At 65.3% G+C, this 113,579-nt stretch carries 103 protein-coding genes, 2 tRNA genes, 2 rRNA genes, 1 other RNA gene and 1 riboswitch (2 of these 109 only partly in view); of the genes, 41 read left to right on the plus strand and 67 right to left on the minus strand.

Going from position 1 to position 113,579, the window contains the following annotated elements:
- The 4 genes from HZF03_RS22215 to HZF03_RS22230 form a co-directional block, all read right to left on the minus strand.
- Nucleotides 1–1,044, minus strand: a 23S ribosomal RNA gene (locus HZF03_RS22215); it reaches 1,773 nt to the left of the window's first position.
- 399 nt (nucleotides 1,045–1,443) lie between these two features.
- A tRNA-Ala gene (locus tag HZF03_RS22220) sits at nucleotides 1,444–1,519 on the minus strand.
- A 33-nt stretch (nucleotides 1,520–1,552) separates the two neighbouring features.
- Nucleotides 1,553–1,629: transfer RNA gene (locus HZF03_RS22225), tRNA-Ile, on the minus strand.
- Between the two features lie 217 nt (nucleotides 1,630–1,846).
- Nucleotides 1,847–3,335 (minus strand): 16S ribosomal RNA (locus HZF03_RS22230).
- The 16S and 23S rRNA genes sit together here with 2 tRNA genes alongside, the layout of an rRNA operon.
- Before the next feature lie 965 nt (nucleotides 3,336–4,300).
- Between HZF03_RS22230 and HZF03_RS22235 the strand changes: the two genes are divergently transcribed.
- Nucleotides 4,301–6,331: a M23 family metallopeptidase gene (locus tag HZF03_RS22235; protein ID WP_011159965.1), complete on the plus strand. Its 2,031-nt coding sequence runs from the start codon at nucleotides 4,301–4,303 to the stop codon at nucleotides 6,329–6,331.
- A 147-nt stretch (nucleotides 6,332–6,478) separates the two neighbouring features.
- Entirely contained in the window at nucleotides 6,479–8,107 is a 1,629-nt protein-coding gene (locus HZF03_RS22240) for a hypothetical protein (protein WP_119018159.1), read from the plus strand.
- A 277-nt stretch (nucleotides 8,108–8,384) separates the two neighbouring features.
- On the opposite strand, the gene clpB is transcribed toward HZF03_RS22240, so the two are convergent.
- The gene (gene clpB / locus HZF03_RS22245; protein ID WP_119018158.1) at nucleotides 8,385–11,024 is read right to left on the minus strand and encodes an ATP-dependent chaperone ClpB; all 2,640 of its coding nucleotides are present in this window, start codon (nucleotides 11,022–11,024) and stop codon (nucleotides 8,385–8,387) included.
- A gap of 226 nt (nucleotides 11,025–11,250) precedes the next feature.
- On the opposite strand from clpB, the gene HZF03_RS22250 reads away from it, so the two are divergent.
- On the plus strand, nucleotides 11,251–12,039 hold the full coding sequence (locus tag HZF03_RS22250; RefSeq protein ID WP_104512829.1) for an MOSC domain-containing protein: 789 nt from the start codon (nucleotides 11,251–11,253) through the stop codon (nucleotides 12,037–12,039).
- Between the two features lie 206 nt (nucleotides 12,040–12,245).
- Here HZF03_RS22250 and HZF03_RS22255 read toward each other — a convergent pair whose 3' ends face one another.
- From HZF03_RS22255 to metX, 3 genes are all read right to left on the minus strand, one after another.
- On the minus strand, nucleotides 12,246–12,989 hold the full coding sequence (locus HZF03_RS22255; protein WP_119018157.1) for an NlpC/P60 family protein: 744 nt from the start codon (nucleotides 12,987–12,989) through the stop codon (nucleotides 12,246–12,248).
- 221 nt (nucleotides 12,990–13,210) lie between these two features.
- Entirely contained in the window at nucleotides 13,211–13,906 is a 696-nt protein-coding gene (gene metW, locus HZF03_RS22260; RefSeq protein ID WP_012497627.1) for a methionine biosynthesis protein MetW, read from the minus strand.
- A gap of 2 nt (nucleotides 13,907–13,908) precedes the next feature.
- Nucleotides 13,909–15,111, minus strand: a complete 1,203-nt coding sequence (gene metX, locus HZF03_RS22265; RefSeq protein ID WP_041810086.1) for a homoserine O-acetyltransferase MetX — start codon at nucleotides 15,109–15,111, stop codon at nucleotides 13,909–13,911.
- 103 nt (nucleotides 15,112–15,214) lie between these two features.
- Nucleotides 15,215–15,294, minus strand: a riboswitch (SAM riboswitch).
- A 170-nt stretch (nucleotides 15,295–15,464) separates the two neighbouring features.
- Here metX and HZF03_RS22270 point away from each other — a divergent pair.
- From HZF03_RS22270 to HZF03_RS22290, 5 genes are all read left to right on the plus strand, one after another.
- A complete protein-coding gene (locus HZF03_RS22270) occupies nucleotides 15,465–16,310 on the plus strand; it encodes a chorismate mutase (RefSeq protein WP_119018156.1) in 846 nt (281 codons plus the stop codon).
- Nucleotides 16,311–16,352: 42 nt separating this feature from the next.
- A complete protein-coding gene (hisC, locus tag HZF03_RS22275) occupies nucleotides 16,353–17,450 on the plus strand; it encodes a histidinol-phosphate transaminase (protein WP_011159973.1) in 1,098 nt (365 codons plus the stop codon).
- Nucleotides 17,447–18,388 carry a prephenate/arogenate dehydrogenase family protein gene (locus tag HZF03_RS22280; RefSeq protein ID WP_119018155.1) on the plus strand — a complete coding sequence of 314 codons (942 nt, stop codon included), beginning with the start codon at nucleotides 17,447–17,449 and terminating at the stop codon, nucleotides 18,386–18,388. Before hisC ends, HZF03_RS22280 begins: the two co-directional genes overlap by 4 nt.
- 473 nt (nucleotides 18,389–18,861) lie before the next feature.
- Nucleotides 18,862–19,140: a BrnT family toxin gene (locus HZF03_RS22285; RefSeq protein ID WP_012497630.1), complete on the plus strand. Its 279-nt coding sequence runs from the start codon at nucleotides 18,862–18,864 to the stop codon at nucleotides 19,138–19,140.
- Nucleotides 19,127–19,405 (plus strand): BrnA antitoxin family protein, encoded by a 279-nt coding sequence (locus tag HZF03_RS22290; RefSeq protein ID WP_234819489.1) that lies wholly within the window; start codon nucleotides 19,127–19,129, stop codon nucleotides 19,403–19,405. Before HZF03_RS22285 ends, HZF03_RS22290 begins: the two co-directional genes overlap by 14 nt.
- Nucleotides 19,406–19,483: 78 nt before the next feature.
- On the opposite strand, the gene HZF03_RS22295 is transcribed toward HZF03_RS22290, so the two are convergent.
- Entirely contained in the window at nucleotides 19,484–20,464 is a 981-nt protein-coding gene (locus HZF03_RS22295; RefSeq protein ID WP_011159975.1) for a magnesium transporter CorA family protein, read from the minus strand.
- 346 nt (nucleotides 20,465–20,810) lie between these two features.
- Between HZF03_RS22295 and HZF03_RS22300 the strand changes: the two genes are divergently transcribed.
- Entirely contained in the window at nucleotides 20,811–21,494 is a 684-nt protein-coding gene (locus tag HZF03_RS22300; protein ID WP_011159976.1) for a L,D-transpeptidase, read from the plus strand.
- A gap of 307 nt (nucleotides 21,495–21,801) precedes the next feature.
- Here HZF03_RS22300 and HZF03_RS22305 read toward each other — a convergent pair whose 3' ends face one another.
- Complete coding sequence (locus tag HZF03_RS22305) at nucleotides 21,802–22,863, minus strand: extensin family protein (RefSeq protein WP_119018154.1); 1,062 nt, start codon at nucleotides 22,861–22,863, stop codon at nucleotides 21,802–21,804.
- A gap of 120 nt (nucleotides 22,864–22,983) precedes the next feature.
- Here HZF03_RS22305 and HZF03_RS22310 point away from each other — a divergent pair, with 120 nt between their 5' ends.
- The 3 genes from HZF03_RS22310 to HZF03_RS22320 all read left to right on the plus strand — a co-directional run bounded on the left by HZF03_RS22310 (nucleotide 22,984) and on the right by HZF03_RS22320 (nucleotide 26,914).
- Nucleotides 22,984–24,612 carry a fatty-acid--CoA ligase gene (locus tag HZF03_RS22310; protein WP_011159977.1) on the plus strand — a complete coding sequence of 543 codons (1,629 nt, stop codon included), beginning with the start codon at nucleotides 22,984–22,986 and terminating at the stop codon, nucleotides 24,610–24,612.
- Between the two features lie 105 nt (nucleotides 24,613–24,717).
- Nucleotides 24,718–25,872, plus strand: a complete 1,155-nt coding sequence (locus HZF03_RS22315) for an acyltransferase family protein (protein ID WP_119018153.1) — start codon at nucleotides 24,718–24,720, stop codon at nucleotides 25,870–25,872.
- Nucleotides 25,873–26,068: 196 nt separating this feature from the next.
- Nucleotides 26,069–26,914, plus strand: coding sequence for a DUF1499 domain-containing protein (locus tag HZF03_RS22320; RefSeq protein WP_119018152.1), 846 nt, complete (start codon nucleotides 26,069–26,071; stop codon nucleotides 26,912–26,914).
- 79 nt (nucleotides 26,915–26,993) lie between these two features.
- On the opposite strand, the gene HZF03_RS22325 is transcribed toward HZF03_RS22320, so the two are convergent.
- The 5 genes from HZF03_RS22325 to HZF03_RS22345 form a co-directional block, all read right to left on the minus strand.
- Nucleotides 26,994–27,281, minus strand: a complete 288-nt coding sequence (locus tag HZF03_RS22325) for a cysteine rich repeat-containing protein (protein WP_234832211.1) — start codon at nucleotides 27,279–27,281, stop codon at nucleotides 26,994–26,996.
- A 96-nt stretch (nucleotides 27,282–27,377) separates the two neighbouring features.
- A complete protein-coding gene (locus tag HZF03_RS22330; protein ID WP_107346018.1) occupies nucleotides 27,378–27,821 on the minus strand; it encodes a periplasmic heavy metal sensor in 444 nt (147 codons plus the stop codon).
- Nucleotides 27,818–28,237, minus strand: a complete 420-nt coding sequence (locus tag HZF03_RS22335; RefSeq protein ID WP_119018150.1) for a hypothetical protein — start codon at nucleotides 28,235–28,237, stop codon at nucleotides 27,818–27,820. The genes HZF03_RS22330 and HZF03_RS22335 overlap by 4 nt, the downstream gene beginning before the upstream one ends.
- Nucleotides 28,234–28,860, minus strand: a complete 627-nt coding sequence (locus HZF03_RS22340) for an RNA polymerase sigma factor (RefSeq protein ID WP_234822277.1) — start codon at nucleotides 28,858–28,860, stop codon at nucleotides 28,234–28,236. Before HZF03_RS22340 ends, HZF03_RS22335 begins: the two co-directional genes overlap by 4 nt.
- Before the next feature lie 4 nt (nucleotides 28,861–28,864).
- On the minus strand, nucleotides 28,865–29,215 hold the full coding sequence (locus HZF03_RS22345) for a hypothetical protein (protein WP_119018149.1): 351 nt from the start codon (nucleotides 29,213–29,215) through the stop codon (nucleotides 28,865–28,867).
- 537 nt (nucleotides 29,216–29,752) lie between these two features.
- Here HZF03_RS22345 and HZF03_RS22350 point away from each other — a divergent pair.
- From HZF03_RS22350 to HZF03_RS22365, 4 genes are all read left to right on the plus strand, one after another.
- Complete coding sequence (locus HZF03_RS22350; protein WP_119018148.1) at nucleotides 29,753–31,444, plus strand: methyl-accepting chemotaxis protein; 1,692 nt, start codon at nucleotides 29,753–29,755, stop codon at nucleotides 31,442–31,444.
- 208 nt (nucleotides 31,445–31,652) lie between these two features.
- On the plus strand, nucleotides 31,653–33,248 hold the full coding sequence (locus tag HZF03_RS22355; protein ID WP_119018147.1) for a hypothetical protein: 1,596 nt from the start codon (nucleotides 31,653–31,655) through the stop codon (nucleotides 33,246–33,248).
- Nucleotides 33,238–34,473 (plus strand): ATP-grasp domain-containing protein, encoded by a 1,236-nt coding sequence (locus tag HZF03_RS22360; protein WP_119018146.1) that lies wholly within the window; start codon nucleotides 33,238–33,240, stop codon nucleotides 34,471–34,473. Before HZF03_RS22355 ends, HZF03_RS22360 begins: the two co-directional genes overlap by 11 nt.
- Complete coding sequence (locus HZF03_RS22365) at nucleotides 34,470–35,930, plus strand: pyridoxal phosphate-dependent decarboxylase family protein (RefSeq protein WP_119018145.1); 1,461 nt, start codon at nucleotides 34,470–34,472, stop codon at nucleotides 35,928–35,930. Before HZF03_RS22360 ends, HZF03_RS22365 begins: the two co-directional genes overlap by 4 nt.
- 207 nt (nucleotides 35,931–36,137) lie before the next feature.
- Here the strand turns inward: HZF03_RS22365 and HZF03_RS22370 are convergent, their stop codons facing one another.
- From HZF03_RS22370 to ssrS, 3 genes are all read right to left on the minus strand, one after another.
- Nucleotides 36,138–36,965: a TIGR00282 family metallophosphoesterase gene (locus HZF03_RS22370; RefSeq protein ID WP_119018144.1), complete on the minus strand. Its 828-nt coding sequence runs from the start codon at nucleotides 36,963–36,965 to the stop codon at nucleotides 36,138–36,140.
- A 1-nt stretch (nucleotide 36,966) separates the two neighbouring features.
- Nucleotides 36,967–37,560, minus strand: coding sequence for a 5-formyltetrahydrofolate cyclo-ligase (locus HZF03_RS22375; protein WP_119018143.1), 594 nt, complete (start codon nucleotides 37,558–37,560; stop codon nucleotides 36,967–36,969).
- Nucleotides 37,561–37,643: 83 nt separating this feature from the next.
- Nucleotides 37,644–37,804: non-coding RNA, 6S RNA (gene ssrS, locus HZF03_RS22380), on the minus strand.
- A gap of 110 nt (nucleotides 37,805–37,914) precedes the next feature.
- Here ssrS and HZF03_RS22385 point away from each other — a divergent pair.
- A complete protein-coding gene (locus HZF03_RS22385) occupies nucleotides 37,915–38,433 on the plus strand; it encodes a hypothetical protein (protein ID WP_119018142.1) in 519 nt (172 codons plus the stop codon).
- Nucleotides 38,434–38,446: 13 nt separating this feature from the next.
- Here HZF03_RS22385 and HZF03_RS22390 read toward each other — a convergent pair whose 3' ends face one another.
- The 13 genes from HZF03_RS22390 to soxY form a co-directional block, all read right to left on the minus strand.
- Nucleotides 38,447–38,626, minus strand: a complete 180-nt coding sequence (locus HZF03_RS22390) for a cadmium ABC transporter ATPase (RefSeq protein WP_119018141.1) — start codon at nucleotides 38,624–38,626, stop codon at nucleotides 38,447–38,449.
- Nucleotides 38,627–38,742: 116 nt separating this feature from the next.
- Nucleotides 38,743–39,270 (minus strand): hypothetical protein, encoded by a 528-nt coding sequence (locus HZF03_RS22395; RefSeq protein WP_179906222.1) that lies wholly within the window; start codon nucleotides 39,268–39,270, stop codon nucleotides 38,743–38,745.
- Nucleotides 39,271–39,359: 89 nt separating this feature from the next.
- Nucleotides 39,360–39,749: a rhodanese-like domain-containing protein gene (locus tag HZF03_RS22400; protein WP_119018139.1), complete on the minus strand. Its 390-nt coding sequence runs from the start codon at nucleotides 39,747–39,749 to the stop codon at nucleotides 39,360–39,362.
- 23 nt (nucleotides 39,750–39,772) lie between these two features.
- The gene (locus tag HZF03_RS22405) at nucleotides 39,773–40,249 is read right to left on the minus strand and encodes a methyltransferase family protein (protein ID WP_119018138.1); all 477 of its coding nucleotides are present in this window, start codon (nucleotides 40,247–40,249) and stop codon (nucleotides 39,773–39,775) included.
- Between the two features lie 24 nt (nucleotides 40,250–40,273).
- Complete coding sequence (locus tag HZF03_RS22410; RefSeq protein WP_476748694.1) at nucleotides 40,274–41,545, minus strand: FCSD flavin-binding domain-containing protein; 1,272 nt, start codon at nucleotides 41,543–41,545, stop codon at nucleotides 40,274–40,276.
- Between the two features lie 60 nt (nucleotides 41,546–41,605).
- Nucleotides 41,606–42,871, minus strand: coding sequence for an NAD(P)/FAD-dependent oxidoreductase (locus HZF03_RS22415; protein WP_119018136.1), 1,266 nt, complete (start codon nucleotides 42,869–42,871; stop codon nucleotides 41,606–41,608).
- 27 nt (nucleotides 42,872–42,898) lie between these two features.
- On the minus strand, nucleotides 42,899–43,318 hold the full coding sequence (locus HZF03_RS22420) for a c-type cytochrome (RefSeq protein WP_119018135.1): 420 nt from the start codon (nucleotides 43,316–43,318) through the stop codon (nucleotides 42,899–42,901).
- A gap of 39 nt (nucleotides 43,319–43,357) precedes the next feature.
- Nucleotides 43,358–44,470, minus strand: coding sequence for a YeeE/YedE family protein (locus HZF03_RS22425; RefSeq protein WP_119018134.1), 1,113 nt, complete (start codon nucleotides 44,468–44,470; stop codon nucleotides 43,358–43,360).
- 211 nt (nucleotides 44,471–44,681) lie between these two features.
- The gene (locus tag HZF03_RS22430; RefSeq protein WP_119018133.1) at nucleotides 44,682–45,437 is read right to left on the minus strand and encodes a c-type cytochrome; all 756 of its coding nucleotides are present in this window, start codon (nucleotides 45,435–45,437) and stop codon (nucleotides 44,682–44,684) included.
- On the minus strand, nucleotides 45,421–46,716 hold the full coding sequence (gene soxC, locus HZF03_RS22435; RefSeq protein ID WP_119018132.1) for a sulfite dehydrogenase: 1,296 nt from the start codon (nucleotides 46,714–46,716) through the stop codon (nucleotides 45,421–45,423). The genes HZF03_RS22430 and soxC overlap by 17 nt, the downstream gene beginning before the upstream one ends.
- 69 nt (nucleotides 46,717–46,785) lie before the next feature.
- Nucleotides 46,786–48,483, minus strand: a complete 1,698-nt coding sequence (soxB, locus tag HZF03_RS22440) for a thiosulfohydrolase SoxB (protein ID WP_119018131.1) — start codon at nucleotides 48,481–48,483, stop codon at nucleotides 46,786–46,788.
- A 142-nt stretch (nucleotides 48,484–48,625) separates the two neighbouring features.
- Entirely contained in the window at nucleotides 48,626–48,955 is a 330-nt protein-coding gene (soxZ, locus tag HZF03_RS22445; RefSeq protein WP_119018130.1) for a thiosulfate oxidation carrier complex protein SoxZ, read from the minus strand.
- Nucleotides 48,956–48,993: 38 nt separating this feature from the next.
- Nucleotides 48,994–49,458 (minus strand): thiosulfate oxidation carrier protein SoxY, encoded by a 465-nt coding sequence (gene soxY / locus HZF03_RS22450; RefSeq protein WP_011160001.1) that lies wholly within the window; start codon nucleotides 49,456–49,458, stop codon nucleotides 48,994–48,996.
- A gap of 185 nt (nucleotides 49,459–49,643) precedes the next feature.
- Here soxY and soxA point away from each other — a divergent pair, with 185 nt between their 5' ends.
- The 3 genes from soxA to HZF03_RS22465 all read left to right on the plus strand — a co-directional run bounded on the left by soxA (nucleotide 49,644) and on the right by HZF03_RS22465 (nucleotide 51,891).
- On the plus strand, nucleotides 49,644–50,465 hold the full coding sequence (soxA, locus tag HZF03_RS22455) for a sulfur oxidation c-type cytochrome SoxA (RefSeq protein ID WP_119018129.1): 822 nt from the start codon (nucleotides 49,644–49,646) through the stop codon (nucleotides 50,463–50,465).
- Between the two features lie 13 nt (nucleotides 50,466–50,478).
- The gene (soxX, locus tag HZF03_RS22460) at nucleotides 50,479–51,222 is read left to right on the plus strand and encodes a sulfur oxidation c-type cytochrome SoxX (RefSeq protein ID WP_119018128.1); all 744 of its coding nucleotides are present in this window, start codon (nucleotides 50,479–50,481) and stop codon (nucleotides 51,220–51,222) included.
- A 171-nt stretch (nucleotides 51,223–51,393) separates the two neighbouring features.
- Nucleotides 51,394–51,891, plus strand: a complete 498-nt coding sequence (locus HZF03_RS22465; protein ID WP_119018127.1) for a GlcG/HbpS family heme-binding protein — start codon at nucleotides 51,394–51,396, stop codon at nucleotides 51,889–51,891.
- 140 nt (nucleotides 51,892–52,031) lie between these two features.
- Here the strand turns inward: HZF03_RS22465 and HZF03_RS22470 are convergent, their stop codons facing one another.
- Nucleotides 52,032–52,625 carry a SoxW family protein gene (locus HZF03_RS22470; protein WP_119018126.1) on the minus strand — a complete coding sequence of 198 codons (594 nt, stop codon included), beginning with the start codon at nucleotides 52,623–52,625 and terminating at the stop codon, nucleotides 52,032–52,034.
- A gap of 28 nt (nucleotides 52,626–52,653) precedes the next feature.
- The gene (locus tag HZF03_RS22475) at nucleotides 52,654–53,397 is read right to left on the minus strand and encodes a cytochrome c biogenesis CcdA family protein (RefSeq protein WP_119018125.1); all 744 of its coding nucleotides are present in this window, start codon (nucleotides 53,395–53,397) and stop codon (nucleotides 52,654–52,656) included.
- Nucleotides 53,398–53,437: 40 nt separating this feature from the next.
- Here HZF03_RS22475 and HZF03_RS22480 point away from each other — a divergent pair, with 40 nt between their 5' ends.
- The 3 genes from HZF03_RS22480 to HZF03_RS22490 all read left to right on the plus strand — a co-directional run bounded on the left by HZF03_RS22480 (nucleotide 53,438) and on the right by HZF03_RS22490 (nucleotide 55,534).
- Nucleotides 53,438–53,842, plus strand: a complete 405-nt coding sequence (locus HZF03_RS22480) for a thioredoxin fold domain-containing protein (protein ID WP_179906224.1) — start codon at nucleotides 53,438–53,440, stop codon at nucleotides 53,840–53,842.
- Between the two features lie 38 nt (nucleotides 53,843–53,880).
- Nucleotides 53,881–54,255: an ArsR/SmtB family transcription factor gene (locus HZF03_RS22485; protein WP_011160008.1), complete on the plus strand. Its 375-nt coding sequence runs from the start codon at nucleotides 53,881–53,883 to the stop codon at nucleotides 54,253–54,255.
- A gap of 76 nt (nucleotides 54,256–54,331) precedes the next feature.
- Nucleotides 54,332–55,534, plus strand: a complete 1,203-nt coding sequence (locus HZF03_RS22490) for a YeeE/YedE family protein (protein WP_119018123.1) — start codon at nucleotides 54,332–54,334, stop codon at nucleotides 55,532–55,534.
- Here the strand turns inward: HZF03_RS22490 and HZF03_RS22495 are convergent.
- The 10 genes from HZF03_RS22495 to mutY all read right to left on the minus strand — a co-directional run bounded on the left by HZF03_RS22495 (nucleotide 55,449) and on the right by mutY (nucleotide 67,201).
- On the minus strand, nucleotides 55,449–55,901 hold the full coding sequence (locus HZF03_RS22495; protein WP_119018122.1) for a DsrE family protein: 453 nt from the start codon (nucleotides 55,899–55,901) through the stop codon (nucleotides 55,449–55,451). The two genes, HZF03_RS22490 and HZF03_RS22495, sit on opposite strands and share 86 nt — an antisense overlap.
- A 231-nt stretch (nucleotides 55,902–56,132) precedes the next feature.
- On the minus strand, nucleotides 56,133–57,188 hold the full coding sequence (locus HZF03_RS22500) for a YeeE/YedE family protein (protein ID WP_119018254.1): 1,056 nt from the start codon (nucleotides 57,186–57,188) through the stop codon (nucleotides 56,133–56,135).
- 199 nt (nucleotides 57,189–57,387) lie between these two features.
- Entirely contained in the window at nucleotides 57,388–57,693 is a 306-nt protein-coding gene (locus HZF03_RS22505; protein WP_011160012.1) for a DUF3240 family protein, read from the minus strand.
- Nucleotides 57,690–60,785: an efflux RND transporter permease subunit gene (locus tag HZF03_RS22510; protein ID WP_119018244.1), complete on the minus strand. Its 3,096-nt coding sequence runs from the start codon at nucleotides 60,783–60,785 to the stop codon at nucleotides 57,690–57,692. Before HZF03_RS22510 ends, HZF03_RS22505 begins: the two co-directional genes overlap by 4 nt.
- On the minus strand, nucleotides 60,786–61,892 hold the full coding sequence (locus HZF03_RS22515; RefSeq protein ID WP_119018245.1) for an efflux RND transporter periplasmic adaptor subunit: 1,107 nt from the start codon (nucleotides 61,890–61,892) through the stop codon (nucleotides 60,786–60,788).
- Between the two features lie 195 nt (nucleotides 61,893–62,087).
- Nucleotides 62,088–63,410, minus strand: a complete 1,323-nt coding sequence (locus HZF03_RS22520; protein WP_119018246.1) for a methyl-accepting chemotaxis protein — start codon at nucleotides 63,408–63,410, stop codon at nucleotides 62,088–62,090.
- On the minus strand, nucleotides 63,373–63,909 hold the full coding sequence (locus HZF03_RS22525; protein ID WP_011160016.1) for a PAS domain-containing protein: 537 nt from the start codon (nucleotides 63,907–63,909) through the stop codon (nucleotides 63,373–63,375). Before HZF03_RS22525 ends, HZF03_RS22520 begins: the two co-directional genes overlap by 38 nt.
- 169 nt (nucleotides 63,910–64,078) lie before the next feature.
- Nucleotides 64,079–65,353, minus strand: a complete 1,275-nt coding sequence (locus HZF03_RS22530; RefSeq protein WP_276510746.1) for a methyl-accepting chemotaxis protein — start codon at nucleotides 65,351–65,353, stop codon at nucleotides 64,079–64,081.
- A gap of 10 nt (nucleotides 65,354–65,363) precedes the next feature.
- A complete protein-coding gene (locus HZF03_RS22535; protein WP_012497671.1) occupies nucleotides 65,364–65,897 on the minus strand; it encodes a PAS domain-containing protein in 534 nt (177 codons plus the stop codon).
- 176 nt (nucleotides 65,898–66,073) lie between these two features.
- Nucleotides 66,074–67,201, minus strand: a complete 1,128-nt coding sequence (gene mutY / locus HZF03_RS22540) for an A/G-specific adenine glycosylase (RefSeq protein WP_179906226.1) — start codon at nucleotides 67,199–67,201, stop codon at nucleotides 66,074–66,076.
- A 28-nt stretch (nucleotides 67,202–67,229) separates the two neighbouring features.
- Here mutY and HZF03_RS22545 point away from each other — a divergent pair, with 28 nt between their 5' ends.
- The 4 genes from HZF03_RS22545 (at nucleotide 67,230) to HZF03_RS22560 (ending at nucleotide 74,389) form a co-directional block, all read left to right on the plus strand.
- On the plus strand, nucleotides 67,230–67,709 hold the full coding sequence (locus tag HZF03_RS22545) for a DUF721 domain-containing protein (RefSeq protein WP_011160020.1): 480 nt from the start codon (nucleotides 67,230–67,232) through the stop codon (nucleotides 67,707–67,709).
- Nucleotides 67,710–67,851: 142 nt separating this feature from the next.
- Nucleotides 67,852–68,526, plus strand: coding sequence for a DsbA family protein (locus HZF03_RS22550; RefSeq protein WP_011160021.1), 675 nt, complete (start codon nucleotides 67,852–67,854; stop codon nucleotides 68,524–68,526).
- A 1,182-nt stretch (nucleotides 68,527–69,708) separates the two neighbouring features.
- A complete protein-coding gene (gene smc / locus HZF03_RS22555; protein ID WP_119018250.1) occupies nucleotides 69,709–73,173 on the plus strand; it encodes a chromosome segregation protein SMC in 3,465 nt (1,154 codons plus the stop codon).
- A 235-nt stretch (nucleotides 73,174–73,408) separates the two neighbouring features.
- Entirely contained in the window at nucleotides 73,409–74,389 is a 981-nt protein-coding gene (locus HZF03_RS22560) for a small ribosomal subunit Rsm22 family protein (protein WP_119018251.1), read from the plus strand.
- On the opposite strand, the gene HZF03_RS22565 is transcribed toward HZF03_RS22560, so the two are convergent.
- On the minus strand, nucleotides 74,390–77,617 hold the full coding sequence (locus HZF03_RS22565) for an autotransporter family protein (protein ID WP_119018252.1): 3,228 nt from the start codon (nucleotides 77,615–77,617) through the stop codon (nucleotides 74,390–74,392).
- Between the two features lie 300 nt (nucleotides 77,618–77,917).
- On the opposite strand from HZF03_RS22565, the gene HZF03_RS22570 reads away from it, so the two are divergent.
- From HZF03_RS22570 to HZF03_RS22585, 4 genes are all read left to right on the plus strand, one after another.
- A complete protein-coding gene (locus HZF03_RS22570; protein WP_012497677.1) occupies nucleotides 77,918–78,469 on the plus strand; it encodes a LemA family protein in 552 nt (183 codons plus the stop codon).
- Between the two features lie 135 nt (nucleotides 78,470–78,604).
- On the plus strand, nucleotides 78,605–79,795 hold the full coding sequence (locus HZF03_RS22575; RefSeq protein ID WP_119018253.1) for a M48 family metallopeptidase: 1,191 nt from the start codon (nucleotides 78,605–78,607) through the stop codon (nucleotides 79,793–79,795).
- Between the two features lie 180 nt (nucleotides 79,796–79,975).
- Nucleotides 79,976–80,749 (plus strand): P-loop NTPase family protein, encoded by a 774-nt coding sequence (locus HZF03_RS22580; protein WP_011160028.1) that lies wholly within the window; start codon nucleotides 79,976–79,978, stop codon nucleotides 80,747–80,749.
- A 58-nt stretch (nucleotides 80,750–80,807) separates the two neighbouring features.
- Nucleotides 80,808–81,473 carry a hypothetical protein gene (locus tag HZF03_RS22585; RefSeq protein WP_012497679.1) on the plus strand — a complete coding sequence of 222 codons (666 nt, stop codon included), beginning with the start codon at nucleotides 80,808–80,810 and terminating at the stop codon, nucleotides 81,471–81,473.
- Nucleotides 81,474–81,763: 290 nt separating this feature from the next.
- On the opposite strand, the gene HZF03_RS22590 is transcribed toward HZF03_RS22585, so the two are convergent.
- Entirely contained in the window at nucleotides 81,764–82,309 is a 546-nt protein-coding gene (locus HZF03_RS22590; RefSeq protein WP_011160026.1) for an adenine phosphoribosyltransferase, read from the minus strand.
- Nucleotides 82,310–82,381: 72 nt separating this feature from the next.
- On the opposite strand from HZF03_RS22590, the gene HZF03_RS22595 reads away from it, so the two are divergent.
- Nucleotides 82,382–83,565, plus strand: a protein-coding gene (locus HZF03_RS22595) for an IS3-like element ISRpa2 family transposase (RefSeq protein WP_179906209.1) whose coding sequence is annotated in 2 segments (ribosomal slippage) — nucleotides 82,382–82,631 and nucleotides 82,631–83,565 — 1,185 coding nt in all. Because the reading frame shifts where the segments join, the coding sequence is not laid out codon by codon here.
- A 163-nt stretch (nucleotides 83,566–83,728) separates the two neighbouring features.
- On the opposite strand, the gene HZF03_RS22600 is transcribed toward HZF03_RS22595, so the two are convergent.
- The 3 genes from HZF03_RS22600 to HZF03_RS22610 form a co-directional block, all read right to left on the minus strand.
- Entirely contained in the window at nucleotides 83,729–85,888 is a 2,160-nt protein-coding gene (locus HZF03_RS22600; protein ID WP_119017735.1) for an anthranilate synthase component I, read from the minus strand.
- Nucleotides 85,889–86,120: 232 nt separating this feature from the next.
- Entirely contained in the window at nucleotides 86,121–86,771 is a 651-nt protein-coding gene (locus HZF03_RS22605; RefSeq protein WP_119017736.1) for a hypothetical protein, read from the minus strand.
- A complete protein-coding gene (locus tag HZF03_RS22610; RefSeq protein WP_119017737.1) occupies nucleotides 86,771–87,184 on the minus strand; it encodes a RusA family crossover junction endodeoxyribonuclease in 414 nt (137 codons plus the stop codon). Before HZF03_RS22610 ends, HZF03_RS22605 begins: the two co-directional genes overlap by 1 nt.
- A gap of 394 nt (nucleotides 87,185–87,578) precedes the next feature.
- Here HZF03_RS22610 and HZF03_RS22615 point away from each other — a divergent pair, with 394 nt between their 5' ends.
- Nucleotides 87,579–87,755, plus strand: a complete 177-nt coding sequence (locus tag HZF03_RS22615) for a hypothetical protein (protein WP_012497682.1) — start codon at nucleotides 87,579–87,581, stop codon at nucleotides 87,753–87,755.
- A gap of 36 nt (nucleotides 87,756–87,791) precedes the next feature.
- Here the strand turns inward: HZF03_RS22615 and HZF03_RS22620 are convergent, their stop codons facing one another.
- The 10 genes from HZF03_RS22620 to HZF03_RS22665 all read right to left on the minus strand — a co-directional run bounded on the left by HZF03_RS22620 (nucleotide 87,792) and on the right by HZF03_RS22665 (nucleotide 98,942).
- Nucleotides 87,792–88,010, minus strand: coding sequence for an alkylphosphonate utilization protein (locus tag HZF03_RS22620; protein ID WP_011160033.1), 219 nt, complete (start codon nucleotides 88,008–88,010; stop codon nucleotides 87,792–87,794).
- Nucleotides 88,011–88,143: 133 nt separating this feature from the next.
- Nucleotides 88,144–88,833, minus strand: coding sequence for an OmpW/AlkL family protein (locus HZF03_RS22625; RefSeq protein ID WP_119017738.1), 690 nt, complete (start codon nucleotides 88,831–88,833; stop codon nucleotides 88,144–88,146).
- 232 nt (nucleotides 88,834–89,065) lie between these two features.
- The gene (locus HZF03_RS22630; RefSeq protein WP_119017739.1) at nucleotides 89,066–89,326 is read right to left on the minus strand and encodes a hypothetical protein; all 261 of its coding nucleotides are present in this window, start codon (nucleotides 89,324–89,326) and stop codon (nucleotides 89,066–89,068) included.
- Between the two features lie 178 nt (nucleotides 89,327–89,504).
- On the minus strand, nucleotides 89,505–91,415 hold the full coding sequence (locus tag HZF03_RS22635; RefSeq protein ID WP_119017740.1) for a propionyl-CoA synthetase: 1,911 nt from the start codon (nucleotides 91,413–91,415) through the stop codon (nucleotides 89,505–89,507).
- Between the two features lie 180 nt (nucleotides 91,416–91,595).
- On the minus strand, nucleotides 91,596–92,342 hold the full coding sequence (locus HZF03_RS22640; RefSeq protein ID WP_119017741.1) for a lysozyme inhibitor LprI family protein: 747 nt from the start codon (nucleotides 92,340–92,342) through the stop codon (nucleotides 91,596–91,598).
- 188 nt (nucleotides 92,343–92,530) lie between these two features.
- Nucleotides 92,531–93,334, minus strand: coding sequence for an SDR family NAD(P)-dependent oxidoreductase (locus tag HZF03_RS22645; protein WP_119017742.1), 804 nt, complete (start codon nucleotides 93,332–93,334; stop codon nucleotides 92,531–92,533).
- Between the two features lie 99 nt (nucleotides 93,335–93,433).
- The gene (locus tag HZF03_RS22650) at nucleotides 93,434–95,209 is read right to left on the minus strand and encodes a B12-binding domain-containing radical SAM protein (protein WP_119017743.1); all 1,776 of its coding nucleotides are present in this window, start codon (nucleotides 95,207–95,209) and stop codon (nucleotides 93,434–93,436) included.
- Between the two features lie 147 nt (nucleotides 95,210–95,356).
- Nucleotides 95,357–95,731 carry a DUF1850 domain-containing protein gene (locus HZF03_RS22655; RefSeq protein ID WP_119017744.1) on the minus strand — a complete coding sequence of 125 codons (375 nt, stop codon included), beginning with the start codon at nucleotides 95,729–95,731 and terminating at the stop codon, nucleotides 95,357–95,359.
- Entirely contained in the window at nucleotides 95,728–97,848 is a 2,121-nt protein-coding gene (locus HZF03_RS22660) for a TRAP transporter permease (RefSeq protein ID WP_119017745.1), read from the minus strand. The genes HZF03_RS22655 and HZF03_RS22660 overlap by 4 nt, the downstream gene beginning before the upstream one ends.
- A gap of 146 nt (nucleotides 97,849–97,994) precedes the next feature.
- The gene (locus tag HZF03_RS22665; RefSeq protein WP_119017746.1) at nucleotides 97,995–98,942 is read right to left on the minus strand and encodes a TAXI family TRAP transporter solute-binding subunit; all 948 of its coding nucleotides are present in this window, start codon (nucleotides 98,940–98,942) and stop codon (nucleotides 97,995–97,997) included.
- 155 nt (nucleotides 98,943–99,097) lie between these two features.
- Here HZF03_RS22665 and HZF03_RS22670 point away from each other — a divergent pair, with 155 nt between their 5' ends.
- Nucleotides 99,098–100,363 carry an MFS transporter gene (locus tag HZF03_RS22670; RefSeq protein WP_119017803.1) on the plus strand — a complete coding sequence of 422 codons (1,266 nt, stop codon included), beginning with the start codon at nucleotides 99,098–99,100 and terminating at the stop codon, nucleotides 100,361–100,363.
- 17 nt (nucleotides 100,364–100,380) lie between these two features.
- On the opposite strand, the gene HZF03_RS22675 is transcribed toward HZF03_RS22670, so the two are convergent.
- A complete protein-coding gene (locus HZF03_RS22675) occupies nucleotides 100,381–100,737 on the minus strand; it encodes a response regulator (protein WP_119017747.1) in 357 nt (118 codons plus the stop codon).
- A gap of 9 nt (nucleotides 100,738–100,746) precedes the next feature.
- Entirely contained in the window at nucleotides 100,747–101,751 is a 1,005-nt protein-coding gene (locus HZF03_RS22680) for an HWE histidine kinase domain-containing protein (protein WP_119017748.1), read from the minus strand.
- Between the two features lie 176 nt (nucleotides 101,752–101,927).
- Here HZF03_RS22680 and HZF03_RS22685 point away from each other — a divergent pair, with 176 nt between their 5' ends.
- The 3 genes from HZF03_RS22685 to HZF03_RS22695 all read left to right on the plus strand — a co-directional run bounded on the left by HZF03_RS22685 (nucleotide 101,928) and on the right by HZF03_RS22695 (nucleotide 106,131).
- A complete protein-coding gene (locus tag HZF03_RS22685; RefSeq protein WP_119017749.1) occupies nucleotides 101,928–103,532 on the plus strand; it encodes an alkaline phosphatase D family protein in 1,605 nt (534 codons plus the stop codon).
- Between the two features lie 135 nt (nucleotides 103,533–103,667).
- A complete protein-coding gene (locus tag HZF03_RS22690) occupies nucleotides 103,668–104,675 on the plus strand; it encodes a Bug family tripartite tricarboxylate transporter substrate binding protein (RefSeq protein ID WP_119017750.1) in 1,008 nt (335 codons plus the stop codon).
- A gap of 241 nt (nucleotides 104,676–104,916) precedes the next feature.
- A complete protein-coding gene (locus HZF03_RS22695; protein ID WP_011160048.1) occupies nucleotides 104,917–106,131 on the plus strand; it encodes an EAL domain-containing response regulator in 1,215 nt (404 codons plus the stop codon).
- Nucleotides 106,132–106,147: 16 nt separating this feature from the next.
- Here HZF03_RS22695 and HZF03_RS22700 read toward each other — a convergent pair whose 3' ends face one another.
- Nucleotides 106,148–106,606, minus strand: coding sequence for a hypothetical protein (locus tag HZF03_RS22700; RefSeq protein WP_234832190.1), 459 nt, complete (start codon nucleotides 106,604–106,606; stop codon nucleotides 106,148–106,150).
- A gap of 273 nt (nucleotides 106,607–106,879) precedes the next feature.
- Between HZF03_RS22700 and HZF03_RS22705 the strand changes: the two genes are divergently transcribed.
- Nucleotides 106,880–107,182: a hypothetical protein gene (locus HZF03_RS22705; RefSeq protein ID WP_119017751.1), complete on the plus strand. Its 303-nt coding sequence runs from the start codon at nucleotides 106,880–106,882 to the stop codon at nucleotides 107,180–107,182.
- Nucleotides 107,183–107,201: 19 nt separating this feature from the next.
- Here HZF03_RS22705 and HZF03_RS22710 read toward each other — a convergent pair whose 3' ends face one another.
- Together HZF03_RS22710 and HZF03_RS22715 are read right to left on the minus strand one after the other, a co-directional pair.
- Nucleotides 107,202–108,413 (minus strand): hypothetical protein, encoded by a 1,212-nt coding sequence (locus HZF03_RS22710; protein WP_012497697.1) that lies wholly within the window; start codon nucleotides 108,411–108,413, stop codon nucleotides 107,202–107,204.
- A 135-nt stretch (nucleotides 108,414–108,548) separates the two neighbouring features.
- Nucleotides 108,549–109,175 carry an NUDIX hydrolase gene (locus HZF03_RS22715; RefSeq protein ID WP_119017752.1) on the minus strand — a complete coding sequence of 209 codons (627 nt, stop codon included), beginning with the start codon at nucleotides 109,173–109,175 and terminating at the stop codon, nucleotides 108,549–108,551.
- A 79-nt stretch (nucleotides 109,176–109,254) separates the two neighbouring features.
- On the opposite strand from HZF03_RS22715, the gene HZF03_RS22720 reads away from it, so the two are divergent.
- Nucleotides 109,255–109,680, plus strand: coding sequence for a PaaI family thioesterase (locus tag HZF03_RS22720; RefSeq protein ID WP_104512854.1), 426 nt, complete (start codon nucleotides 109,255–109,257; stop codon nucleotides 109,678–109,680).
- A 15-nt stretch (nucleotides 109,681–109,695) separates the two neighbouring features.
- On the opposite strand, the gene HZF03_RS22725 is transcribed toward HZF03_RS22720, so the two are convergent.
- Entirely contained in the window at nucleotides 109,696–110,442 is a 747-nt protein-coding gene (locus HZF03_RS22725; RefSeq protein WP_119017753.1) for an HAD family hydrolase, read from the minus strand.
- A gap of 116 nt (nucleotides 110,443–110,558) precedes the next feature.
- Here HZF03_RS22725 and HZF03_RS22730 point away from each other — a divergent pair, with 116 nt between their 5' ends.
- Nucleotides 110,559–110,711 carry a hypothetical protein gene (locus HZF03_RS22730; protein ID WP_158255420.1) on the plus strand — a complete coding sequence of 51 codons (153 nt, stop codon included), beginning with the start codon at nucleotides 110,559–110,561 and terminating at the stop codon, nucleotides 110,709–110,711.
- A 6-nt stretch (nucleotides 110,712–110,717) separates the two neighbouring features.
- Here the strand turns inward: HZF03_RS22730 and HZF03_RS22735 are convergent, their stop codons facing one another.
- The 3 genes from HZF03_RS22735 to HZF03_RS24635 form a co-directional block, all read right to left on the minus strand.
- Complete coding sequence (locus HZF03_RS22735; protein WP_012497701.1) at nucleotides 110,718–111,107, minus strand: response regulator; 390 nt, start codon at nucleotides 111,105–111,107, stop codon at nucleotides 110,718–110,720.
- Nucleotides 111,108–111,628: 521 nt separating this feature from the next.
- Nucleotides 111,629–112,591 carry a hypothetical protein gene (locus HZF03_RS22740; protein ID WP_119017754.1) on the minus strand — a complete coding sequence of 321 codons (963 nt, stop codon included), beginning with the start codon at nucleotides 112,589–112,591 and terminating at the stop codon, nucleotides 111,629–111,631.
- A 352-nt stretch (nucleotides 112,592–112,943) separates the two neighbouring features.
- Nucleotides 112,944–113,192 carry an Arm DNA-binding domain-containing protein gene (locus HZF03_RS24635; protein ID WP_420853827.1) on the minus strand — a complete coding sequence of 83 codons (249 nt, stop codon included), beginning with the start codon at nucleotides 113,190–113,192 and terminating at the stop codon, nucleotides 112,944–112,946.
- Between the two features lie 385 nt (nucleotides 113,193–113,577).
- Here HZF03_RS24635 and HZF03_RS22745 point away from each other — a divergent pair, with 385 nt between their 5' ends.
- Nucleotides 113,578–113,579, plus strand: a 2-nt sliver of a protein-coding gene (locus tag HZF03_RS22745) for a hypothetical protein (protein ID WP_119017755.1). Its footprint extends 1,369 nt past the window's final position; just 2 of its 1,371 coding nucleotides fall inside the window; its start codon straddles the right edge of the window (only 2 of its three bases are visible, at nucleotides 113,578–113,579); its stop codon lies off the right edge, out of view.

Raw genomic sequence — 113,579 nt, forward strand, 5'->3', positions numbered from 1 at the left:
GGTTGTTTCCCTCTCCACGACGGACGTTAGCACCCGCCGTGTGACTCCCGGATAGTACTCTCAGGTATTCGGAGTTTGGTTGGGTTTGGTAAGACGGTAAGTCCCCCTAGCCCATCCAGTGCTCTACCCCCTGAGGTATTCGTCCGAGGCGATACCTAAATATCTTTCGCGGAGAACCAGCTATTTCCCAGTTTGATTGGCCTTTCACCCCTAACCACAAGTCATCGGAGCCTTTTTCAACAGGCACCCGTTCGGTCCTCCAGTGAGTGTTACCTCACCTTCAACCTGCTCATGGCTAGATCACTAGGTTTCGGGTCTAATCCAACGAACTTGACGCCCTATTCAGACTCGCTTTCGCTGCGCCTACACCTACCGGCTTAAGCTTGCTCGTTAAATTAAGTCGCTGGCCCATAATACAAAAGGTACGACGTCACCCAGAACGTATCTTGGGCTCCGTCTGTTTGTAGGTGTCCGATTTCAGGAACTATTTCACTCCCCTCGTCGGGGTGCTTTTCACCTTTCCCTCACGGTACTGGTTCACTATCGGTCGCTGAGGAGTACTTAGGCTTGGAGGGTGGTCCCCCCATGTTCAGACAGGATTTCACGTGTCCCGCCTTACTCGAGCATCAATGGTTGAATTACTTGTACGGGGCTATCACCCTCTAAGGCTCTGCTTTCCTGACAGATTCCAATTGTCTTCCAATGATGACTGGCCTGGTCCGCGTTCGCTCGCCACTACTAGCGGAGTCTCGGTTGATGTCCTTTCCTCCAGGTACTTAGATGTTTCAGTTCCCTGGGTTCGCTTGAAACCTCCTATGTATTCAGAGATCTCATACCTTCTCTTGATAACCGGAAATCCAAACCCTCACGTCTCTTTCGAAACGCAAGGCCTTGGAGTTCCGGCTATCGAAGGTGGGTTTCCCCATTCGGAAATCCACGGATCAAAGCTTCTTCGCAGCTCCCCATGGCTTATCGCAGCGTAGCACGTCCTTCATCGCCTCTCAGCGCCAAGGCATCCGTCGAACACCCTTAAGGCACTTGATTGCTCTCATTATCAATGTCCACACACTCGGCAGAATGTTGCTCGCGACACATCCCGAAGGACGCCGTTCGCGAACGGACACTGATTAGAAAGACCAGTTATTGCTTCGTAAGATCGACCCGATGACGATGCGGTCAAGCGTCGTCAACAAGAAGCGTTTTACAACCCGGTCGTTTTGCAACAACCAAGCGCCGAAAACGCTCCGGAGATACGCGATCAAGCCCCGCAGATTGCTCCGCAAGACCCGAACCCGGATCGATCTCCTCTTCACGATGTCAGAAAACCCGCCAGGCTGCGCATTGCGCAAAGCCGGCGAATACAAGTTGCGGACGATGAGCCACCGTCGCTGTCCGAATGACAGCAACGAGGCGCGAGCCGAGATCTAACGTCGATCGACCATCTGGTGGAGCCAGACGGGATCGAACCGACGACCTCATGCTTGCAAAGCACGCGCTCTCCCAGCTGAGCTATGGCCCCGTAACCAGAAGACGAATGCAGCGCTCGACAAAATGGTGGGCCTGGGAAGACTTGAACTTCCGACCTCACGCTTATCAAGCGCGCGCTCTAACCAACTGAGCTACAAGCCCTCAGCACGTGAGGCAGCTTGCGGCACGCAGCACCGGCACCATCGATCAACAACGATGCCGACAAGCCGAATGCGCGCGCCACCCCAGGCGCGTGTTCGTCCGCGAAGAAAGAGAAACGAAGACGGCGAAATCCCGCCAATGAGGCTCGTATGACTTAGAGCCTCTGATGTTTCTAAAACAGGTCGATAACAGCAAGCTGTTGAAGACCCATCCTTAGAAAGGAGGTGATCCAGCCGCAGGTTCCCCTACGGCTACCTTGTTACGACTTCACCCCAGTCGCTGACCCTACCGTGGCCGGCTGCCCCCATTGCTGGTTAGCGCACCGTCTTCAGGTAAAGCCAACTCCCATGGTGTGACGGGCGGTGTGTACAAGGCCCGGGAACGTATTCACCGTGGCATGCTGATCCACGATTACTAGCGATTCCAACTTCATGGGCTCGAGTTGCAGAGCCCAATCCGAACTGAGACGGCTTTTTGAGATTTGCGAAGGGTCGCCCCTTAGCTTCCCATTGTCACCGCCATTGTAGCACGTGTGTAGCCCAGCCCGTAAGGGCCATGAGGACTTGACGTCATCCCCACCTTCCTCGCGGCTTATCACCGGCAGTCTCCTTAGAGTGCTCAACTAAATGGTAGCAACTAAGGACGGGGGTTGCGCTCGTTGCGGGACTTAACCCAACATCTCACGACACGAGCTGACGACAGCCATGCAGCACCTGTGCTCCAGGCTCCGAAGAGAAGGTCGCGTCTCTGCGACCGGTCCTGGACATGTCAAGGGCTGGTAAGGTTCTGCGCGTTGCGTCGAATTAAACCACATGCTCCACCGCTTGTGCGGGCCCCCGTCAATTCCTTTGAGTTTTAATCTTGCGACCGTACTCCCCAGGCGGAATGCTTAAAGCGTTAGCTGCGCCACTAGTGAGTAAACCCACTAACGGCTGGCATTCATCGTTTACGGCGTGGACTACCAGGGTATCTAATCCTGTTTGCTCCCCACGCTTTCGTGCCTCAGCGTCAGTAATGGCCCAGTGAGCCGCCTTCGCCACTGGTGTTCTTGCGAATATCTACGAATTTCACCTCTACACTCGCAGTTCCACTCACCTCTGCCATACTCAAGACTTCCAGTATCAAAGGCAGTTCTGGAGTTGAGCTCCAGGCTTTCACCTCTGACTTAGAAACCCGCCTACGCACCCTTTACGCCCAGTGATTCCGAGCAACGCTAGCCCCCTTCGTATTACCGCGGCTGCTGGCACGAAGTTAGCCGGGGCTTATTCTTGCGGTACCGTCATTATCTTCCCGCACAAAAGAGCTTTACAACCCTAGGGCCTTCATCACTCACGCGGCATGGCTGGATCAGGGTTTCCCCCATTGTCCAATATTCCCCACTGCTGCCTCCCGTAGGAGTTTGGGCCGTGTCTCAGTCCCAATGTGGCTGATCATCCTCTCAGACCAGCTACTGATCGTCGCCTTGGTGAGCCATTACCTCACCAACTAGCTAATCAGACGCGGGCCGATCTTTCGGCGATAAATCTTTCCCCGTAAGGGCTTATCCGGTATTAGCACAAGTTTCCCTGTGTTGTTCCGAACCAAAAGGTACGTTCCCACGCGTTACTCACCCGTCTGCCACTGACGTATTGCTACGCCCGTTCGACTTGCATGTGTTAAGCCTGCCGCCAGCGTTCGCTCTGAGCCAGGATCAAACTCTCAAGTTGGACTTGAACTTTGAACCGGCTGATCACAACGTTTGACGAGGTCCCACCATCACCAACAATCCGAAGATCGCCGGTTCGTCGCAGCGCTTCACAGCGCTCGCGAACATGGTGTTTCCTTGAAAACGTGTACCGCCGAAGTCTTTCGTCCGATCTCAACGCTCGAAAGCCGAAGCCTTCTTACAATCGAGACCCGCAAGGACTTCGCCGTCCACGTTTCTCTTTCTTCATCTTCACTTGTCAAACAGCCCGAGATCCGAAGATCTCAACGAAGCCCGAGGTCACGGAGACCATCAAAACTTCAACTCCTACACTTAAGAGGAGCCTGGAAACCCGGCCCGACGGCGATTGGCAACCGACAACTATCGGCTGCTGATGCACTCATCGAACTCGATGGATGTTCCAGAGGCACGAAAGCTCGCTGGGGCCCGAAGGGCTCAGCGGCGCCGCGCTCAGTGGCCGTCTTATAGGCCGGCCCCCTCGGAGCTGTCAACGGCCTCGTCAGAAAAATGTCGTGCAGCTTGGGATGATTCAATTTCTGTAGTTTTCCCAATGCTTTCTCGGGCCGTACGCCGCACTCAGGCCACATTCGGAGGGCGTTCTCCCCAACCAGATCGGAAAATTTCTGTTCGGCTCTCGGGTCGGCGGACGGGTCTTCTGGCCTCGGCCCTGTCTCCTTCGGATGAAGGCGACCGTTTCGGAGCCCGCAGAACAGCGGCAGTTGCCGCTTTCGATTGACGCAAATTGGCAGCGCCAGCACTTTGGCTGTCCATGACCTGCGTCGGGCCTGTGACTGTTGGCGTACGCCGTCGGAGGCGGACAAGCCGGCGGCAATCAGGTAGAAGGCTCCGGTCCGCGGGCGCGGAACGGGGACGTTTGATCGGCCGATGGCCTGATCGTTCAGACTAGCCGACCGGCCGCGAGCGCGGCCGATTGCGAAATCGGGGGACGACGGATTGAGCCAAAGGGTGTCACGCGGGCGCAGCACCGGGCGCGAGGTCGGCTATATCGACCTTGGTCACGAGCCGCCGCTTTCCGTCGACGGCTCCGAGGCCGCGGTCATCGACCGCCGACGCGTATCGGTGCAATGGTTCAGCGGCACGATCCTCACCGGTCTCTGTGGTGCCGCACTGATCGGCGGCGCGGTATTCGCCTCGCTCGACGGTGAGACCACCTTCGCCAAAGCTCCCGAACTGGTTCAGGCCGCACTGCGCGGCGCGTTCGGCGCCGACAAGAACGCCGCCCTGCACAAGAGCGACCGGCTGCCGCCTCCCAGTGAGGCCGCGCTCGCCCGCAGCGTGATCCGGGTCTCCACCGTGTCGCGCGTCGGCCAACGCGACGTCGTCCGCGTCCGTCCCTTCGTCAAGATTTCCGGCAACCTGTCGCTGACTACCAGCGACCTGTCCGCCAAGATCCCGGCGTTCAATGCCCAGCGCATGCTGAGCGACGTCGGCGGCCCCACACAGACCGCCGAAGACGCACAGAATCCGGATGCGGTTGAACCCGACGCCGAAGTCTCGTTCGTCACTCGCGATCTCGGCACCGTGCTGCCGCGCGCCAAGATCGCCGGCCAGATCCCGCCCGATGAAATCCTGATGCGCGTGCGCGATGCCGCACACTGGAAGGGCAACAGCGGCGTTCGCTACGCCAGCGCCGCCGGTGATTTCGGCGGCGACGTGAAGCTGGCTTACGCACCCGAAGGTCCGTCCGCCGATCCATATGCCGGCTTCGAAACCCGGATCGTGCCGGAAAACGTGACGCTGCTGCCGAAGACCAAAGAGCAGGTCACCGGCGGCAACCCGACCGGCGAACGGACCCACATCGTCAAGAAGGGCGACAGCGTCGTCTCGGTGCTGCGCGACCAGGGTGCCGCCGAAGAAGATGCTCGTGCGGTCGCCGCTGCGCTCGGCGCGCGCGGCCGCGACGGCGGCCTGAAGGAAGGCCAGAAACTACGCATCCTGATGGAATCGTCAGGCCCCGGCAAAGCGCCCCAACCGTTCCGCGTGATCGTCGCTAACGACTCCGCGGTCGAGGCGGTCGCAGCGCTCTCAGATCTCGGCCGCTACGTCGCCGTCGACGTGCAGAGCCTCAACACCGTCAGCGAAACCGCCGACAACAGCGACGAGGACGAGGACGACGGCACCGGCGTCCGGCTGTATCAGTCGATCTACGAGACCGCGCTCCGCAACAAGGTGCCGCAGTCGGTGATCGACGACATGATCCGGATCTACTCCTACGACGTCGACTTCCAGCGCAAAGTCCAGGCCGGCGACTCGTTCGAAGTGTTCTACGCCGGCGACGACGAAACCACCGCCACCGTCGAAAAGAACGACGTGCTGTTCGCCTCCCTCACCGTCGGCGGCGAAACCAAGAAATACTATCGCTTCCAGACCCCGGACGACGCTGCGGTCGATTTCTACGACGAGACCGGCAAGAGCGCGAAGAAGTTCCTGGTCCGCAAGCCGGTCAATCAGGCGATCATGCGCTCCGGCTTCGGCGCTCGCCGCCACCCGATCCTCGGCTACGTGAAGATGCACACCGGCGTCGACTGGTCGACGCCCTACGGCACGCCGATCTTCGCGTCGGGCAACGGCGTGGTCGAGAAGGCCGGCTGGGAAGGCGGCTACGGCAAGTACATCCGCATCAAGCACGCCAACGGCTACGAGACCGCTTACGGCCATATGTCGGCATTCGCCAAGGGCATGGAGCCCGGCAAGCGCGTTCGCCAGGGCCAGGTGATCGGCTTCGTCGGCTCGACCGGCCTGTCGACCGGCGCGCACGTCCACTACGAGATCATCGTCAACGGCCGCTTCGTCGATCCGATGCGCGTGCGTCTGCCGCGCGGCCGCTCGCTCGAAGGCCCGCTGCTCGCGGGCTTCGAGAAGGAGCGCGACCGGCTCGACGGAATGATGACCGGCCGCGGTGGCGGACGTCTGGCGGAAGATCTCACCGCCTCGGCCCCGGTGCGGACGTCGTCCAACGCGCAGGCGCGGCGCTAAGCGCTCTCTCCTCGGAACTCTCTGATCGTCGCGCCGCATTCCGTAGTGAGGAATCTGCTGCAGCGCGGCTTCGATTCTATTTGCCAACCTCCGAGCCCCGCCGAATACTCTCGCCATAACAACGAGAAGATCTCGGAGGGAATGCAAATGAAGGGCAAACTTGCGCTGGGCGCGAGTGCGTTGACGATCGGCCTGCTGACGCTATCTGGCGCACATGCCGACAGCTATCAGGTCACCAAGCTGGTCCCGGGCTCGGCGTTTCACGGCGTGCACGGCCTCGCGGTCGACAAGGCCGGCAAGCTGTTCGCCGGCAGCGTCGCCGGCGCAGCGCTGTATGAAGTCGATCGCACCGCAGGTACCGCAAAGATCGCGGTGCCGACGCCGGAAGGCATGGCCGACGACATCGCGATCGCGCCGGACGGCACGATGGCGTGGACCGCCTTCCTCACCGGCGATCTCTATGCGCGCAAGGGCGACGGCCCGATCAAGAAGCTGGCGTCCGGCCTGCCGGGCATCAACTCGCTCGCCTTCCGCAAGGATGGACGGCTGTACGCCACCCAGGTGTTTCTCGGCGATGCGCTGTACGAGATCGACGTCGAGGGCGCCAAGCCGCCACGCAAGATCATGGAGAAGATGGGCGGGCTGAACGGCTTCGAATTCGGCCCGGACGACAAGCTGTACGGCCCGCTGTGGTTCAAGGGCCAGATCGTCAAGGTCGATGTCGACAAGGGCGAACTCAGCGTCGTCGCCGACGGCTTCAAGGTGCCGGCAGCGGCGAATTTCGACTCCAAGGGCAATCTGTGGGCTCTCGATACGGCGCTCGGCCAGCTCGTCAAGATCGATCCGAAGACCGGCGCCAAGCAGGTCGCGGCGCAGCTCAAGCCGGCGCTCGACAATCTCGCGATCGATGCGAGCGACCGTATCTTCGTCTCCAACATGGCCGACAACGGCATCCAGGAAGTCGATCCGGCGACCGGCGCGGCCAAGCAGGTGATCATCGGCAAGCTGGCGTTTCCCGGCGGCATCGGCGTCGTTTCCGACGGCGGCAAGGACACCATCTACATCGCCGACGTCTTCGCCTATCGCACCGTCGATGGCGCCAACGGCGAGGTACGCGAAGTGGCACGGATGCACGCCGACGGAACCACGCTCGAATATCCGATGAGCGCCACCGCCAAGGGCGACGAGGTGATCCTGTCGAGCTGGTTCACCGGCACGGTGCAGACGATCGACCGCAAGACCGGCCAGAGCCGCGAGATGCTGCACGGCTTCAAGGCGCCTTACGACGCGATCCGGCTCGGCGACGGCAAGCTGCTGGTCGCCGAACTCGGCACCAAGTCGCTGGTCGAAGTCTCGGGCGAGCACGGCAAGGACCGCAAGGCGATCGCCACCGATCTTGCAGGTCCGGTCGGACTGGTCCTCGGCAAAGATAACGCGGTGTATGTCAGCGAAGCGTTCGCCGGCCAGATTAGCAAGATCGATCCGGCGACCGGCGCCAAGACGGTCGTCGCCAAAGACCTGAAGATGCCCGAGGGCATCGCGCTCGCGCCGTCCGGCAAACTGATCGTCGCCGAAGTCGGCGCCAAGCGCGTGGTCGAGGTCGATCCGGCCAGCGGCAGCGTGACGGAAATCGCTGGCAATCTGCCGATCGGCCTCGTCGGCGCACCCGGCCTGCCGCCGACCAACATGCCGACCGGCGTCGGTGTCGGCGCTGGCGGCACGATCTACGTGTCGTCCGATATCGAGAATGCGATCTACAAGATCGAGAAGAAGTAGCTGCGACTCAACGCCCTGAACGGCTTCCCCCGACGCTGCGCTGCGCACTGCCTTGCGGCGGTGCGCAGCGGCTCAAAGCTCTCTCCCGTCATCGCCCGGCTCCGACCGGGCGATCCCGTATTCCAGACCGCTGGTGTCTTGAGCCGCAGTGCCGCAACATCAACGCTCTGAAATACTGGGTCGCCCGCCTGCGCGGGCGATGACGAAGCGTTTGTGTCATCGATCACGATTCGCGCTACGGCATGAGCATGCCGCAGCGCGTCCGGGACACGGGATGTCAGTTCAGCATCCGCTTCGGCGGACGGCCGGTGAACGGCTCGACCTCGGCGGTGTGCGGCGGCTTGCCGTTGAAGGTCAGCACGCCGCCTTCCGCCGAGATCGCGACGTGGTCGCCATCCTTGACGGAGCCTTCCAGGATCATCTCGGCGAGCGGGTCCTGGACGCTGCGCTGGATCACCCGCTTCAGCGGACGGGCGCCGTAAGCCGGATCCCAGCCCTTCTCGGCGAGCCAGTCGCGGGCCGCAGCATCGAGATCGAGCACGATCTTGCGGTCCTCGAGCAGCTTGGTGAGCCGCGCGAACTGGATGTCGACGATCCGCCCCATCTCGCTCTTCTGCAAGCGGTGGAACAGGATGATCTCGTCGACGCGGTTGAGGAATTCGGGGCGGAAGTGCGCCCGCACCATCCCCATCACCTGCTCGCGCACCGCACCGGTGTCCTCGCCCTCCGCCTGGGCGACCAGATACTCGGAGCCGAGGTTCGAGGTCATCACGATCAGCGTGTTGCGGAAGTCCACGGTGCGGCCCTGACCGTCGGTCAGGCGGCCGTCATCGAGCACCTGCAGCAGCACGTTGAACACGTCCGGATGCGCCTTTTCGATCTCGTCGAACAGGATCACCTGGTAGGGCCGGCGCCGCACCGCTTCGGTCAGCACACCGCCTTCGTCGTAGCCGACATAGCCGGGAGGAGCGCCGATCAGCCGGGCCACGGAGTGCTTCTCCATGAACTCCGACATGTCGATGCGGACCATCGCAGTCTCGTCGTCGAACAGATACTCCGCTAGAGCTTTCGTCAGCTCGGTCTTGCCGACACCGGTGGGGCCCAAGAACATGAACGAGCCCATCGGCCGGTTCGGGTCCTGCAGGCCGGCGCGAGCACGGCGGACCGCGGTCGAGACCGCATGCACGGCTTCGAACTGCCCGACCACGCGCTGGCCGAGTTGCTCTTCCATCCGCAGCAGCTTTTCCTTCTCGCCTTCGAGCATCTTGTCGACCGGCACGCCGGTCCAGCGCGATACCACCTGGGCGATGTGGTTGGCGGTGACCGCCTCCTCCACCATCGCACCCGAGTTCTCGTTGGCTTCGATCTCGGCGATCTTCTTCTCAAGCTCCGGAATCCGGCCGTAGGCGAGCTCGCCCGCGCGCTGATACTCGCCGCGGCGCTGCGCGTTGGCGAGTTCGATACGGAGCTGATCGAGTTCGCTCTTCAGCTTCTGGGCATCCGACAGCTTGTTCTTCTCGGCACTCCAGCGCTGGGTCAGCGCCGCCGACTTCTCTTCGAGATCGGCAAGTTCCTTCTCCAGCGTCACTAGGCGCGCCTTCGAGCCCGGATCGGTTTCCTTCTTCAACGCCTCCTGCTCGATCTTCAGCCGCACGATCTCGCGGTCCATCGAGTCGAGTTCTTCGGGCTTGGAGTCGACCTGCATCTTCAGCCGCGCCGCGGCCTCGTCCATCAGGTCGATCGCCTTGTCGGGGAGGAAGCGGTCGGTGATGTAGCGGTTGGACAGCGTGACGGCCGCCACCAGCGCCGAGTCGGCGATGCGCACGCCGTGGTGCTGCTCGTATTTGTCCTTCAGGCCGCGCAGGATCGAGACGGTGTCCTCGACCGTCGGCTCGGACACGAACACCGGCTGGAAGCGCCGCGCCAGTGCGGCGTCCTTCTCGACGTGCTTGCGATATTCATCGAGCGTGGTCGCGCCGATGCAGTGCAGCTCGCCACGGGCAAGCGCGGGCTTGAGCAGATTCGACGCGTCCATCGCGCCGTCCGCCTTGCCGGCGCCGACCAGGGTGTGCATCTCGTCGATGAACAGGATGATGCCGCCCTCGGCCGCGGTGACCTCGTTGAGCACGGCCTTCAGCCGCTCTTCGAACTCGCCGCGATACTTCGCACCCGCAATCAGCGCGCCCATGTCGAGCGCCAGCAGCTTCTTGTCCTTCAGGCTCTCGGGCACGTCGCCGTTGAGAATGCGCAGCGCCAAGCCTTCGACGATCGCGGTCTTACCGACGCCGGGTTCGCCGATCAGCACCGGGTTATTCTTGGTGCGCCGCGACAGAACCTGGATGGTGCGGCGAATTTCCTCGTCGCGGCCGATCACCGGGTCGAGCTTGCCGTCGCGTGCCGCCTGGGTGAGGTCGCGGGCGTATTTCTTCAGCGCGTCATAGGCGTTCTCGGCCGTCGCCGAATCCGCGGTACGGCCCTTGCGCAGGGCGTTGATGGCGGCATTGAGGTTCTGCGGGGTGACGCCGCCCTTGGTGAGCAGCTGACCGGCCTCGCTGTCCTTATCGAGCGACAGCGCGAGAAGCAGCCGCTCGACGGTGACGAAGCTGTCGCCCGCCTTTTCGGCCGCCTTCTCGGCAGCGTCGAACGCCCGGGCGGTCGCCGGGGCCAGATAGACTTGGCCGGCGCCCGAGCCGGACACCTTCGGCATCTTGCCGAGCGCCTCTTCGGTCGCCTTCAGGATTGCACGCGAATTGCCGCCGGCACGGTCGATCAGACCACCCGCGAGCCCTTCGGAATCGTCGAGCAGAACTTTCAGAATGTGCAGCGGCGAGAACTGCTGATGGCCCTCGCGCATCGCCAGCGATTGCGCCGACTGGATGAAGCCGCGCACACGTTCGGTATATTTTTCAACGTTCATTGTTTTCGGTCCCTCAGCCTGCCCCCGGCGCCTTCAAAAAGCACGCGCGACGGCATCTTCATTGGGGTTCCGCCGGCCGCGCTGACATTCCTCAGCCGGGGGCGGTCGTCACCGTGCGGACCGCATCGGCTTGACGCAAATGTGGGCATCTGTTCCGGCAAACGGAAGGCCCCGGCTCACATTTTCGTGGGCTGCCGAAGCGGCGGCGATCCCTTAAACACCCGCCATGACAGACCTTGCGCTCGCCTCCGTCACCTCGATCTACCGCTATCCGGTCAAGGGCTTGTCGCCCGAGCCATTACCCACCGTAGCTCTGAACGCCGGCCAGACCTTGCCCGGCGACCGGGCGTTCGCGATCGAAAACGGGCCGATCGGATTCGACCCGGCCAATCCCCGCTATTTCCCCAAAATCAGGTTTCTGATGCTGATGCGCAACGAGCGGCTCGCCGCCCTGCGCAGCCGTTATGACGCCGCGACCGGCGAGCTCAGCATCTCCCGCGACGGGGCCGAAGTGGCCCGCGGCGATCTCGGCAGCGAGGCCGGGCGGGCTGCGCTCGAAGAGTTCTTCGCCGGCTATTGCGCCGACGAACTGCGCGGGCCGCCGAAGCTGCTGGCCGGCCAGGGCCACAGCTTTTCGGACGTCGCCCGCAAGGTGGTGTCGATCATCAACATGTCCAGCGTCGGGGCGCTGGAAGCCATGATCGGCCGCCCGGTCGATCCGCTGCGCTTCCGCGCCAACCTCTATGTCCAGGGCTGGCCGGCCTGGCACGAATTCGACCTGATGGACCAGACGCTGCTGATCGGCAGCGCCAAGCTCAAGGTGGTCAAACGCATCGTCCGCTGCGCCGCCACCAACGTCGACCCGCAAACCGCCGCCCGCGACATGGCGATCCCCGAGACGTTGCAGAAGAACCTCGGCCACGCCGATTGCGGGGTGTATGCCGAAGTGATCGAAGCCGGCGACATCGCGCAAGGTGATGCGGTGCAGGTCGAGCAGGCGGCGCTGTTCGCGTAAGAACTCCAGCGCCGAGCGTCAGCAACTCAGCGGCATCGCCTCTCTCAGATCGTCGTCGCCGGGCTCGACCCGGCGATCCATCTTCTTCGAAAGAGACGCGCTTCGCGCGTGATGGATGCGCGGGCCTTCGCCAAGCCGAAGCGGCTACGGCCGTGCAGGAGGGTCAAGCCCGCGCATGACGATCGCGTGCGGGAAAACGCCTCGCCTCAGCTCGACGGCATCACGTAGGCGTAGATCCGGCTCTTGGAGTACACCGACTCGGCGACGCGGCGGCCGTGATTGCCGGAGACGACGATCGGGTTGCCGTTCGCATCGATGCCGCTGACGACGCCGACGTGGCCGCCGCGCTTGCCGCGCGACATCACCGCGATAGCGCCGACCTGCGGACCGGAGATCCGCTGGCCGTAGCGTGCGAACGAGCTCGCCATGTCCGAGCCGGTGCCCTGATGGCCGGTTCGCTCCAGCACCATGTTCATGAACCGCGCACACCACAGCGCACGACGGCCGGTCGGATTGCCGCTCCCGATGTAGGCGCGCGCGGCTTCCACCAGGCTCGACCCCGCACCGCCGCCGTTCCACGACTGCGATTGGAAATCCTGCTGCTGGGCGGCGAGGCGCTGACGACGGCCGGTGCGCTTCTGCGTCGCGGGCTGCAGCTGCGGCTGCGCCATCGCGGCCGAGACATCCATGGCCGGATCGTTAGCGGGGAAACCGAAAGTCGACGGCGCCTCCGCCTGCTGCTGCGCGATGCGGCCGTGACGGCGCCAGGCGTGCGAGCGGCGATGATGGTGCGCGTGACGAGACGCGGAGAGGTGCGAATAGCTGGACGCGTGAGCGTGATGACGATGCAGCGGCTTGGCCGATGCGGGGGCGGTGATCGCCGCAAGCACCACGAATGACAGCGCGGCAGCGACGAAGCGGAACAATCCAAACGCAGAAAACACAACCATACAGACTCTCTCTCCGGAACTCCTCGAGACGCGCCAACCCGCACGGGCCGACATCGGGGTCGACGCGTTAATCGATTAGGGATGGCGAGAGGATGGCTTTGAGAAAGCGAGAGTCAGATTTTAGGGGAAATTTCGAGGAAATTTCATGATACGCAACATTTTTACACGTAATACGTGCATCTAACTGATCACCGCACGTATTAACGACCTATTAACTAGGACTAAGGTGCTACGTAGTCGGCGGCCTGCAGCGGCGGTTTTTTCTGCGCGCGGCTGAGCAAAAACACCCCCTGCTCACCGAACATATTCCAGAACCACCACGGCGCGTTCAGCCGCAGCGGCCGACCGTAGCGGTCAAGCGCCACCGCGCGCTCCATCTTGACGCCGATCTCGTCGCATAGTCCGACGAAGTCTTTGATCGTACAGAAGTGAATATTCGGCGTGTCGTACCAGGTCGCCGGCAGATTGTCGGTCCGCGGCATCTGACCGTGGATCAGCAGCTGTAGCCGCATGTTGATGTAACCGAAATTCGGAAACGACACGATCGCGCGCCGCCCGATCCGCAGCAGATTCTCCAGCACCTCTTTCGGCTGCCGCGTCGCCTGCAGCGTCTGCGACAGGATCACGTAGTCGAACGCATCGTCGACGTAGTGATCGAGGTCGGTGTCGGCGTCGCCCTGCACCACCGCAAGACCGCGCGCGACGCAGCGGTTGACGCCCTCTCGCGACAGCTCGATGCCGCGGCAATCGACGCCGCGGGATTCGAGGAGCTGCATCAGGTCGCCTTCGCCGCAGCCGACGTCGAGCACCTTCGAGCCGGTCTCGACCATGTCGGCGACCAACAGGTGGTCGGCGCGATGCACGCGCAGTTGCGGACGCGCGTGAGCCTCCAGCGGCAAGCCTTCCTGCACCGACATGATCAGTGCTCCGCCTTGCCGAGGCCGCGCGCAGTGCCCGCCGATTGCAGGAAGGCGCGCGCGATATCGATGAATTCCGGCTCGTCGAGCAGGAACGCGTCGTGCCCCTTATCAGTCACGATCTCGGCGAACGAGACCCGTGCGCCGCCGGCGTTGAGTGCATGCACGATGGCGCGCGACTCCGATGTCGGAAACAGCCAGTCCGAGGTGAACGACACCACGCAGAACCGCGTCTGCGTGCCGCGGAACGCGGCAGCCAGTACGCCGTCGTGGTCGGCGGCGATATCGAAGTAATCCATGGCGCGGGTCAGATACAGATACGAATTGGCGTCGAACCGTTCGACGAACGACGAGCCCTGATAGCGCAAGTAACTCTCGACCTGGAAGTCGGCGTCGAACGAGAACGTCGGCAGCTCGCGGTCCTGCATCTTGCGGCCGAACTTGCGATGCAGCGCCGCATCCGACAGGTAAGTGATGTGTGCAGCCATCCGCGCCACCGCGAGGCCGCGATGCGGGAAGCAGCCGTGCTCGAAGTAACGGCCGTGCTGCCAGTCCGGATCGGCCATCACCGCCTGGCGGCCGAGCTCGTGGAAGGCGATGTTCTGGGCCGAATGCCGGGTCGCGCAGGCGATCGCCAGCGCCGAGAACACCCGCTCGGGGAACGCCACCGACCATTGCAGCACCTGCATGCCGCCCATCGAGCCGCCGACGACACAGAACAGTTTGTCGATGCCGAGCCGGTCGATCAGCATCGCCTGGGCGCGGACCATGTCGGGAATGGTGATGACCGGAAAATCGAGTCCCCAGGCCTTACCAGTGGCGGGGTTGATGGAGGCGGGGCCGGTGGAGCCCATGCAGCCGCCAATCACGTTCGAGCAGATTACGAAATAGCGGTCGGTATCGATCGGCTTGCCGGGGCCGACCAGGGTCAGCCAGCCGCCGGGCTTGCCGGTAATCGGATGCACGTTGGCGATGTGCTGGTCCATGGTCAGGGCGTGGCAGACCAGGATGGCATTGCTCTTGTCGGCGTTCAGCGTCCCGTAGGTCTGGTAGGCGATCTGGAACGGGCTCAGCTCGATGCCGCAATCCAGCGGCAGCGGCTGATCTGCCCCGAACTGCGCGACCAGCGAATGCGGGTGATCGACCTCCTGGGTCCTCTCGCCGGCGGCTATTTTCTGCCCCTTTACCGAATGGATATTCATCATACGCCTGCCAACGGCCTCGACATCCCGGGATGCCCCGGTTCGACCTCAGATAAGAACGGCAGGGCGAACAAAAAACCCGGCCTGAACATTGGTTCGGCCGGGATCGGAACTGTCCCCGGCCTGTTTAGCGAGTTGTTTAACGTGGCTGCAAGCCGGCCGGCTCAAATGACCACGAGTTCTGGTCCGGACGATAGTTGCAAAGCCGAAGTCCGTCAACATGACGGCCGGGCAGCTTGGCCCGGAAAGGGTCAATGTTTCCTTTGCCTTCGCTGCCCCTGTTTCTTAAGCAGAAGGGCGCACCGCGGCACCGCCGCGCCTGCCGAGATCCCGTTTCTGCCCGAGGTTCTGAAGCAATGACCAAGCCGCCCTCGCCGCCGTCGCTCACCGAGCTGCGCCAGGAGATCGACAGCATCGACGAGCAGGTGCACCAACTGTTGATGCAGCGCGGCGACATCATCGACCGGCTGATCGCCGTGAAGCAGACCCAGGAAGTCGGCTCAGCGTTCCGCCCGGCGCGCGAGGCCGACATGATGCGGCGCCTGGTGCAACGGCATCACGGCATCCTGCCGCTCGACACCGTCGAGAGCATCTGGCGGGTGATCATCGCCACTTTTACCTATGTGCAGGCGCCGTTCTCGGTGCACGCCGACCAGTCGCTCGGCGAGTCGGCGATGCGGGACTCCGCCCGCTTCCATTTTGGCTTCACGGTGCCTTACGTCGCGCACTTCTCCGCCTCCGCGGCGGTCGAAGCGGTCGCCCGCTCCAAGGGAGACTTGGCGCTGGTGTCGGCGACCTCGGGCAATAATCCGTGGTGGCTGGCGCTGGAAGCCGAGGGCACGCCGAAGATCATCGCCCGGCTGCCGTTCATCGAGCGCGCCGACCACCCCGCCGCCCTGCCGGTGTTCGTGGTGTCGCGGGTTGCCGACAGCGCCATGGTCACCGAGGTCGAGACCTGGAGCATCCGGGTGTCGGGCTGGAGCGCCGATACCGCCCGGGCGCTGTCGCCGCTGGCCGACGTCGTGGCGGTGCCGGATACCGCTTTTGACGGCGCCGCCCTGCTGGTGTCGATCCCGGCGCCCGGCGGCCTCGATCAGATCAAGGCTGCCCTGATCGCAGCGGGGGCCTCCCTCCGTTCGTCGGCCCTCGTCGGCAGCCACGCAAGGCGCTATACGGTGCCCCCGAGCGGCAAGTCCGCGTAATTACCGGCTCTCAGCCGCCCGACGATTTTTCCGGAGTTGACGATGTCACGTCCCGTGCCGAATCCCGGCATCCTCGATATTGCGCCCTACACCCCCGGCAAGAGCCCGGTAGCCGAACCCGGCCGCAAGGTGTTCAAGCTCTCGGCCAACGAGACCCCGTTCGGCCCGTCGCCGCACGCGATCGCGGCCTATAAGAGCGCGGCGGATCATCTCGAGGACTATCCGGAAGGCACCTCGCGGATCCTGCGCGAGGCGATCGGCAAGGCTTACGGCCTCGATCCCGACCGCATCATCTGCGGCGCCGGCTCGGACGAAATCCTCAACCTGCTGGCGCACACCTATCTGGCGCCCGGCGACGAGGCGATCTCGAGCCAGCACGGCTTTCTGGTGTACCCGATCGCCACGCTGGCGAACGGCGCCAAGAACGTGGTCGCGCCCGAGAAGAACCTGACCACCGACGTCGACGCCATGCTGGCCGCGGTGACGCCGAACACCAAGCTGGTGTGGCTCGCCAACCCGAACAACCCGACCGGCACCTACATCCCGTTCGACGAAGTGAAACGCCTGCGTGCGGGTCTGCCCAGCCATGTCGTGCTGGTGCTCGACGCCGCTTACGCCGACTACGTGATGAAGAACGACTACGAGCTCGGCATCGAGCTGGTGTCGACCACCGAGAACACCGTGCTGACCCACACCTTCTCCAAGGTGCACGGCCTCGCCGCACTGCGGATCGGCTGGATGTTCGGCCCGGCCAACATCGTCGATGCGGTCAACCGCATCCGCGGGCCGTTCAACGTCTCGGTGCCGGCGCAGCTCGCTGCGGTCGCGGCGATCCAGGACACCGGCCATGTCGAGCGCTCGCGCGCCCACACCGACAAGTGGCGCAACACCCTCGCCGAAGAGCTGCCCAAGCTCGGGCTGACGGTGACGCGGAGCGTGTGCAACTTCGTGCTGATCCACTTCCCGACCACCAAGGGCAAGACCGCGGCAGAAGCCGACGCGTTCCTGACCCAGCGTGGCCTGGTGCTGCGCGCGCTCAACAATTACGGCCTGCCGCATGCGCTGCGCATGACCATCGGCACCGACGAAGCCAACGCGCTGGTGCTGGAAAACTTGCGCGAGTTCATGGGACAGCCATGAACTCTGCGCCGATGTTTCGCAAAGTCGCGCTGATCGGCTTCGGCCTGATCGGTGGATCGATCGCGCGTGGGGCGAAGTCGCTCGGCCTTGCCGGCGAAATCGTCACCACCGCGCGCTCGGAATCGACCCGGGCGCGGGTGCGCGAACTCGGCATCGTCGACCACGTGGTCGAGAGCAACGCCGAAGCCGCCGACGGTGCCGATCTCGTCATTCTGTGCATTCCGGTCGGCGCCTGCGGCGATGTCGCCCAGGAGATCGCGCCGCATCTGAAGCACGGCGCGATCGTCTCCGACGTCGGCTCGGTCAAGGGCGCGGTGGTCAAGGCGATGGCGCCTTACCTGCCGGAGGACATTCACTTCGTGCCGGCGCATCCGGTCGCTGGTACCGAGAACTCCGGCCCGGATTCCGGCTTCGCGGAGCTGTTCATCAATCGCTGGTGCATTCTGACGCCGCCCGAAGGCACCAACGCCGAGGCGACCGAGAAGCTCGCCGCGTTCTGGCGCGCGCTCGGCGCCAATGTCGAGATCATGACACCCGAGCACCACGATCTGGTGCTCGCGGTGACCAGCCATCTGCCGCATCTGATCGCCTACACCATCGTGTCGACCGCCGAAGAACTCGAAGGCGTGACGCAGTCGGAAGTGCTGAAGTTCTCCGCCGGCGGCTTCCGCGATTTCACCCGCATCGCCGCGTCCGACCCGACGATGTGGCGCGACGTGTTCCTGACCAACAAGGACGCGGTGCTGGAGATGCTGGGCGAATTCCAGGAAGATTTGTCGAAGCTGACCCGCGCCATCCGCCGCGGCGACGGCGACGCGCTGTTCGAGCACTTCACCCGCACCCGCGCCATCCGCCGCGGCATCGTGCAGATCGGTCAGGACGAAGCCGCCCCGGACTTCGGGCGACGGCACAAGCAGCTCGGCAAGGCGCCGGAGTAAGCGGGCAGCCTTCCCGCCGCTCTCACCTCGCCTCCCGCATAACTCACGTCGTCCCTCGCCTCTCTCACGTCGTCCCCCGCGCAGGCGGGGGACCCAGTATTGCAGAGAGCTGGTAGCGGGCGCACGGCGGATCAACGAGCGCTCGGGAATACTGGGTCGCCCGGACAAGCCGGGCGATGACGGTGGAGAGTGGAGCGCGCGCTCTGCGCCGTATCGTCTCTCTGTTCAAACATCAGACAGCCGCACCCTGACGTTCTCGCGGCGCCGGAGGACAGGACGACACGGACTTTAGTCCTTGCAGGAATATTATCAAGACACCTTTTGCACGCCCTCGCGTCGGCGCCGGGCTTGACCCGGTGCCCCATCGCCCTGACGATGGCAAAGATTGCGACGCGCCGACCGCGCGGGCGGACCGAACGCCGAGCCCTTGTAAATTTATTTTTTGTATCTACAATAATTAGGCGTTGATTACCATGAGGATCACGTTCGATCCGGCCAAATGCGAAGAGACGATTCGATCGCGAGGTATCGATTTCATCGAAGCCGAGGCGGTGTTTGCCGGCGACACGCTCGACTATCCCGACCTCCGCAAGGACTACGGTGAAGTGCGTATGATCACGATCGGACGGCTCCGCAGGCGAATGGTTGTCGTCGTATGGACACCCCGCGGCGATGCACGACACATCATATCAATGAGGAAAGCCAATGCCCGGGAGCAAGCGCGTTTCGCGGACAAACTTGGCGAAGCTTGATCGCCATGTCATCACGCCAGAAGAGTACGAGGAAATTCCCGAACTGACCGACGAGTGGTTCGCAGCAGCCGATCACCACCGCGGCGGCAAGCTCATCAAGCGCGGCCGCCCGAAAGCGGCGGCGCCGAAGCAACTGGTATCGCTACGACTGGACCCCGACGTACTGCACTGGTTTAAAAGCACCGGTCCCGGCTATCAAGCCCGCATGGGCGAGGTGCTGAAGTCGCACATGAGTCGGAAGAAGGCCGCAGGCAAGAAAGCGTAGCGTGGGTTGAGCGCAGCGAAACCCACGGACGAAGTAGATGGGTTTCGCCTTCGGCTCACCCCATCTACGGCTGCAACCTCACAACCACTTCTTCCACTTGAAGAACATGTACGGCAGCACCGCGGCCAGCAGCATCATGCCGAGCGCCATGGTGTAGCCGTGCTGCCATTCGAGCTCGGGCATGATCTTGAAGTTCATGCCGTAGATCGAGGCGATCAGGGTCGGCGGCATCAGGACGACGGCCATCACCGAGAACAGCTTGATGATGTTGTTCTGCTCGAGATTGACGACGCCGAGCATCGCATCGAGCGTGAAGGTGATCTTGTTCGACAGGTAGCTGGCGTGGTCGGTCAGCGACAGCACGTCGCGCTGCATGGTCTTGAGCTGGGTGCGCAGTTCCTTGGTGCGCTTGACGCCTTCGCCCTCGACCGAGAGGAACGCCACCACCCGGCCGATCGAGACCAGGCTCTCGCGGACCTTCGAGACCAAGTCGCCCTTGCGGCCGATCGCGATCAGGATGTCGGAATAGCGCTTCGGGTGGCCGGTGCGGGCCGCCCCCTCCGGTTCGAAAATCTGCCGGCTGACATCGTCGACGTCGGCGCCGGCGCGCTCCAGGATGTCGGCGCAGCGGTCGATCACCGCGTCGAGCAGTTCGAACAGCACGCTCTCGCCACTGCTGCCCGAACCGGGCGCCCGCGCCAGCCGGCTCTCGACCACCGCGAACGGGCGCGGCTCGTCGTAACGCACCGTCACCAGACGGCGGCCGGCCAGAATGAAAGTCACCGGCGACAGCCGCGGCGAGGTGGTGTCGGCGCCGCACATCAAGCTGGCGGTCATGTAGCGGGCGCCGTTCTCGATATAGAGACGGCTGGAGATCTCGATCTCCTGCATGTCTTCCCGGGTCGGAACCTCGATCCGTGCCAGCCGCTCCACCGCCTTGTCCTCGTCGGCCGTCGGCCGATCGAGGTCCACCCACACCGTGTCCTCAGGCAGCGCCGCAAGATCCTCCGCAGTGGCGCGCTTCAGGGTGGCTTCGGCGGGGGCGAAGAAAGCAAGCATGGCAACTCCAGGCTGGGACAGGATTGGTCAGAGAGGGCGCGGCCGGGGACCGCAGCCGCCGGCGGCAAGTGTGACACAGTCGCGGCAGGACAGCCGACGCATTTTGTGGCCAGGGCGTGGCAGCGCCATGACAATGCACCGCCGAACACCGCACCTGTTGCTCGAAAATTAATCGGCGGCCGGATTCTATGCGGCAGAAATGCAACAACGCTGCGGCCTCGTTACGAACGGCTCGCCGAAATGCTGGCAAACCAGCGGGTTTGCGAGATACTAACAACAAGAATCGTGGAGTTTCGCGGTGTCTCCCGGCGTGCGATGGCGCGCCTGATCGTGATTGGAATTGATAATGGCCTTGAACGGAACGAAGCTGGGACTGCTGGCGCTTGCCGGCTTGCTGCTGTCGGGTTGCATGCAGACGACCTATCAGGCCGCCCCGGAAGCCAACCTGAAACCCAATGACAAGGCCCAGCTGGCCAAGGCGCGCTACGCCAAGGTGTCGGTGCCGGAACCGTTCCGCCGCGCGATCGTCGATTATCATCGCAAGGAAGCCCCCGGTACCATCGTTGTCGATTCGGACAACCACTTTCTGTATTACGTGCTCGATAACGGCAAGGCGCTCCGCTACGGCGTGACCGTGGGCGAAGAAGCACTGGCGTTCTCCGGCATCGCCCGGGTCGGCAACATGGCCGAATGGCCGAAGTGGACCCCGACCGCCGACATCCACAAGCGGATCGAAGGCCTGCCGTCCTCGGTGCCCGGCGGCATCGACAACCCGCTCGGCGCCCGCGCGCTGTATCTCTACCAGGGCAATAAGGACACCCTGTTCCGGATCCACGGCACCAACCAGCCGGAATATATCGGCGCCTCGATCTCCTCGGGCTGCATCCGTATGACCAACGAGGACGTCATCGACCTGTACAACCGGGTGAAGATGGGCACGATCGTCGTGGTGCTCGACCCGAAGCAGGGCGACTCGCCGATGAACTCGAAGATGGCCCTGCAGGGCGGCAGCGGCACCGCGACCCAGTAATCGCGCCGCGGCTCATCCCGCCAGAGTTTGAAAAAGCGCCGGTTCGCCGGCGCTTTTTTTATTGGCGGTGAGTGGGTGGTGTTGATGGTCCGGCCAGCGGTGGACCAGATGTGATCCGCTGCAGCTCCGCAGTCGCTGAGCGCTCCCTCGCCCCGCTCTTCGCGGGGAGAGGGTTGGGGTGAGGGGCGACGCAAGCACTGCGTCTCGGCCTTGTTGAAACGCCCCCTCACCCGACCGGCTTCGCTTCGCTCACCCGGTCGACCTCTCCCCGCGCGCGGGGAGAGGTAAGCCTCGCAGCTGGGACAGATCAGGCCGGTGGTCGTATCGGCGCAGGCTTGCCGCGAGCCGCCGGCGCCGCTTGCGGCTTCAGGTCAATCGGCTTGCTCGCGGCTGGTTTCGCGGCGGCAGCCTTGGCGCGCTTGGCCGGCTTCGGCGGCGGAGGCGGTGGGGTCGCGGCCTGTTCGCGTTCGGCCTCCTCGGCGGGGACCTGCTCGGCTGCCTCGGACTGGGACGGCGCTGCCTGCTGCGGTGCGCGCTCGTCGTCGGCCGCGACTTCGCGCGGCGGCGCTTCGGCCGGGCGCGGCAGCGGCATCACCGGCGCAATATTCGGGAGCCCCTCGTATAAGGCCCATTGGCACATCCGGTAGCCGCCGCGGCGCTCGGCGAGATCGAGGTGGATGTGGTCCTCGTGATAGCCGTCCGAGCCCGGGCCGAGCACGGTGGTGAAGCGCGCGCACACCGATTGCATCACGGCTTCCCTGGGCGCCCGCGGCGCCTCGCGGTCGGTCAGCGAAATCATCCGCCCGTCGGCGAGCTTGATGCCGCGGAGGTCGAGCGCATTGGCACGGCCGTGCTCGCTGAGCTTGGCGCCGCGCACCCGGTTGCGGCCGCGGCATTCATAAGAATCGAAATTGTCCAGATCCGAGACCCGGCTGCCGAGCGAGACGGCCAGCGGCGCGATGTCGGCGCGCACCCAATCGGCGATCGCCCGCGCCATCCCGCAGCGCAGCGTCGCGGCCGGCGACATCGAGACACGGCGGCCGTCCGGCAGCACCACGGCTTCGAGCCGGACCAGATCCGATCCGCCGCAGGCGCCCGGCCCGGTGATATCCGGAATGCTCGGCGCGATCGCGATCTGCTCGGTCAGGGCCAGCCGGCATTCGGACGGTGGCTTGGGAGCCTGCGCCGCATCGGCTTTGGCGGCGGGCGCGCTGTCGGGGGCGGCAGCTTCCGCAGGCGTTGGCTCATCCTCGCCGGGCTCGGCCTCGCGCGCATTCGCCTGCGGCGCCTCGGCCGGACGCGGCTTCGGCAGCGGCACGTGCTCACGCGCGCTCGCGGCCGAGGTGCCGCCTGCAACCAGCGCGATCATCAGTGCCCAGAATGGCGCTTTGCCGCGGAGCGCCTGAAGACAAGACCGTTTTCCGCAAAGCGGGTAAGCGCTAAAGTCAGCACCAATCCCAAGGGGATAACGATCAGGAGGAAAATTCGAATGCTTGGACTGATGCAAGACTGGCCTTTGCTGTGTCATCGGATCATCGAGCACGCGGCCCGGATCCACGGCAACCAGGAGGTGGTCACCCGGTCGGTCGAGGGTCCGATCGTCCGCACCACCTATGCGCAGATCCATCAGCGGGCACTGAAAGTCAGCCAGATGTTGGACCGCGCCGGCATCAAGCTCGGCGACCGCGTCGCGACGATCGCCTGGAACACCGCCCGGCATCTGGAATGCTGGTACGGCATTATGGGAATCGGCGCGATTTGCCATACGGTCAATCCGCGGCTTTTTCCGGACCAGATCGCCTGGATCGTGAATCACGCCCAGGACCGCGTGATGATCACCGATCTCACCTTCATCCCGGTGCTGGAAAAGATCGCCGACCAGATCCCGAGCGTGGAGCGCTTCGTGGTGCTCACCGACGCCGAGCATATGCCGCAGACCACGCTGAAGAACGCGATCGCGTATGAAGAGTGGCTGAAGGAAGCCGACGGCGACTTCGAATGGAAGACCTTCGACGAGAACACTGCGGCGGCGATGTGCTACACCTCAGGCACCACCGGCGATCCGAAGGGCGTGCTGTATTCGCACCGCTCCAACGTGCTGCACGCGCTGATGGCCAACAACCCCGACGCGCTCGGCACCCGCGCCGCCGACACCATGCTGCCGGTGGTTCCGCTGTTCCACGCCAATAGCTGGGGCATCGCGTTCTCGGCGCCGTCGATGGGCACCAAGCTGGTGATGCCCGGCGCCAAGCTTGACGGCGCCTCGGTGTACGAGCTGCTGTCGACCGAGAAGGTCACCCACACGGCCGGCGTGCCGACCGTCTGGCTGATGCTGCTGCAATACATGCAGAAGGAAAAGCTGACGCTGCCGCATCTGAAGATGGTGGTGTGCGGCGGCTCGGCGATGCCGCGCTCGATGATCAAGGCGTTCGTCGACATGGGCGCGGAAGCGCGCCACGCCTGGGGCATGACCGAGATGAGCCCGCTCGGCACGCTCGCCACGCTGAAGCCGCCGTTCGACCAGACCACCGGCGACGCCCGGCTCGACGTGCTGGCGACGCAAGGCTACCCGCCGTTCGGCGTGCAGATGAAGATCACCGACGATGCCGGCAAGGACGTCGACTGGGACGGCAAGACCTTCGGCCGCCTGAAAGTGTCGGGCCCGGCGATCGCCAAGGCGTACTATCGGGTCGACAAGGAGATCCTCGACGATGCCGGCTTCTTCGACACCGGCGACGTCGCGACGATCGACCAGGACGGCTACATGCGGATCACCGACCGCTCCAAGGACGTGATCAAGTCCGGCGGCGAGTGGATTTCCTCGATCGACCTGGAAAACCTCGCGGTCGGCCACCCCAAGGTGGCGGAAGCCGCGGTCATCGGCGTGTATCACCCCAAATGGGACGAGCGCCCGCTGCTGATCTGCCAGCTCAAGCCCGACGTCACCTGCACCCGCGACGAGATCCTGCAATACATGGACGGCAAGATCGCCAAATGGTGGATGCCCGACGACATCGTGTTCGTCGAAGCCATCCCGCACACCGCGACTGGCAAGATCCTGAAGACGGCACTGCGCGATCAGTTCAAGACCTACACGCTGCCCGGAGCGGCGGCGTAAGCACCACAGACGGCACCCTCTCCCCGCTTCGGCGGGGAGAACTTTTTTGAGACATCGATAACCGCCGCTGGCTGCAAGTCATCAGCCAACATCGGATCGGGCGCGATGGAGATCAGCGAGCGTCCCCAGACCGAGGGTGAAGCTCATCGCAGCCGGAACGGCGGGCTGGATGCGCTGCGGGCGGTTATGACTCTGCTGGTGCTGTTTCATCACACCGCGATCACCTACGGCGCCAGCGGCGGCTGGTTCTACCATGAGGTGATGCCCACCGGATCGTTGTCGTCGAACCTGCTGACGATGTTCGTGGCGACCAATCAGGCTTATTTCATGGGCCTGTTCTTTCTGCTCGCCGGCTATTTCACCCCGACCGCTTTCCGCGCCAAGGGCAGCGCAGCCTATTTGCGCGACCGGCTGCTGCGGCTCGGCGTGCCACTGCTAGTGTTCGGCTTGGTGATCGGGCCGTTGACGGTCGCACTTGCGGGGCTCGCCAGCAGCCATGCGTTCTGGCCGACGCTGCTGACGCTATGGCACCGCGGCCGGTTCATCGAAGGACCGCTGTGGTTCGCCGAGGCGCTGCTGCTCTTTGGCGTCGCCGCCGTGCCGTGGCTGCTGTGGCGTGGAACGGCAGCACCGCCTCCAGAAGCCGCAAATGCTCCCTTTCCATCCAACACCGTGCTGACTATCGCCGCACTTCTCACAGGTGCAGCGGCGTTCACGATCCGATTGTGGTGGCCGGTCGGCAGCAACTGGCACGGGCTACAGTTCGGTTACTTCGCAAGCTACGTCTTGCTGTTCGCGGCGGGATGCGCTGCGGCAGCACCACGCTGGCTCGAGAGAATCCCACGACGCACGGCGAGAATCTGGCTTGGCGTCACACTGGTAAGTCTGCCGCTGCTGCCGCTTTCCGCCGTAGTGTGGCCGCCGGGACCGGCCGGCTCGTCCGATGGTGGCTGGACGATCCCGGCGGCGATCTACGCGTTCTGGGAGCCGCTGGTGGCTTGGGGGCTGATCCTGCTGCTGCTGGCTGTATTTCAGCGCCGCTATCAGCATCTCGAACCGCGATGGCAGCAACTCGCCGTGCGTGCCTACACCATCTACATCATCCATCCACCAGTGCTGGTCGGCTTGGCGCTCGCCTGGCGCAGCATGACGGCACCGCCACTGTTCAAATTCGCGGTGACCGGCATCGCCACCTGCGTCGCCTGCTTCCTGCTCGCCGGCCAGATCCTGCGCATCCCGCGAATTCAGAAGATTCTTTGAGGCCAGCCAGCGCCGACCTCTGTCTGCCGACTTTCCCGGGAGACGAGACGCGATCGACTCCGGCAGAGTCGGAGTGTGCGTCCCTCCCCGGCGCTCAGGTTCCCTCTCCGGCCTTGAATTCGGCAGCCGCCCGTGGTCTCAACGAGGGCTCCTGCGGCGCGATGTCTGCCGCGATCAACCCGGCAGTCGTGACGCGATGGCGCGCAGATTTTCCGCTCCGTATCTGAAGGAGCCCGTCTCCGGACTCGCCACCTGGGCGCGCAATCTCGCGGTGTTCTCCGCGGTGGCGACGCTGGTGTCGATCGGTGTGGTGCGATTCGGCTTTCTCGAAATGCGCCCCGCGATGGCGACCTGGTTCGGGGCGCTGGCGCTGGCCGGGGTGTCGATCCTGCTGGCGCTCGCTGGCTTCGCGGCGATCTGGCAGAACGGCTCGCGCGGCATCCCGCGCATCCTGCTGGCGCTGCTGCTGGACGCGCTGATCCTCGCCTATCCGGCCTATCTCGGCTGGCAATACCGCACCCTGCCGGCGATCCACGACATCACTACCGATTCGATCGATCCGCCGCGGTTCGAAACCCTGGCGCGACTGCGGGTCGGCGACGACGTCAACACCGCGGTCTATGCCGGCCTGTACTCGGCCGAGCGCCAGCGCGCCGCCTATCCGAATATCGAGACGCTTCAGGTCGAGATGCCGGTGCAGCGCGCCTACGATATCGTGCTGCAGCTGGTGAACCGGCGGAAATGGCGGGTGGTCGACGAACGCCCGCCGCAGTTGCCGAAGCGCGAAGGCCATATCGAGGCGGTGGCACGCACCACCATCCTGAGCCTGCCCGAAGACGTGGTGATCCGGCTGCGGCCGGACGGCGACGACACGCGGATCGATATCCGGTCATCGTCGCGCTATTTCGAAAGCGACCTCGGCAGCAACGCGGCGCGGATTGCCAAATTGACCGAGGACATCAACACCGCGGTCGAGAACGCGCCGACCCCGAAGCCCGAGCCGGCCGCCAAACAGCCGGCCAAGGCGAAAGCCAAGAAGTAATCCGGCGTAGCGCGGGCGCCGACACTGTCCGCGCCGACGCCCGCAATGGACTCAATTCGGTGGCCGAAACCCGCGCCGCTTACTTGTCGGCGCCGCCGAGCGCCTGCTTGCACGGATCGGACAGCGCGCTGAAATTGTCGTTCAGGCACTTCTTGATGCGGCCGCCGCCGGGCGACACCCCGTTGCAGAGCTTCTGATAGTCCGCCTTGCAGGCTTCGCGCGCCGCACCGCGATTCTGCGCGCTCGCCATCTGCAGGGTCAGCATCAGGGCCGCAACCACGCAGGCCGCGGTGAGCGTCGCCCGCACCAGCACGTCGGGCGCCCGGAACAGCGGCGCGGGACGATCGGACCGATTCGAAGTGTTCATTCGTTGCACCATGGCGAATCCTTGGGTTCGAAGTGGACGCCGTCGAGGCGGATGTAGTTGATACCTTCGAGCCCGTCCGATCCTTCGCGCGCCAGTTCAGCGAAACAGCCGGCCGGCGAGTTGCCGGCGTCCTTCCGGAGAAATCTGCTCCAGCGTCTCGACGAAGGTGTCGATCATCGCGTCGCCGACCTTGCTGCGCTTGTCGCGCGCGTTCTCGACCGCAGCGCGGAGCGCCGGCTTGTCAAGCTCGGGCTGCGCGGCGAGATTCAAGGTGGTGCGCAGCGCCGCGACATAGTCGCGCTGCAGCGGCTGCAGCGTCACTTGCTTGGCGTTGAAGTTGCGCCACAGGATGTCGGCATCGGCCGGCGGCAGGCGCGAGGCGACGCGCTCGATCAGCCGCATCGGCATGCCGGCATGCGGGGGCGTCCATTGCGGCCGCAGCCACTGCGCGCCGATATAGGCGCCGAGCGCGACGTTGATACACAGCGAGGCCAGCAGCAGCCAGCGCTCCGGGGTGAAGCGGCCGAGCGAGATCGTCATTGTGGACTCCACAGCGTCACGGCGGAGGAATCGAACACCGCATCCATCGCCGCGATCGCCTCCTGCGAATGGTGATAGGGCAGCGTGCCGGCGAGCCACAGGCCGACCAGCGCCGAGCAGGCAAGGCTGCCGACCGGCAGCAGCGAGGTGGGCTGCAGCAGCCGGCGATACCAAGGCTCGCGCGCTTCGCCGGCGCCGATCCGTTGCAGCACCCCCAGCGCGACCCGCCCTGCCCGAGCCGGCACCACCTCCGGCGGCATCGCCAGCAGCGCGTCGAACGCGCTCGCTTCGCGCAACACCGCCGCACCCGGTTCGGTGGCGGCGACCAGTCGCGCGGCGCTCCGCGCCTCCGCCGGCCAGCGTTCGATGTCGCCGCCCCAGGTGTCGGCCAACTGCCTGAATTGATCGAGCGTCATGCCCGCCTCCTGTCGTCCCGTCGTTTCTCGACTGCTTTCTTGAGCGTCAGCCGCGCCCGTCCGAGCAGCGACTCGAATGCCTTCGGGCTGAGATTCATCGCGCGGGCGGCCTCTTCGCCGGACAACCCTTCCATATGAAACAGCGCGATCGCACCGCGCTGCCGCTCGGGCAGTTCGGCAAGTGCCGCCTCCAACAGCCGCTGCTGCTGCGCGGCGATCAGCGTTTCGACCGGCGCCGGGTCGGCCGACGCCACCTCGGCGGCGTCCTCAATCGGCGCATGCCGCGGCTTGCGGGTGCGATCGAAGCTGAGGTTCAGCACGATCCGGTACAGCCAGGTCGAGAACCGCGCGATCTTCGGATCGAACGACGACGCCTTATTCCACACCCGCAGAAACGCCTCCTGGCCGATATCATCGGCTTCGGCGGGATCGCGGACGATGCGCTGCGCGAGCCGGATGGCGCGGGGCATGTGCCGCGCCATCAGCACGCGAAAGGCCTGCTGCCGGCGCTCTGCAACCGCCAGCATCAGCACCTCGTCGCTATCGTGTTCGATGCTCAACGGTCGAAGCCCGCCGGCCTGAACCGGCGCCGCGCGGTCGAGCTTGATGATGACAGCCGACACGCGGTCAGCACGGCCGCCAGGCGCCGGCGATCCAGCATTGCCGCGGCACCGGCAACACGGGCGCGCCCGCGACCACCACCGGCGCGCCGTAAACCGGCGCCACCGCATAGGGCCGCACCACATAATAAGGTGCGGGCCGGTAGTACGGCCGGCGATAATAGCCGCAGCCGGGGTACACCCCGACGCCGCGCCAGCCGCCGCGGACGCAGGCCACCGTTTCGATCGGCAGCGCGGTTGCGGCGGCAACCGCCGCCGATGGGCTCGCGGGCGCCAGCGGCGCCGCGATCGCGGCCGAGCCGGCGAAGGCCAGAGCCACAGAGACGGCGAGCGCCGCAGTCCTGATCGCTTTGCGCATCACGACATCCTTCCCTGGTTGGAGCCAGACCCGGCGAGCCGGGCCGATGTCGGGAATACGGGACCAAGGGGGATTTCCTTCGCGAGGGCGGTGACAGGTCTGCGACTAAAGGTATCACTTCGTAGAATACCGGAGTACGGAATGCTCAACCACGGTATCCATGTGTAGAATTCCGAACCATTTTCAAGCTGAAGTTGAGTAGCACTCCTATTAGTTGAGACCCGTCTTTACTAAAACGATAGTGTTTGGATCGCATGGTTTGTGGAAATACTGGCCCTGCTACCTATTCGTCGCAACGGCCAGACCTGCTGATACCCTTGGGTGACACAGGAGGTCTCCTCATCCGCATCCGCTGGGCGTTGCGTGCGCGCGCCCGACGAGTCCGGACCGATCAGCATCGCGATGTCGATGCGATCCCGAGTGAGACGCGAGGCAAGACACAGGGCGCGAGCCGGCCTGTGAGCACCCATCGGAAATTATGCTGCGCACGGACCGGCTGCGAGGCCGGGCGCATGTTGTTATTTTGGAGCACGATTAATGCTGTCTCGACTGCACTTGACGATCGGCCGACGCATCTACTTGCTGATCGGCCTCGGTTTTATCGGCCTTCTCGGCCTCACATTGCTGGATTCCCGCGAGCTGGCGACCGGCCTGCAGCAACAGAAGCAGATCGAGCTCCGACATCTTGCCGAACTGGCGGTCAGCTTCGTCAAGGACGAACATGATGCCGCACAGCGCGGTGAGATCAGCACCGACGAGGCGCAGAAGCGCGCCCAGGCGCGGATCGCCAAGCTGCGCTATGGCGGCAACGAGTACTTCTTCATCACCGACATGCAGAGCAAAATGCTCATGCATCCGATCGCCAAGCAGTTGATCGGGCAGGATCAATCCAATGCCAAGGACCCGAACGGCAAGATGCTGTTCGCCGAGATGGTCAACACGGTTCGCCGCAGCGGCAGCGGCTTCGTCGACTACGTCTGGCCGAAGCCGGGCTCCGACAAGCCGCAGCCGAAGCTGACCTTCGTGACCGGCTTCGAACCGTGGGGCTGGGTGATCGGCACCGGCGTCTATATCGACGACCTCGACGCCCAAACCTGGAGCGCGATGCAGCGCTCGCTGATCGCGGCGACCTTGGTGCTGCTGATCACCATCGCGGTGTCGGTGTTCATGGCGCGGCGGATCACTCGGCCGATCCTGGCGATGACCGGCGCAATGAAGGATCTGGCCGGCGGCCGCATCGACATCGAAGTGCCGGGCATCGGAAGGCACGACGAGATCGGCGAGATGGCGGAGGCCGTCGAGGTGTTCAAGCTCAACGCGCAGGAGCGCCGCCGGCTTGAGGGCGAGCGGCAGGAGATGGAAGCGCGCGCCGAGGCCGAGCGCCGGGCGCATGCCAACCAGGTCGCCGAAGCGTTCGAACGCGCCATCGGCGAGATCGTCGAGACGGTGTCGGCGGCCTCGGACGAACTGGAAGCTTCGGCCACCACGCTGACCCGCACCGCCGAACAATCGCAGGAGCTGGCGACCGCCGTGGCCGCCGCCTCCGAGGAAGCCTCGACCAATGTGCAGTCGGTGGCGTCGGCGACCGAGGAAATGTCGTCGTCGGTCAACGAGATCAGCCGTCAGGTCCAGGAATCCGCCCGGATCGCCCACGAGGCGGTCGATCAGGCGCGGCAGACCAACGGCCGGGTCGAAGAACTCGCCAAGGCGGCCTCGCGGATCGGCGACGTGGTCGAACTGATCAGCAACATCGCCGGCCAGACCAACCTGCTGGCGCTCAACGCCACCATCGAGGCGGCGCGCGCGGGTGAAGCCGGCCGCGGCTTCGCGGTGGTTGCCAGCGAGGTCAAGGCGCTGGCCGAGCAGACCGCCAAGGCCACCGGCGAGATCACGCTGCAGATCAACGGCATCCAGGCAGCGACCGACCAGTCGGTGGCAGCCATCAAGGAGATCGGCGAGACCATCGCCAAGATGTCGGAAATCTCCTCGACGATCGCCTCGGCGGTCGAAGAACAGGGCGCAGCGACGCAGGAGATCTCCCGCAACGTCCAGCAGGCCTCGCTCGGGACTCAGCAGGTGTCGTCCAACATCACCGACGTGCAGCGCGGCGCCACCGAGACCGGCGCGGCTTCGGCCCAGGTGCTGGCGGCGGCGAAGTCGCTGTCCGGCGACTCAAACCGGCTCAAGGTCGAAGTCTCGAACTTCCTGGATTCGGTCCGCGCGGCCTAACCGTTTCAGATCCCATTGTCGCGGCCGGCGCCCCCCAGGCGCCGGCCGTTTGCATTTCAGGGCATTAAGCCGGTCGCCTGCGCCTACCCGTAACCGCACGAGGTCTTGGTAAAGCCGGCATTAACCAAGCCCGTTTACAGATTGGTGAGGTTCCACCGTCGCAGCCCTCTCGGCGCGACGGATCAGCACCGGGCGAGGTAAACGAGCGATGGCCCATCCCGGAAGTCTCATCCGCCCGGCGGACGGCAGCCGGCCGGCGATCGATCCGGCCCTCCGGCCGCAATCGCCGCTGCGCGAACTGTTCGCCCCGCTGGACCAGCTGCTCGCCTGCGGCGGCGACGCGCGGATCGACCTCGATCCTGCGACTCGCCGCAACGCCTATGGCTGCAGCCCGGCGCCTGCCCCGGAGATTCCCAGCTTCTCATCCTGCACCGCCAGCACGATCTCGCTGCGCGGCTACGAAGCCGCCAGCCGCGCCCGCGACGCGCTGATGTCGTCGGCGATGCTGCATGGTCTGATCGAATGCTTCGACGACCGCGTCGAGGCGATGCGCGGCGAATTGAAAGCGCTGCTCGGGCTCGACCACACCGCCACCGAGATCGTCTTCACGTCCTCCGGTACCGACGCGCAATTGGTGGCGCTGGCGATCGCTCGCGCCCTGCTCGGCGATGACCTCGTCAGCGTGATCGCCGCCTCCGATCAGACCGGCACCGGCACCGCCTTCACGGCCCGCGGCCTGCACTTCGGCGCCCGCAGCGCCAACGGCGTTGTCGCCACGCGCGGCGCACCGATCGCCGGACTCGGGCCGGTGCGCAGCATCGGATTGCGATTGCGCGATACCGACGGCCGCATCCGCTCGCCCTCGACGCTGGACGCCGAGACGCTCGACATCGTCGAATCCGCGGTGGCGCAAGGCGCGCGAGTGATGCTCGAAGCGATGGATTGCTCCAAGCTGGGCCATACCGGCCCGAGCGACCGCTGCCTCGCCGAGATCGCCATACGCTGGCCCGGCCGGGTGCAGATCGTGATCGACGCCTGTCAGGCCCGGCTCGGCAACCGCCGGATCGCGGCGCTACTCGACCGCGGCTTCATCGTGCTGCTGACCGGATCGAAGTACTTCGCCGGTCCCGCATTCAGCGGCGCGGTGCTGCTACCGCCGCAGCTTGCCCAAGCCGTCGGCGCGCTGCCGCGGCTGGCACCGGGACTTGCCGACTATCTCGGCCGCAGCGACTGGCCGCAGCGCTGGCAGGCGTTACGCGCGCAATATCCGGCCGAGCCGAATTTCGGCCAATGGCTGCGCTGGGAAGCTGCGCTCGAAGAGATCCGCGCCTACGCGGCGGTGCCCGCAAAGCTGCGCCGCGATGTCGTGCGACAGCTCGGCGAGGACTTCGCCCGACTGATTGCCGCCTCGCCGTCGGCGCGGCTGCTGCCGCCACAATCCCCCGCCGGGCGCGGGGATGAATTCGCCCGGCCGACGATCTTCGCTTTCACGCTGCATAGCGACGGGCATCCGCTTTCGCTTGCCTACTGCCGCGCGCTGCATCGCGCCCTCGCCGAGGGCACCGCGGGCCACGCCGCGTGCCTGCTCGGCCAGCCGGTCGGCTGGGGCGGCCGCCATGACGACGCCGTGGCGGCGCTGCGGCTGTGTATCAGCGCCCGCCACATCATCGACATTCACGCCGATCCGGGCGCGCAGGGCCGCATCGTCGCGGATGCCGCAGCCGCGATGGCCACGCTCGAAGCGCTGCTGAGCCAGCCCTCTGTTTCCACCGACAACGCCGCCAAGGAACATCATGTCCACTAGCCCCTCCCAGCTTGTCGCCGCCGATCGGATCGGCTTCGCCCGCCTGACCAAGCGCGCCTTCGACGGCGAAAACCTCTACCCGCTGTGGCAGGAGCTGATGAGCAAGACCGACGCCGGCACCGCGACGCCCGGCGAGCAGCTCGATCTGGCGCTGATCACGCAATTGTTCGGCCACAAGCAGGCCGGCCTGTCGGTGCAGACCGAGACGCTGAAGCAGCAGCAGCTGTTCCGCTCGCCCTGCGCCAGCGACAATCCGCGGCTGCGGGTGCTGGCGCTGGCCGCCGACATCGACATGGGCGGCAACACCCCGATCGAATTCCTGCTGCAGGATTCAGGCATTGAACTGCAGACGCTGTATGTGATCGACGGCGTGCCGCTGCCCAACCCGCTGCCGGCGCACGACGTCGCGATCGTGATCGCCTCCGACTCCGACGAATGCATGAGCGCGCTCGCGGCGATCGAAGCGCGCGTCGCCGACTGGCCGGCGCCGCTGCTCAACCCGCCGCATCTGATCCGCCATCTCGACCGCGACAAGCTGTACCGGCTGATAGGCGATATCGAAGGGCTGGAGATCCCCGACACCATCTCGGTCGGACGCGACACGCTGGTCGCCGCCGCCAACGGCTCGGCGATGCTGCCGGAGATGACCGGCGGGGTCGATTTTCCGATCATCGTCCGGCCGCGGGGCTCGCATGCCGGCTTCGGCCTCGCCCGCATCACCGACAGCGTCGCGCTGCTCGACTATCTGCGCGACCGCCAGGAGAGCGATTACTTCATCGCCCGCTACGTCGACTACGCCAGCGACGACGGCCAGTTCCGCAAATATCGCGTCGTGGTGGTGGACGGCAAACCGTATGCCTGCCACATGGCGATCGCCGACCGCTGGGACATCTGGTACCTCAACGCCGGCATGGCCGAGGACGAGGTCAAGCGCCTCGAGGAAGCAGCGTTCTTCCATACCTTCGATTTCGGCTTCGCGCTGCGCCACAAGACTGCGCTCGACGGCATGATCGAGCGGATCGGGCTCGATTACTTCACCATCGACTGCGCCCAGACCCCGCGCGGCGATCTGCTGGTCTTCGAAATCGACAACACCGCGGTGGTCCATGACATGGACAGCCCGGAGCTCTATCCCTACAAGCCGCCGCAGATGCACAAGATCTTCGACGCCTTCGCGTCGATGCTGGAGCGCCGCGTGGCGTCGCGTCTGACGAGCGTGGCGTGAGCGACGCGGACCGCGCCGGCGCGAATGCCGGCGCAACGAGCCTCGATCCTGACAATTGGGACGCGCTGCGCGCCGATGCGCATCGCATGCTCGACGACATGCTCGACTACATCGCGGGCGTGCGTGACCGTCCGGTGTGGCAACCGATCCCGCCCGCGGTGCGCGCCGGCTTCGCCGAGCCGCTGCCGCGCCAAGGCACGCCGCTGTCCGAAGTCTATCGCCGCTTCACCGACGAGATCGCGCCCTACGCCACCGGCAACGTCCACCCCGGCTTCATGGGCTGGGTGCATGGCGGTGGGACTGCGGTCGGGATGCTGGCCGAAATGCTGGCGGCCGGGCTCAACGCCAATTGCGGCGGCCGCGACCACATCGGCATCGAGGTCGAACGCCAGATCGTGCGCTGGCTGCGCGAATTGTTCGGCTTTCCGCAGACCGCCAGCGGCGTGTTCGTCACCGGCTCGTCGATGGCGAACTTCATGGCGCTGCTGGTCGCGCGCACCGCAGCCGTTGGCCCCCAAGTGCGCGAGGGCGGGCTGCCGGGCGAACGGCTCACCGCCTACGCCTCCGCAGCCGCCCACGGCTGCGTGGTGCAGGCGGCCGATCTGGCCGGACTCGGCCGCGGCGCGCTGCGGCGGATCCCATTCGGCAAGGATCATCGCATCGATATCGACGCGCTGAAGCGGCGGATCGCGCAGGATCGCGCTGCCGGCTGTCAGCCGTTCCTGGTGACCGGCTCGGCCGGCACCGTCGATGTCGGCGCGATCGACGATCTCGCAGCGCTTGCAGACCTATGTCGCGACGAAGGGCTGTGGTTTCACGTCGACGGCGCCTACGGTTCGCTCGGCATGCTGTCGGACGAAATCGCACCGAAGCTGAAGGGGCTGTCGGAAGCGGATTCGATCGCGCTCGATTTCCACAAATGGGGCCAGGTCAACTACGACGCCGGCTTCCTGATCGTGCGCGATGGCGAGCAGCATCGTGATACGTTCGCGGCTCCGGCCGCTTACTTGCGGCGCGAGACCCGCGGCCTCGCCGGTGGCTCGCCGTGGCCGTGCGACTACGGTCCCGACCTGTCGCGTGGCTTCCGCGCGTTGAAGACCTGGTTCACGCTGAAGACCTTCGGCGCCGACCGGATGGGCGCGATGATCGCCCAGACCTGCAAGGTGGCGCGCCATCTCGAAGCCCGCGTCGAACGCGAGCCGCAGCTCGAGATGCTGGCGCCGGTGACGCTGAACATCGTCTGCTTCCGCTATCGCGCCGCACCGAACGTGATGGACTCGCTCAACGCCGAGATCGTCGCCGACCTGCACGAATCCGGCATCGCCGCGCCATCCTCGACCACGGTCGACGGCGCATTGGCGATCCGAGCCGCGATCGTCAACCACCGCACGACGTTTGCGGATGTCGACCGGATGGTGGATGCGGTGCTGAAATTCGGAGCGCAGCGGGCCGAGTAGTTAGCTTTCCGCGGATGAAGTGCCAAGGAGCACGCTCTCTCGTTCGTCATTCCGGGGCGCCGCGCAGCGGCGAGCCCGGAATCCATAATCACCGCGCTTGCGGTGAAGAACGGCGCCTGACGCGCGGTGCCTTATGGCGAGTCCCGCGAGTATGGATTCCGGACTTGCGCGCGTCGCGCGCAATCCGGAATGACGATGGAGAGGTTATTAGTTCGCCGTCCAGAACGCCGGCTTGGCGGGCTCCAGCCTTCCGCCGATGCGGACCGGGGCGATCTTGATGGCGAGGCCGGTGGCGTTGTCGGTTTCGACCGCGACGCCGCTCAGGGTGGCGTCGCCGTTGGCCGGTTCGAACCGGCCCTGCGGAATCCCGGTGAGGAAGCGATGCACCGGCTCGTCCTTGTGCATGCCGATCACCGAATCATAATCGCCGGTCATGCCGGCATCGGTCATGTAGCCGGTGCCGTTCGGCAGGATCTGATGATCGGCGGTCGGGACATGCGTATGGGTGCCGACCACGAGGCTGACGCGGCCGTCGCAGAAGTGCCCCATGCCCTGCTTCTCGCTCGACGCCTCGCCATGGAAATCGACCACGATGGCATCGGCGGCGTCGCGCAGCGGACAGGCTTCGAGCTCGCGCGCGATCGCGGCGAACGGATCGTTCAGCGGCTCCATGAACACGCGACCCATGGCGTTGATCACCAGCACCCGGGCGCCGCTGCGGGTGTCGACCAGCGCGGCGCCACGGCCCGGCGTGTGGCGCGGGAAGTTGACCGGGCGGACCAGACGCGGCGCGCGCTCGATGAACACCAGCGCCTCTTTCTGATTCCAGGCGTGGTTGCCGAGCGTCACCGCGTCGGCGCCGGCGTCAATGAAATCGTTGTAGATCGCTTCGGTGATACCAAAACCGCCGGCGGCATTCTCGCCATTGATGATGGTGCAATCGAGCTGCCAGTCGCGGATCAGGCCCGGCAGATACTCGGCGATTGCGGTGCGGCCGGATTTTCCGACCACGTCGCCGATGAACAGAATGCGCAAACTATCGACTCCGGAAAGTGAGCAGGCCCTGCTCCGTTAGCACATAATCCAGCACCACGTCGTGGGCCGCGGCCGGAACGGCGGGGATTTGCTGCATTGCGAAGGCAAGCCCGATCGCCACCACCAGGCCGCGTGCGCGCAAATATTCCAGCGTGCAGTCGTAGTGGCCGGCGCCGTAGCCGATGCGATGGCCGCTTGCGTCGAACGCGGCGAGCGGCACCAGTACGATGTCGGGCGTCACCTCCGGCGCATCCGGCGACGGCTCACGGATGCCGAGCGCGCTACGCGGCAACGCATCGCCCTCGCGCCAGGCGCGGAACACCAGCGGCGTACCTTGCCGGGTCACCACCGGCAGCGCCAGCCGGGCGCCGCGGGCGGCCAGCATATGCATCAACGGAAACGGATCGAGTTCGCCGCGGATCGGCGCATAGCCGGCGACAATGGCTCCGTCCGGTAGCGGCACCGGCAGCCCACGCGCTGCGATCGCCGCCACAGCGGCGCTGCGGTCGTCCTCGCTCAGCGCAGACCGGCGCGCCAGAGCGGCAGCGCGCAGCGCAGTCTTGGCATCGCTGGGAGCGGCGGAAAGATCGGACATCGGCGGGTTATAGGCGGCCGCGGCCCAGGGATGAAGCTCGGGCGACCGTCAGTCCGGCGCGCCGCCGGACAAAATGGTTAAAGTGCGAGGCCACGGTGACCGTTGAAGCACTCGATCCCGGAGTTCCCTACGAAAGTAGGTGGGCACCATATGACCGGGTCCACGGACCCGGCCAGGGACAGTTCCCGAAAGGATCGATAAGGCCCCGGGGATATATGGCTCCTGACGCGTCCCGCAGCTTCGCCTTGCCAATGTAGCGATCATACCGCCGCTTCGCCAGCCCGATCGGTGGAATTCGCGGCAACGATGAACCACCTGACGTGGACAACCGTTTCGGCTATCAAGAGCTGTCCCATGATCGCCACGAAGCTCGGCGACTCACAGCGAGGACGCTCAACCCGGATCGCCATGGCCTCGAAGTCCAGCACCATCATCGCCCGCAGAGCCCGTACCCGGGCCGAAGCCGATTTCGCGACCTGGCTGATGATGGCCAAGCTCGGCAGCTTCGACAGCCTGCCTGAGAACGCCCAGAAGGTGCTGAACGGCTATCGCGAACGGCTGGACCGGATGAGCGAGATCGAATCCAAAACGATCGCGGTGCGCGAGACCTACCAAGCCTATTACAGCGACATGGGCGGCACCGGTGAAGCCCCGGAGCCCGAGCCGCGCTCGCCGCCGCCGGCCGATCGCGGCGAGGCGGTGGTCGACAACGTGGTGCGCTTCAAGAAGCCGCAGAAGCCGAAGGTGACCCGGATCGCCGACCGCGGCGCCCGCCCCACACCGCCGAGCGGCACCCGTCGCCCGATCCCAGCGCTGCTGATCTTCGCCGCCTTGTGCGCGATCGTGGTGGCGTGGAAATTTCTGACCAAGTAGCGCAGCCGGCAGCTCATCGCCGGCGTACCAGCTCTCGATATTTGCGAAGACGCACCACGCGCGGGCCGCGGCGGACGATGCCGCCGAGCCGGCCGAGCAGCCGAACGCTGATGACTGCTGCGGAGGAAAGCACCGCCGCCAGGAACAGCACGCGGACTGCGATCTGGAACCAATTCAGGTCCTCGCCCGTCATCTGCCGATACCTTCGTAAAGAAGGTCAAAGACAGGTGGACTGAAACGTTCCTCAGTCGAGCCAAGCGCGGGAGACAGCAGCGTGAACGAGAGCGTGAACGACGACAGCGGGCGCAATCAGGCGCCGAACCAAGACAAGGCCGCGGCGCCGCCGCGCAAGTCCGCCAACAAGCGCGCGCCGCTCGTCGACAATCTGATCGACATGGTGGTGGACGGTGCGGTCGAGATCACCAAGGTCGCCGCCAAGCGCGCGGTGCGCCGGCTGGTCAGCGGCCCAGTCAAGGCCACGGTGACGAAGGCTGCGGCACGCGCCGGCCTCGCCGAGTTCACCAAGCCGCTCGCCAAGCCCTCGCCGAGCAAGGGCAAAACGACCTCGCAGGCAGGTGCAGCGTCCGGCAGGAAGAAGCCTGCGAAGACCGCGGCGAAGTCGGCCGCCAGCAAGTCTGGGGCTTCCAAGGCAAAGACTTCGAAGGCTAGCACTTCGAAGGCCAAAGCTGCGAAGGCCAAAGCTGCGAAGGCCAAAGCTGCGAAGGCAAAGACCGCGACATCAAAGACGGCAAAGGCTTCGAGCGCGAAATCCAGGACGACGAAGTCTGCGGCTTCGAAATCAAAGGCCAAGAGCGCGAAGACGGCAAAGACGAACAAGCGGTGAGAGGCGAGAACGTTAGTTCGACGTCATTGCGAGCGAAGCAATCCAGCGTCTCGCAGCGCGCTGGATTGCGCCGCCGCTGATATTATACGCCGCGTTCGATCGGCTGTTCGACGGCACCGCCGGCTTCGGCCCAGTCTTTGAAGGCGCCGAGGTTGAAAACCTTTTCGTAGCCGAGATCCTTCAGCACCTTGCCGGCCAACGCCGAGCGGCCGCCGGAGGCGCAGTACACGATCACCGGGCGATCCTTGGCGAGGTGCTTGTCGTGCAACGGCGAATCCGAATCGGCGCGGAATTCCAGCATGCCGCGCGAGATGTTGACGGCACCGGCAATCTTGCCGGTGTTGCCGACTTCCGGCGCATCGCGGACGTCAATCACCAGCGCGCCCTGCTCGATCAGATGCCGTGCGTCGTCGACGCTCACCCGCGGCACGGCGGCGTTGGCGGCTTCCATCATCTGCTTCAACGTGGTCATGGCAGTCTCCTGTTGGGTATGGCTCAGCGGATCAGCCAGCGCGGCGTCGCCGCCGCATAGTCGATCCAGGCATTGCCGAACCGAATCGCGAGATGGCGCTCCTCGCGGCGAATTGCCAGCCGGTCGACCAGCACCGCCATCAACAAAGCCAGCGGCACGAACCAGCCATTGCCGGCGGCGAGCCCGATGCCGATCAGCAGCAACGTATTGGCGAAATAGATCGGGTTGCGGCTGAAGCGGAACGGGCCCCAGGTCACCAGCCGGTCGGCGGCGCGGTGCGGCAGGATGTTGGTGCGGGCGGCCCGCATCGTCAGGATCGCCCAGCCGTCGATCGCGAAGCCGAGCGCGGCGACCACATAGCCGGTCCACACCACGATATCGCTGCGCGGCAAAGACAGCGGCTGCACCACGCCGAGCCCGATCGCGATCACGGCCGCGATCGCCAGCAGCATCGGCGGCCACGGCAGTCTGTTCGGGCGGGCGCCCTCGGAACCAGTCATTGCAACTCGCCGACGCACATTCGATCAGCCGAATATATCGGTGGTCATTCCGATATACCAGCCGGCCGCTTCGCGGGCCTGCTTGGCGCGGAGCTGCGGGCTCTCGTCGAGCTGCGAGGTATAAGGGTCGGACATCACGATCTTGCCGTCCTGCGGCGTATAGCGCGCGCCGTTCTTGATCGCGTCGTCGGGCGCAATGTCGCTCCAGCAATGGTTGGTGAAGCGCACTGGCATCCGGCGATCGCCGATCAGATCGGCGCGGATGATCATCGCGGCGGTCTTGCCTTCGTTGTTGGCGGCAAAGCCGGACTTCGGGAACTCGCCGCCGGTCGCAGAATCGCCGATCACATGAATCGACGGATCGATCAGCGACGCCATGGTGCCGGCATCCACCGGACAGAAACCGCTGGCATCGGCAAGCCCGGCGTCGCGGCCGAGCTTGCCGGCAATCTGCGGCGGGATGACGTTGACCAGTGCCGCCTTGTGGGTCTCGAAATCGGTGGTCACGGTCATCGCCTTCGGATCGACCGCCTTGATGCCGCCGTGGATGGTCGGGTCCTGCCACTCGATCATGCCGGAGTAATGCCGTTCCCAGCCGTCGATGAACAAGGTCTGCATCGCGAAGTGATCCTTCGCGTCGAGAATCACGATGCGGGCATTCTTGACGCCGCGGCTCTTCAGCGCGTGCGCCATCATCGAAGCGCGCTCGTACGGCGCCGGCGGGCAGCGATACGGATTGGGCGGCGCGATGATTACGATCAGCGCGCCGTCGCCAAGCGCATCGAGCTGGTTCTTCAGCAGTTGAAACTGCGCGCCGCCGCGATAGCCATGCGGCATCCGCTCGGACGCGGCTTCGGAATAGCCGGGGACCGCGTCCCAGCGGAAGTCGATCCCCGGTGACAACACCAGCCGATCATAGCCGAGCCGCGCGCCGCCTGAGGTCCGCACTTCTTTCTTATCGCGATCGATCGCCGAGACCTGATCGAACACCAGGCCGACGCCGTGCGCGGCGACGCCTTCATAACCGAACGACAGCGTTTCGAACGGTTTCAGGCCGCCGAGATACAGGTTCGAGGTGAACGGCGTGACGTAGCGACGATTGGCCTCGATCAGCGTGACGTCGATCGCATCGTTGCCGTGGCGCAGATATTTCGCGGCTGTCGCACCGCCGGCACCGCCGCCGACCACGATCACCCGCGGCTTGGCTTTGGCAATCACCGGACAGGCGAACATCGCCGTTGCCGCCGCGGCGGCGCGGATCATGCCGCGGCGGCTGATCAGGTTCGGCTTGGACACGTGGTAGCTCCGCAAATTCATGCGCAGGCCGACGCGCGAAGGCGCCGGCCCGCAGTGACGTCAGGAGAAGATGTCGGCGGTGATGCCGGCATACCATCCCATGTTCTCTTCCGAGGTCTGCAGCCGAATGCCGGCATCCTCGCCGGTTTTCGAGACGAACCCTTCGATCTCGACGATCTTGCCGTCCTTCGGCTCGTAGCGACCGCCGATCTTCACCGTATCGTCCTGCGCCACCACCGACCAGCAGGTGTTGGCATAACGCGCCGGGAAGGTTCGCGATCCTGTCAGCTCGCCGCGCACCGCATTGGCCACCACCTTGGCCTGGCTGTTGGCCGAGAATGCCGATTTCGGCATCGCGCCTGCGATCGACGCATCGCCGAGCACATAGATGTTGGGGTCGATCGCCGACTTCATGTTGGCAGCATCGATCGGGCAATAGCCGGTTTCGTTGACGAGCCCGGCTTCGCGCGCGATCTTCCCGGCCATCTGCGCTGGAATGACGTTGACCATGTCGGCCTTGATGGTCTCGAAATCGGTGGTGACGGTCATCGCCTGCGGATCGACGCCCTTGATGCCGCCGTGCATCTTCGGGTCCATCCACTCGACCATGCCCGGATAGTGCTTCTGCCAGCCTTCCTGGAACAGTGCCATCTTGGAGAATTTGTCCTTCGGATCGAGCACGATGATCTTGGACCTGTTGTGGCCCTTGGCCTTCAGCACCTTGGCCATCACTGAGACGCGCTCATACGGACCCGGCGGACAGCGATATGGATTCGGCGGCGCCACCATCACGATCGTCGCGCCGTCCTGCAGCGCGTCGAGTTGCTTCTTGACGAGCTTGGTCTGTGCGCCGGGCTTCCAGCCGTGCGGCATGATTTCAGCGACAGCTTCCGAATAGCCGGGCACCGAGTCGAACTTGATGTCGATGCCCGGCGCCATCACCAGCCGATCGTACGGCACGGCGGAGCCGTCGGCGAGCTTGACCTCCTTCTTGTCACGATCGATCGCCGCGGCGAACTGGCGAACATGCTTCACGCCGTAGCTGCCAAGCTTGTAGCCGTGGCAGATCGACTCGAACGAGCGCATATCGCCGAGATAGAGGTTGGAGTGGAAGCAGGTGACGAAGGTCTCCAGCGGCTCGATCATGGTCACCTCGACCGCGCCTTGCGAATCCCGCGCGACGTATTTCGCCACGGTGGCACCGCCCGGTCCGCCGCCGATCACCACCACGCGCGGCTTGGCCTGCGCCCGCAGCACGCCGGGCATTCCGACCACGCCCGCCGCCGCCAATAAGCCAGCCGAAAACTGCCGCCGATTGATCCTCATCTCGTCCCCTCCGATTTTGTTGCTCGACTACCGGATGTCTCCACTCCGGTCTGCGGTGCGCTCGATTTGTTGCTTTTCGATGCTGCCGAAGTAGCTCGCGAGCGCCGCGATCTCTTCGTCGTTGAACTTGGCGGCGATCGCCCGCATCACCGGATTGTCGCGGACCTTGTCGCGATACTCGGTGAGCGCGGCGACCAGCTCAGGCTCGTCGCGACCGACGATCGACGGGATGCCGTCGAATCGTCCGCTGATCTGATGGCAGGTGACGCATTCGCTCGACAGATACTCGCCGAGCTCGCGGTCGCCGCCGGCCTGCGCCGGACCCGCAAGCACGCAGACGAGCAGCATCGCCGCGGCGTTGAGCTGCGCCCGCAACGCAGCACGCATCTGCAGCGCCGGCCGGCGGGCGCAATCCGAGCGATCAAAATATCGGCCGAGCACGGCCATCGTTGTCCTCCCAAGACAAGGTCGTAGTGGCGTGCCGGGTTAGTTGCCGGTCTGTTTCGCCGAAAGCGCCGGCTCGATCGCCGGAGCCGCATCCGCTTTGGCTGCTGCTTTCGCGTCCAGCAGCGTATGCGTCGCCAGCGCGCCGAGCCACATCGAAGCCAGCGCCAGCCAGGCGGTCACCGCGAAAATCGAACCGCCGGTGACGCCGGCGCCGACCGCGCAGCCGCCCGCCAGCATGCCGCCGAAACCCATCAGGAACGCACCGGCCGCGTAGCGACCCATGCTCAGCCCGTCATGGAAGCCCTGCAGCTTCCAGTCACGGCCGATCAGCGCGGCGAGCAGCGAGCCGGCGAACACGCCGGGCACCAGCCCGATGTCGAAGCCGAGCGGCACGGAGGGCGAGTTGATCAGCCCCATCAGCGTATCGGCCGAGGGCCCCGTGAAGCTGACGCTCTTGATCTGGGTCGGCGCGAATGAATGCTGCGCCAGAATGTAGGTGACCAGCCAGCCGCCAGTGACGGCGAGACCGACCCCGATCGCGGCGATGCCGGTGATGATGCCGATCCGGTTGCGCCAGCCGAGCCACAGCGCCCACACCAGCAATGCGACGCCGAAGGCGGCGCCGATCACCGGACCGGCATGAACCACGGTGAGCAGGTTGCGCGACGCACCACCCGGCAGCGTCCAAAGCGAAGTGAGGAATTCACGCACCGGCGAGAGCACGCCGCGCAGCGATGCCTGCGCCACGATGGTGAGGATCAGACCGGTGACCAGCGCACGCAAGTTCCCCGTGCCGGACAACACCAGCAGCCGGCTGGCGCAGCCGCGCGACAGGATCATGCCGGCACCGAACATCAGCCCGCCGATGATCGCACCCGACAGGCTGCCGGTGGCGGCGAGCTGCCGCGCTTCGGACACGTCGAGCACGCCGGAGGTGATTGCGACCTGCGTAGCAGCGACCGCGGCGGCGAACGTCAGCAGCCACACCGCGAGCTTGGGACCGAACGAGCTTTCGGAAAACTCGATCACCGCCGAGCGCAGGCAGAACTTGCTGCGTTCGGCGGTCGCGCCGAACACCAGCCCCACCAGCAGACCGCCCGCGGTCAGCAGCGTGGTTTCGCCGAAGCGCTCGATGAGAAGGTCGAGATCCAAAAGAAGCGTTCCTCGTCTTTGCGGCACGCTCGACTGTGACCCGTCGTCGGTTCGTCTTCGTTCTTCCAAACAGCGGCCGCGGAACGACAGATTGTCCTCCGCACGCGCCGATCGACATTGATCTGGCGCAACCGAACTAATCAACCAGCCGTACGCTGGTGCAATTACTTGACGTACGCCACGCGGGAACCACGGCGCACGTCACCGCGTATCAATCCACTTTCGGCCCGGCCTTTTCGTCAGGCGTGACATCGACTGCGATCGCGCGGCCGATCACCTTCGGGGCAGGCCCGCAATCCTTCATGCACGGATTCTTGTTCCAGAACGCCTTCTCGGCCGTATCGCGATCGTCTTCATAGAAGCCGTCGGCGTTCGGCATCTTCACCTTGGCGAGGTTGTTTTGGTTCAGCTCGAAGTCCTGATCCTTGATGACGTCGTTCATGTTGAGGATGTACGCCGTCAACGCGTAGATCTCGTCATTGCTGAGCGAGCGCGCGTTGCCGAACGGCATCGCGTGGCGGACGTAGTCGTACACCGTGGTCGCGTCCGGCCAATACGAGCCGATGGTCTTGTCAGGACGATCCGCCTTCAGCGTGCCGTGACCGCCGGACAGAACCGGATAGCGGCCGACGCCTTCGCCGAATTCGCCGTGGCAGGTCGAGCACTTCTCCTGGAATAGCGCATCGCCTTCCTTGGCGGTGCCGCGCCCCGGCGGCAGCCCTTGCCCGTCAGGACGGACATCGATGTCCCAGGCCGCGATCTCTTCCGGCAGCGCCGGGCGGCCCAGACCGAGCTTCACCGACGCGGGCGGCGCAATCGGCACTGCGGCTTGCGCCGGCGCTTTCGCTTCCTTCACCGTGTCCTTGGCCTTGTGACCCCGCTTGTGTTCGGCACCGGCCTGCGCCAGCGGCAGCGTCATCACGGCTACGACAGCGAACCCAGCGAGAGCCTTAAGCGATTTCGACATTTTCGGTCACTCCGTCGGGATGCACGAGCCAGGTCTGGATGCCGTTGTTGTGGTACACGGAATTGACGCCGCGGATCTTGCGCAGCTCCGCCTTGGTCGGCTGCACGTAGCCTGTCTCGTCAATCGCGCGCGATTGCAGCATCAGCTCTTCGCCGTTCCAGTCGAAGTCGACGTAGAACCGCACGATCGATTTGTTCAGCACCGGGCCGTCGATCCGCGCCTCGTACCAGTTGCGTCCGCCGTCCATCGAGACGTCGACGCGCTTGACGGTGCCGCGCCCGGACCAGGCAATGCCGGTGAGCACGTTGCGGCCCTTGAATTTCAGCGGCATCTGCGGCGACGGGCTGGTGATCACGCTCTTGGCGTCCATCACGAAGGTATGCTTGCGCGCACGGCCGTCCGACATCAGGTCGGTGTACTTCGAGGTCTCTTCGCGGGTCTGCCACGGCATGTCGCCGACTTCGATCCGGCGCAGCCACTTCACCCAAAGATTGCCCTGCCAGCCGGGGATCACGGCGCGCAGCGGATAGCCGTTCTCCGGACGCAGCGCCTCGCCGTTCATCGCATAGGCGATCATGACGTCGTCGAGCGCCTTCTCCAGCGGCAGCGACCGATCCATCCCGGCAGAGTCAGCGCCTTCGAGCAGCAACCATTTGGCGTTGGACTTCACGCCTGCCTGCTCGAGCAGCGTCTTCAGCGTGACGCCGGTGTACATCACGTTGTGGATCATGCCGTGGGTGAACTGGCAGCCGTTGAGCTGCGCGCCGCGCCACTCCATGCCGGAGTTCGCCGCGCATTCCAGGAAGTAGATCTTGTTGACGCGCGGCATCCGCTTGATGTCGTCCATGGTGAACACCAGCGGTGTGTCGACCAGGCCATGGATCATCAGCCGGTGCTGCGCCGGATCGATCTCGGCGACGCCGCCGTGATGCCGTTCGAAGCACAGGCCGGACGGCGTGATGATGCCGTCGAGGGCATGCAGCGGTGTGAAGTTGACCGAGGACTCCGGCGACGCGGTGAGCCACGACACGTCGCGGCGGATCACGTCCTTCTCAAATTTCGACGGCACGCCGTAGGGACGCTTGTCGACGCCGTCGCCGAGATAGCGATTCCAATCCTGGATCTCGGTGATCGCTGGATCGGGCTTGGCCGCCTCACCGGCTTTGGCCGCGAGCGAGGGCAGCATCGACCCAGCACCGGCAAGACCAGCTGCACCAAGCCCCGCCGCGCCGAGAAACCGGCGGCGGTTGAGGACGTCGGATGTGGGCTTTTCACTCATGCCGCTAGCCTCTTTTTCATTGCGATACGTGAATGTGTGGAACACACCGGTCCGCTGCTCCGGCGCGCATCAGGCGCCGGAGACTTTGACCGCGCTGTTGGGTTCGATCTTCACCGGGCCGGCGCTGGCGACGTGCTTCTCCAGCACCTCCCAGATCGGCGGACCTTCGGTGCCCTGATTGACGCTGGCCCAACCGGACACCGTGTACTTCTTCGACGCCTCGATCGGCTTGCCGGTTGCCAGATGCGTCATGTTGGAGATGCGCGAGCCCATCTCCTTGGAGATGTCGATCGCGTAGCCCATGCCGCCAGTGCGCACCATGTCGCCGCCGCCCTGATAGTAAGGGTCGGGATGGAAGATGTTGTCGGCGATGTCTTCGAGCACGTTCTTGAGCTGCTCGCCGGTCATCTCGGTGCGGTAGCAGTTCGGATAGGTGATCGCGGTGGCGTTGGTGATCGCCTCCCAGGTGATGCCCTCTTCCGGCAGCAGTGTGCCGCCCCAGCGGAAGCCCGGCGACAGCGCGATTTCGGTGTCGCGCTGCTTCAGCATCGCGTCGCAGATCAGATCATCGAAGGTGCCGTTGAAATTGCCGCGGCGATACAGCAGCGAGTCGGTCTTGCCGACGACGCGGGCGAGATCCTTGGCATAAGGCGCACGCAGCTTCTCGACCAGCTTGGCCATCTCCAGATCCGGCGCGATCGCATCCGCAAACACCGGCATCAACTTGAAGCGGATGTCGGCGACCTTGCCGCCGTCGACCTTGATGTCGAGCCGCGACACGAACTTGCCGTGCGAGCCCGACGCCACCAGCACGGTGTCGCCGACCTTGATCACGCCTGGCATCGCGTCATGGGTATGGCCGGTGAGGATAACGTCGAGCCCCTTCACCCGGCCGGCGAGCTTGCGATCGACGTCGAAGCCGTTGTGCGACAGCAGCACCACGATCGCGGCGCCCTCGGCGCGCGCATCGTCGACCTGTTTCTGCATGTCCTCCTCGCGGATGCCGAACTCCCAGTTCGGAAACATCCAGCGCGGATTGGCGACCGCGGTGCGCGGCAACGCCTGGCCGATCACCGCGATCTTGACGCCGCCGCGCTCGAATATCTTGCGAGCCTCGAACACCGGCTCCTGCCATTCGATATCGCGGACGTTCTGCGCCAGGAACGCGAACGGCGCCTTCTCGGCGATTTCCTTGACGCGGTCGGCGCCGTAGGTGAACTCCCAATGGCCGGTCATCGCGTCGACCTTGAGCCCGGCGAGCGCATCGATCATGTCCTGACCGTTGCTCTTCAGCGAGCTCCAGCTGCCCTGCAGCGCGTCGCCGCCGTCGAGCAGCAGTACCTTGTCGGCGCCGCGCTCGGCGCGGATCGCCTTGACCAGCGTGGCGATCCGGTCGAAGCCGCCCATCTTGCCGTAGTTGCGGGCAAGCAAGGTGAAGTCGTCCGCTGTCAGCGCGAACGCATCCGGCGAGCCGGTGGCGATGTGGAAGTACTTGCGGAATTCCTCGTCCGTGAGATGCGGCGGCTTGCCCTTGACCTCGCCGACGCCGAGATTGACCGAGGGCTCACGGAAATGCAGCGGCACGAGTTGCGCGTGCGTGTCGGTGATATGCAGCAGTGTCACCGTGCCGAGCGGATCGAATTTCAGGATGTCGCCCTGGGTCAGCCGCTGCTGGGCCGCTACCCGCCCGATCGGCCCCAGGCTGCCGGCGATCGTCAGTGCCGATGCGGCGGCCGTCGCCTGCAGGAATTCCCGCCTCGAGATCATCGTTTCATCCCTTGCTTCGCGCCGCGTTGGGCACCGCCGCCGTGACAGGCGACCGTTGGTTCGGCCGCAGATCCTCGTTCCGGGAGCCGATCCGGCTCCCGGTGGTCTACGGCGGATAGTTACGTCGTGACGTTGGTCGCGATCAGGCGACGGTCAGCTTGTGCTTGGACTCGTACACCGAGCCGTCATCGTCCTTCCACAGGAAGGCAAACTCGCCTGTCTCCGACGCCTTGTAGAAGAACGACTGATACGGGTTGGCGGAGATCGCCGGATTCCACTCGGCCTCAAACACCATCTTGCCGTTGAACTGGGCCGTGAAGGTGTTGATGATCTTGCGCGGCACGATCTTGCCGGACGCGTCCTTGCGCTGACCGGATTCCATTTCGTGCGAGATCAGCGTCTTGATTTCGATCAGTTCGCCCGGCTTGGCCTGGGTCGGAACGCGGACGCGCGGAGTCGGTTTGACGGACATTTGAATTTCCTCGCCTGGATTTGTTTGCCGTTGCCGGATTAGCCGCCGCAGCCGCCGATGGTGACCTTCACGCTCGACTTGGTCGAGTACAGCTTGCCATCCGACATCTCTGCGATGCAGATGATGTTCTGGGTCTGCGCCAGCCGCATCCGGGTCGAGGCCGAAGCCTTGCCGCAGGCCGGGGTGAACTTGTAGCTGACGATGCCGGGCATCGGGTTGCCGTCGGCGAACACGTGCACGGCCTTGACGTAGTCCGCATCGGTCATCGGGCTTTCGACCTCGACGGTGATCGGCACCACCAGGCCGTTCTCGGCGATCTCCGGCACGTCGAGCTTGATCTTGCCGCTGTCGAACTTCTTGTCGCCATACAGCTTCTTGATCTCGGCATCGACCATCGCCGCATCGGCGAAGGACATCCGCGGCGCCAGGAGCGCGGCAAGGCCGGCGATGCCCGCCAGCGCCAACGCCTCGCGACGGCTCGTCTCGGTCTTCATGAACACCATTGGGCATCCTCCATCAGGGAGTCTTTCGCGTCCCTTGCCATACTAACGCTTGACGTTTGCAAGCGCGATCGGTCATGATCTGCAAACATCATTATATTGTTTTTCTTGAATGTAAAGATGCCGGGCAGCTCGCCGAGGTATCACGGCCGCAACTCACAAGACGGTCGCCGGAGGAGGGAGGACATATGAGACCCATCACCGCTCTATCGGCGGTGATCGCCGTTGTGCTCTGCACAATGCCGATCGTCGCCAAAGCGCAGGACGCCAGCGAGAAGGAAATCGAGCGTTATCGCGAGATGATTTCCGACCCGATGTCCAATCCCGGATTCCTTGCGGTCGATCGCGGCGAACAGCTGTGGGCGGAGAAGCGCGGCACCAAGAACGTCTCGCTCGAAAGCTGCGATCTCGGTCTCGGCGCCGGCAGGCTCGAAGGCGCGTTCGCGCAGCTGCCGCGCTACTTCAAGGACGCCGACCGGGTGATGGATCTGGAGCAGCGCCTGCTGTGGTGCATGCAAAACATCCAGGGGCTCGACACCAAGGACGTGGTCGCACGCCGCTTCTCAGGCCCCGGCAAGCCGTCCGACATGGAAGACTTGGTGGCGTTCATTGCCAACAAATCCACCGGCATGAAGATCGAGCCACAGCTCAGCCATCCTAAAGAACAGGAAATGGCCGCAGTCGGCGAAGAGCTGTTCCACCGCCGCGGCGGCGTGATGGATTTCTCGTGTTCGACCTGCCACGGCGCCGAAGGCAAACGCATCCGCCTGCAGGCCCTGCCCTACCTCGCCGGCCCCGGCAAGGACGCGCAAGTGACGATGGCGAGCTGGCCGACCTACCGCGTGTCGCAGAGCGCGCTACGCACGTTCCAGCACCGGCTGTGGGACTGTTATCGCCAACAGCGCTGGCCGGCGCCGGAATACGGCTCCGACGGCATCACCGCGTTGACGCTGTATCTCAACAAGATCGCGGCGGGCGGCGAACTCGCCGTACCATCGATCAAGCGCTGAGGGAGGCGACGCCATGACGAAGTTGCACGTTTCGATGCTGGCGCTCGCCCTCGGCGGCGCGCTGATCTGCGCCGCCCCGATCGCGAGCCGCGCGGCCGATCAGCCGGTCAGCAAGCCGGCCGGCGCGATGAGCAAGGCTGCCGACAAAGCGGTGGAGGCGACGAAGCCCGGCCCCTCGCCGGCTCCCGCCAAAACCGCGAGCGCCGCCTCAAAGGTCTCGCCCGAGACCGTCGATGGTTACATCAAGGCGACGTTCGGCAAGGCACCGGAAGACTGGCAGCAGCGCATCGTCCCCGACGAGACGATGCAGGCCTGCAACAAATATCGCAACGATGTGCCGCACGAAGTCGGCGATGCGATCATGAAGCGCGAGATCGCCAAGGTGGCGTATCCGGCCGACGGCAAATTCCTCGGCAATTGGAAGGACGGCGCCAAAATCGCCAATAACGGCCAGGGCGGCCAGTTCTCCGACAAGCCGGAGACGGTGCACGGCGGCAACTGCTACGCCTGCCATCAGATGGCGAAGTCGGAAGTGTCGTTCGGTACCCTCGGCCCGAGCCTCACCCACTACGGCAAGGACCGCAACTACACTGAAGCCGAGATCAAGCAGGCCTACACCAAGATCTACAATTCGCAGGCTGTGGTGCCGTGCTCGAACATGCCGCGGTTCGGCACCAACGGCTTCCTCACCGAACAGCAGATCAAGGATGTGATGGCGTTCTTGTTCGATCCGGAATCGCCGGTGAACAAGGAATAGCACCACCAAAGCCTGCGACATTGCGAGCGAACGGGTCGGCGCAACGCGCCGCCCGATGACAGGCTCCGCGAAGCAATCCAGTCCTTCATCGACACCGGATTGCTTCGTCGCCTCTCTCCTCGCAAAGACGACAGACGAGAGACAATTCCTTCTCGAACATGGAGCAGTCTGATGCTCAGTAGGATCGGATTAGTCGTAGTCGGCCTCACGCTGCTGGCCGCTCCGGCCCACGCCGACGACGCGCTGGTGACCAGCAAGTCGCTCAGCCCGGAACTCGCGCTCGACGCCGCCAAGGCGGCGCTCGGCGAATGCCGCAAGCAGGGCTTTCAGGTCGCGGTGACCGTAGTCGACCGCAGCGGCCTGCCGCAGGTGATGCTGCGCGACCGCTTCGCCGGCGCCCACACCCCGAGCACCGCGACCGGCAAGGCCTGGACCGCGGTGTCGTTCAAGACTGGCACCGGCGAACTCGCCAACATGACCAAACCGGGCATGCCGCAATCCGGCCTTCGCGACCTGCCCGGCGTCGTCGTGCTCGGCGGCGGACTGATCGTCGAGGCCGCCGGCTCGCTGGTCGCTGGCATCGGCGTCTCCGGCGCTCCCGGCGGTGAAGCCGACGAAGCCTGCGCCAAAGCAGGCATCGACGCGATCAAGGACAAGCTGGACTTCTAAACGCCACACCGAGTCATTCCGGGGCGCGCGAAGCGCGAACCCGGAACCCCGAGGTTCGTGTGCGGGGCAACTGCCAAGCTGTGCCCGCGGCAGATTCCGGGTTCGCTCGCTGAGCGCGAGCGCCCCGGAATGACGAGTTGCTACACCGGCCGTTTCAGCCAGTCGGTGAACGGCATCGACTGGTAGCCTTTTTCCCGAACATATTTAAACATCGCCAGGAATTCCGGCGGCTCGAGCAGGCCGGGAATGCGGGCGACTTCGCGGTCCTGCGGCTTCTTGGCGGCGAGACCGTCGGCGCCCTCGGGGAAGAACTGCAGCGACGGGGTGAAGCGGATGCCATAGGCCTGGGCGAACCCCTTTTCGCTCAGTTTGCTGCCGTCGAAATCGGTGACTTCGCGGGCGCCGATGTGATTGAGGTGCACGATCTCGAAATTGTCGCGGATGTAGCTTTCGATCGCTGGATCGCGCATGTGCACGTCGTGCAGCTTTTTGCAGTACGGGCAACCCTTGAGGCCCCATAGAATCGCGAAGCGCTTGCCCTTGGCAGTGGCGCCTTCGAGATCCTCCTTCAGATCGAGGAAGCTCTGCAGGTACCAGTCGAGCTGATACAGCCCGTCATCGCCGAGCACCGGCTCCGCCGCCGCTGCCGGCGCAGGCCGCAGCGACAGCGCGCCGAGCGCACCCAATCCCAGCGCGGCAATGGCGCCGCGGCGCGAGATTCCAGTCTTTGTCATCACCTGTCCTCCCTATGGCCGGGCGCCGTCAGCCGATCTCGCCGAAGGCGGGAAAGGTCTGCAGCAGCCATCCGGAAATCTTCGGCATCGCGCCGGTGAGAAACAGCACGCCGGTCAGCACCAATGCGCCGCCCATGACTTTCTCGACCGTTGCCATCTGCGCCCGCAGCCGCGCCATCAGCCGGATGAATGCGCCGGAGAACAGCGACGCCAGCAGGAACGGCAGGCCGATCCCGAGCGAATAGGCGCCGAGCAGCACCGCCCCGTGCGCCGCCGAGCCCTCGACGCCCGCGACCAGCAGGATCGTCGCCAGCACCGGTCCCACGCACGGCGTCCAGCCGAACGCGAAGGCGAGGCCGACGACGTAGGCACCGAGCAAGCCGACGCCGCGGCTGACGTTGTGAAACCGGGCCTCGCGATACAACAGGCCGATCCGGAACACGCCGAGGAAATGCAGCCCGAGCACGATAATGATGACCCCGGCCACGACGCCGAGCGCCTCGAAATGATCGGTCACCGCCTTGCCGATCGCCGAGGCGGACGCACCGAGCGCGACGAACACGGTGGAAAAGCCGAGCACGAACGCCAGCGAGGCGGCAACCACGCGCCCATCGACCGTCTTGGACGGCTGATCAGCGCCGCGCGTCAGTTGATCGAGGCTGACGCCGGCCAGGAAGCACAGATATGGCGGAACCAACGGCAGCACGCAGGGCGACAGGAACGACAGCACCCCGGCCCCGAAGGCGCCGACCAGCGAGATATTCGAAACCACCGCGTTTCCGCCCCTAGTGCATACATGCGAATTCGTCTATATGTATCATGGAATGATCGGGAAGATGCTGAAATCGACTCTCATCGGCGCGATTCTGTTGGGTGCGGCGCAGCTATCAGCTGTGGCGGCGCACGCGGCCGAGTTGGTGATGTTCGAGCGCGACGGCTGCGTCTGGTGCGCACGCTGGGATCGTGACGTTGGCCCGATCTACCCCAAGACCGATGAAGCGAAGCTGCTGCCGCTGCGTCGCATCAACATCGACCACAACAAAGATCCTGCCCTCGGACTTGCCAGTCCGGTGCGTTTTACGCCCACTTTCGTGGTGATCGACCAGGGCCGCGAGGTCGGACGTATCACCGGCTACATCAACGACGACGCGTTCTGGGGCCTGCTCGGCGCGCTCGCCGCCAAGATTGCGCCGCAGCCGCCGCGCAGTCACATCTGATCGTATCGCAACGCCAACGGAGACGTTAGCTGATCGCCATGCCACCGATCCTCGAACCCGATATCGAGACCGAACTGCGCGACGGCGCGGAGTATTCGCCCGAGCTCGACATGCTGATGCGCCGGGCGCGCAAGGCCAGCAACTTCCTCAAGGCGGTGTCGCACGAGAACCGGCTGTTGCTGCTGTGCCTGCTCGCCGAGCGCGAACGCTCTGTCAGCGAACTGGAGAACATCCTGTCGCTGCGGCAGTCGGCTGTTTCGCAGCAGCTCGCACGGCTGCGCTACGACGGCATGGTCGACACCAGGCGGGATGGTAAGACCATTTACTACAGCCTGGCCAATGACGACGTCCGTCGCGTGATCTCGGTGATCTATGATATCTTCTGCTCGTCCGCGCGGGACGGCCAGAAGTAAGCCCTCCCTCGCGGCACGCTAACAACAAGCGAACGCGGACGCGTATCGGACGTCTGCGCGCAAACGAGGGAACCCCATGCAGGACGCATCCGCCTGGATGCTCGCGTTGGCCGGCCTGTGCGTCGGCGTCACCGCCGGTTTCTTCGTGCGGCTGGCGCGGCTGTGCTCGTTCGGCGCAGTGGAAGATGCGCTGATGGGCGGCGACACGCGTCGCCTGCGGATCTTCGGTCTCGCGCTCGGCATCGCGCTGCTCGGCACCCAGGCACTGGTGATCGCGGGCCAGCTCGATCCCGGACAATCCAACTACACCGCCCCGGCGCTGCCGTTGATTTCGATCGCGATCGGCAGCGTGCTGTTCGGCATCGGCATGGCGTTCGTCGGCACCTGCGGTTTCGGCTCCCTGGTGCGGCTCGGCGGCGGCGATCTGCGCAGCTTCGTGGTGATCCTGGTGCTCGGCGGCGCCGCCTATGCGACCCTGCGCGGCATGTTCTCCGGCTTCCGCATCACCGTGCTGGAACGTTTCGCCATCACGATGCCGGAGGGCGTCAACACCGACCTCGCGGCACTGACGCAGCATCTGTCCGGCATGGATTTGCGCGCGGTGATCACCGCGCTCGGCGGCGGCGTGCTGTGCTTGATTGCGCTCGGCGACAAGCGGCTACGGCGAACGCCGCGGCTCCTGGCGGCCGGCGTCGCGCTCGGCGTGCTGACGGTGGTCGGCTGGCTCGCCACCACCAAGCTCGCTGACCCATTCGCTGGGCCGGTGCATCCGCAAAGCCTGACCTTCGTCTCGACGGTCGGCAAGGCCGTCTATGCGGGGCTGCTCAACGTCGCCAATTTCGCCGACTTTGGCGTCGGCACCGTGTTCGGCGTCGTCGCAGGCGCGTTTATTGCTGCTTGGCACACCGATGAGCTGCGCTGGGAAGCGTTCGACGACGACCATGAAATGCGCCGTCACGTCGCCGGCGCAGCGCTGATGGGGTTCGGCGGCATCCTGACCGGCGGCTGCACCATCGGCCAGGGCATCACCGCCGGGTCGGTGATGGCGCTGTCGTGGCCGATCGCCATTGTCGGCATGATGTTTGGCGCCCGTATCGGCATCGCCGTGCTGGTCGACGGCTCACCGCGTGAGCTGATCCGTCGCCGGTTCGATGCCTGGCGCGAGCTTCTGCAACGGCGCCGAGCACCGGCGCTTACGGCCGCAAATAAGCCCAGCCGTCGTCCTGCAGCTCCATCAGACGCACCGCACCCGACGGCACCGCACTCGCTTGCGGAATGAGGCTGACGGCGTGACCCTCATGCTTCTCCATGCCGGTCTTGGTGTTCTCGCAGGCCGCGAATTTGATGCTGGAGGGAAACGCGCCGTCGGCGATCTGCTTGATGCGATCCTTCACCGGCGATGAGTCGGTGCGCAGCATGTGCAGACCCGGGCCGAAGGTGACGACTTCGACCTGAACGTCCTCGTTCTTGGCCTTGTAGTACTCGATGATGTTGGCGGCGTTGTTGAGCGCAAGGTTCATCACCGCGGGGTCGTTCTGATCGACTTGGATGGCGACCCGGTGCGGCTTGGCATCGGCCGCAAAGCCAGGGGCCGCAGCGGCAATCAGCAGCCCTACCGCAGCGGCAGCCTTGAACAACAACTTCATCGTACTCCTCCCGGACGTTTGTTTGACGCGCACGCTAGCCGCACCGGCTGTCGCTGTCATCAAAGGATCAGCGGGGCCAAGTGATCACGTTGCCGTCAAGTCAGATGAGATGACTTGGGTCGTCATTCCGGGGCGCGAGCGCAGCTCGCGAACCCGGAATCTCTTGTCAAGCAACCTCGAGATTCCGGGTTCGCGCGTTTCACGCGCGCCCCGGAATGACTACCCTAACTCTCACCGCGTCGCCAGCGCAGCGATGGGAGCGAAGCGGCGGATGCCGAGCGCGGCGCCACCGACGATTCCGGCCACGGCGATGAACGACGGCAGCGCCAGCGTCGACAGGCCGGTGAGGCCCTGCCCGACCGAGCAGCCATAGGCCATCGCACCGCCGGCGCCCATCAGCGCAGCGCCGACCGTTGAGCGCAGCATGTGCGGCGCCGAGGTGAAGCCCTCCAGCTCAAACCGGCCGGTGAGCAACGCTGTCGCAGCACTGCCGGCGAACACGCCGACCGCGAGCGCAACGCCGAAGCTCAGCGTCAGTCCGGTTGAGAACATCGCATATTGCAGCGTATCGGCCAGCGGCGCGACGAAGCTCAGCGACGTCGCGGGGTTCGGGTTGAACTCGTCGGCACCGAAGTAACCGGTGGCGAGCCAGCCGCCGACGACCAGCAGGCCGATCACCAAGCCGGCGGCGATCTGGCCGGTGGCGCGACGGAACGAGCGATCGGAGAATGCGAAAACCAGCAATGCACCGGCCGCGATCAGCACCGCGGCGATCTGGGCGAAGGCCTCACCGAGGCCGAGCACGCCGATCAGCGACGGCACCGAGACGTGCGGCGGCGACACCTGGGTCCATTGCAGAAACGCGAGCCGAGCAGGCGCGATCAGTCCCTTCAGAGTCATCTGCGCCGCGACCGCGATGATCCCGACCACCAGCAGCGAGCGCAGATTGCCCTTGCCGAGCAACACCAGTGCGCGCGACGCGCAGCCGTTCGCCAGCACCATGCCGAGGCCGAACATCAGGCCGCCGAGGAAGATCAGCGGGGCGGAGAACGACGGCTGCAGATACAACGACTTGCCGATGTCGACATAGCCAAGGCCGGCGATCAGCTGAGTGCCGATGATCGCGACCGCCAGCGCCACTGCGTAGCTGCGCAGCTTGCGGCCATCGTCCTTGGTCCAGTAGTCGCGCAGTCCGCTCGTCAGGCAGAAGCCGCTAAGCAGCCCGGCGACGCCGAACGCAGCGCCGATCGCGAAGCCCAGCACGATCACCAATTCCGGCATCTGCATCGACCAGTCCTCCAGCCGGCGCGCCAATTGGCCGCCGTACGCGGCTGGATGTACGCATCGCCCGGATACCGGTAAATACGGCCCGAAAATTAAGCAGGAAGTTGCAGGCGCGTTTCGGGGTGGAGAGAATCATGCTCTCCGCAGAGCTCGAAAGGCGAAATTATTCTCCCGCTCCGACGCGGAACCGGTGGCCTCTCGATCAAAGCGTCCCGACGGCCGGCGCCGCCACGATGCGCCAGCGCAGGCCGCGGCCAGCGAATTCATCGCCGATCGCATCGAGCAGGCCACGCAATTCGGCGTCTTCGGCCGTGACGACGATCTCGACCGAGAGCGTGTGGCCGCGAACCTGCTCGACCACGCTGTCGTAGTCGACATCGCGGCCGTAGCCTTCGACCTCCCGCGCCGTGAAGCCGGCGCGCGCGGTCGGCCCGTGCGACAGCATCGCGGCGATCACATCGTCCTTCAGCGTCACCGGAACCAGCAGGGTCAGCACCATAACGCTCATGGCTGAGCCTCCTGCGTTTTCGGAGCCGGAGGAATCCCGAAGCGGCGATACAGCACCGGCAGGATCACCAGCGTCAGCAGCGTCGAGGTGACGAGGCCGCCGATCACCACCACTGCCAGCGGCCGCTGCACGTCGGCGCCCGGACCGGTAGCGTAGAGCAGCGGCACCAGGCCGAACCCGGTGATGCTGGCGGTGAGCAGGATCGGCCGCAGCCGCCGCTGCGCGCCGAGCTCGACGATCTGATCCGGCGGCAGCCCCTGGCCGCGCAGCATGTTGAAATACGACACCAGCACCAAACCGTTCAGCACCGCGATGCCGAGCAGCGCGATGAAGCCGACCGAGGCTGGCACCGACAGATATTCGCCGGTGATCAGCAGGCTGAACACGCCGCCGATCAGCGCGAACGGGATGTTGATGAACACCAGGAGCGACTGCCGCAGCGACGAGAAGGTGACGAACAGCAGCAGGAACACCAAGGCCAGCGCGATCGGCACCACGATGCCGAGCCGAGCCGCGGCGCGCTGCTGGTTTTCGAACTGGCCGCCCCAGACGATGCTATAGCCTTCCGGCAGCTTGACCTTGGCGGCGACCGCGGCTTTGGCCTCGTCGACGAAGCCGACCAGGTCGCGGCCCGACACGTTGCTCATCACCAGCGCCAGCCGCTTGCCGTTCTCCCGGTCGATTTTCACAGGCCCGTCGATCCGCTCCAGCTTGGCGACGTTGGCGAGCGGCACCGACTTGCCGTCGGCGAGCACCAGATTGATGCCGGCAAGCCGCGCCGGGGACTCGCGGAGCGACTCGGTGCCGCGGATCAGCACCGGCGTGCGGCGGCCTTCTTCGACCACGATGCCGGCCTGACGGCCTTCGATCTGGGTGCGGAGCGCCTCGGTGAGCGCGTCGACGTCGAGCCCGAGCCGGCCGGCCTGCAGCCGGTCGATGCCCACATTGTAGTATTCGAACCCTTCGTTCAGCGCGGTGCGGACGTCTTCGGCGCCCTTCAGCGTCTTCAACGTTGCGGTGATCTGTTCGGCCAGCCTGTTGAGCGTCGGGATGTCGGTGCCGAAAATCTTCGCCACCACGTCGCCGCGAGCGCCGATGATCATCTCCTGCACCCGCATCTCGATAGGCTGGGTGAACGAGAAGCCGATGCCCGGGAAGCCGGCGAGCGCCTTGCGCAGCTCGCCCAACAACCAGTCTTTATCGTGCGGCCGGCGCCACTCTGCCTCGGGCTTGAGGATGATGTAGGTGTCGGTCTGGTTGAGGCCCATCGGGTCGAGGCCGAGTTCGTCAGAGCCGACGCGGGCCACGATGCTCCTGACCTCCGGCACCGCGCTCATCACCGCCTGCTGAATCCTGAGATCGAGATTGACGCTCTCCTCAAGCCCGATCGACGGCAGCTTCTCGACGCTGATGATCGGCGTGCCTTCTTCCATCGTCGGCATGAAGATCTTGCCGAGTTGCGCATAGGCGAACACGGTGGCGACCAGCGCCAGCGCCGACACCGCCAGCACCGCCTTCTCATGATGCAGGGCAAACCGCAGCACCGGCATGTAGCCGGCGCTGATCTTGCGCACCAGCCAGGTGTCGCCGTGACCGGCGGTCTTCAGCAGCAGCGACGCCAGCACCGGAATCACAGTGAGCGCCAGCAGCAGCGACGAGCCGAGCGCAAACACGATCGCCAGCGCCACCGGGATGAACAGCTTGCCTTCCAGCCCCTGCAGTGTCAGCAGTGGCAGGAACACGATGACGATGATGCCGATGCCCGAAGTGACCGGCACCACGACTTCGCGCAGAGCCTGGTAGATCCGATGCAACAGCGGCACCTGCGCGGCGTGCCGATCATGCGCCAGATGCGACACGACGTTTTCGACCACAACCACCGCGGCGTCGATCAGCATGCCGATCGCAACTGCGAGACCGCCAAGGCTCATTAGATTGGCCGACATTCCGGCCCAGCGCATCAGCACGAAAGTGGCGAGCGCCGACAGCGGCAGCGTCAACGCCACCACAAGCGCGGCGCGCCAGTCGCCGAGGAACAGGATCAACAGCACGATCACCAGCACCACGGCTTCGAGCAGCGATTTCGACACCGTGCCGACGGCGCGGCCGACCAGGTCGCCGCGGTCGTAGAACACGTTCAGCGTGACGCCCTTCGGCAGCGTCGGCTCCAGCTCCTTGAACTTGGCGCGAACGCCTTCGACAACGTCACGCGCATTGGCACCGCGCAGTCCGAGCACCAGCCCCTGAACCGCTTCGCCCTGGCCGTCGCGCGTCACCGCGCCATAGCGGGTGATGCTGCCGATCCGCACCTCGGCGACATCGCGCACCCGCACCATGCCGCCTTCACGCGAGGCCAGCACGATATCGCGCAAATCATCGAGCGTGCGGACTTGGCCGTCGACGCGGACCAGCAGCACCTCTTCGCCGGCCGATAGCCGGCCGGCGCCGCCATTGCGGTTGTTCTTCTCGATCGCCTTCTCCAGCATATCGATGGTGATGCCGTGCGAGGCCATCGCCAAATTGTCGGGCACGATCTCGAAGCTGCGGACGAAGCCACCGAGCGAATTGACGTCGGCGACGCCGGGCAGCGTCCGCAACGCCGGACGGATGGTCCAGTCGAGCAGCGTCCGCCGTTCGGCCATCGTCAGGTCGCCGCCTTCGATGGTGAACATGAACATCTCACCGAGCGGCGTGGTGATCGGCGCGAGACCTCCGGTCAGACCGTCGGGCATATCCTTCATCGCCGAAGCGAGCCGTTCGGCGACCTGGTTGCGGGCCCAATAGATGTCGACGCCGTCGGCGAAATCGATGGTGACGTCGGCGAGGCCGTATTTGGTGGTCGAGCGCAGGATGGTTTTGTTGGGGATGCCGAGCATCTCGAGCTCGAGCGGCATCGTCACCCGGGTCTCGACCTCCTCGGGCGTCATACCCGGGGCCTTCATGATGATCTTGACCTGGACCGGCGAGACGTCCGGGAACGCGTCGATCGGCAGATGCCGGAACGCCAGCACACCGGCGCCGATCAGCAGCAGCGTGGCCAGCACCACCAGCAGGCGATGCGACAGCGAGAACTCGACGAGACGGGTCAGCATTTACTCGACCCCGCCGAGTCCCTGCCAGGCGCCCTTCAGCGCGGCGATGCCACGCACCGCAATCCGCTCGTCGCCGCGAAAGCTGCCGCTGACCACCGCGAATTGGGGAAGCTCCTCTCGGATCTTCACCGGCGTGGCGACAAAGCCGCCGTCGGTCTGCACGAACACGAACGCGTCCTTGCCCCGCCGCACCATTGCGCCGCTGTGCACGCGCCATTCGGCCGAGCCGCTGGTGATAGGGGCGATCTGCGCCTCGACCACCTGGCCGGGCCGCAAGTCCGTATCGGGCTCGTCGAACTGGGCGCGGACGATCACGGTCTGCGAGGTCGGCTCGACGCTGGAGCCGATCGACACCACCTTGCCGATGCAATCATGGCCGCGCAGCGTGACGCGGGCGCTGACCGCGAAATCCTCCGCCCGCAGCGCCGGCACCTGGATTTCGGCCCACAGCGGCGCGAGCTGCACCAGCTTGAACACCAGCGCCAGCGCCTCGACGGTCTGGCCCGGCGTGGTCGGGCTTTCCAGCACCACACCGTCGATCGGCGCGATCAGGGTCAGCCTGGGGTCGAGCTTCTGGCTCGCCGCCAGCTTCTCGACAGAAGCTTCGGTCATTCCGTAATGCAGCAGTGCCTGGCGACGCTCGGCCGCGGTGGCGCGGGCCTGTTCGTATTCGCTCTGGGTAACGATGACCTGCTTCTTGGTCACCGCGCCATAGGGCGCAAGCTGCTCCTCGCGGTCGAGATTGGTCTTGAGCAGCCGCTCCTTGTTGTAGGCGACGAGATATTCGGCCTGGGCATTGGCGAGCGCAGGGCTCTGGATCTCGGCCAGAAGATCGCCGGCCTTCACGACTGAATCAGTGCGCACCAACAGCCGCTCGATCCGGCCGCCGAGCGGCGCGTTCATCAGCCGGCTGCGATCCGGCGGCACCGCGATCTTGCCGGGGAAGCTGAGCCCGGCGGCGGCTGGCTGCTTCTCCAGCGGCGAGGTCTCGATCCCGACACGCTCGGCCTGCTGCTTGGAAATCGACAGTTCGTCGCCGGCATGCGCAGTCGCGCACGCCAGCATAGCGGCCATCAGCAAAGTCGGAATCGTCGAGAGGCGGAGCATGGGTCTGTCACTGGCACCTGTGCCGGCCTGGGATGCCGGACGCGCCGGCTCCCCGCAGCCGCCGCAACGAGCTGCTCTCCTATGCTACCGCGGCTGACAGGTTGCTGACAGGCCCATCCGCCGCCAGCGTCAACGGCCGGTTTGCGCCGGCAGAAGCTAACCGCCAGTGATTCTCAGCAAGCTCCAGGCGGCCCCTCAGGCCGCGCGCTGAGCCAGCATGTCGGCGCGGACCCGGGCGAGATAGTCGCGTATCCGGTGCGCCAGCGTCTCCGACTGCGACGACAAATGGGTCGAGGCCGTCATGGTCGAGGCGGCGTATTGCTCGGTATCGCGGGCGCTTTCGGTGACGGTCTGGATACTGCCGGTGATTTCGCTGACGACGTCGTAGGCTTGCTCAATGTTCTTGGCGATATCGGCCGTGGCGGCTGATTGGGCTTCAGCGGCGCCGGCGACAGCCGCCGTGATGTCATCGACCTCGGTCATCACCGCGCCGATCTCGCCGATCGAACGGCTGACGAGGTCGGCGGCACTATGGACGTGCTCGACTTGAGCCTCGATCTCGCCGGTGAACTTGGCGGTCTGTTCGGCCAGAGCCTTCACTTCGGCGGCGACCACCGCAAAGCCGCGACCGGCCTCGCCGGCGCGCGCCGCTTCGATCGTCGCGTTCAGCGCCAGCAGGTTGGTCTGGCCGGCGATCACTTCGATCGACTTCACCACCTCCGCGATCCGCTCGGCGACGCTACGCAGGCTGGCAACGTTGGCGGCAGCTTCCGACACCCGGCTCACCGCGCGGCCGACCACTTCGGCCGAGCGCCCTATTTCGGCGCCGACCTCGCGGGCACTCGCCGATAGTTCGGTGGTGGCGGCGGCGACGCTGCGCATGTTGCTGCTGGCGTGCTCGGCCGAGGCGGCGACCGTGGTTAGGCGCTCGCGGGTGAGCGAAGCGCCGCTGGTCAGGCTGCCGGCGGTGTCGCGCATGCCGCGGGAATCCTCGTCGAGCGACGACACCACACCGGTGACAGCATTCTCGAGCTGCTCCGCCTGCTGAGCGAACGTGTTGATCCGCTGTTCAATGCTGTCGGTGGCGGCATTGATGGTCTTGGCGCCGCGCAGCAGTGCGCCGTGCAAGCCGCCGGGCAGGATGCGGCGGAAGTAACGACGGTGCTGCACCGCGTCCATCGCCGCGGTCGCCTCGCGCACGAAAGCGTCGCAACCGTCGATCACGTCGTTGACGGCGCGCAGCATGTCGCCGGTGCGGCCATTGTCGGGAATGCGCAAGATGCGGGCTTCGAAGTCACCGGCGGCAATTCGTAGGCAGACCTCGCGGGCCTGGCTGATCAGCCGCGTGGTCTGCACCATGCGATAAAGCGCCAGACAGCTCGCCAGGATCGCAAAGCCCTGAATCGTCATCGCCGCCGGGCGATAGTCCAGCGCCTCCAACGCCAGCGCGATCGACGATGCGATGATGATGACGGCGAGGTTAAGCTGCGCTTTGGAGAGCGAACATAAGTTCGTCATAGCTGACTTTCTTGGAGGCGACGAAATCCGTCAGCGCCTTGAGGCCGGCCTCGACCGCCTGCTTACCGTTGGCGTGACCCTGCTCGACCCGCAGCACCTCGGCGTAGAGCGGCGCGATCGCATTGGCGACCACGCTCGGATCCGGCGTGCGACGGTTGGAGTGATAGGCGACGATGTTGCCGTGCTCGTCGAATGACGGCGTGATGTGCGCGAACACCCAATAGTGGTCGCCGCTGCGCGCCATGTTCTTGACGTAGCCGAAGATCTCGCGGCCCGCCGCGATCGTGTCCCACACCAGGCGGAACACCGCGCGCGGCATGTCGGGATGCCGGATGATGCTATGCGGCTGGCCGAGCAGTTCCGCCTCGTTGTAGCCCGCGATGTGGCAGAACGTGCTGTTGGCGTAGGTGATGCGGCCCTTCAGGTCGGTCTTGGAGACGATCAGCTCACCCGCCGGAAAGAACACTTCCTTGCCGGTCGGGCGGATTTCGACAGCCATCGCCTTTCTCCTTGGAGGGAACGCCTCTGTTTTAGGTAAGTTCAGGGGTTTGACTTTGTCTTAAAGCCTACGCCTCACGTCATGCCTATCGGCCAAATAAGTATTCGTACGTGGCCGCTCAATGGAACCCGATGCATGGTCGACGATCAGTTCGCCGGCCACGCTTAGCTCACGCGGCTCGTTGTTCGACGAGTTCCTTGCGGACCTGACCGAGATAACCGTTGATCTGCTGGGCAAGCTGCTCCGACTGCGAAGACAGCTGCGCGGAGGTCATCATCGTCGACGCCGCCGCGCGTTCGTTGTCTTCGGCATTGCCGGCGAGCACATGGATCGTTTCGGAGATCTCGCGCACCACAGCAAAGGCCTCGTCGATGTTGCGGGCGATCTCGGCGGTCGACTGCGACTGCGCGCCTGCTGCACCGGCGACCTGCCGGGTGATGCTGTCGATCTCCGCGATGACCGTGCCGATCTCGCCGATGGAACTGCTGACCGCACCGGCCGCGCCGTGAACCTCGCCGACCTGCGCTTCGATCTCGCCGGTGAATTGTGCGGTCTGCGACGCCAGCGCCTTGACCTCATGCGCCACCACGGCGAAGCCGCGGCCGGCGTCGCCGGCGCGCGCCGCCTCGATCGTGGCATTGAGCGCAAGCAGATTGGTCTGGCTGGCGATCGCCTGGATCGCCTTGACCATCTCACCGATATTGTTGGCGACCTGCTGCAGCGCATCGACATTGCCGCTGGCCTCGCCGACGCTGCTCACCGCGCGCGCCACGATCTCGGCGGAGCGATCGATCTCGGCGCGCACACCGCTGGCGCTCGACGTCAGCTCCGACGTCGCCGACGCAACCGACTGCATATTGGCGGCGGCCTGTTCGGACGCCGCGGCAACCGAAGCCAGCCGCTCGCGCGCAGACGAAGCGCCGACCGTCAGCGTGCCGGCGGTGTCTTTCATTTCGGCCGAGCCCTGATCGAGCGCGGAGACGATCGCGCTCGTGGTCACCTCCAGCTCCGCGGTGCGACCTTCGAAGCTCTTGATCCGCCGCTCGATATTTTCGGCGGCAGTGTTGATGGCGCCGGCACCGTGCAGCAGCGCGCCGTGCAGTCCGCCCGGCAGAATGCGGCGGAAGTACTTGTTGTGATGCATCGCAGTCATTGCCGCGGTCGCCTCGCGAACGAAGGCGTCGCAATCGTCGATCATGTCATTGATGGCGCGCAGCAGCGTGCCGGTGCGGCCGTCATCCGGAATGCCGAGGATCCGCGCTTCGAAATCGCCGTCGGCGATGCGGCGGCAGACGTCGCTGGCCTCGCCGAGCAGCCGCCGTGTCTGGCTGATGCGGAATAGCGCCAGCCCGGCGAACACCATCACGACGCCTTGGATCGCTAGCGCGGCGACGTAGTACTCGAACACGCCGCACACCACCGCCGCGCCCGCGGCAACGATCAATCCGGCGACGTTAAGCCGCGCTTTTGAGAGAGAACATAAGTTCGTCATAGGAGGCCTTCCGGGAAGCGACGAAATCGGACAGCGCGAGAGAGCCGGCGGACAACGCGTCTTTGGCGTTGCGGTGGCTACGCTCGGTGCGGAGGATGTCGGCGTAGAGCGGGATGATCGCGCCTTCGAGCACGCCGCGATCCGGCGCGCGCCGGTTGGAGTGATAGCCGACGATCCGCCCCGCACCGTCGAACGACGGCGTGACGTGCGCGAACACCCAATAGTGGTCGCCGTTGCGCGTCATATTCTTCACATAGGCGAAGATCTCGCGGCCCTGCTGCACGGCGTCCCACAGCAGCTTGAACACCGCGCGCGGCATATCGGGATGGCGGATGACGTTGTGCGGCTGGCCGATCAGCTCGGCCTCGCTGTAGCCGGCGACATCGCAGAACAGGCGGTTGGCGTAAGTCAGCCGCCCTTTGGTGTCGGTCTTGGAGACGATCAATTCAGAAGCTGGGAAGAAGGCCTCCCGTCCGCTCGGCGTGACGTGGCGCATAGATGACCTCGATGGAACTCATTTGCGCCTGCTCGTTATTCGCAGAACAGTTGCGAATGGGTTTATTCCACTAAAGGTGAATTACTAAAGTTCACATTATTGACGTAGGCGCCATTCCGATACCGTTTCTGGACAACCTTGAGCGACCACGACGTCGATATAGGTATTTTAATGCCTCAACCACCGAGGCCGTGGGCGATCACCTTGCGCATCAGATTGGGCAAAGCTTCGTCCGACAGCGTCGAGATCTGCGTCCAGCGCATGCCGGTGGGGGCTCGGGTGCCGGCCGAGGCATGCGCCACATACACGGCCAGCTCCAGCGGGAAGTGCGTGAACACATGGCTGACGACGCCGGCCTTGCGATACCAGCGGGTGACGCCTTTCAGAGCGGGCGCCTGCGCCTTGGCGGCGGCTTCGTCCTGATCGGGCAACCAGTCGGAGTTCGGCACCTCGGTCATGCCGCCGAGCAGGCCCTTGGCGGGGCGGCTGCGGACCAGCACCTGATCGCCGCGGATCACCACGAAGGCGGCACCGCGGCGCAGCGTCCCGGTCTTCTTCGGCGCCTTGCGCGGAAAGCTCTCGGCGTCGCCGCGCAGCCGTGCGGCGCAGCCCTGCATCAGCGGGCACAGCGCGCAGGCCGGCTTCTTCGGCGTGCAGATGGTGGCGCCGAGATCCATCAGCGCCTGGGCGCTGTCGCCGGCGCGGGACGGGCCGAGCAGCGTTTCGGCCAGCGCCTTGATGCGCGGCTTGACCTTCGGCAGTTCGTCCTCGACCGCGTACAGCCGCGACACCACCCGCTCGATATTGCCGTCGACCGGCATCGTCCGGCGGCTGAACGCGATCGCGGCGATGGCGGCGGCTGTGTAGGGCCCGACGCCGGGCAGCGCCCGCAGCCCCTCTTCGGTGTCGGGAAAGCCGCCGCCGTGCTGACGCGTCACCGCCACCGCGCAGGCGTGCAGGTTGCGGGCGCGTGAGTAGTAGCCGAGCCCGGCCCACATCTTCAGCACGTCGTCGAGCGAGGCCTCGCCCAGCGCCGTCACGGTCGGCCACCGCGCCATGAACTTGTCGAAATACGGCCCGACCGCACGAACGGTGGTCTGCTGCAGCATGATCTCCGACAGCCACACCGCATAGGGATCGGCGGTCGCGCCGGGCGGCGCCCGCCACGGCAGGGTGCGGCGATGCCGGTCGTACCAGGCGAGCAGCGCGGCGGGCCGCGCGCGCAATAAAGCGTCGCTGGTGTCGTGCTCTGCTGTGATGACCGGGGATTGTTTCCGCCGCGGCGCCGCGCCTGCTAGACTCATGGGCGGTATCGTCGCAAAGCGTCCCTGCATGAGCAAGCCCGGCCCGATCTCCGCCAAGCCACTGTCCGGCCTGTTGGGCGCAACGCTGTCCGAAGCGTTCGCCAAGCAGGGCTTTGCGGCGCGCGAACTGGTGACGCGCTGGGCCGAGATCGCCGGCCATCAGATCGCGGCGCATTCCGAGCCGCTGAAGATGCAGTGGCCGCGCCCGGTCGACGGCCAGCCGGTGGAACCGGCAACGCTGGTGCTGCGGGTCGAAGGCCCGATGGCGCTGGAGATCCAGCATTCCTCCGACCTGATCCTGGAGCGGGTCAACCGCTTCCTCGGCTGGAATGCGGTCGGGCGGATCGCGCTGCGCCAAGCGCCGCTGTCGCGCCGGCCGCGCAAGACCGTGCCGCCCGGTCCCGATCCGGCGGCGGTCGCCCGCGTCGCCGCGACACTCGACAAGGTCGCCGATCAGGATCTGCGCGACGCGCTGGCGCGGCTCGGTGCGACAATCAAGCGGAAGTGACGCCGGCCGTTTTGGCGGTGCTCAGGCCCGGCATTGCCACAATTGTTGTTTCAAGCTAGCGACATCCCAAGGTCGTGCGGCTCGAGCGCCGCTGACGTGTCGTTGTCCGCGGCGTGTCCCGCCGAACTGGAGCTGTTTGCCGATGATCACGCGCCGCACTTTTACCGCCGCCTTATCGCTGACCGGAGTCTTCGCCGTCGCTGGCGTGTCGCCGTTCCGGCTGATCGACTCGGCCTTCGCCCAAAGCAAGGAAGCCGCGGCCGCCGCCGACGTCGCCAAGCCGATGTCGCTGCCCGACATGGCGCTCGGCCCGAAGGACGCCACCGTCACCATCACCGAATACGCCTCGCTGACCTGCTCGCACTGCGCCGCGTTCAACGAGCAGGTCTATCCGCAGATCAAGAAGGCCTACATCGACACCGGCAAGATCCGCTACGTGTTCCGGGAATTCCCGCTCGACATCAAGGCCGCCGCCGGCTCGATGCTGTCGCGCTGCATCGCCAAGGACGATTCCGCCAAGTACTTCGCGGTCACCGACGTGCTGTTCAGGAGCCAGACCGAGTGGGTGCTGAAAGACACCACCGAACAGCTCAAGCGGATCGGCAAGCAGGCCGGCCTTTCGGGCGAAGAGGTCGAAGCCTGCCTGAAGGACCAGAAGCTGCTCGACAAGATCGCCGCCGACCAGAAGTACGCCAACGAAGTGCTGAAGGTGAACGCCACCCCGACCTTCTTCATCAACGGCGAGATGCTGCGCGGCGAGAACTCGTTCGACGAATTCGCCAAGCGCATCGACGCCCTGCTGGCGAAGAAGAGCTGAGGCGAAGGCGTTTCTCTGCCTTGTGTCGGCAGGGCGCGCGATCCCCTCCACCACCGTCATTGCCGGGCTTGACCCGGCAATCCATCTCCTTCGCAAGAGGGCCTCCAGTCAGCGCGCTTGCGCGCGATGGATCCGCGGGTCGAGCCCGCGGATGACGCTGCGAAGAGCGGCAGCGTCGAGCTCCGATTGAGATGTCAAACAGCCACGCCCGATCGTTCTCGCGGCTCTGCTGAGCCCGAGCTATGCGCCCGTCGTCGTCACGACGAGGGGCGGGGGCGCGCCGCTTGGCGCAAATTGGTGGTTGGATCGCGATGGCTTGCGAACCATCGCGCGACGCCGTCACGGCGCGCCCACCAGCGGCGATCTTTTGGCATCGGGACCGTTCTTCCGGGCGCGGGGAGCGCGGGGATTTCTCCCGTCTCGTTCCGTCCCGTCCCGTCCAGCCACGCACAGGGCAGCCGCTCGTAGTAGCGGCGGACGGCGACCTTCTGCCTCCCGGACGTTGTGGGTGCGAGCCACACCGCGCAGGACGCCGCGTCAAGCTCGGCGCCGCTGCACCATGCAGCTTCGCCAACCCCTCACCGGCCGGTCTCCCGGCCGACGATCTGTCCCGCTTCCAAGCGCCCTCGAGAAGCGCCCCTCACGGACAGGACGATGCGGACTATAGTCCTTATAGGAATATTGTCAAGCTCGCACGCGCGACGCACTGCGCACCGCTTTTCGACCGCGATGAGGGCATCTCCGTCATTCCGGGGCGCGCGTAGCGCGAGCCCGGAATCCATATCCCCTGCGTTGCTGATCGCACGAACTTACGTCCCGCTGATCATCGCAACCGAGACTTCACGGCGTATGGATTCCGGACTTGCGCGCAAAAGCGCGCAATCCGGAATGACGAACGCTGCGTCAGCAAGTCCTTTCAGAGAATGGGCAATACCTAGTTGCGACCGACACAGCCGGCGGCATTGCGAAATCCCCAGCTTTATCGCGCTTTTTCGGCGAATCCCGCCGTGGAAAAGCCCGCTGGCGTGGTTGCTCCTGCCTTAATCGGCCGCCATTGTCGCCGGCTAACGCTGCTGCCGGCTGCGAGCGAGTTGCGACCGGGCGGGACAACCTATGGTATTGTCCTGCTTGAGAGATTCGCTACAGCCGCGGGAACCTGCGGCCCATAGAGCATCGGACCAGATGAAACTCACGCGTCTCCGCCTCCACGGCTTCAAGTCGTTTGTCGAGCCCACCGACTTCATGATCGAGCCGGGTCTGACCGGCGTGGTCGGGCCGAACGGCTGCGGCAAGTCCAATCTGGTGGAAGCGCTGCGCTGGGCGATGGGCGAGACCTCGCACAAATCGCTGCGTGCGACCGACATGGACGCTGTGATCTTCGCCGGCTCGGGCAACCGCCCTGCCCGCAACCACGCCGAAGTGGTGATGTCGATCGACAATTCCGATCGCACCGCGCCGGCGGCGCTGAACGATGCCGACACGCTCGACATCTCGCGCCGGATCGAGCGCGAGGCAGGCTCGGTGTATCGCATCAACGGCCGCGAAGTCCGCGCCCGCGACGTGCAGCTGCTGTTCGCCGACGCCGCCACCGGCGCCCGGTCGCCGGCGCTGGTTCACCAGGGCAAGATCGGTGAAATCATCCAGGCCAAGCCGGAACAGCGCCGCCGCGTGCTGGAAGACGCCGCCGGCGTCGCCGGCCTGCACGCCCGCCGGCATGAAGCCGAACTGCGGCTGAAGGCGGCCGAAACCAACCTGACCCGCGTCGAGGACGTGATCGGCCAGCTGTCGACCCAGGTCGACGGCCTGAAGAAGCAGGCGCGCCAGGCGATCCGGTTCCGCGAGGTCGCCGCCAAGGTCCGCAAGACCGAGGCGATGCTGTATCACCTGCGCTGGCGCGACGCGCAGGCCGAGGTCGGCGCGGCCGCCGAGGTGCACGATCTCGGGGTGCGGCAGCTCGCCGAATGCACCCGCGTGCAGGCCGAAGCCTCCCGCATCCAGGCCGATCGCGCCTCCACTTTGCCGAGCCTGCGCGAGGCCGAAGCCCGCGCCGCTGCCGGCCTGCAGCGACTGATCAATGCCCGCGAACAGCTCGACCGCGAAGAAGCCCGCGCCAAGGAGCGCGTGGTCGAACTGGAGCGGCGGCTGACGCAGTTCTCCTCCGACGTCGCGCGCGAGCAGCAGCAGGCGATCGACGCCGACGCCGCGCTGGAGCGACTCGACACCGAAGACGTCGAGCTGCGCGAGGAGATCCTGGAGCGGGTCGAGAAGCGCAGCGGCGTCGACGAGCGCGTCGCCGAAGCCGATGCCTCGCTAAGCGAGGCCGAGCAGCTGTTTGCCGAACTCACCACCCAGCTCGCCGAACTCACCGCGCGGCGCAACCAGTTCGAGCAGAGCGTCCGCACCCATCGCGACCGGCTGGCGCGGCTCGACACCGAGATCAAGAACGTCGAGAGCGAGATCGATCGGCTCTCCGCCGAGACCTCCGGCGCCGGCGACCTCACCGAACTCGCCGAAGCGGTCGAGATCGCCCAGGAGCTGCTCGCCGAGCAGGAAGGCGCTGTGCAGGAAGCGGAAGCTGCACAAATCGCCGCGCGGCAGACGCTGGACGGCTCGCGGGCACCGCTGGTCGATGCCGAAAAGAAGGTGCAGCGGCTCGAGACCGAAGCCAAGACCATCAGCAAGATCCTCAACGGCGAGACGAAGAATCTGTGGCCGCCGATCATCGACGGCATCACCGTCGCCAAGGGCTATGAAAAAGCCATCGGCGCGGTGCTCGGCGACGATCTCGACGCGCCGGTCGATCCCAGCGCACCGATGCGCTGGACCGATGTCGGCGTGCAGCCGGAAGACCCAGCGCTGCCGGAAGGCGTCGAAGCGCTGGCGCAGCACGTCACCGCGCCGCCGGAGCTGGCGCGCCGCCTCGCCCAGATCGGCGTCGTCACCAAGGAGCGCGGCAATGAGCTGTGCGAAAAGCTCAAGACCGGCCAGCGGCTGGTGTCGCTCGACGGCGACGTCTGGCGCTGGGACGGCTTCGTCGCCTCGGCCCATGCGCCGACCGGCGCCGCCCGCCGCCTCGCCGAACGCGCGCGCCTGACCGATATCGAGAACGAACTCGAGCAGGCCCGGATCGAGGCCACCGCCAAGCGCCAGGCGCTGGAAACCGCGGAAGCCGACTTGAAGATGGCCGCCGCCGCCGAGACCGCCTCGCGCGAGAGCCTGCGCGGCGCCCGCCGCGAGGTCGACGCCGCACGCGAGCGCTTCGCCGCCGCCGAGCGCGAGGTCAACCGCCACGCCGCGCGCAAATCGGCACTGGCCGAAGCGCAGTCGCGGCTCGCCACCGACCGCGCCGAAGCCGAAGCCGCGCTGGAGAACGCCGAGGCCCAGATCGCCGACCTGGAGCCGAACACCGAGGCCGAAGCCCGCCTCGCCGCGGTGCGCGGCGACATCGACGGCCGCCGCCGCATCGCCGCGCAGATCCGCGCCGAAGCCCAGGCGCTGGCGCGCGAAGCCGAGCTTGCCGACAAGCGGCTGCAGGCGATCGCCGCCGAGCGGATGGACTGGCAGAAGCGCAAGGCCGGCGCGGCGTCGCAGATCGCCACCGTCGAAGAGCGTGTCGCCGAACTCACCGCCGAGCGCGCCGAGCTCGAGAACGCGCCGGAAGTGTTCGCCGAGAAGCGCAGCGCGGTGATCACCGAGATCGAATTCGCCGAAGCCGATCGCCGCGCCGCCGCCGACGCGCTGGCGGCCGCCGAACAGGCAATGTCCGAGACCGACCGTCTGGCGAAAGCCTCGCTCGAACAGCTCTCCAGCGCCCGCGAAGCCTGCGCCCGCGCCGAGGAGCGGATGGAAGCGGCCCGCCGCCGGCTCGAAGACGTCGAGCGCGAGATCCGCGACATGCTCGAGGTCGAGCCGCAGGCCGCCGCCCAGCTCGCCGAGATTGTCGAAGGCGCTGAACTGCCGCCGCTCGCCGAGATCGAAGAGAGCCTGGACAAGCTGCGCCGTGACCGCGAGCGGCTCGGCGCCGTCAACCTACGCGCCGAAGAAGAACTCAACGAGGTCGAGACTCAGCACGGCACGCTGGCGGCCGAGCGCGACGACCTCGTCGAAGCGATCAAGAAGCTGCGCACCGGCATCCAGAGCCTCAACAAGGAAGCCCGCGAGCGGCTGCTGGCCTCGTTCGACGTCGTCAACGGTCACTTCAAACGGCTGTTCACCACGCTGTTCGGCGGCGGCGAAGCCGAATTGAAGCTGATCGAAAGCGACGATCCGCTCGAAGCCGGTCTCGACATCATCGCCAAGCCGCCGGGCAAGAAGCCGCAGTCGCTGTCGCTGCTGTCGGGCGGCGAGCAGGCGCTGACCGCGATGGCGCTGATCTTCGCGGTGTTCTTGACCAACCCGTCGCCGATCTGCGTGCTGGACGAAGTCGACGCGCCGCTCGACGACCACAACGTCGAACGGTTCTGCGACCTGCTCACCGACATGGCGAAGACCACGGAAACGCGGTTCATCACCATCACCCACAACCCGATCACCATGGCCCGCATGAACCGCCTGTTCGGCGTCACCATGGCCGAACGCGGCGTGTCCCAGCTCGTCTCCGTCGACCTCCAGGGCGCGGTGGATATTCTGGATCAGAACGTGGCGTGAGCGGCGCTCGCGCCAAGGCAGTGACGCGGCGCGGAGGGATCAACGGATCCGTCATCGCCGGGCTTGACCCGGCGATCCATCTTGTTCGCATATCATCTTCATACTGCGCGCTGCGCGCGCTGATGGATGCGCGGGTCAAGCTCGCGCATGACGCTTCAATGAGCGGCGACACATCGAGCAGCCGTACTCCTGCGCTGCCGGCGAGACGCGGTGTCATCCGGCAAAGGGTGAGCTGTTGATCCCCCCGTCCCTCCCCGCCGAACTCAAAGCCGCGCTGGAGCAGTTGCTGCAGGGGACGCAGCGTGCCGACGCGGCCGCGCGGGCGGAGCGGATTTCGCTGACCTATCGCGGCGGCGGCACATCGGCGCCGATCGCCAGCGAAGCCGACGCGCTCGCCTATGCGGGCGCGCGGATGCCGGCGACGTATGCGGCGGTGATCGCCTGCCTCAATGCGCTGACTGCGATCCGCCCCGATTTCGCACCGGCGACGCTGCTCGACGTCGGCGCCGGGCCCGGCACTGCGAGCTGGGCCGCCGCTCAAGCGTTCGAAACGCTGCAGGGCTTCACCCTGCTCGACGCCAATCCGGCGCTGCGAAACCTGGCGCTGCGGCTCACCGAGGCAAGCCGGCTCTCCGCGATCGACTACCGGCTCGGCGACGCCGGCAAAGCGCTGGCCGATGCGCCGGAGGCGCCGCTGGTGATCGCCAGCTACGTCATCAACGAACTCGGCGATGCGGCGCGCGCCTCATTCGCCGACGCGCTGTGGCGCAAGACCAGCGATACGCTGCTGGTGGTCGAGCCCGGCACGCCGGCTGGCTACCAGCGCATCCTGCAATTACGCGACCGGCTGATCGCGCAAGGCGCGCACGTGATCGCGCCGTGCCCGCACGAGAATGCCTGTCCGCTGACCGCGCCCGACTGGTGCCACTTCGTGCAGCGGCTGCCGCGCTCGAAACTGCATCTGCAGCTCAAATCCGCCGACGTGCCGTTCGAAGACGAGAAGTTCAGCTACGTGGCGCTGACGCGGGTTCCGCTGCCGCAGCGGCCGGCGCGGGTGCTGACCCAACCCGAACAGACCAAGGCGGCGATCACCGCCAAACTCTGCACGCCGGCCGGCAAGCTCGAGCTCGCAGTCGCCGCGCGCCGCGACAAGCCGGCCTATGCGCGGTTTCGGCGGCTGGACTGGGGCGACGCGCTCGAAGCCCAGGCCGACTGATCAGAACGCGACCTTGACCTTGCCGGTGACGAGGTGGGTGACGGAGTCGCTGCTGCCGACGATCGCATCGTAACCGATCGATACCAACGTCGCCTGCCCGAGCCGGCCGGTGACGCCGGTGCCGAACACGCCGCGGTCGCGGATGCCCTGGCCGGTGAAGGTGGTGAACACGCCCGGCAGCGTCGGCTCGACGAAGTTGGCGTCGATGCCGCGCACGCCGTCGCGGAATTCGTGCAGCCAGGCCAGCCGCAGTTCCGGCGTCAGCACGCCGTTGCTGGTCTGCAGATCGTGCGCGATCCGCAGGCTGGCGCCGGACCGCAGCGACTCGGCGCGATCGGCCGCAACGCTGAGCGCACTGACGCTGCCGGTTTCGGTGAACGCATCGGTGGCGACGCGCGTGTATTGCAGGCTCACTTCCGGCGTGACCACGAAGCCGCCGAACATCCGCAAGTCGGTGCCGATCGCACCGCGCACCGTATAATGATTGCCGTCGAACCGTGAGCTGTTGGCACTGCCGAGCGCGACGCGGCGGTTGTCGTAGCCGTCCCAGCCATAGAAGCCGAGGAGGTTGGCGTACCACGCCGGCGCCCGGTAGCTACCGTAGCCGCCGATGCTGCGGCTGGTGATCTTTGTGGTGCTGCCGAGCGAATCCAGATCGCCGCTGGTCAGCGCGTAGCCGCCGAACGCGCCGACCACCCAGCGGTCGGAGACGCGCCAGTCGGCGCCAGCGACGACGCTGGCGGTGGTCGAGCGGGTCGCGCTCACGTCGGGACGAGCGCCTTCGCGCGAACTGCTGAGGCTGGAGCCGACGAACACGCCGAAGCCCGGATCGAGCGCCGCGCGCAGCGGCGGCGCCTTGGTGATCGGCGCATAGGCCAGCGCATCCGCATTAGCACCCCAGCCGGAGGCGGTGAGCGCATCGCGCATGTTCCAGGCGCCGAGCGAGGCCAGCGTCCGCTCTATCGGCGAGCCAGAGGTGCCGAACAGGCCGGCATCGGCCATCGCCAGCGCCGTGCCGGCGCCGCCGAGATCGCTGCCGCCGCCGAACCTGGTCTGCATCATCCGCTGATCGATCAGCGTACCGGTTTGCGACACCGAGTTCAGCGTCATCCGGCCCAGCGCCTGATACGAAGCCGGCGAAAGCTGCGCCAGCGCCGCGCCGACATCGGCCGCGCTCGCCACGCGGTCGATCATCGTCTGCGCATCGGCACTCGCCGCGACGCTGTTGGAGAGATTGTCGAACAGCCAGGCCGGGCCGGCGCTGCCGGGCTTCGACGGGCTGGCGAAGGCCGAGAACGACGGCGCGAATGCGTTGGCCACCTCGAACGAGGTGTACAGCGTGCCGCCGATATTCACGGTCTGGCCGGCCGCGAGTTGCGCCCGCTTGGCGTCGGACAGACCGACCTTGTAGTAGTTCAGCGTATCGGTGCCGGCGCCGCCGTTGACCAGGCCGACGATCCGCGAGCCCGGCAGAATGTTGACGGTGTCGTTGCCGCCTTCCATGTTCACGGCACGGCCATTGTTGCCGATGATGGTGCCGGAGTTGGTGAGGACGTCGTTGCCCTCACCCATCTGGATCGCCGAGCCGTCGCCGCGGATGAAGCGCGCCGAGCCGGTGCCGGTGTAAGTGACGCCGTCGAGGGTGCCGACCGAGCCGGTGTCGGGCGTGCCGTTCTGCAGCAGCACCACGGCGTTCGGATCGGGGATCGCGCCGTTGCCGATGATGGTGCCGGCGTTGACGATGGTGTCGTTGTCGGCGGCGGTGCCGGTCTTGTTCTCCAGCCGGATCGCGAAGCCGTTCTGGCCGATGATGATGGCGCCGGCATTGTTGGTGATCGTGGTGGCCGCGACGCCGCTGCGGCTGCCGTCGGGGTTCGAATCGTTGTTGACGACGATGCCGTAGGACGCCCCCGAGATGGTGCCGAAATTGGTGACGGTGCCGCCGCCGATCGACAGGCCTTCGCTGTTGTTGAGCCGGCCGCCGGAATCGTAGCCGCCCGCGCCGGTGCCTTCGATGATGCCGTAATTGGTAACGGTGGCGGCGAAATCGACGTCGACGCCGTCACCGTCGCCCGTGCCGCTGCCGTTATAGGCGCCGGTGATGCGGCCGTAATTCACCACCGTGCCGGTGCCGTCGGAGCCGACGCCGGAGCCGTTGCGGCCGATGATAGTGGCGCCGGCCTCGTTGGTGACGGTGACATTGGCGTCGGTGGTGATGCCGTGGCGGAAGCCCGAGATGGTGCCGCCGGATTTGTTGATCACCGTGCCCGAATGACTCTGCCAGTCGATGCCGTCGTTGCTGCTGCCGACCGCACCGTCGGAATAGATCAGTCCGTAGTTGGTGACGGTCGCGCCCTCGCCGGGCCGAACGGCATCGGCGCCGGTCGAGCGGATCACACCGGTGGCGCGATTGATGATCTGGATGGTGCCCGAGGTGAGATCGTTGAAATCGATCGCCTGCCCGGTCGCGGTCGACGTGATGGTGCCGGCATTGTCGATCGTGAAGCTGCCCGTGGTCGCCAGCGTGCTGGCGGTGACGCGGATCGCATCATCCTGCGACTGGATCGTGCCGGTCGAGGTGTTGATCACCGTGAATGCGGTGACGGTGCCGAGGTTGCTGATATTCAGATTGATTGCACGATTGGCCGTGGTGGTCGCATCGATCAGCCCGGCATTGGTGATGGTGGTGCTGCCAGAGCCCGGCCGGATCGCATCGTTGCCGAGTGCCCGGATGATGCCGCCGGCATTGTTGTTGATCTGCACCGTGCCGGTCGCCGAGCTGTTGCTGGCGAAGTCGAACACCTGGCCGGAGTTGGAGACGATCGTGCCTGAGTTATTGATCACCACCGTGCCGTTGCCGATCGCGGTGTTGAGCCGGAACGCGTCGTCCACGGTCGAGATCAGCGCACCGGCGAAGTTGTTCAGCGTCAGGCTGCGCGGCGGATTGGCACCCGAGGTGTCGATGCCGCGATTGCCCGACGAGATCGTGCCCGAGTTGTTGATGACCACGCTGGCCGCCGGACCGGTGAAGGTGATGGCGGTGCCGCTGACGTTCAGCGTGCCGCCGGACTCGACAGTGCCGGTATCGGTGCCGGTGACGGTCTTGGCGGTGGTGTCGGTGGCTCCGGAGGAGACGTCGAACGAGGCGGCGCTTGCCGGCAGCGAAACGGAGACTACACCCAGACACGCAAAAACCATCCAGCTCGCGCCGGCACGCCACTTCAACATCGACCCACCCCCAAATTTGGGGGCACTCGTAGGTTCGGCAATTGACAGCGGAATGACGGTCGGAAGACACGCCGACTGGCAGGATGCTGCGCGTCGCACTGATGCTCATCTGCAACGAAAACACGGATCATGAGTTGCAGTTGATGCAGACACACGTCGGCACGCGCGCAACGCCGGGCCGATTGAACATTCGCGCCTGCAGCAACGACCAACAGACGCCGCGCGGGGTGCGCGGCTTTGGCTGCGTGCGTGCAAGTCGGCGCGCCGGCGCAGGGGTTTGGTTGGATGGGAGCCGCCAATATGTGGATCTTTCTCGGCATCGTCGTCGCGCTCGCGCTGTATGCGCTCGTGACCTACAACCGCCTGGTCGCGCTGCGGCAGCGCGTCGGGCAGGCGTTCGCCGACATCGACGTGCAGCTCAAGCAGCGGCACGACCTGATCCCGAACCTGATCGAGACGGTGAAGGGCTACGCGGCGCACGAGCGCTCGACGCTCGAGGACGTCGTCAAGGCGCGCAACGCAGCGCTCTCAGCACAGGGCCCCGGCCAGATCGCGGCCGCCGAGAACGCGCTCACCGCTTCGCTTGGCCGGCTGATCGCGCTCGGCGAGGCCTATCCGGACCTCAAGGCGAACGTCAATTTCCAGCAGCTGCAGAGCGAGCTCAGCGATATCGAGAACAAGATCGCGGCGAGCCGCCGGTTCTTCAACAACGCCGTGCAGGAGTACAACACCGGCATCCAGCAGATGCCCGCCGCGCTGTTCGCCGCCCCGCTCGGCTTCACCCACAAGGACTATTTCGACCTCGGCGAAACGCGCACCCAGGTCGAACAGGTGCCGCAGGTGAAGTTCTAGCGTTCGTCATTCCGGGGCGCGCGCAGCGCGAGCCCGGAATCCATAACCACCGCTGGGATTATGGATTCCGGGCCTGCGCCCCAAGGGCGCATCCCGGAATGACGTGGATGGGCCGTGCCCGATCGGATAGCCATCATGGCCGCCTACGGTCTCTACACCCACATCGCCGCCAACAAGACCCGGTCGGTCGTGCTGCTGATCGGGCTGTTCGTGCTGGTGTATGTGCTGGTCTATGCCGGCGCGCTGATCGCCGAGGTGGTGATCGATGGCGGGCGCACGGTGCCGGACTATCTGCGCGCCGCGGGCGCCGATCTGATCAAGGCGGCGCCGTTCGCGACCATAGGTGCGGCGCTGTGGATCGTGATCGCGTATTTCTTCCACCAGAAGCTGATCGACGCCGTGACCGGCGGCCATGCGGTGACGCGGGCCGAACAGCCGCGGCTGTACAATCTGCTGGAGAACCTGTGCATCTCGCGCGGCATTCCGATGCCGCAGCTGAAGATCATGGACAGCGAGGCGCTGAACGCCTTCGCCAGCGGGCTCAATCCGAAGCAATACGCCATCACGGTGACGACCAGGCTGGTCGAGCGGCTCGATGATGCCGAGATCGAAGCTGTATTGGCGCACGAGCTCACCCACATCAAAAACGGCGACGTGCAGATGATGGTGATCGCGGTGATCATCGCCGGCGTTGTCGGGTTCTTCGGCGAATTGATGTTCCGGCTGTTCTTCCAGGGCGGGGTACGGATCGGCGGCGGATGGTCGGGCGGCGGCTCGTCGTCATCATCTTCATCGTCGAGCGATCGCAAGAGCGGCGGCGGCGCGGTCATCGTGGTGATCCTGGCGATCGTGCTGATCCTGCTGGCCTGGCTGCTGTCGCAGGTGGTGAAGCTGGCGCTGTCGCGGTCGCGCGAATTCCTCGCCGACGCCGGCTCGGTGGAGCTGACCAAGAACCCGGATGCGATGATCTCGGCGCTGCGCAAGATCGAGAATCGCGGCGAACTGCCGGGCGCGACCTCGGCGGTGATGGAGATGTGCGTCGACAATCCGCGCTCCGGCTTCTCCGATCTGTTCGCCACCCACCCTTCGGTCGAGGCCCGGGTCGATGCGCTGGTCAAGTTCGCCGGCGGACACTACCAGCCGCCACTGCCCGCTCTGCCGGCCGCTGAGCAGGATGACGATAACACCGCCACCGATCCTGAGGGTTCGACGGTCGATGGTAAAGCGCCAGCCTCCGACGCGCCGCCGCACGGGCCGTGGAGCGACGCGGCGGCACCGGCGCCCAAGCCGTCGCTGCTGCGCGGACCATGGGGCCGGCGGAGCTGAGTCCGCCCAAATCCGCGCCACCGCCTCGCATCTGAACGATTTTGTTGAGGACCCGCGGCCGTCATTGCCCGACCAATTGAATTATCCCATGTTTCTGCCATGTTCGCGCCCAAAGCAGAGGTCTGCACCCTGGCCTGAACGGCCGCGGTGGGGGATCGAACCGGCCCGTAAAGGAATCTCATGGCGAAGCCAGCAGTGATCGTCGTCGGCGCAGACAAGGGCGGCGTGGGCAAAACCACGGTGTCGCGCACCCTGCTCGACTATTTCAGCGCCAACAACGTCCCGACCCGCGCCTTCGACACCGAGTCGCCGCGCGGCACGCTGAAGCGCTTCCACCCCGACATCACCGAGATCGTCGACATGACGTCGACGGCCGACCAGATGAAGATCTTCGACACGCTGAACTCGGCGGTGCCGTCAGTGACGGTGATCGACGTTCGCGCCGGCCTGTTGTCGCCGGCGCTGGCCTCCTTGCGCGACATCGGCTTCCTCGATGCGGCACGCTCCGGCCAGATCACCTTCGCGGTGTTCCATATCCTCGGCCCGTCGATCGCCTCGCTGGACGAAATCGCCGAGACCGCCAACTTCATGATCGGCGCGAAGTACTTCCTGACGAAGAACTTCATCAACAACACCAGCTTCTTCGAGTGGGACCAGGCGACCTACAATTCGTACTTCCACCGCATCAAGGACGCCACCGAGCTGACGATTCCGAAGCTCAACGAAATGGCGTACGAGCAGGTCGAAGTGTCGTCGGTGCCGTTCCTGAAGTTCGTGGCCAACAAGGGCGTCAGCGGCGAGCCGGCCAACTACTCCTTCGTGCTGCGCGGCTATGTCCGACACTGGCTCGCCAATGTCTGGAGCGAGTTCGACCGGATCAAGCTGACCGACATCGTCGGCAAGGACAAGAACGGCCGCGGCACCCCGGTGACCGACGAGCCGGGCGAGAAATAGTTCGCATTGCTGAGGAATCCGGCTATATCGGACGGCCTCCCCCGACCGATATAGCCTGATGTCGCGCACTCCGGTTTACATCGTCTGTTCGCCGCGCCCGTTCGTCGGCAAGACCCTGATCGCCCGCGTGCTCACCGAATATCTGCTGCTGCAGCGCGGCTCGGTGCTGGCGTTCGACATCAACGTCAAAGAACCGTCGCTGCTCGACTATCTGCCGCGCGTCACCGAAACCGCGCAGGTCGACGACACCTTCGGCAAGATGGCGCTGATGGACCGGCTGATCTTGCACGACGGACTCGCCAAGGTGGTCGACCTCGGCTTCCACGCCTTCGACGAGTTCTTCGACACCTTCGCCGAGATCGGCTTCATCAAGGAAGCGGTGCGGCGGCAGGTGGCGCCGGTGGTGCTGTTCCTCGCCGATACCGACCGCAACTCGGTGCGCGCCTATGACCGCCTGCAGGACATCGTGCCGCCGCGGCAGCTGATCACCATCGACAACGAGCACATCCTGCTCGGCGAACTGCCGTCGGTGTACGCCCACGGCCGGGTGATGCGAATCCGCGGCTTGCCGCCGTTCCTGAAAACCTACATCGACCGCGTGAACTTCTCGTTCACCGGCTACCTGCGCGCCGAGCCGGACGCCTCCACCGAACTCAACCAGTGGATCCGAGCCAACTACACAACATTCCGCGCGCTGGAGCTGGAGCTGACGCAGGGGCGGTAGCACAGCCGTCGCCCGCAGACAGCCGGCCCGCTCGCCATCGTCAGCGAGGCCGCAAACGCATTACCGCAGTGAGAGCGTTCATCCCCGACCTCGCCCCGCAGGCGGCGGGCTCCCTCGCCCCGCTCTTGCGGGGAGAGGGCTGGGGTGAGGGGCGGCGACCTCTCACCGAATGCGTGGCTCGCTCATTTGCAGTGCCTGGCCCCTTACCCGGATTGCTGCGCAATCCTACCTCGCCCCGCACAGGGCAAGGAGAGGTTAGGCAGTGCCAGAAGAGTTAGGCAGGAGCGAGCTCAATGCCCTTCGAACGCGACCAGCGTGCGCACCGGGACGCCCATGGCGCGGATCTTGGCGGCGCCGCCGAGCTCGGGCAGGTCGATCACGAAGCAGGCGGCGACGACTTCTGCGCCGATCTGGCGCAGCAGCTTGATCGCGCCCTCGGCGGTGCCGCCGGTGGCGATCAGGTCGTCGACCAAGATCACCCGCTCGCCGGGGGTGATGGCATCGACATGGACCTCGATCTTGTCGGTGCCGTATTCCAGCGCATATTCCATCGACACGCAGGTATGCGGCAGCTTGCCCTTCTTGCGGATCGGCACGAAGCCGCTCGACACCTGATGGGCGATCGCGCCACCGATGATGAAGCCGCGCGCCTCGATGCCGGCCACCTTGTCGATCTTCGAACCCGCCCAGGGCTGCACCAGTTCGTCGATGGCGCGGCGGAACGCGCGCGGTTCGCCGAGCAGCGTGGTGATGTCGCGGAAGATGATGCCGGGCTTGGGATAGTCCGGAATCGCCCGGACGCTGGCTTTCAAATCGTTTGCAAACTCGGGGGTCATCGGCGCGGGTGACCTTGCCCCTCGGGCTTAATCCAGTTTGAAGTTCGTTCTGGCCCTAACGAGGACCAGAGCATGAAGCGCAGCCGCTTTTCGGAAGAGCAGATCATCGGGATTTTGAAGGAGCACGAGGCTGGCGTTTCGGTCGCCGATCTGTGCCGCAAGCACGGCGTCAGCGACGCCAGCATCTATAAGTGGAAGGCGAAGTTTGGCGGGATGGACGTCTCGGAGGCCAAGCGATTGAAGTCGCTGGAGGACGAGAACACCCGGCTGAAGCGGTTGCTGGCCGACGCCATGCTGGACAATGCAGCCCTGAAGGATCTTCTGGGAAAGAAGTGGTGACGCCCGCGGCCAAGCGGAAAGCTGTCGCGCATCTGCAAACTGCATTCGAGATGAGCGAACGGCGGGCGTGTAAAGCCATCGGCTGCTGCCGCATGACAGTCAGATATCAGACGAGCCGGAGCGATGATGCCGGGCTGCGCCAACGTATGAGGGCGATCGCCCATGAGCGCCGGCGCTTTGGCTATCGGCGCCTCCACGTCCTGCTCAAGCGTGAGGGCTACCTGGTCAATCACAAGAAGCTGTTCCGGCTGTACCGTGAGGAGAAGCTCACAGTGCGCCGCCGGGGTGGCCGCAAACGGGCCCTCGGCACACGAGCTCCCATGATAGTGCCGGTGCTCCCGAATGATCGCTGGTCGCTCGACTTCGTGTCGGATCAGATGACCGATGGTCGACGCTTCCGCATTCTGACTGTGGTCGACGACTGCACCCGCGAGTGCCTGGCGCTGGTGGTCGACACCTCGCTCTCGGGCGCCCGGGTCGCACGAGAACTGGACCGGCTGGTTGCCGAGCGCGGCAAGCCCAAGATGGTGGTGAGCGACAATGGCAGCGAGTTCACCAGCAATGCCATCCTGACATGGGCCGATCAGAGCCGTATCGCCTGGCACTACATTGCGCCGGGAAAACCCATGCAAAACGCCTTCATCGAGAGCTTCAACGGCCGCCTGCGGGATGAACTGCTGAACGAAACGCTGTTCACCTCGCTGGCCCAGGCCCGCGTAGCGCTCCGGTGCTGGCGGGCCGACTACAATGATGCACGACCGCACTCACAGCTCGGGTGGCGGACGCCATCCGAGTTCGCCGCCACCTGCAATCCGCGTCGGGATCTGGCGCTGCGCTATATCGAAAGCTCCACGCCAGCTCCCGCCACCGCCCACATGGGCCCATCTAACCACCCGAACGAACTCAGACCTGGATAAAACTTGGGGGCAAGGTCACGGGTCTTTCGTTACGGATGGCGCAATTCGTCATCGGAAGGCGGGAGGCGCAATCGGGCAATTCGGCTGAGTTACCGCCGGGTGGTAGCAGAGCTCCCCCGGCGGGCCTTCGATCTGGATCAATCGGCGCCGCCGGCCATTGGGCTTAGGCCGGCTGGCCGAGCCGGAAGGCGTTCTCGACGATCCGCAGCCCGACCTCGCCGCCGAGCGACATCAGCGACTCGGGGTGGAACTGGACGCCGCCGACCGGCAGGGTCTTGTGCTCGATCGCCATCGCGATGCCGTCATCGGTGGAGGCGGTGACGGCCAGCTCCTTCGGCATGTCGCGCATGTCGACATAGAGCGAGTGGTAGCGACCGATGGTGACCTCGTTCGGGAGACCGCGCATCAGCGTGCCGCCGCGCACCTGGATCCGCGACGGACGGCCGTGAGCCGGCTGCGCGAGCTGGCCGAGCGTACCGCCAAAGTATTCGCCCATCGCCTGGACGCCGAGGCAGACGCCGAAGATCGGCAGCTTCTTGGCGAGCGCGGCGTCGATCGTATCCTTGATCTTGAAGTCCTCCGGCCGGCCGGGACCGGGCGACAGCACCAGAAGATCATAGCTGTTTTCGGCCAGCATCTTCAGGCCGTGAACGTAGCGCACCACGGTGACCTGGGCGCCGACCTGCCTGAAATAGTCCGCCAGCATGTGCACGAAGCTGTCGTCGTGGTCGACCAGCAGCACCTTCTTGCCCGAGCCGGTGGCGTCCGGCGCCACCGCCGACAGCGGCTTGGCCGGATCGCCGCGCAGCGCCTGGAACAGCGCCGCGGCCTTGACCTGGCATTCCTTGTCTTCGGCGACCGGATCGCTGTCGAACAGGCAGGTGGCGCCGACGCGAACTTCGGCGAGGCCGTCCTTCATCCGGATGGTGCGGATGGTGAGGCCGGTGTTGATCGAGCCATCGAAGCCGACCACGCCGAACGCGCCGGCATACCAGCGCCGCGGGCTACGCTCGTGATCCTCGACGAACTGCATCGCCCACAGCTTCGGCGCGCCGGTGACCGTCACGGCCCAGGCGTGGGTGAGGAAGGCGTCGAGCGCGTCGAAGCCCGGCCGCAGCATGCCCTCGACGTGGTCGACGGTGTGGAACAGCTTCGAATAGGTCTCGATCTGGCGGCGCGCGAGAACTTTGATCGTGCCCGGCACGCAGACCCGCGCCTTGTCGTTGCGGTCGACGTCGGTGCACATATTCAGCTCGAACTCGTCCTTCTCGGAGTTCAGGAGCTTCTGGATCTGCTCGGCATCGCTGATCGCATCGACGCCGCGGGCGATGGTGCCGGAGATCGGGCAGGTCTCGATCCGGCGGCCGTCCGAGCGGACGAACATTTCCGGCGAGGCCGACACCAGGAATTCTCCGTCGCCGAGATTGAGCAGGCCGCCATAGGGCGACGGATTGATCCGGCACAGCCGCTTGAACACTTCGGCCGGCGACCGCTCGCACGGCTCACCGAACAACTGGCCCGGCACCGCCTCGAACAGGTCGCCGCGGGCGAACGCCGCGCGGGCCTTCTCGACCACCTTGGGATAGTCGCCCGGGGCGTGGTCGGCGAAACCCTGCCGGCCGGTCTGGGTGTAGACGCTCTCGGCGGTTTCGTTCGGCAGGCCGGCGGTGGAATGGCCCTTCCAGGCGAATTCATAGGAAATGTCGACGCCGCGGCCGGTCGCGCGGTCATAGGCCAGCAGGCGGTCCGGCACGTACAGCACGATGTCGCGCTGGTCGGCTTCGCGGGCACGCTTCTGCTTCAGATCCTCGAACTGGAACACCAGGTCGTAGGCAAAGGCGCCGTACAGTCCGAGCATCGGATCGGCCGGCGAGGCGAAGGCAGCAATCACCGCGCGCACCAGAGAGATCGCGCTGGCGCGGCGGGTGCGTTGTTCTTCGTCGACCGGGGCCTCGCCGCGGACGATGTGCCCCCTGATCTTGGTGGCGCAGGCCTGCTCGACGACGACGCAGGGCTCTTCAAGCTTGTCGGACAGGAACGCGATCAGCACCCGGCCGCGCGGATTGAGCGCCTCGATGGTGAATTTTTCGGCCCTAGTGGTGAGCGCCAGCGGCGGATCGGCAAAGCCGAGGTCGAAGCTCTCGTAGCGGCCCGGCACGGTTGTGCCGGACGACAGCATCACGCCGCGGCGGTGGTCGAGCAGATCGATCAGCTCGTCGAGCGCCTGGCCGCCGGCAAAAGGCTGGGCGCTGCGCGTCACCGCGAGGCCCGCGGCGGTCTTATAGTCGCTGGTCGCGGGAAGCGAGAAAACGGTCCTGTTCATGGCATCCTCTTAAGCAACTTGCCGGAGGAACGCCACACAGGACAAACGAAAGCCGCCTCGCGTGGCGGCCTCAGGACGATCGGAAATTAACGGGATCGCACGGCCACCTCTGGTCAGGAGGTGCGCCACCAACGACGTCTGAGCAGCGGGATCGGGCGAAACGTGTGCATGGGCAGCAGACGACCACCCCGGCCGGGTGGAGTCAAGGGGCCGCGGACGGGCTTAGATCAGACTATGGGCTTAAACTCGGCGCGGGGACCGTCTCGGCCAAAGTCGCCAGAACCTCAATGAACGAGTCGACGAGGCTGTCATCGACCGGGCCGAACTCGCCGTGTGCGACCGCGTTTCGAACCCTGCTGGCCTCTCTGACGATTTTCGCTTCGTGCGGAGTGATCAGTCCCTGAGACGCGAGCACCTCGATCAACCGAACAGAACTTTGAGGATAGCGGAACTCGTCCGGAAGCAAAGCCCGCCCGATCGCCTCCAAGGTAGCATAGGCCAGCAGGATAGCAGGCCGTGGCTGGCCTGCCGCTCTCAAGCTTTCGACTTCGCGAATAGATGCTTCAATCTGCTCGCGGGACGCGACATCCAATTGTTCCGTCGAATTACTTGGAGAAGCGTATATGACCATAAGCTCCCAATCGCTTTGACCAACGAACAGGGATCGCAGGTCTTGAATCCGCCGACGATCCTCGTCGGAGGGGCGAACGACTTCGACCGCGACTTTCTTTCCACTCTTCAGCGCAATCGCATCGGGCCGATAGGAGCGCATGAACGAGGGCAACACCGAAGGCGACGGATGCATATAAACTTCGTAGCCCTCAGCCTGAAGCCGGGGCAGCACGAGGTCGATAACTTCCCGTTCGCCGACATCCGCGGTCATCAGTTCAAATCCTCAAATGGGTTGTCTGACAGCCTGACATAAAGGATCGGTTTCTGAGCCAGGAGCGCTGCCTCCAAGGTAGGACTAGGCGCGCGAAAGGGGAAGATGTCGTCAGGCTCAAACTTCTGGGCCACAACGCGATGGATCTGCCGGTCGTCAACGTAAATGTGGCGTCCCAAGGCATCAAGGATGGGCTTGATGATGTTGTCGACATCACCCGCCATCTCACCCGGGGGGAAGTAGAACAACGTCACAGACAACGGCACGTCGGTTGCGAAGTGAGCATCGGGAAGGACTTCCCGACTGGCGGCAATCACCAAGCTCTTCCATTGATCCAGCGACTGGCGTCGTTTCGCCTGCAAGGAAACGGGGGTACCAGCAACGAGAAACTCGATCGGAAAGGGTATTTCCAAGACGGCCCCACTATTCCACCCTCCGAAAAAGCTAGCCTAACCACAGCAGGGTTCAATGCTGAGCAAGATACCTTTCCTATTCAAAGCTCAGGAACGTCCCGGCCGCTTCGGTGTTCTCCTTGCGCATGCCGGGTGACAACCGGCCGCAACGGGGATGGCGGACGTGGCTCATTTTGCCGGTTTCTGGCCACGACACCAACGCATCGGTACGCGCTGACGCCTAACCCGTTCCCGGCATGCATCCTCTGACGCAGTCGTCTTCCTTGCGTCGCCGTGGGGACAACGGCGACAATTTCCTTCCATCGCAATCGCGCCGTATTCGCACGCAACTTCCGCCCCAATCGGAAGATCGGATTTCGGTTCCGTGACGTGTCGACTATCAGTGAGTGACCCGATGCCGAGCAGACTGGATCAACAGATCGACCGGATCGTCGCCGAGAACGGCGGCAGCCTGCACGATGCGCTCCGCGCGCTGATGCAGGTCAACGAACATCTCGAGGCGGAATTGGACAGGCTGCGCGCCGTGGTGGTGTACAGCAAGGCCTGTGCCGACGATCAATCGCTGCACTGAGCGATTCCGGCAAGCGTCCTGCACCGGGTGCCGCGGTTACGCCTTCTTCAAAAATTCCGTGCGCAGCACCAGGCCCTTGATCTTGTCGGTGCGGCCTTCGATTTCGTCTTCGCTGTCGGTGAGGCGAATGCCTCGGATCATCGTGCCGCGCTTCAGCACGGTCGACGAGCCCTTCAGCTTCAGGTCCTTGATGAGGGAGACGTTGTCGCCGTCGGCGAGCAGCGCGCCGTTGCAATCCCTGACTTCGATGCTCATGGTTCGGTTCCTTATTCGCTGGCAAAGCCAAAGCAGGAATGCCGCGTCCGCGCAATGCTGTGGCAGGCCGCATCCAAATGAAAAGCGCGAGGCGGATCGCTCCGCCCCGCGCCGTGTCTTGAAGCCAAAAAGCTCAGAACCGGTAGGTGATGCCGGTGCCGATCAGCCACGGATCGAGATTGACCTTGCCGGTGATCGGCGTGCCGTTCGCCAGCGTGCCGCTCCACTCGGGGCGCAGCCACAGCTTCTTGACGTCGACGTTGATGCCCCAGTGCTGGTCGATCATGTAGTCGAAACCGATCTGCACCGCGGGCGCGAACGCATCCTTGAGGTAGCTGTCGATCACGGTGCAGCAGGCCGCGCTTTGGCTGAAGAAGAAGGTGTAGTTCACACCGGCGCCGACATACGGCTTGAAAGCGCCGAAGTCGGTGAAGTGATACTGCAGGGTCAGGGTCGGCGGCAGCAGCCAGGCCTTGCCCACGTCGATTCCGGTCAGTGAGCCGGCACCCGAGACGCTGTGGCGGGTGACGCCGAGGATCAATTCGGCGGCGATGTTCTTGGTGAAGAAGTAGGTGATGTCGAGCTCGGGGACGATCGCGTCGGAGGTCTTAAGCGACGAGCCGGCGATCTGATCGACATAGCCCGAATCCCGGGGCACCACGCCCAGCGCGCGCAGGCGGATCATCCACGGGCTGGATTCCGCCACAACCGGCGCCTTGTAGATCGGACGGGTGGCGAGATCGGCGGCGTCGGCATTCGCCGACACGAGGTTGAATGCCGCCGCCAAAGCCAGCGCCGACACTGCGGTCAGAAACTTGGTCATAGATGCCCCTTTTGAAGCTCGGTCGCGTGAGCGGGAAACCCACGCTCAAGGTGCACAGATGCCGTCGCGGGCTGAGAAGATTTGATCTGGATCAAATGAGGAGGCGCCCGCTGCGTCATTGCGACGCGCGTGACTTTCGGGTCACAGATTCACGTCCTAGCGCGGGCAAAGTGGTATCAGTTCGCGCGGCAAATTCCCGGCTTCGTGCACAAAGCGCATGTGGCGCAGAGGCTTACGGACGCTCCGGATTGCGCATCATGTACTCGCCGAGATTGCGCTGAGCGCGATTCGCACGGGTGATGGCGTTGGAGCGCTGCACGTCCCGATCCTTCCGGCACGCGACGTATTCGGACGACCCTGCAACCACACCGTGCTGCCGGCAGTAGACATCGTCGTCGCCGATGTCCGCCGGAGCGTCGTTGCGGCTCGCGCAGCTGGCGAGGGCCAGGGCGGCGACGGACAGGGCGATCAGGCGTTTTGAGGTTGACGGCATCCAAGGTCCCCAGAGCACGAGTCATTCCGGGGCGCTCGCGAAGCGAGTGAACCCGGAATCTCGTAGCGACAACGACGGGATTCCGGGTTCGCGCGTTGCACGCGCGCCCCGGAATGACGTTGCGAGGCTTTGTCTAACCCGAATTGCGGAGTTTGTAAGTCCGCAATGCCGGATCGGTTCAGCTATGGCTCTTCAGCGCCGAGGAGATGTCGTCGAGCGCGGTCGGATCTTCGATCGTGGCCGGCATCGTCCAGGTATCGCCGTCGGCGATCTTCTTGATGGTGCCGCGCAGGATCTTGCCGGAGCGGGTCTTCGGCAACCGCGGCACGGTGATCGCGAGCTTGAACGCCGCAACCGGGCCGAGCTTGTCGCGCACCAGCTTGACGATCTCCTTCTCGATTTCGGCCGGATCGCGGGTGACACCGCTCTTCAGCACGATCAGGCCGCACGGCACCTCGCCCTTGATCGGATCGTTGATGCCGAGCACGGCGCATTCGGCAACGTCCGGATGCGACGCGAGGATCTCTTCCATGCCGCCAGTCGACAGCCGGTGGCCGGCGACATTGATGATGTCGTCGGTGCGACCCATCACGAAGACATAGCCGTCTTCATCGACATAGCCGGCGTCGGAAGTCTTGTAGTAGCCCGGGAAGTCGGCGAAGTAGCTCTCGCGGCAGCGCTCGTCCTGCTGCCACAGCGTCGGCAGATTGCCGGGCGGCAGCGGCAGCTTGATCACGATCGAGCCCATCGTCCCGGCCGGCACCGGCTTGGCGCCCTCGTCGACGACCTCAAGCTTGTAGCCGGGCATCGGCACCGTCGGCGAGCCGTGCTTGACCGGCAGCAGGCCAAGGCCGACCGGATTGCCGGCGATGCACCAGCCGGTTTCGGTCTGCCACCAGTGATCGATCACCGGCACCTGCAATTGCTGCTCGGCCCATTCCACCGTCGGCGGATCGGCACGTTCGCCCGCCAGGAACAGCGTGCGGAATTTCGACAGATCGTATTTGCGGATGAAGCTGCCGTCGCCGTCTTCCTTGCGGATGGCGCGGAACGCGGTCGGCGCCGTGAACAGCGCCACCGCGCCGTGCTCGGAAATCACCCGCCAGAACGCGCCAGCATCAGGGGTGCCGACCGGCTTGCCTTCATACATGATCGAAGTCGCGCCGTGGATCAGCGGACCGTAGATGATGTAGCTGTGGCCGACCACCCAGCCGATATCGGAGGCGCACCACCACACCTCGCCGGGTTTGATGCCGTAGAGGTTTTCCATCGTCCACTTCAGCGCGACCAGATGGCCGCCATTGTCGCGGACCACGCCCTTCGGCTTACCGGTCGTGCCGGAGGTGTAGAGGATGTAGAGCGGGTCGGTCGCATCGACCGCGACGCAGTCGGCCTTCTTGCCGGCCGCCAGCGCCTGCTCGCGCAAGCTCGCCCAGTCGTGATCGCGGCCCGCCTTCAGCTCGCAATCCTGCTGCGGACGCTTGAGGATGATACAAGCTTCCGGCTTCACCGAGGCGAGTTCAATCGCTTCATCGAGCAGCGGCTTGTACTTGACGATGCGTCCCGGCTCGATGCCGCAGCTCGCCGACAGGATCAGCTTCGGCTTGGCGTCTTCGATGCGGGTGGCGAGCTCCTTGGCGGCGAAGCCACCGAACACCACCGAATGCACCGCGCCGATGCGGGCGCAGGCCAGCATCGCCACCATCGATTCCGGTACCATCGGCATATAAAGGATAACGCGGTCACCCTTCTGAACGCCGAAGTCCTGCATGATGGCGGCGAGCGTCTGCACTTCGCGCAGCATCTCGGCGTAAGTGTATTTGCTCACCGTGCCGGTCAGCGGCGAGTCGTGGATCAGCGCGAGCTGATCAGCGCGGCCGTTCGCGACGTGGCGATCGAGGGCGTTGTAGCAAGTGTTGACCTTGGCGCCGGGAAACCAGCGGCCATACAGGCCGAGCGAGGGATCGAACACCTTGGTGGGCGGCGTGATCCAGTCGATGTCTTTCGCGACCTCTCCCCAGAATCCCTCCGGGTCGGCCAGCGAGCGGGCATGAACCTCGCGGTAACGGCTGTTGTCATGGATAGTCATGGCGTCACGCTCCCGTGGATCTCAAGGCGGTTTGCCCGCCATGTCCGGCTTTTAGGCGCGGTACGCAACCCCGCCTTTGTTCCTAATCAAGCCGCATCCTTTGGTTCGGTCCGGCCCGGGCGGCATTGTGGCGAGCTGCCAACGGGTTGCAAGCGCCGACCGGAGAGCTGGGGGTGGCGTCTAACTGCCGCCAGGTCCCGACAATTGCCGCAGGCGTGCTTCCAGAGCGGCGCGCAGATCGTAGCCCGGGCGGCCGAAGCCGGCGTCGCGCGCGGCAACGAAGGAAGTTTGTGCCTTCTTCAGCGCCCGCACCGCCGCAGGCTCGCCGGCGCTCTCGCGAAGCGCCCGGCGGTACAGCGCGTCGATGCGGCGGTCGAGATCGGCCAGCGCCGGATCGGCGCAGATCGCCTTGTCCACAGCCTTGAGGGTGCGGCGACAGTCGAAGCTCGGCTTGCCGGCGACCGCCTGCTGCACCCCGACCCGCTCGACCTCCAGCGCCAGCGCCTTGTGGTTGGCGCGCGCCGCGACGTGGTCGGGTTTCAGCTTCAGCGCGGCGGCGAAGTCGGCGAGCGCCTTGCGGGTGTCGCCCTTGCCGCGCCACAGCTCGCCGCGGGCATTGAGCGCATCGGGCTGCTTTGGATCGACCCGCAGCGCGTCGTCGTAATCGGCGATCGCCCGATCGACCTGACCGATCCGGGCATGAGCGGCGGCCCGCGCCAGCAGCGCCTTGCAGCGCTCGCCCTTCTCGGTCTCTCGGCTGTCGATCACCCTGCTGCACAGCACGATGGTGTGCCGCTCGTCCGGCTTAGCCGCTGCAGCGAGGCACGCCCCCGGATCGGCGGTCGGATCGTCCGGCGGCTCGCCACCGGTTGCGAAGGCGGGCGACGCGGCGATCAGTAAACTCGCGGCAATAAGGAGAGCGCGCATCGAACGAACTACCGCTTCATACTTCAGTCAGCGTCGTTTCATTGACTCCGTCATGCGCGGGCTTGACCCGGGCATCCACGACGTCTTTCAAGCGCCGCCGTGCACTTGTCATGGATGTCCGGGTCAAGCCCGACCATGACGTTGGAGAGAAGGAAGCGCTTCGCGCCTCCTTATCATGAGCGTCGCGCTCAATTCACCTTCAGCGTCAGGCCGCCGTCGACCACCAGTTCGATGCCGGTGATGTATTTCGACTCATCGCTGGCGAGGAATGTGGCGGCGTTGGCGACGTCCCAGGCTTCGCCCATGTGGCCCATCGGCACCTGGGCGTCGCGGGCGCGCCACATCGCATCGACGTCGCCGCCCGAATAACTGGCGGCGAGGCCGGCCGAGTGCGCCACCATCGGAGTCTTCATCAGCCCCGGCAGGATCGCGTTCACGCGGACATGATCCTTGGCGTATTCTACCGCGGCGTTGCGGGTCAGCGCGTTCATCGCCGCCTTCGAAGCCGCGTAGCTGACATAGGAGATGCCGAGATACCGGATCGACGCGATCGACGAGATGTTGATGATCGATCCGCTGCCCTGCCGCTGCATCACCGGCACGACGTACTTCATCGCCAGATACGCGCTCTTCAGGTTGATCGCGAACACCCGGTCCCAATCGGCTTCGGAGACTTCGACGACGCCGCCGGTCTCCGCGATGCCGACATTGTTGTCGAGCACGTCGATGCCGTCCCACGCCTTGACGCAGGCCGCCACCATCGCCTCGACGTCGGCAGCGCGCGAGACGTCGGCGGCAAACGCGATGCCTCGGCCGCCTTCGGCCTTGATGATGTCGACGGTTTCCTCGGCGGCAGCGAGGTTGCGATCGACGCAGAACACCTGCGCGCCCTCGCGCGCGAACGTCACTGCGGTCGCCTTGCCGTTGCCCCAGCCGGGTCCGATCGAACCGGCGCCGACCACCAGCGCGGTTTTGCCTTCAAGTCGTGGCATAGTCTGTCGTTCCACTACACGCTACGGCCGCGCCCGTCACGGGCGCGGGCCTACTCCGCCCTCGCCGTCGGGCAACCCGGCACCCGCGGCGAGGCGTGATTACGGCGTCCCGTGCGTGAGATCAAACACCTTCTTCTGGTGGGCAACAGCCTGCTTGGCGCTGGCGCTCTGGGTGAAGAGGTCCAGCGAATCCGCATCGTCGTCCGACACCGGCGTCAACGCCTGATCGGTGTAGGCGAGCCGCTGCGGATCGCGGGCGACCCGGACGCCGATCGCCGCGACTTTGGCAAATGCCGCCAGAATGACGCCGGTCTTGCGTACGCTGTCGAGCGCAAAACGCGGCCAGAACAGGAGCGCGTTCGGCGCGGCGAGGCCGGGCCGCCGCTCGGACGGGTGCCGCTGCCGGAACAGGCCGCACTGCAGCGGGTGCACATTCTCGACCCGGATCGCGGTGGAGAAGATCGCCAGCAGCTTGACCAGGCTGCTGATCTTGATCCCGGTCGCGGCGGCGCGCCGCAGCAGCGTCTCGATATGGTCGGGCGTGTAGTAGCGGCTCCACGCCTCGCGATAGATCGCTTCCCATTCGGACTGCGACATCAATGGATGCGCGGTGCAGACGTGTTCGACATCGTAGTTGTTGAGATCGGGATCCATCGCGACGCCGGCGCGCCACAGCGTCTGGTGATCCTCAGAGCCCGGCAGCGGCGTCAGGCAGAAGAACTCCATGACGTCGATCGGCAGTTCGCGCTTGATGATGTCGATATCGGCGCGGATCGAGGCCGGCGTGTCGGCCGGGAAGCCCAGGATGTAGCCGGCCAGCGTGATGATGCCGTGGTCCTTCCAGGCCAGCAGCATCGCGCGATATTCGGTGATCTTGTTCTGCCGCTTGTTGGCGGTGAGCAGATTGGCCGGATTGATGTTCTCGAGCCCGATGAACACCCGCGTCACCCCGGCGCGCTTGGCCTTCTCGATGAAGCGCGGGATCTTGTGACACAGCGTGTCGACCTGGATCATGAAGCCGAGCGGAATGTCTTCGGTCTCGCGGATCTGGATCAGCCGATCGAGGATCGCCTCCCAATCCTTGTTGCGGGCGAAGTTGTCGTCGGTGATGAAGTACTTGCTGATGCCCTGCGCCCAGTTTCGGCGTACCATCGCCTCGATATCATCAGGCGTGCGGTAGCGCGACTTGCGGCCCTGCACGTTGATAATGGTGCAGAACGAGCACTGATACGGACAGCCGCGCCCGGCATCGACGCTGGTCGACAGGCCGAGCGTCCGCTTCACGGTGGCGAGCGGCAGATATGGCGCCGGCACGCCCTCGATCCCGGGCAGATCGTTGAGGAAGTTGTAGACCGGCTGCAGCTGCCCGGCCGCCGCGTCCTGCAGCACGCCATCGAACCGGCCGCCCTCGGCCTCGCCGGCGAACATCGCCACGCCCATGTCGCGGCAGTCGTCGAGCCCGATCGCCTTGCCGTCGAGCATCGCCAGGCAGCCTGAGACGTGAAAGCCGCCCATCACCACCGGCACACCGCTGGCGCGGAACGGCCGGGCGATATCGAGCGCGCGCGGATATTGGTTGGACTGCACTCCGACCAGCCCCACCAGACCGAAATTGCCGTTGCGGGCGAAGCGGTCGAGCAGCGCCGGAATATCGATCCGGGTATTGAACTCGTCCATCGCCTCGATCTCGAACTCGACATCGGCGCCGAGCACCTGGCGCGCGGCGACGTCGGCGGCGATGCCGTAAAGCGTAGCGAGTGAGTTCGAGGGGATGATCCCGCGCCACCAGCGCAGGACGTAACCGTCATCGTCGTAATGTGACGGTTTGATCAGCAACAAGATAAACTTCCGCTTCGCGCGCGCGACCGGAGCCATCGGTGACACCTTTCCCTGGAACCGGCCGAACGCCCTTAAGCGGACGATCTGTATTGCGGCGCAGTGTGCCTGTGCTTCGGCTGTGGCCGCAAGCGATTAATCGGCATCAGCAGGGCGATATTCAACCGGCAGCAATGCGCTGAAAGGCTAGTCCGGGCAGCTACTGAGCGTCGTCGGCTGCGCGCCGATGGGGTGGCCGAAGATCTCGGACAGGCTGCGGCAGCTCCCCCCGCTGCACAGCCGCCACTCGCCCGCGAGACCGGAATTGCCGAGCAACACCTCACGCTGCGGCGGGCGTGTCACCGGCCATTGAAACCAGCCATCGACCAGTCGCGCGTCGGGGGCCGGTTCCATGCCGGCACCGCTGCCTTTGACGCGGGCGGCGATCAGTTCGAGGCCCTGCGGGGTCACCCGCCAGTCCTCCTGCCATTCGGTCTTTTCGATCGAATGCGTCCAGGCCAGCGTGAAGGCGGCGACCGCCAGCGTCTTCACCACGCCGGCGGACACGACGCACAGGCTCACGCGGCCGCCACCGCGCTACGCGGCCGCTGCCGCCATTGCCACGCCACCACCACGGCGGTGATCAGGAAGCCGATGTAGTCGCTGTAGGCGAACTCGCCGAGCAGGCAGATGCTGGCGGCGAACGCGACGATGCGTTCGATCACCGTCATCCGCGTGTAGAGGAAGCCGATCGACACCATGCCGAACAGGCCGATCGCGATCAGCGCCTTGAAGGTGGCGTAGACCACCGCGCCGTAGAAGCCGAGCTCGGCGGCCATCGGATCGCCAGGCTGCAGCATCAGGGCCGGCGAATACACCGCGATGAACGGGATGACGTAGCCGGCGAGCGCGATCCGCATCGCTTCCCAGCCGATCTTGTCGGGGTTCTCGCGGGCGATCGGCGCCGCGGCGAGCGCGGCCAGCGCCACCGGCGGCGAGAGGTCGGCCATGATGCCGTAATAGAACGCGAACATATGGCTGACGATCAGCGGCACGCCGAGCTTGGCGAGCGCCGGCGCGGCCAGCGCCGCGGTGATGATGTAGGTCGGGATCGTCGGAATGCCGGTGCCGAGCAAAATCGACAGCAGCATCGTCATCACCAGTGCCAGGAACAGGCTGTGCTCGCCGAGCCCGATCACCCAGGTGCCGAACACGGTGCCGACGCCGGTCTGGGTCATCATGCCGATGATGGTGCCGACGATCGCGCAGGCCATGCCGACGGTGAGCGCAGACTTGGCGCTGTCGGCGAGCGAATCCCGGCAAGCGCGCAGCGTGGCACGTCCGCCGCGGGTGATCGCGGCGATCGCCACCAGCGCGGCGACGATCACCACGATCCGCATGATGTCGAGGCCGCTATGCGACGCCGCGCCGACCACCAGCGCCAGCCCGATCCAGAACACGTAGCGCAGCACGGTGTTGGAGAATCCGTGCACGATCGACGCGCCGAGGATCAGCGCCACCGTCAGCGCCAGGCCCATCGAGCCGGCGTAGAGCGGCGTGAAGCCCTCGAACAGCATGAATACCAGCGCCGCCAGCGGCAGGATCAGGTACCAGCGATCGACCGCGGCGCGCCATGCGCTCGGGATCTCGGACTTCTTCATCCCGACCAGGCCATGCTTGCCGGCTTCGAGATGCACCATCCAGAACGCGGAGGCGAAATACAGGATCGCCGGGATCACGGCGGCCTTGACGATCACCGCGTAGTCGACGCCGAGCGTCTCGGCCATGATGAACGCGACCGCGCCCATCACCGGCGGCATGATCTGGCCACCCATCGAGGCGGTGGCTTCGACGCCCGCCGCGAAGGCGCGGCGATAGCCGAATTTGATCATCAGCGGAATGGTGAACTGGCCCACGGTGACGACATTGGCGACGCCGGAGCCGGAGATCGTGCCCATCATGCCCGAGGCGAACACCGCCACCTTGGCCGGACCGCCGCGGCTGCGGCCAAACAGGCCGAGCGACACGTCGGTGAACAGCTGGATCATCCCGGCGCGTTCCAGGAACGAACCGAACAGGATGAACAGGAAGATGTAGGTCGCCGACACGTAGATCGGTACGCCGTAGAAGCCTTCGGTGCCGAACGACAGGTGGGTGATGACCTGGTCGAAATCATAGCCGCGATGGTTGAACGGCGCCGGCAGATACTGGCCGAAGAACCAGTACAGCAGGCATACGCCGCACATGATCGGCAGCGCCGGCCCCATCAGCCGCCGCGTGCCCTCGAAGATCAAGACCGCCAGCAGCGTGCCGACCGCGAGATCGAGATGGGTCGGATCGCCGTCACGCTGGATCAGGTCGGCGTAGAAGATCCACTGATACAGGCCGCAGAAGAACCCGACCGCGCCGGTCAGCCAGGCGATCGCACGGCCGAAATCGGTGCGCGCGGTGAAATTGCCGATCAGCCCGAAGGTCAGCAGCAGCAGGAAGCCGACATGAACGCCGCGCACCACCTGGCTCGGCAGCACGTTCCAGGCCGCGATGACGAGCTGGAAGCTGGCAAACGCGATCGCCACCGCATAGGCCAGATAGCGCCACCCCCGCGGCCCGAAGCCGGCCGGGAAGCCGTGCTCGAAATTGTCGAACTCGACATGGACCGGCGCCGGCGTCGGCTCGACCGCAACCTCAGGCTTCAACATCGATGACCGTTCCCGCCGCTTGGTTTGTTATGAGGTTCGTTATTCCGAACGTCATGCGCGGGCTTGACCCGCGCATCCATCAGTCTCCCTAAGAAGATGGATGGCCGGGTCGAGCCCGGCCATGACACCTGACTTGGGGGTCGCGCCTACTTCAGCACGCCCTTTTCCTTGAAATACTTGATCGCGCCGGGGTGCAGCGGGACCGGGCTGCCGGCGGCGGCGGTTTCGAGCTTGATGCCCTTGCCGGCGGCGTGGGCGCTGGCGAGTTCGGGCAGCGATTCGTAGATCAGCTTGGTCATCTGATACGCCAGGTCGTCGGACACTGCGCTCGAGGTCACCAGATAGTTGATCACCGCGGCGGTCGGCACGTCCTTGTCCTGCCCCTTATAGGTGCCAGCCGGGATGGTCTCGGCGACGAACGGCGGGCCGATCTTGTCGACGACCTCCTTCGGCACCGCCACGACGTTGATGTCGGACGAGTTCGACAGGTCCTTCAACGAGGCGACGCCGAGGCCGGCCGACTGCAGCGTGGCGGCGAGCTGGCGGTTCTTCATCAGGTCGACGGATTCGGCGAACGGCAGATACTCGATCTTGCCGAGATCCTTGTAGTCCATGCCGGCGGCCTTCAGGATCGCGCGCGAATTCAGCTCGGTGCCGGATTTCGGCGCGCCGACCGACAGGCTCTTGCCCTTCAGGTCGGCCAGCGTCTTGATCCCGCTTTCGGCCGTCGCAACGATCTGGATGTAGTTCGGATAGATCGCGCCGATCACCCGCAGCTTGTCGAGCTTGGCCTTGAAGCCGGCTTCGGCGTCGCCGTCCCAGGCGGCTTTCAGCGAGTCGCCGAGCGAGAACGCGATCTCGCCGCGCCCCTGCTGCAGCAGGTTGAGGTTCTCGACCGATGCCTTGGTGGCCTGGACCTGAGCTTTGACGTTGGGAATCTTCTCGCCATAAATCTTGGCTATCGCGACGCCGAGCGGATAGTAGACGCCGGAGGTGCCGCCGGTCAGCACGTTGACGAATTGCTGAGCGCGGGCTTGCGGCGCCGCCAGGACAATGACCGCAACCGCGGCGACACCAAACAATCTGGCCTTCATGAACAGTTTTCTCCCTTAAGTTGTTGCTTGGAAAACTGACCGGCCGAACCGCCGCGGTCAACCCGTCAAATCGGCGGTCCGGGCCGATGGCCGCGGAACCCGAAGGCGGCGGCGCGAATTGTACGTTCCCGTTCAATGCAGCCGAAGAGGTTCGCGTGCCGCCCAGCCCTCCCCAGTCCCTGGCGCGGCCGCTCGACGCGCTGAACTTCTTCCTCGCCGACGTGCGCGACGGCCTCGGGCCATATCTGGCGATCTACCTGCTGGCCGTGCAGAACTGGAACGAGGCGTCGATCGGGCTGGTGATGTCGATCGCCGCGGCGGCCGGCATCGCAGCCCAGACCCCAGCCGGGGCACTGATCGACCGCTCCACCGCCAAGCGCGCACTGATCATCGCGGCCGCCCTGGTTGTGACCGTGGCGTCGGTGGTGCTGCCGTGGCTGGACAGTTTCGTGCTGGTGGCGGCGACCCAGGCTCTGGCGGCGGCAGCCGGCGCGATCTTTGCGCCCGCCGTGGCGGCGCTAACGCTGGGCATCGTCGGGCCGCGCGCCTTCGCCCGTCGGACCGGCCGCAACGAAGCCTTCAACCACGCCGGCAACGCGGTGGCGGCGATGCTTGCCGGCGCGTTCGCCTATGGGTTCGGTCCGGGCGTGGTGTTCTGGCTGATGGCCGCGATGGCGCTCGCCAGCATCTTCGCCACGCTGGCGATCCCAGCCGCGGCGATCGACGATCACGTCGCCCGCGGGCTCGGCGACGATCACGAGCGCGGCGCCCATCACGACCAGCCGTCCGGCTTTAAGGTGCTGCTGACGTGCCGGCCGCTCTTGATCTTCGCCGGCGCCACCGTGCTGTTTCACTTCGCCAATGCGGCGATGCTGCCGCTGGTCGGACAGAAGCTGGCGCTGGTGAACAAGAACCTCGGCACCACGCTGATGTCGGTGTGTATCGTCGCCGCGCAGCTCGTGATGGTGCCGGTGGCGGCGCTGGTCGGGCACAAGGCCGACGTCTGGGGCCGCAAACCGATCTTCGCCGTCGCGCTCGGCGTGCTGGCGCTGCGCGGCGCGCTATACCCCCTGTCCGACAATCCGTATTGGCTGGTCGGCGTGCAACTGCTCGACGGCGTCGGCGCCGGCATTTTCGGCGCGCTGTTTCCGCTGGTGGTGGCCGACCTCACCCACGGCACCGGGCATTTCAACATCAGCCAGGGCGCGATCGCGACGGCCGCAGGCCTCGGCGCCGCGCTGTCGACCGGCTTCGCCGGACTGATCGTGGTCAGCGCGGGCTACAGCGCCGCGTTCCTGGCGCTTGCCGGCATCGCTGCTGCGGCGCTGGTGTTGTTCCTGGTGCTGATGCCGGAGACCCGACAGCAGCAATCGGCGGCACCACCTTCCGCAGCGCCGGAGGCGGTCTCATCCACCGTCTAAAGCTGTCCAGCTGAACGTCAGCTCTCGGTGAGCTGCTTCAAGGTCGCCAGCAGCCGCCGTTCGCTCGCCGGCTTGCCGACATTCGGGACGCCGGCCAGCACGTCGCCGCCATGGCTTTCAGGCTTGTCATAGGCGCTGGCCACCGCGAACGGCACGTTCTGCGCCTTCAACCTTTCCGCCACCGGCGTGACCAGCTCTTTGCCGAGATTGACGTCGAGCATCGCCACCGAGGGAAGCTCGGCTTCGAGCAGACGGAGCGCATCCTGCACGGTCGCGACCGGTCCGATGATCCTCCAGCCATCGCCTTCGACCATCCGGACCAGATCCATCGCGATCAGGAATTCGCCCTCGACGATCAGAACCGTCTTCTGCACAATGCACTTTCAACTCGGGAGCGCTTCACTCCTCAGCGGGATGATGATCTCAGCCCGTAAACCCCCGACGGCGTAATCGAGTTCCGAACGTCCACCGAGGCTGTAGCTGGTCACTGAGCGGATCAGCTCCGTGCCGTAGCCGGTGCTGGTCGGCGGCGCGACCGCGGGGCCGCCGCTTTCGACCCAGGTCAGCCGCAGTTCACGCCCGGCAGCGTCAACCGCCCAGGTCGCCCGCAGCCGCCCACCAGGCGCGGACAGGGCGCCGTATTTCGCGGCGTTGGTTGCGAGTTCATGCAAGATCAGGCTGAGCGACCCAAGCGAACGCGGGGCTAGCACCACTGCGGGCCCCGACTCGATCGCGATTGCTGCCGGGCCGCCTTTGTAAGGCGCCAGGATCCGCTGCAGCAACTTAAGCAGCGCGGTCTCGTCCTGGGTGACGAACGCCAGGTCTTCGGCCTCCATCAGAGCGCCGAAGCGGCCGAGAAAGTCGTCCCTGTATTGCTCCGCTGTCCGCCCTTCCGTCGTGGTCTGCCGCGCCAGTGATTGCACCACGCCGAACAGATTTTTCATCCGATGCCGCATCTCGCCGAGCAGCAGATCCCTGGCGGCGTCGCGCCGAAACCGGTCGGTGGCATCGACGATCGACAGCAGCATCGAATGGCTGGCGTTGTCGGGATGGACCAGAGTGCGCGCGGTCAGCAGCATCGTCCGCGGCCCTAGGCCCGGGAAAACGTGATCGACCTGGTAGTTAATCACCGCCGCCGCCTTGGGAATGACCTCGAGCAACAGCCGTCGCAGGTCGGGGATGTCCCACTGACCGTTGCCGAGTTCGAACAGCGGCTGACCGATGGTCTCGTAGCGATCGACCTTGAAGGTTTCGAAAAACGACCGGCTGGCATTCTGCACGGTCAGGCTGGCGTCCAGTACCAGCATCGGATCGACGACCGTGTCGACGATACCTTGCGCCTGAACGTGGCTGGTACGCAGCAGCCGATAAAGATCTTCCATATTCATGCTGACCGAACCCGAGACGCGGCCGCGAAAAGCTATAGAGAAACTTCGCCGGTCACAATCCGGAAACTCGGACGATGCTGGATACGATTCGGCAGTTTAGTGTCGAGAGAGTTTCATCCGCTCCTGCTAAGCTGCTCCGATCGTAGCCCGCGAGGCGAGACGCAAGAGTACCCCCGATGCCGTCTCCCCCTTTTGACCCGTTCGCATTCGACCGCCGCACCGTGCTGCGCGGTGCGCTCGGCGCCGGGCTGATCGGTATCGTGCCGGTCAGCGCCGGGGCAGCCGCGCCGGTCTTGTTCTCCACCGATCCGTTCACGCTCGGCGTCGCGTCCGGTGATCCGGCGCCGGACGGTTTCGTGCTGTGGACGCGGCTGGCGCCTGAACCGCTGAAGTCCCGCGGAGGGATGAGCGCCCAGCCGGTCGAAGTGACGGTGGAGATCGCCGACGATCCGGCAATGACCCGGATCCTGCGCAGCGAGCGCACGACCGCCTATCTCGAACTGGCGCATTCAGTGCATGTCGAGATCGAAGGTTTGGCGCCCGGGCGCGACTACTTCTACCGCTTCCGCGCCGGCGGCGTCGACAGCCCGATCGGCCGCGCCCGCACCTTGCCGGCGCCGGACGCGACGCCGCAGCAGCTCCGCTTTGCCTCGGCCGGCTGCCAGCGCTGGGAGGGCGGCTACTATTCGGCGTGGCGCGCGATCGCCGAGGATCAGCTCGACTTCGTGTTCCACTACGGCGACTACATCTACGAATACGGCTTCGCGGCCACCGACAAGAACGACTCGCCCTGGCCGCGCACGATGCCGAAGGACTTTGCCACCTGCTACACGCTGACCGACTATCGCCGCCGCTACGCGTTGTACAAGTCCGATCCTGATCTGAAAGCCGCGCACGCCTCCTGCCCATTCCTGATCAGCTTCGACGACCACGAGATCGTCAACAACTGGGCGAGCGACAGCGATCCGAAGCAGACTCCTCCGGAGGCGTTCCTGTTTCGCCGCGCGATGGCGCTGCAAGCCTGGTACGAGCACATGCCGGTGCGCCGGGCGCAGCGTCCGCGTGGACCGGACGTGCTGGCATATCGCGGCTTTCGCTTCGGCACACTGGCCGACGTCGCGGTGCTCGACACCCGGCAACATCGCTCACGCCAACCGTGCGGAGACGGCTTCCTGGCGGGCTGCGCCGAAGCCGATCCGGCCGACCGCACCATGCTCGGCGCCGCACAGGAGCAATGGCTCGCCGCGCGGCTGAAGCAAAGCGATGCCACTTGGCGCGTGCTGGCGCAGCAGGTGCTGTTCGCGCCGTTCGACTGGCGCGGCTTTCCTAAGATCGAGGACAAAGGCGAGCCGGTGTTTGATGTCGACACCTGGAACGGCGCCACCGCGGCGCGCGACCGGGTGATCGCGATGCTCGACGAAGCCAAGGCCAGCAATGCCGTGGTGCTGAGCGGCGATCTGCACCGCGCGCTGGCGCTCGAACTGCATCGCGACGCACGCAATCCCAACTCGCCGTGCGTCGGCGTCGAGTTTCTCTCGACGTCGATCTCATCCGTCGGCGGCGCGCCGCCGGACGACGCAGCGATGGCCACGATGCATCGCAACAATCCCCAGCTGAAGTTCTTCAGCGATCAGCGCGGCTATACGCGCCACACCGTGACGCCACAGCAATGGCTGGCGGACTTCCGCGCGATCGACAGCATCGCCGTACCGGGACACCCCGCGCAGACGATCCGCTCGCTCGTCGTCGAAGCCGGCCGTCCCGGACTCATCACTCGCTAACGACGATCGTAGGAGACCGCGCCGCCGCGTGTGGCCGCGCTGGTCCTCGCCGAATCGCGCGCATAGGATCATGCTGGCCGCTCAACGAAGCTGGCCGCGCTGCCCGCAGCGCGGGATGATGCTCCAAGGGATTAGATGATCGAACCCCTCTATCCGCGATCGCGTATCAGCCGGCGCAGCATTCTGCGCGGAGCGGCCGCGATCGCCACCCTGCCGCTGCTGCCGCGCCTCGCGCGCGCCGCCGGCTGGCCGACCCGGCAGGTGACGCTGGTCGTGCCGTTCACCTCCGGCGGCACCACCGACATGCTGGCCCGGTTGATCGCGGCCCGACTCTCGGAGCATTACGGCCAGTCCTTTGTCATCGACAATCGCAGCGGCGAGAGCGGCAATATCGCGGCTTCCTACGTCGCCAAGGTGCCTGCGGACGGCTACACCTTCATCATCGGCACGCCCGGCATCCACGCCACCAATCGCCTCGTGTATCGGACCATGGGCTACGATCCGGCCACCGACTTCACCCCGGTGATCGTGATCGCCCGCGTCCCGAACCTGTTGTCGGTGACCAAATCGCTGCCGGTGACCAGCGTCGCGGACCTGATCAGCTACGCGCGGCAGCGCCCGCGCGAACTGTTCTATGGCGTGTCGGCGCTGGGCTCGACCGGGCATCTGTCGACCGAACTGTTCAAGACCATGACGGGCGTCGAGATCACGGCGGTGCCGTACAAGGGATCGGCACCGATGCTGCGCGATCTCGCGGAAGGCCGCGTGCATCTCACCATCGACAATCTGCCGGCTTCCAAACCGCTGCTCGAGGCAGGCGAGATCCGTCCGCTCGCGGTGACCACCGCCAAGCGCTGGCCGCCGCTGTCGCACCTGCCGACCATCGCGGAAGCCGGCGTGCCGGGCTACGAGACCGCCTCCTGGTTCACCATCGGGGCGCCCCGCGGCACGCCGACGGAGATCGTCACCAGCCTCAACACCACAGTCGCGGCGTTCCTCGGCAGCGACAGCGGGACGGCGAAACTCCGCGAGATCGGTGCCGAGCCGGGCGGCGGGTCACCCCAAGATATGCAGCGTCACGTCGAGGCCGAAATTGCGCGCTGGGAAAAAGTGGCGAAGACCGCCGGAATTGCGCCGCTGTAGCTACGCCGCGACCGTCGCAACGTGTGCAGATTTGATCTCCGACGAATGAGTGCGGCGTTGTGATTGCGACCGGCGCGTGACACCTAAACCCATCACATCGCCCACCTTTCAAAAGATTGCATTTGAATCATAGGCATCCATTTAACCCTACCTGGGACTTAGTGTGGGTTTCGGTTTAATTCCACATTTTGAACTCTCTCCAACCCCTAAAGTTTGGCGCGTTATTTCGGGGGGTGGACCAATGAGAGCAACGACGGAAGCGGAAGTGTGCGTACCTGCAGGCGGTTTCGGCCGCCGCAAGGTGGCGCCGCGCGCGTGTATCGTCGATCGCAAGCCGCACTTGCGGGCTTTCCTGGCCGACGCGCTGGAGGAGTTCCGATTCGTGACGGGGGAATGCGCCGGCGCGCTGGAACTGCCAGCGCGGCTCGCCGAACATCAGCCCGACCTGCTGGTGATCGGCTCGAGCGTCGATGGCGTCGAGGCGGAAGCGATTCTCGATACGCTCGCGACAACCTGTTTTACCGGCAGTGTGCTGACGATCGCGCCGCGCGAGACCATCATGTCGGACGCGATCCGCCAGCACGGCGTCGCGCGCGGCTTGAGGATGCTGCCGCCGCTGGCAACACCCTTCAGCGTGCACACGCTGAGCCTCAGCCTCGCTCCGCTGTTGCCGCAGGAGCCGGCGCCGGAGCCCGAGATCGACGTCGCCGAGGCGCTCAAGGCCGGTTGGCTAGAGCTGTGGTATCAGCGCTGCGTCGATGCGCATTCGCTGACCCCGCAGGGCGCCGAGGCGCTGCTGCGGATGCGACATCCGAACTGGGGCGTGGTGTCGCCCTCGGCATTCCTGCCCGACGGCAACGATCCGCATTTCCGCGCGCTCTCCGAATTCGTGGTGAAACGCGCGATCGCCGACTGGCACTATCTGCTCGACCACCAGGGCCCGGTCGACCTGTCGATCAACCTGCCGGTGAGCTTTCTCGGCAATGAGCGCGCGCTCGACGATCTCTCGGCCTGGGTGCCGCAGCATCCGGCGTTCGGCGGTCTGATCATCGAGATCGACGCCTCCGAGATCGTCGACCATCTGGACGAGATGGCGGAAATCAGTCGGCGACTGCGGCTGCGCAACGTCGCGATCGCGATCGACAAGGTCGGCGCCGACTGGCCGGCGCTGATGCACCTCGACACCTTCCCGTTCGTCGAACTGAAGGTCGACCGTTCGTTCGTCACCGGCTGCGCCGACGACCGGCTGAAACGCTCGGTGTGCAAGCGGATTGTCGAACTCGCCGGCGACTATGGCGCGCGCTGCACCGCGACGGGAATCGAGACCCGCGCCGACTTCCAGGCCGCGCACGAGCTCGGCTTCGACAAGATGCAGGGCTATCTGTTCGGCAAGCCGATGGGTCTGAAGAAATTCGCCCGCGCCGCACACGCGCGCCCGGTGGCGATGCAGGATTGAGCGCGTTCGCGTCGCGTCAGTCGAACGTCATTTCCAGGCACTTCGAGACGTCGTCGCCGAGTCCCGACGCGATGGTGACGCAGCCGCGGACCCGGCGCTGCTTGGTGTCGGCGGCCCAAACCACATAGCCGCCGGCGCCGAAGAACGCGTTGGTGTTGGCAGGCTCGGTCTCGGCGCCGTCGAACTGATAGTCGCCGTCGACATCGAAGATTCGCGGACGGCGGAAACAGCCGCCGTCGGTCTGGACGTTGATCACTTCCTTGTTGTCGCGCGTCATCGCCAGGCTGACGGCACAGCGGAAGTATTCCGACGTCTTGGTATTGAACAGATACGCGTAGGACCGGCAGGTGGCGGTGACCAGCTTGCCCGGGCTCAGGCCGCGGCTGCAGGAGATGTGCTGATTGTTGCTGAGCCGGTACTCGTCGGCGGAGGCCGGCGCCGCTGCGGCCAGCGACGCCAATCCGGCGATCAGCATCGCGCCGATCGAAAGGCCCTGCACCTGCATCGTCGTCCTCCCGCTGCGATCGTCGCGCGTGAACGGCGACTCGGTGCCCGAACCATAGCGGCGCGCCGACATGGGTAAAATCACAAAGTCGAACCAAACGGCGCTGACATCCGACCGACATCAGCATGCGGCATTGTTGACCGCAACTGATTGTTCGTGATTTGTTCAGAGACGGCCGCGCAGCACGATGGTCGACCGACTCGGTCGACCATCGCCCGGCGTGCTCTGTTTGGAGCCTCAGCGATGACCTCGTTTCGCACCACCCTGCTGATCACCGCCGCGAGCCTTGCGGCGCTGACGTCGGTCGCTCACGCCGACGCCGGCGAACCGTGGGTGCTGACACCGGACAAGGGCTACGGCTACACCCGCGACGGCAAGACGCTGACCTACAAGATGGGCACCAGCAACGCCAAGGAGCTGTTCAAGGGCGCCAAGAAAGTCCCGCGCGAGACGCTGTTCTTTATCGGCGCCAACGGCCAGCTCTATATGCGCTCCGGGCCGTTCCTCGAAGGCGACGGCAACTTCAAGTTCGGCGCCGATCAGTAGCGCCGAACGCGATCGCGCTTCAGCGCTGCGCGCTGGTCTCGAACGCGGCGAACAGCTCGCGTGCGCCCGGATTGTTGCTGTTGGCGTCCATCCGCGCGTCGGTGACGGCGAGCAGCTTCGCCACGGTATTGTGACGGATCGCCACCGGATTGCGCTCATAGCCGGAGCGCTGGAAGAAGTTCGAGGTCGGCACCACCTCGCGCATCTCCTGCGGCATCGTCACCATGTCGAGGCCGGTGCTGTCGCCGGTGAGATTCATCATCTCGAGTTCGGCGGCGGTGAGCCGCTCCGGGTAGCCCTTGCGCTGCGCGAACACCACCGAGGTCAGCAGCTTGTGAGTCTGCAGCAATGGGCCGACGTCGATGTCGAGCACCAGCGCGTGCACGCCCCAACCTTGCGGGGTGCGGCCGAGTTTTTCGTGCTCGCTCCAATTGCCCGGGATCGAGCGCGCGAACGCCACCATCCGCTTCACCACCGCGATCTTGCGGTCGAGCGCCTGACGCCGCGGTCCCGACAGCGTCGCAGCCTTGTCGTTCAGCGACTTGATGATCTGATTGCCCTGCTCGGCCAGCAGCACCAAGGTGTTGGTGGTGAGCAGCTGGTTGTAGCCGATCGCGGTCGAGATCGGCCGCGAGCCGGGCCGTGTCTTGCTGAGCCCGGACTGCATGTCGTGATCGCCGTTGCCGCCGGTCTCGAACGCATAGACCCGCACCGCCTGATCGCGGGTCAGGCCGGCCTCGCGCGCGGCGCGGGCATAGGCGCGCTTGAACTCGACCTCGCTCGACGGACGCTGCGGCGTGAACTGATAGTATTCGGCGGCGGCGCGCACAAAATCGGCGACGACCGGCAACGACTTGCGCTCACGCGGCGGTTCGGTCGACGGCTCCGGATCGATCGGCCGCTTCGGCCCGGTATAGACCGGCGGCTGCACCAGCACGTAGTCGTCGGGGGTGATCTGCTCGCCGGTGCGGCGCTTGGCGTTGCGGATGCGGCGCCGCTCGGCGATCGCGTCCCAATAGGCGCCGGCATCGCGTTCAAATTCGGCGCGCGCGGCCTGATACTGCTGCAGTCGGTAGCGATATTCGGCAATCGCCTGCGGCGAGGCGGCCTGCGCCATCGCGTTCGCCACCGACGACGGCAGCGGCGCCGCGGTCTGGGCGAGCGCGTGGGATCCAAAGGCGAGCAGCGCGACCGGCGCGAGCCGGGCGAGATGAATGATCGAATGAGCCATGCCGCATCCTCGCCCGATAGGGTGAATGAACCGTTGCCCCACAGCTTGCGCCGGGCATCACAAGCTGTGAACCCGGCGATTGTTTGTTTACAGAAGACAAGACGAGTCAGGCGGTACGACAGCGCACGGCGCAGGCTACTTCCAGGCGAACACCGGCTGCTCGAGATCGGCGACGCGGGTGACGCGGCCGGCCAGCACTTCACGGAATTGATAGATCAGCGCCGCGGTCGGCGCGTGGATGAAGTCGTCCTCGTAGCGGAACCGGACCACGCGGCGGTCGCTCTCCGGGATCGAGGTGAAGTCGAACACATCCGGCGGCGCGATCTCGGCAAGGCCGACGTGATGCACCGAGGCGACTTCGTCCGGGTTCGGCGCCAGCGGCCCGCTTCCCGCAGCCCACGCCACCACCGGGGTCACCAGATAGCCGGAGCGGGTCGGATAGTCATCGAGGATGCCGAGCACGTCGCCGGCGTTGAGCGCGAGACCGAGCTCTTCGTGCAATTCCCGCAGCGCGGTTTCGGGCGCTGTCTCGCCGTCGTCGCAGCGACCGCCCGGTAGCGCCCATTGATAGGCGTGGGAGCGCAGCCGCGGCGAGCGACGCGTCAGCAGGAACGCCGCACTGCCGTCCTCCGCCGCGACCAGCGCGATCGCGACCGCGGCGCGCTTCAGCCCGGACGGCGTCAGGCCATCGTCGTGGCGCGGAAAAGCCGCGCAGCGCGCGGCGATCAGGGCTCGGGTGGCATCGTCGTGCGCGTGGCTCATCCGTCTTGACTACACTGCGCACCTGACCGAGGAAACCGTTGCCGCCGCGCAAGGCCATGCGGCGATGGAGAGCCGATCGATGACCGAGACCACCACCGCCCGCAGCATGAAGGCCGACGGCTGGAGCGTGATCCACGACGACGGCTTCATCGATCTGGTCGGGCCGCTGTGGCATCGCTGCGTCGACGGCACCAACGAATACGCGATCGCGACCGCGGCCAAGCATCGCAACAAGCGCGGCCTGGTGCAGGGCGGGCTGATGATGACGCTGGCGGACCGCACCTCGGGCATCGCGGCGCGCGATCAGTCCGGCGCGCCGCATCTCGCCACGGTGCAGATGGACACGCATTTCGTCGACGCCGCCGAGATCGGCGACCTGCTGATCTCGCGGCCGCGGGTGGTGCGGACCACGCGCAGCCTGATCTTCACCTCGACCGAAGTCAGCGTCGACCGCCGCTGCATCATCCTGGCGCACGGCGTGTTCAAGATCGTGCGGCCGCGCTGACGGCCGCCCGGCGGCTCAGGCGGCGCGGCACCACCGCGCCAGCGCGTCCAGCGTCACCAGGGACTCGCCGGCCCCAACGCCGGCAAGATGCCGATACGGCGCATCCGGCTCGCCGAGATCGCTGAGCACCGCCAGCGCACCGGGGAAATCGTCGCCCTCGGTATAGAGCCCCGGGGTGACGATGGTCGGCAGCCCGGCGGCCCGCGCTGCGCGGACCCCGTTGGTGGAATCCTCGAACGCGACGCAATCGGCGGCCGGCAGCTTCAGGGCGTCGAGCACGTAGAGGTAGATGTCCGGCGCCGGTTTCTTGGCCGGCACCACATCGCCGGCACCGACCGCGTCGAACAGCGCCATCGCGTCCGGCCCGAGCGAGGACTCCAGCAGCGCCTCGACATTCGGCAGGCTGGTGGTGGTGGCAATGCCGAGCTTCACGCCGGCCGCCTTGGCCTCGCGGATCAGCCGCGCCACGCCGGGGCGCAGCGCGGTGCCGGCGACGACCAGCGCGGTGTAGCGGTCGGTCTTGGCCCGGTGCAGTTCGGGGATCCGATCGGCCGCCCGCTCGGCGCCATCCGGTTCCGACTTCAGGAAGTGAGCGATCCGCTCCTTGCCGCCGGTGACGTCGAGCAGCTTGCGATACAGCGTCGCATCCCAATGCCACGGCAGTTGCTCGGCCGCGAAGGTGGCGTTGAAGGCCTGACGGTGCAGCTCTTCGGTCTCGGCGAGCGTGCCATCGACGTCGAAGATCAGTGCAGAAGGTAACATAGAACCCACTTACTCTCGGACCGTGCGAGGCGTCCAAAAAATGAACACAAATCGGACCTGACAATGACTTGGGCAGGGTGTAAAGCAAACTTTACAATCATCATCAAGCCGCTCCGATGTCCGATATCGAACACGACTATTCTGCTCAGCGCCGCTGCGAGAAATGCGGCGGTGAAATGAAGCTGATCGGCCGTTTGCCGCGTCGGCTGCAACATCCCGCCCGAACCGTATTCCGCTGCTCCGCCTGCGACAACGTCGTGCAGGAATAGCCGAACCTAGCCAGGCGCCGGGCCTCCTTGCGCCAGCGCGGCATCCATCAGCTTCTGCAATTGTTTGGCGGTGAACGGCTTGGCCAGGCAATAGACGCCGTTCTCGACCGTCATCCCCTCCCGCTTCAGCATCGCCGCATCGAACTCGGGCAGCATTCCGCTGATCACGATGATCGGCAGCGCCGGCCGCGCCGCCCGCACCGCCGCCAGCACGCTCTTGTCCTGCACCTTGGGCAGGCTGAGATCGATCAGTGCCAGCGCGGGATCGCTACAGCTGAGCCAGTCGAGCGCCCCAGCCCCACTGTCGCACACCGTCACCTGATGGCCGGCTTTGCCCAACACCAGGGTCAACACCGTACGCACCGCGGGCTCGTCGTCGACGACCAGCACCTCCATCACCACCTCTTGGCAGGCGTAAGGACCGTGAGCGCCGCGACGCAAAACAAAGACCGGCTATGACGGTGTCAGATTGCTGCAGTTTGCGAAACGAGCGCAACTGGTAACGCTACGAGCGCGGGCACCGATGCACGCCGTTCAGCGATGCTGGACTAGCGAGCGCGGAAGCGAAGGGGGAGGGTGCCAGGGGCGACTTCACACTGTGAAGTAGATCGCCTTGTATTTATTTTCCAACCTGTCCAGGCAATTTACCCTCAGCGATACCCGTGATGCCGTCTCGATCACGCCGGTCGGCTGTGAATAACCGGCATAACTTCGCCCTATTCGCGAGTACTGCGCCGCACCGCGTAAAATGCGTGTAGTCGGCGGCGATTCGCCTGCTCATGAAAAAACCGGGCTCGCCTTCCCAAGAGTTCGCCCGGCTTCATGTCTCCAAACCACCTGCGGGCTTGGCCTTGATTTCAGTCTCGATGAAAATCACCACGTGAAGATTTTCAAGTCTGGTGTCGGCGTCGTAGCGACTACTGGGCGGCCTTCGGGCCGCCCCCCTTCACATTCTCGGCGCCGAACGTCTTTTTCCTAAACAATCTCTTCAGCATCGGGATCTTCGTAGGACGCGCGTTCTTCCAGTCTTTGTACATGGTACGGAAATTCTCGTACTCGCTATCCGGAGGCATGATGTCTTTGAAGCGAGAGAGGTCGACGGTCGACACCAAGGGACCTTCAACCTTGCATTTATTACGCAGCTGTTTTCTGAGCTCGATCGCATGGCCGTACAGATCTTCGCCAATCATTGTGCTGAACGCGATCACGTCGTCGGTCTGCCTATAAATCGATTCGATGAGCATTTGGTATCTGCGGTCGACGACGCCTCCTTGCGGCACGCCTAAGTACAGTTCGACGATGTTCGGAGGATTGCTGGCACGCCAATCGTCAGAGAGCTTGTTCCTGCCCTCCATGGATTCAGTCAACGCCTGTATCGAAGAAAGTAAAACCGGTACCAGCAAGAGAGATGGCCCCGTGAGCGATATTCTGTCGAACACGAGTTCCTTGATCTCGGTGACCGGAGACAGAAGCGGTTTTATCGTTTGTAGATCGACACTCAGAACATACGGCTGATTTGCTGGAATCGCACCCGACGCACGCTGGGCTAGAAAGTTCGCGAACTTTTGCTGCTCCTTGTCGTAAGTGTCCTTCAGCTCCTTCACGAACTGTCGCTTCAGTCCGAGGTGTGCATTGGCGACGCCATACACCATGCTCGAGGCTGCGTTGGTTTGACGGATCTCGCGCATGAGCTCGTCCCTGAGCTTCGACTTTTCGGCGATCTTCTGTGCCGCCCATGCGCCGCCGAATGCTCCCGCGAGTGATCCGACGAGTGACGTAGTGAAATTGGATTCGAGGACGGTCCTAACGCTCGTGGCCGCATCCTTGATTTGCTCAAAAGTCTCATGCCAATTTGGTAGGTAGCTGAGTAAGCCGCTCATGTTTGCCCTCAAATTGCATAATGCGAGACGTTCGCCTTATAAAAGACCGTCTCCGGAGAGAGGGTAGTTTGCCGCTTTCGGCTCGTGGCCAGGTCGGGTGGATTGCCCAAGAATGGGTCTATCGGAAATAACTGTGCCGCTTGCCGCTGATCACCGCCGTGGATTCTTCATCCATTTCAGTGCGGCTGCGTGGCTTTCGGAGATCGGCCGGTTTGAGAGCGGCGACGCGAGATCCTGAAGCAGCCAGCGGTTCTTGTTGACAGTGTTCGAGGCGCACCCGTTTTCCCGGAGTTTGTCCAGGCACTCGGTCACGACGCCGAACGTGTTCGCCGCGGCGACTGCCTATGCGATCTTATCTTGCTCGCGCTAGCGCGCGGGGTCCACGCCGGTCGCGAGCACAGCGCGCGCCTCTTCCCAACGCGATCAGGCAACCGTTACCGGCACGTCCGGGCAAGCCCCGAATGAGGTCGGTTTCTTTTCCGGTGAACCGGTAGCGGAAGCGCCAGAGCTTCGACCCGCTTGTCTCGATCTGAAGCGCGAGGCCTCGGCCATCCGAGATGCCTGTACGAATTTGCGCGCCGCTTTGCCGCTTCAATCGCAAGGTTCGTGAGCATGTGGGTAGTCCTTTCTGTTGAAGGACGACCTACTCTCAGTGCTACCCGCGAATTTCTGGGATGTCACGGGACGCCTTGGTGCAAGTCGGCGACGTAACCCGCTGCAATTTCAGCGCTTTACGGTACGTATGGTGTGCTTTAGGGCGCTGTGGGTACAGGAAATGGTGCCCAGGGGCGGGATGCGCGGGCCGAAGCTCGGCTCATTGAATTTACTAGCTTTTTCTTAGCCTAGGCGAGCATTGTTTACCACCCCTGTTACACAACCTTGCCGCCTGTGGACGAGGCCTGTAGGCGCTATTGCGGAATCAACCCGCAGTTGCCTTGATTCGAAGGATCGCGTTTCGTGGCTGCAGGTAATCGGGGGCACTAGGAAT

This window comes from Rhodopseudomonas palustris, from assembly GCF_013415845.1.
GTDB lineage: Bacteria > Pseudomonadota > Alphaproteobacteria > Rhizobiales > Xanthobacteraceae > Rhodopseudomonas > Rhodopseudomonas palustris_F.

Bases quoted from the DNA above. Each gene is read 5' to 3' on its own strand.
- HZF03_RS22240 (WP_119018159.1), top strand. From the start codon at position 6,479: ATGAAGGGCAAACTTGCGCTGGGCGCGAGTGCGTTGACGATCGGCCTG.
- clpB (WP_119018158.1), bottom strand. From the start codon at position 11,024: ATGAACGTTGAAAAATATACCGAACGTGTGCGCGGCTTCATCCAGTCG.
- HZF03_RS22250 (WP_104512829.1), top strand. From the start codon at position 11,251: ATGACAGACCTTGCGCTCGCCTCCGTCACCTCGATCTACCGCTATCCG.
- HZF03_RS22255 (WP_119018157.1), bottom strand. From the start codon at position 12,989: ATGGTTGTGTTTTCTGCGTTTGGATTGTTCCGCTTCGTCGCTGCCGCG.
- metW (WP_012497627.1), bottom strand. From the start codon at position 13,906: ATGTCGGTGCAGGAAGGCTTGCCGCTGGAGGCTCACGCGCGTCCGCAA.
- metX (WP_041810086.1), bottom strand. From the start codon at position 15,111: ATGATGAATATCCATTCGGTAAAGGGGCAGAAAATAGCCGCCGGCGAG.
- HZF03_RS22270 (WP_119018156.1), top strand. From the start codon at position 15,465: ATGACCAAGCCGCCCTCGCCGCCGTCGCTCACCGAGCTGCGCCAGGAG.
- hisC (WP_011159973.1), top strand. From the start codon at position 16,353: ATGTCACGTCCCGTGCCGAATCCCGGCATCCTCGATATTGCGCCCTAC.
- HZF03_RS22280 (WP_119018155.1), top strand. From the start codon at position 17,447: ATGAACTCTGCGCCGATGTTTCGCAAAGTCGCGCTGATCGGCTTCGGC.
- HZF03_RS22285 (WP_012497630.1), top strand. From the start codon at position 18,862: ATGAGGATCACGTTCGATCCGGCCAAATGCGAAGAGACGATTCGATCG.
- HZF03_RS22295 (WP_011159975.1), bottom strand. From the start codon at position 20,464: ATGCTTGCTTTCTTCGCCCCCGCCGAAGCCACCCTGAAGCGCGCCACT.
- HZF03_RS22300 (WP_011159976.1), top strand. From the start codon at position 20,811: ATGGCCTTGAACGGAACGAAGCTGGGACTGCTGGCGCTTGCCGGCTTG.
- HZF03_RS22305 (WP_119018154.1), bottom strand. From the start codon at position 22,863: ATGATCGCGCTGGTTGCAGGCGGCACCTCGGCCGCGAGCGCGCGTGAG.
- HZF03_RS22310 (WP_011159977.1), top strand. From the start codon at position 22,984: ATGCTTGGACTGATGCAAGACTGGCCTTTGCTGTGTCATCGGATCATC.
- HZF03_RS22315 (WP_119018153.1), top strand. From the start codon at position 24,718: ATGGAGATCAGCGAGCGTCCCCAGACCGAGGGTGAAGCTCATCGCAGC.
- HZF03_RS22320 (WP_119018152.1), top strand. From the start codon at position 26,069: ATGGCGCGCAGATTTTCCGCTCCGTATCTGAAGGAGCCCGTCTCCGGA.
- HZF03_RS22325 (WP_234832211.1), bottom strand. From the start codon at position 27,281: ATGAACACTTCGAATCGGTCCGATCGTCCCGCGCCGCTGTTCCGGGCG.
- HZF03_RS22330 (WP_107346018.1), bottom strand. From the start codon at position 27,821: ATGACGATCTCGCTCGGCCGCTTCACCCCGGAGCGCTGGCTGCTGCTG.
- HZF03_RS22335 (WP_119018150.1), bottom strand. From the start codon at position 28,237: ATGACGCTCGATCAATTCAGGCAGTTGGCCGACACCTGGGGCGGCGAC.
- HZF03_RS22345 (WP_119018149.1), bottom strand. From the start codon at position 29,215: ATGCGCAAAGCGATCAGGACTGCGGCGCTCGCCGTCTCTGTGGCTCTG.
- HZF03_RS22350 (WP_119018148.1), top strand. From the start codon at position 29,753: ATGCTGTCTCGACTGCACTTGACGATCGGCCGACGCATCTACTTGCTG.
- HZF03_RS22355 (WP_119018147.1), top strand. From the start codon at position 31,653: ATGGCCCATCCCGGAAGTCTCATCCGCCCGGCGGACGGCAGCCGGCCG.
- HZF03_RS22360 (WP_119018146.1), top strand. From the start codon at position 33,238: ATGTCCACTAGCCCCTCCCAGCTTGTCGCCGCCGATCGGATCGGCTTC.
- HZF03_RS22375 (WP_119018143.1), bottom strand. From the start codon at position 37,560: ATGTCCGATCTTTCCGCCGCTCCCAGCGATGCCAAGACTGCGCTGCGC.
- HZF03_RS22385 (WP_119018142.1), top strand. From the start codon at position 37,915: ATGATCGCCACGAAGCTCGGCGACTCACAGCGAGGACGCTCAACCCGG.
- HZF03_RS22390 (WP_119018141.1), bottom strand. From the start codon at position 38,626: ATGACGGGCGAGGACCTGAATTGGTTCCAGATCGCAGTCCGCGTGCTG.
- HZF03_RS22400 (WP_119018139.1), bottom strand. From the start codon at position 39,749: ATGACCACGTTGAAGCAGATGATGGAAGCCGCCAACGCCGCCGTGCCG.
- HZF03_RS22405 (WP_119018138.1), bottom strand. From the start codon at position 40,249: ATGACTGGTTCCGAGGGCGCCCGCCCGAACAGACTGCCGTGGCCGCCG.
- HZF03_RS22415 (WP_119018136.1), bottom strand. From the start codon at position 42,871: ATGAGGATCAATCGGCGGCAGTTTTCGGCTGGCTTATTGGCGGCGGCG.
- HZF03_RS22420 (WP_119018135.1), bottom strand. From the start codon at position 43,318: ATGGCCGTGCTCGGCCGATATTTTGATCGCTCGGATTGCGCCCGCCGG.
- HZF03_RS22430 (WP_119018133.1), bottom strand. From the start codon at position 45,437: ATGTCGAAATCGCTTAAGGCTCTCGCTGGGTTCGCTGTCGTAGCCGTG.
- soxC (WP_119018132.1), bottom strand. From the start codon at position 46,716: ATGAGTGAAAAGCCCACATCCGACGTCCTCAACCGCCGCCGGTTTCTC.
- soxB (WP_119018131.1), bottom strand. From the start codon at position 48,483: ATGATCTCGAGGCGGGAATTCCTGCAGGCGACGGCCGCCGCATCGGCA.
- soxZ (WP_119018130.1), bottom strand. From the start codon at position 48,955: ATGTCCGTCAAACCGACTCCGCGCGTCCGCGTTCCGACCCAGGCCAAG.
- soxY (WP_011160001.1), bottom strand. From the start codon at position 49,458: ATGGTGTTCATGAAGACCGAGACGAGCCGTCGCGAGGCGTTGGCGCTG.
- soxA (WP_119018129.1), top strand. From the start codon at position 49,644: ATGAGACCCATCACCGCTCTATCGGCGGTGATCGCCGTTGTGCTCTGC.
- soxX (WP_119018128.1), top strand. From the start codon at position 50,479: ATGACGAAGTTGCACGTTTCGATGCTGGCGCTCGCCCTCGGCGGCGCG.
- HZF03_RS22465 (WP_119018127.1), top strand. From the start codon at position 51,394: ATGCTCAGTAGGATCGGATTAGTCGTAGTCGGCCTCACGCTGCTGGCC.
- HZF03_RS22470 (WP_119018126.1), bottom strand. From the start codon at position 52,625: ATGACAAAGACTGGAATCTCGCGCCGCGGCGCCATTGCCGCGCTGGGA.
- HZF03_RS22480 (WP_179906224.1), top strand. From the start codon at position 53,438: ATGTATCATGGAATGATCGGGAAGATGCTGAAATCGACTCTCATCGGC.
- HZF03_RS22485 (WP_011160008.1), top strand. From the start codon at position 53,881: ATGCCACCGATCCTCGAACCCGATATCGAGACCGAACTGCGCGACGGC.
- HZF03_RS22490 (WP_119018123.1), top strand. From the start codon at position 54,332: ATGCAGGACGCATCCGCCTGGATGCTCGCGTTGGCCGGCCTGTGCGTC.
- HZF03_RS22495 (WP_119018122.1), bottom strand. From the start codon at position 55,901: ATGAAGTTGTTGTTCAAGGCTGCCGCTGCGGTAGGGCTGCTGATTGCC.
- HZF03_RS22500 (WP_119018254.1), bottom strand. From the start codon at position 57,188: ATGCAGATGCCGGAATTGGTGATCGTGCTGGGCTTCGCGATCGGCGCT.
- HZF03_RS22505 (WP_011160012.1), bottom strand. From the start codon at position 57,693: ATGAGCGTTATGGTGCTGACCCTGCTGGTTCCGGTGACGCTGAAGGAC.
- HZF03_RS22510 (WP_119018244.1), bottom strand. From the start codon at position 60,785: ATGCTGACCCGTCTCGTCGAGTTCTCGCTGTCGCATCGCCTGCTGGTG.
- HZF03_RS22515 (WP_119018245.1), bottom strand. From the start codon at position 61,892: ATGCTCCGCCTCTCGACGATTCCGACTTTGCTGATGGCCGCTATGCTG.
- HZF03_RS22520 (WP_119018246.1), bottom strand. From the start codon at position 63,410: ATGACGAACTTATGTTCGCTCTCCAAAGCGCAGCTTAACCTCGCCGTC.
- HZF03_RS22525 (WP_011160016.1), bottom strand. From the start codon at position 63,909: ATGGCTGTCGAAATCCGCCCGACCGGCAAGGAAGTGTTCTTTCCGGCG.
- HZF03_RS22535 (WP_012497671.1), bottom strand. From the start codon at position 65,897: ATGCGCCACGTCACGCCGAGCGGACGGGAGGCCTTCTTCCCAGCTTCT.
- mutY (WP_179906226.1), bottom strand. From the start codon at position 67,201: ATGAGTCTAGCAGGCGCGGCGCCGCGGCGGAAACAATCCCCGGTCATC.
- HZF03_RS22545 (WP_011160020.1), top strand. From the start codon at position 67,230: ATGAGCAAGCCCGGCCCGATCTCCGCCAAGCCACTGTCCGGCCTGTTG.
- HZF03_RS22550 (WP_011160021.1), top strand. From the start codon at position 67,852: ATGATCACGCGCCGCACTTTTACCGCCGCCTTATCGCTGACCGGAGTC.
- smc (WP_119018250.1), top strand. From the start codon at position 69,709: ATGAAACTCACGCGTCTCCGCCTCCACGGCTTCAAGTCGTTTGTCGAG.
- HZF03_RS22565 (WP_119018252.1), bottom strand. From the start codon at position 77,617: ATGTTGAAGTGGCGTGCCGGCGCGAGCTGGATGGTTTTTGCGTGTCTG.
- HZF03_RS22570 (WP_012497677.1), top strand. From the start codon at position 77,918: ATGTGGATCTTTCTCGGCATCGTCGTCGCGCTCGCGCTGTATGCGCTC.
- HZF03_RS22575 (WP_119018253.1), top strand. From the start codon at position 78,605: ATGGCCGCCTACGGTCTCTACACCCACATCGCCGCCAACAAGACCCGG.
- HZF03_RS22580 (WP_011160028.1), top strand. From the start codon at position 79,976: ATGGCGAAGCCAGCAGTGATCGTCGTCGGCGCAGACAAGGGCGGCGTG.
- HZF03_RS22585 (WP_012497679.1), top strand. From the start codon at position 80,808: ATGTCGCGCACTCCGGTTTACATCGTCTGTTCGCCGCGCCCGTTCGTC.
- HZF03_RS22590 (WP_011160026.1), bottom strand. From the start codon at position 82,309: ATGACCCCCGAGTTTGCAAACGATTTGAAAGCCAGCGTCCGGGCGATT.
- HZF03_RS22600 (WP_119017735.1), bottom strand. From the start codon at position 85,888: ATGAACAGGACCGTTTTCTCGCTTCCCGCGACCAGCGACTATAAGACC.
- HZF03_RS22605 (WP_119017736.1), bottom strand. From the start codon at position 86,771: ATGACCGCGGATGTCGGCGAACGGGAAGTTATCGACCTCGTGCTGCCC.
- HZF03_RS22615 (WP_012497682.1), top strand. From the start codon at position 87,579: ATGCCGAGCAGACTGGATCAACAGATCGACCGGATCGTCGCCGAGAAC.
- HZF03_RS22620 (WP_011160033.1), bottom strand. From the start codon at position 88,010: ATGAGCATCGAAGTCAGGGATTGCAACGGCGCGCTGCTCGCCGACGGC.
- HZF03_RS22625 (WP_119017738.1), bottom strand. From the start codon at position 88,833: ATGACCAAGTTTCTGACCGCAGTGTCGGCGCTGGCTTTGGCGGCGGCA.
- HZF03_RS22630 (WP_119017739.1), bottom strand. From the start codon at position 89,326: ATGCCGTCAACCTCAAAACGCCTGATCGCCCTGTCCGTCGCCGCCCTG.
- HZF03_RS22635 (WP_119017740.1), bottom strand. From the start codon at position 91,415: ATGACTATCCATGACAACAGCCGTTACCGCGAGGTTCATGCCCGCTCG.
- HZF03_RS22640 (WP_119017741.1), bottom strand. From the start codon at position 92,342: ATGCGCGCTCTCCTTATTGCCGCGAGTTTACTGATCGCCGCGTCGCCC.
- HZF03_RS22645 (WP_119017742.1), bottom strand. From the start codon at position 93,334: ATGCCACGACTTGAAGGCAAAACCGCGCTGGTGGTCGGCGCCGGTTCG.
- HZF03_RS22650 (WP_119017743.1), bottom strand. From the start codon at position 95,209: ATGGCTCCGGTCGCGCGCGCGAAGCGGAAGTTTATCTTGTTGCTGATC.
- HZF03_RS22660 (WP_119017745.1), bottom strand. From the start codon at position 97,848: ATGTTGAAGCCTGAGGTTGCGGTCGAGCCGACGCCGGCGCCGGTCCAT.
- HZF03_RS22665 (WP_119017746.1), bottom strand. From the start codon at position 98,942: ATGAAGGCCAGATTGTTTGGTGTCGCCGCGGTTGCGGTCATTGTCCTG.
- HZF03_RS22680 (WP_119017748.1), bottom strand. From the start codon at position 101,751: ATGAATATGGAAGATCTTTATCGGCTGCTGCGTACCAGCCACGTTCAG.
- HZF03_RS22685 (WP_119017749.1), top strand. From the start codon at position 101,928: ATGCCGTCTCCCCCTTTTGACCCGTTCGCATTCGACCGCCGCACCGTG.
- HZF03_RS22690 (WP_119017750.1), top strand. From the start codon at position 103,668: ATGATCGAACCCCTCTATCCGCGATCGCGTATCAGCCGGCGCAGCATT.
- HZF03_RS22695 (WP_011160048.1), top strand. From the start codon at position 104,917: ATGAGAGCAACGACGGAAGCGGAAGTGTGCGTACCTGCAGGCGGTTTC.
- HZF03_RS22700 (WP_234832190.1), bottom strand. From the start codon at position 106,606: ATGCTGATCGCCGGATTGGCGTCGCTGGCCGCAGCGGCGCCGGCCTCC.
- HZF03_RS22705 (WP_119017751.1), top strand. From the start codon at position 106,880: ATGACCTCGTTTCGCACCACCCTGCTGATCACCGCCGCGAGCCTTGCG.
- HZF03_RS22710 (WP_012497697.1), bottom strand. From the start codon at position 108,413: ATGGCTCATTCGATCATTCATCTCGCCCGGCTCGCGCCGGTCGCGCTG.
- HZF03_RS22715 (WP_119017752.1), bottom strand. From the start codon at position 109,175: ATGAGCCACGCGCACGACGATGCCACCCGAGCCCTGATCGCCGCGCGC.
- HZF03_RS22720 (WP_104512854.1), top strand. From the start codon at position 109,255: ATGACCGAGACCACCACCGCCCGCAGCATGAAGGCCGACGGCTGGAGC.
- HZF03_RS22725 (WP_119017753.1), bottom strand. From the start codon at position 110,442: ATGTTACCTTCTGCACTGATCTTCGACGTCGATGGCACGCTCGCCGAG.
- HZF03_RS22730 (WP_158255420.1), top strand. From the start codon at position 110,559: ATGTCCGATATCGAACACGACTATTCTGCTCAGCGCCGCTGCGAGAAA.
- HZF03_RS22735 (WP_012497701.1), bottom strand. From the start codon at position 111,107: ATGGAGGTGCTGGTCGTCGACGACGAGCCCGCGGTGCGTACGGTGTTG.
- HZF03_RS22740 (WP_119017754.1), bottom strand. From the start codon at position 112,591: ATGAGCGGCTTACTCAGCTACCTACCAAATTGGCATGAGACTTTTGAG.